The organism is Alteromonas lipotrueae (assembly GCF_019249255.1).
GTDB classification, from domain to species: Bacteria; Pseudomonadota; Gammaproteobacteria; order Enterobacterales; family Alteromonadaceae; genus Alteromonas; species Alteromonas lipotrueae.
In genome coordinates, this window is the sequence record NZ_JAESDJ010000006.1 from 115,343 (window position 1) to 230,685 (window position 115,343).

A 115,343-nucleotide genomic window follows, 5' to 3' on the forward strand; every position below is an offset into this window, starting at 1 on the left:
TGATAGAGAACTCACCACCCATGATAAGACCAAACGGGAATAAGAACATGTTTACAACAGAGTGCTCGAAACCCATGAAAAAGAACAGCATGATAGGCATCCACATGGCCAATACTTTACCGCTCACGTGGGTTGAAATCATCGCGCCAACCACACCCAGTGATACCATCCAATTACACAGCATGCCGCGAATAAAAATAGTAAACCAACCTGCAGTACCATGTTCTGCGTAACCTAATGTTCTTGCCTCACCAATGCTAGCTACTTTAGCAGCAATAGCGCCACCATCTACGTTGTAACCCATGGTGAAAATGAAAGACATCATAAAGGCAACAGTAAGTGCGCCACCAAAGTTACCTAAAAATACTAGACCCCAGTTACGTAAAATTTGTTTAGGGGTAACACCCGGTCGCTTGGCAAGCCACGCAAGCGGGGTTAATACAAATACACCTGTTAGCAGATCGAAACCCATTAAATACAGCATACAAAAACCAACAGGGAACAAAACGGCTCCCAGTAAGAATATGCCGGTTTGTACCGCAATCGTAATAGCAAATACAGCCGCTAACGCTAATATTGCGCCAGCCATAAATGCGCGTATCAGCGTATCTCGTGTAGACATGTAAATTTTAGATTCACCTGCATCTACCATTTTCGTGGCAAACTCGGCGGGAAGTAAATAAGCCATAATTAATCACCCTGATATATAAACTATTATTGAAATAACGTGCTTTTAAACCGCTTTATCTAACAAATAAATAAAAAAAAACGTCCACACCATTCCCTGTTTCCAAAGAAGGTTGTGGACGTCTTTATCCAATTCGATAGATTGTGATAGCCAGTTTATTACCTGACTCTTACTAACAGAATCTTTGCGAGATTAATGCCAATAACGTTTTGTTTTATAAAAAACCATGTAAATCAGTTTGTTATTAGGTATCTGGATTGTGTTGTTGTAGGGGAAGGTTATAAGATTTAATCCACTATGGTGCAAATCACACGCTGTTATGCACCGATTTGGTGGGTGTCTAGATAACTTCTTGTAGATAACATCTGCCTTACATTCACAAGAGTTTACAGCGCTTCTACCCCAGCAAGAAATAAGCCCAGCAAGAACTAAGGCGCACGCGTGTTGTTTGGTAGCGTTAAGGATTTCTGCAGCTCAGAAAGGGCGCTTTTCATTATACGCTCCCGTTGCTGTCGGCTGTCGCTATTGTCGTTTTCGTCAGGCTGATAGCGTGCACGTTCGAATTCTTGAGTAATAGTATTAAACTGGCTCACGGCTTGTGCCGACATATGGGGTTTAACAAGATTAAAGTATGCCGAACTAGCCATGGTCTGTCTGTGTATCTTGGTGAAATTAGCAATTAATTCGGCGGCTTTTAGATAGATTTGTTGATATTTAGGCATTGTCGATTTTTTTCTAAGAGGGAAGAATAATACCAGCAGAAAAATACTCACTATCGCCAGTACACTCAGAAAAAAGAACGTCATTTTTTGAGAGGTCAAATCGCCAAGGAGCTTTTTTAATAAATCAGTTTGCGTTTGATTATCAAAACCTAACACAATGCGGCTCCACTGATAATCAAGTTGGCGAAACCAGCCGCGAATGGATAAAAACAACTCAGCAGAACTTAAATCGTTAAATATTCCCTCGCTACGAGTTTCGTTAAAATCGGCTAACGCTTGTTCTAACCCAAAGGTAATACGTGATGGTGCCACCACACTGGTAGGATCGTACGACACCCAAACGCCGTCTATTAACGCTTCTACCCAAGCATGGGCATCGTATTGGCGAACTTGTACTACGTTATCACTTAATAATTCGCCACCTTGATAGCCTGTCACCATTCGAGCAGGAATGCCCGCAACCCGAAGTGCAAAAACCATGGCGCTGGCATAGTGAGCACAAAACCCCGTCTTTGCTTCAAACATAAAGGTGTCGATGGGCGAGTTCGGCATAGCGTTAGGTTGTAAGGTGTAACTAAATCCGCTGGTTCTAAAGTGACGAAGAATATCATCGGCAATACTTCGCTCACTTTGGGCATTTGCTTTTAGCTGCTTTGCCCACGCTTGAGTACGTACGTTACTGTTTTCTGGGTAGTGAATATTAAGCTGATAATCAAAGTCATATATCTCACTAATAAGTGGGGTATCAGGGAAGTAAGTTAAATAGAATGCACGTTTGCCAACAATTGGACGTGCTGCCCGTAATGCATAATTAAACTGACGGCGCATCTCTGGATTGTCTAAAGCTGTGTTTTCAGCCGACACATCAAGAGTATACAACCAGCGTTGGTTACTGGGTTCTACAATCAATTGATAGTTTTCAGAAGATATCAGTGGTTGTGAGGGAGAGGAAGCCGGTGAGGGAGCCGCCACATTTCGTCCCATGGCTTTAAGTTGTGCTTCAGCTTGCTTTCGTCTTGGGCTAATTGTCCACGTTTTTCCGTCAAAGGCTTCCATTGTCATCGCGCGCCAATATCGCTGTTCGGCCAATGGTGGGCTTTGCTCAAAGGTGGCGGTGAACGCTAAATCGGACGATCTCGCCAACGAGGCAATGTCCCCTGGCGTGACCGACTCTGATAAACCCGTCTCATTCGACTTTGATGTTGGCATTTGCCACAGAGGCGGAAACTGCGGGATTACTACAAATAACAGCGCTGCCAAGGGAAATGCTTGTAGTAGTATTATCGTCGATTTACGCATAGACACCCTAAAGCTTCTAGCGGGGGCATATACCAATGATAAGGCAGTAAACAAAAGAACAATAATGGCGACGTAGCCTAACCACGCTTCTATACCTAACGCAAATATAAAACCGCACCCTACAAGAAATATGCAGGAGCAGAAAAGCTGCAAGAAATCTCTTGTTCTTGAGAGCAGCATAAGCTTGAGCGAGCAGGCGATTACTAATAGATTAATCATGCTGTTGAGCAAACCAATAGAAAGGCCGAACCACCCTAGGGCTATTAAGGCCAGTACGGCCAACAAATTGACGGTGCGACTGCTTGGGTTATATTCTTGCCACCCAAAATACAACGCGGTTTGCATAATAACCGCGCATATGGCGAGTAATACCACCCACGTTAGCAGTGGGGTAAGCAAACTGAACGTTAATACGATAAAGCAGGTGGCTAGCAGCATATTGGCTTTATTGTTCATTGAATCAGACCTTGCGCCGCGCTGATATTCGCCCCTGAAGATGAGGCTTTACCGGAAAATTTGGCCGAAGTGACAGTAAAAGGTGTATTGGGGTAAGTCGCCAGTGCCCTCAGACATTGGTGCATGTGCGTAATAGAATTATTGGGCGTAAAGGTCGTACTACCTAATTTTAAACCATAATGTATGCCTTGCGATTGCATTGACACTATTTTTTTGGTTAATGCACTTAACCCTTCTTCTAGCGGAGTGTTAGTCGGTAAGCTTAAATATACGTCTTCACCTTTTTGTTCGCTAAATTGCTTTACCACCCAATTTCCTGTTTTAGCGACCTGCTTCCACGCTACCCGGTTTAACGGCTCGCCTTCAATAAAGTCGGTAAGCGCAAAGAAGTCCTCATTACCTTGTCGCTCATCCTCTATACCTCCGGTGGTGTCTTGAGTGCTGTGAGCCATTTCACCAAGTTTCCCAACTTTAGGCTCTGGGTACACCATGACCTGCACGTCGAAATCTAGGTGAGTCCAACAATGATACAAACCGAAGGGGTAGGCGCTTTTTAAGGTAATTCGGGGAAGTTTGTGTTCGCCTCTAGCGTGAAGTAAGACAGGAATAGTCAGTCGTTGTTCTCGATTGCCAATATCAAAGGTGATAGTGCTCGTATCTTTAAGCCTCGGCAGCTGAAGCCACTGCACCTGTAACAAGCCTTCCGGTGTAGTTTTATAGTCGGAGTGTTTGACCCGATTGAGGGTGAGGTGTGCTGACGTGTTAGCAAAGATGGTTTTTGGAGGTGATACGCTAAGGGCAATAGCCGCAAAATTTTGATAGCTGTAAAACAAGGTAAGTAACATTACGCTAAGTAACAAATAGCTTAATAACAACATAAGGTTGTTTTGATAGTTTGTGCCTAATAGAAACAAGCACATACACATCACGATAAATCCCCAGCCAAAACGGCTCGGTAAAATAAACACCGAGCGCATATTCAAAGCATGTGAAGGATGTGGCGGAATACGTTTGTCTAGCCAAGCAAGCAAAGACTTGTGTAGTACTTTTTTAAACATGGATTACGCCGCCAGCGGATCGATACTATCCAGTAAATGCTGACTTAGCGAGGTGCCTGTATGTTCAGGGGTACTTGCACTAAGCCTATGCTCAGTAACGGCAACGAATATAGCTTGCACGTCATCTGGAGTAACAAACGTTCTATCGTGCATAAAAGCCCAAGCTTTAGCGGCCTGCAACAAAGCTCTGCTAGCGCGAGGTGATAATGGGGTAGGGTAGCGCCCTTCTGCGCGGCTCTCTGTAACTAGTCGCAATATATAATTAATCACATCATCACTAGCGTGCACATGGGGAACCGCGTCTTGCATAGTAATTAAGTCGATCTGCGATAAACACGAGGCTATCTGCTGCTGAACGTCGGTTGATTGCTTCAGCATGGCTTTTTCAGCTTCCCAATTGGGAAAGCCCAATGATATACGCATAAAAAAGCGGTCTAGTTGTGACTCAGGTAGCGGATAGGTGCCAGATTGATAACCAGGATTTTGGGTGCCGATAACAAAAAAGGGAGAAGGTAAAGCATGGGTGGTGCCATCAATACTCACTTGTCGCTCTTCCATCGCCTCTAACAAGGCACTTTGCGTTTTAGGGCTTGCTCGGTTTAGCTCGTCGGCTAGAACAACTTGGCTAAAAATGGGGCCATGCCTAAATTGAAATTCACCATTGTGACTTTGATAAACATTAACACCTAGCATGTCTGATGGGAGTAAATCTGACGTAAATTGAATACGCGAATATTGAAGACCGAATACGTGGGAAAGTGCGTGGGAAAGCGTGGTTTTACCCATACCAGGTAAATCTTCAATAAGGAGATGACCATGGGCTAGCAAACACGTCATCGCAAGTTTTAACTGTTCCGATTTGCCAATAATCTTCTGACTTAGCGCGTCATGCACTAATTGAATCTCTTTTCGCATGATAAAACGTGACCTTTTAATCCCCTTCTATATTGATAGTAGCAACTAAAGTGCTGAAATAGCAGTTGGCAGCCATACAAAGGTATGAGCATGGTTATTTAACACATTAAAAGCAGCATTTTATTGCTGGTTGTAACGAATTTAGGGTTAGGTTAGAAATAGTGCTGCGCTGTGCGTATCGGTTGTCTATAATGGGGCATCTTGTTAAGGAAGTAGTTATGAAAAGCATTGAAATAGATGATGATTTGTATGCCTTTATCGCCAGCCAAACAAAACATATAGGCGAGAGCGCATCAGAAATTTTACGTAGGCTTTTATTGCCTGAAGATGGTGAAATAAAGGGTGCAAGCAACGCCTCTCTACCTGATGAGTCAGTACAATCGACGAAAGTACCGGTTGCTGCTACCACTACAGCTAACGCCTCGGCGCAAAAGGCAGAAGCGAAACCAGTCACTAAACAGGTGGCCAAAGCGGCGCCTAAAGCAACCGTTGCCAAAGCGCCAGTGACGAAATCACCCGCTGCAAAGTCAACAACTGCAGCCAAAGCGCCTGTTAAAAAAGACGTAGTGGCGCCAGTGGTGACTGAAATAGAAAATCACAATAAAGATGATATTGTGGGTATGGTATCTCAAGATGCGTTATCGACCTTTACCAAACGTGTCGACCAGTTCTTATTTATTCTAAGTGCTGCGCACAAGTTAAATAGCGATACCTTTGAAAATGTTAAATCGATTATTGGTAAAAATCGTACCTATTTTGCTACAAGCAAAGAGGCGTTGTTAGAAAATGGCAGTAGTACTAATCCGAAAGCCATTCCCAATAGCCCATTCTGGGTGGTCACCAACAACAATACCGCGAAGAAAGTAAACATGCTGGAACAAGTTTTGCGTACATTAGGGTATCAGCCCGATGTCGTCGAAACGGTAGTAAGTCGATTCGCCCCAGAGGGCAAATAAACGCTTAACTTAAAATAAGGACTTTTCATGGCTTTACATCCGCAGGCTGGTAAGCCAGCTGCACCTGAACAACTGATTAATGTGGCACAACTTGTTAGCCAGTATTACAGCTACAAACCAGACGCCGCTGCCCCAACTGAAGCAGTAAGTTTTGGTACTTCAGGGCACAGAGGATCGGCGTCGAACTATACTTTTACCGATACCCATATTAGTGCAATCTGCCAAGCACTGGTTGAATATCGTGAAGCAGAAGGTATTACCGGGCCGCTATTTATAGGTAAAGACACCCATGCATTGTCTGAACCAGCCATGATCACCGCCATCGAAGTACTCAGTGCCAACGGTGTTGATGTGGTAATTCAACGAAGCGACAACGAAAGCTTAGGTTATACCCCGACGCCGGTAATTTCCCGTACTATCATTCGTTATAACCGGGAAAACGCGGCGAAGTCTGACGGGGTAGTCATAACCCCCTCACACAACCCACCCGAAGATGGTGGGTTCAAATATAACCCTCCTCATGGCGGCCCAGCTGATAGCGACGTTACGACCAAAATTCAAAATCGTGCGAACGCGCTTATTGCCGAAGGCAATAAAGACGTTAAACGCTTCGATATCCGTTCCGTAAGAGCCCAGAAGTTAGTGCGCGAAGAAGATTTTATGGAACCTTATATTGATGACCTAGCTCAGGTTATTGATATGCAGGCTATCGCAAAAGCGGGCTTGAAACTCGGTACTGACCCCCTTGGCGGTGCAGGTATAGGTTATTGGTCTCGTATTGCGGATAAATATGGATTAGACATCACGGTTGTAAACCCTGCTGTCGACCCTCAGTTTGGATTCATGCGCCGCGATAAAGACGGCAAGTTACGCATGGACTGTTCAAGTGCTTTCGCCATGGCGGGCTTAATCGAATTAAAAGATGATTTTGACCTTGCATGGGGCAACGACCCAGATTTCGATCGCCACGGTATCGTATGCAAAAGTGCTGGCTTAATGAACCCCAATCATTATCTTGCGGTGGCTATTAAGTATTTGTATACCCACAGAGCACAATGGCCAGCTTCGCTAAAAATTGGCAAAACACTGGTTTCAAGCAGCATGATTGATCGCGTAGCGAATAGCTTAGACAAACCCCTTGCTGAAATGCCAGTAGGCTTCAAATGGTTTGTAGATGGTTTATCTAACAGTGAAATTGGTTTTGCAGGTGAAGAAAGTGCCGGAGGTATCTTCTTACAACGTAATGGTGAAACTTGGGCTACCGATAAAGACGGTTTTATCCTGTGTTTGTTAGCTGCTGAAATTCTTGCGGTGACTAAGAAAGATCCAGGTGAACACTATCAGGCATTAACTGAGCAATTTTCATCGCCGGTTTATAACCGTGTAGATGTGGCCGCTACCTTAGAGCAAAAGCAGAAGTTATCTGCTATGGATGCTTCGGTAGTAACCAGCGATACCCTAGCTGGTGAGCCCATTACTGCCGTGCAAACCCACGCCCCAGGTAACAATGCCGCTATTGGTGGTGTAAAGGTTTCTACAGAAAATGGTTGGTTTGCAGCACGTCCATCAGGGACTGAACAAATCTACAAAATTTATGCAGAAAGCTTTAAAGGTGAAACTCACTTACAAGAATTAATTCAAGAAGCGGAAGCCTTAGTAGGTAAAATTATCAAATAAGGTCAAAAAGCAACCTCCCCAAGCTTTTTATTGTTAATATAGTGTTAAAGGTCGGGTGAATGCATACGTTTTCATCCGTTTTTTTGTTGTTTTAACAAAATTATCACAACATAATCGTTTAAGCACTGCTATATTGCTCTCATATCGTTGATTTTTTCTGTAATTAAATTACACATTGAGTGTGCCTTAGTACACATCAACCAGAGTGAGACGCAAAATGAACGCAAAAGCTCCCAAAACGCAACCCTCTTCACCGCTAGACAAGGCTGAATTTAAAGCTGCTATTGTTAAGCACCTTCACTGTACGCTAGGTACGGATGAAAATAAGGCCAACAACCACGCATGGTGGAAAGCCACCTGTGCAGCCATTCAGGCTCAGGTACTAGAAGGCCTTCGTAAAACGCAAAAAAGTCACTACTTCAATGATACTCGTGCAGTGCACTATTTTTCTGCAGAATTCCTAATGGGTCGTTTGCTATCAAATAACCTTCAAAACTTAGGCTTATTTGATGTTGCCAGTGGCGCATTAAAAGAACTCGGTGTTGAAATTACCGACATCATGGAAGAAGAGCCAGATATGGCACTAGGTAACGGCGGGTTAGGGCGCTTAGCTGCGTGCTTTATCGACTCACTTGCTACGATGGAATTGCCTGCCATTGGTTATGGTATTCATTATGAGCATGGTCTTTTCCGTCAAGAAATTAAGAGTGGTGCGCAGATAGAACGCCCTGATAGCTGGCGCGATTACGGTAACCCTTGGGAAATTTGCCGCCCAGAGTCAATTCAAGAAGTGCCTTTATTTGGTTATGTAGAAACTAAGTATGGCGAAAGCGGTCGTATTCAAAAAGAATGGCACCCTGGTTCTATTGTAAAAGGGATCCCATGGGATATTCCTGTCGTAGGCTATGAAGGCAAAACCGTAAACGTGTTGCGTTTATGGCAGTCAGATTCCTCTGATTACTTCAATTGGGATGTATTTAACGCCGGTGGTTACGTAGATGCACAGCGTGAAAACGTACAGGCAGAGACCATTTCAAAGGTACTTTATCCGAACGATGAAACTGAAGCGGGTAAAGAGCTTCGTTTAATTCAGCAGTATTTCTTCTGCTCATGTTCATTAAAAGACATCATTCGCCGTTACAAACGTGCCCATGGTGATGACTGGAGCCGCTTTGCTGATCAGGTTGTTATCCAATTAAATGATACACACCCAGCCATCGCCATCCCTGAACTTATGCGTATATTAGTTGACCGCGCAGAATTAGATTGGGATCAAGCATGGGGGATCAGCACGAAAGTATTTGCTTATACCAACCACACATTATTACCTGAAGCCCTAGAAAAGTGGCCTGCACGTATGATTGAAAAAATCCTACCGCGGCATTTGGAAATCATCTATGAAATTAACCATAGATTCATGGCTGAAGTAGATAAGAAGTGGCCAAGCGACAACCGCATTAAAGCGAAGCTTTCTATTATTGAAGAAGGCAACGAGAAGATGGTACGTATGGGCCATTTATCGGTCATTGGTTCGTTTGCTGTTAACGGCGTAGCCGAAATGCACTCTCGCTTGGTGAAGTCTGATTTGTTCCCAGAGTTTGATGCACTATGGCCTGGTAAATTAACGAACGTAACGAATGGCATAACGCCGCGTCGTTGGTTAAAAGCGTGTAACCCAGAACTTTCTAAATTAATTGATAAGAAAATTGGTTCAGATTGGCCAAAAGATTTATACAAACTTGAAGCGCTAGAAAAGTACGCCGATAACAAAACGTTCCAAAAGCAATTCATGCAAGTGAAGCTTAACAACAAGCAGTTGCTGGCTGATGAAATTCGAGCATCGTTAGACATTGAAGTAGATGTAAACGCTATTTTCGATGTGCAAATTAAACGCCTTCACGAATACAAGCGTCAACACTTGAATTTGCTTCATATAATGGCTTTGTATCGTCGACTGCTTGAAAATCCTGATTACGATATGGTGCCTCGTGTATTCATTTTCGGCGCGAAAGCAGCACCGGGTTACAAGTTAGCGAAAGATATTATTTACGCCATCAATAAAGTGGCTGATAAAATCAATAATGACCCGCGTGTTAACAACAAAATTAAAGTGGTGTTCTTGCCGAACTACCGCGTGTCTCTTGCTGAGAAAATGATCCCTGCATCAGATGTTTCTGAGCAAATTAGTACCGCAGGAAAAGAGGCGTCTGGAACTGGTAACATGAAGTTGGCACTTAACGGCGCTATTACCGTAGGTACGCTTGATGGTGCTAACGTAGAGATTGCTGAAGAAGTGGGCGATGACAACATCTTTATCTTTGGCTTAACGGTTGAAGAAGTTCACGAACTGAAGGATAAAGGCTACAAGCCTTACGATTACTACTACCGCGACCCTGAAATTAAAGCCGTTCTTGATTGGCTAGAAACCGATTACTTCACGCCGGGTAAACCAGGTGCGCTAGTGTCGATTAAGCAAAGCTTGTTAGATCATGGTGATCAATACATGGTATTAGCTGATTTCCGTAGCTATTGCGATGCGCAAATCGCCATTGATGAGGCGTACCGCGACAAAGCACGTTGGGCTAAGATGGCGATTATCAATACCGCTAAAATGGGTAAGTTTACCTCAGACCGTTCAATCAAAGATTACGTAGAACGTATTTGGAAACTTTCACCGTGTAAGATCGAAAGCTAGTCTCAACGACTCTCAAAAAAAAGCCCGGGAATGCTATGCTTTCCGGGCTTTTTGTTGTGACCTTTTTACCCGCTTAAACCAAAAATAAATTAAAAATCAATACATAGCGGAATCATAAGAAAAAAGTCTACGATATATAATTGTGTATCGATTTATATACTAATTGCGAGTTGCTCTAAGTATTAAGTCGTGTTGAACTACCGTTTGCTTATTTTTAGCACCTAGCCGCCGTTTAGTGCAAGGAAACCGTCATGAGCCAACATCATAAGTCGCTGGCTACACTTCCCAATCGATTTGCATTTATCGACACAGTGTCGAAGTGTGGTGTATTGCATCCGTCGTTATCATTAATGTTGGTAGATGTGGTCCGTTTCTCAGATGTAACCACCAGTTTAGGTATTAATATTGGTGACAGGTTTCTGCTAGAAATTGCTAACCGCATTCAATCTCTGTTTGGTGTTGATATCCGCCTTGGCAGAATAAGTGGTGATGTATTTGGTATAGCGTTTCCCGGTACGCGAAGTTCAAGCCAAATGCGCGACATGTTCGAACGGCTTGTCGAGCATTTCAAAACCCCTATGCATCACGATGGTCATGCGTTCATTGCCGATTTTAATGTAGGTGTAGTGACATCAGATAGTCAGGCGTTTGAAATTACCGCTTTTGTGTCTCGTGGTGAAGCGGCACTAAAGCAAGCGAAAGAAAATAAGTACGAAAATTTCTTCCTCTATAATATGCAGGATAAAACGGACACTGGTCGGAGTCTTGCCTTAAAAGCTGATTTGAAACGCGCCTTATCGCAAAATGAATTAGAGCTCTACTTTCAACCCAAAGTTAACTTGCAAACCCTTGAAGTTATCGGTGCTGAGTGCTTACTTCGCTGGAATCACCCGTTAGACGGCGTGTTATTTCCTGGCCCGCTTATCGAAGCGGCAGAATCCTATAATATGATGAATGAACTGGGCTATTGGACATTAGAGCAAGCGTTTAGAAGTTTAGTTGATTTTGATATCCACCGTTTATCGCTCACCTTGTCGGTTAATATATCGCCTACTCAATTGTATGATAACCACCTTATCCCTTCCTTGAAGATGCTCAGTAAGTCTTATTCCATGCCGCTTACCCGTATAGAGTTGGAATTAACAGAAGACGTTGCATTGTCCAACTCACTGATGGTGAAAAAGCAACTGGATGAATTGCGGGCCTTAGGGGTAGCTATTTCGGTGGATGACTTCGGCAAGGGCTATTCAAACCTAGCTTATATTCGAGATCTTGATTTAAGCGCGCTTAAAATAGACAAAACCTTTGTTATAGAACTCGCTAAACATCCTGTTAATCGCGCTATTATCGAGGCTGCCAAAATCATCGGTAAAGCGAAGAACTGCGATGTGATTGCCGAGGGTGTAGAAACCATTGCTCAACTGCACATTCTTCGAGAAGTGGGGGTAACCATAGGGCAGGGCTACTTGTTTTCAAAAGCCATTCCTTTAAATGACTTTATTGGTCTAGCTCAGCAAGAAATTATCGTCGGTAACTCTCCTTTACGTGCGTAAATAAAATACCCCCAGTTTGCAAGTGGCAATACGTGCATTCGCTTGGCTGAATCGCTAAACTAGCGCTATTCAAGCTACTATTGGTTTTTGTATGCAACAACTTATCGCGCAAGGAAATTTTCTTTCTTTGTCTAGAACTCAACCAGAGTTATTTACCTCTTCGATTCAATTTACGTTAGACAATGGTACTGACGTTACTATTACTGCACCCGGAATTATCGCCTTCACGCCCGTTGCGAAAACGTCTATTAATAAGCATGTTGTGCTATCTAGCGGCGTTCATGGAAATGAAACGGCCCCCATCGAAATATGCGACGAGCTGGTACAGCATATTCTTACTAACAAGCTCGAGCTTAGCCATCGCGTACTTTTTCTATTTGGCAACTTACCCGCCATGGATATTGCCGAAAGATTTGTAGAAGAAAACATGAACCGGTTGTTTAATGGTGCTCACTCCAAAGGGGAAGGGTGCAACAACAGTGAGCGCAAACGGGCTAAAGTACTGGAAGACGCGATAACAGCATTTTTCTCTGTGGCACTTCCTGGTGATGAGAAATACCACTACGATTTACATACAGCTATTCGTGAGTCTAAAAATGAAAAGTTTGCGGTATACCCGTATTTACATGGTAAAGCGCACAGCAAAAGCCAGCTTGGATTTTTAGCCGCGTGTGGTATTCAAACCATATTGCTGTCTGAGTCAGCGACCACAACGTTTAGCTACTCTTCTTCAGTGCAGCACCAAGCGCATGCCTTTACCGTCGAACTGGGTAAAGTGCAACCGTTTGGTCAAAACGACATGAGCCGGTTCGAAGCGGCGAAACAATCAATTACTGCTCTTATTTGTGAAGATGATTTTAGACCTGACGTTGATATAGACTCGTTAGATATTTATCGCGTGAATCAAGTCATTAATCGCCATCAAAACGATTTCACGTTGCATTTCGATGACGACACACCTAATTTTACCGATTATGCTAAAGGCACGGTATTGGCGACCGAAACCGGTGCTACCTATACTGCGCAGCAAGACGGCGAAGCGATAGTGTTTCCTAATGCGAATGTGGCAATAGGGCAGCGCGCTTTATTAACGGTTGTACCTACAAAGCTGGAGAAACTCAGTGTTTAAGTTAGATGCAAGGCTAGAGGCTGATACGTTCTTTATCCACGATTTACCCCTTTGTCGGGTTTTACTGATGAATGATAGTCAGTTTCCATGGCTGATATTGGTGCCTCGTGTAGATGGGGTAACTGAAATCATTGAGTTGTCAGATGTCCAACAACAACAGTTTTTAAGTGAGTCGGCACAGGTGAGCCGTTTACTGCAATCGCAATTTTCACCCGATAAATTAAACGTAGCGGCACTGGGTAATGTGGTGAGTCAGTTGCATATTCACCATGTTGCAAGGTATAAAAGTGATATCGCATGGCCAAAGCCAATTTGGGGCGCGCAAGCCGTTGTGGCTTACCCTGAAGACAAAGCGACCGAATTGGTAGACGTGCTGAAGCAGGCATTATCTTAATAGGCTAGGATAACCAGGTGCTATGTGATTAGCACTTCAACAAGATATCTAATGGTCTACTATAAGGCCAAAATAATAAACCAAATTTTTATAACTACTCAGCAAGGAGCAACCCATGATAATTTCAACTACGCCTACTTTGGAAGGCCAAAAAATTGAAGCCTACTATGGCATTGTAGTTGGCGAAGCCGTAATGGGCGCTAACATAGTAAAAGATTTATTTGCCTCTATTCGTGACATTGTAGGTGGCCGTTCTGGTTCATATGAAGAAGAGTTAACGCGGGCAAGAAAACTAGCGTTTACAGAACTTGAGCACGAGGCGCGTAGCATGGGTGCTAACGCAGTTGTGGGGATAGATCTTGACTACCAAGTTATTGGTGACAAAGGCAGTATGTTGATGGTGAGCATTAGCGGTACTGCTGTAAAAACGTCGCCGCTTTAAAAAATAGCAGGCGGGCGGGGTCAGATTTACGCCCAGATTTGAGCAATTTTAATGTGGGGCGCTTAATATAGGGCGACTGTTTCACCAGTCGTCCTCTTCATCTTCAAACCCATTTTTCTTTTGCTTATCATCGTTCTTTTTAAGCGGTGTTGGGAATTTAAATTTAGCGCTGTATTTTAACAGTGTAATATTGCCAATCACCACGCCCAATACAATAACGATAATAATGACAACCCAAAGCGTATCCATCACTGTCTCCATTAAAGCTTTTTAGTTGTGAGAGCTTACCTAACCCAACTCACGCCACGATTTAACACGTAGCGATAGTAAATTTCATCAATATGCTCAAGCACAACAGCCTTACCTTCAATGCTACTGAGTTCAACGGCAGTAGTCAGTTCAGCCAGCGAAAGCGCTTGTTCAAACTCAGTGGCAACAGCCCGATGGCTTAGGTGCCAAAGCTCACATGCTACGCCACCTTTATTTTCGCTAAATGGGCGAAAGAATCCAAAGGTGCTCATATTCGCTTCAAGCCATGTAGCTAACGAGAAACAAGGCCCACCTTTACGATATTCGCTATCAACCAACGAAAACTTACCGCCCCATTGTTCAACCGCGTGCTTGTCATAAACATCAAAGTCACTTCCCCAATGGTGTCGACTACCGCCAGGTAACGCTGACCACATCAGTATTGCATGCAGTTTTTCTACGTCTGATAACGTATTCGGGTTTAATGTAGAGCCCTCGTTATCTAACAGCGCCGTTTCGCCACGCCATTTTCTATTCCAAATAGCACACTGTTTGTCAAAGTGACGAAAGCTGCTTACTAAGCATAAATCTATACCGTCATTATGGGCGGCTTGTTGCATATTAACAAAAGCGGCTAGCACGTTAGCATGCAGGAAGTGTCCATTTCCTGCATCAACAAGGTGAGGATTATCTTGCCCTAACCAGGTAGCGGGGTTCATGCGAGTAGATTTACCAAAATACCGTAATACATGTCGCTTAATGCCTCTAAATCACTCATTTTCACGCATTCATCTATTTTATGAATAGTGGCATTTACTGGTCCTAGCTCAATAACTTGTGCGCCAGTCGGCGCAATAAATCGCCCATCAGATGTGCCGCCTGCGGTAGATAAAATGGTGGGCTTGCCACGTACATCAGCAATTGCTTTTTCCGTAGCCGTTAACAACGGGCCTGAGTCGGTCAAAAAAGGCTGTCCGTTAAACGTCCACTTTATGTCGTAATCAAGTTCGTGTTTATCCAAGATAGTCGTAACACGCTTGATCAGTTCTTGATCTGTCACTTCGGTTGAAAACCGGAAGTTAAAGCACACATGAAGTTCCCCAGGGATCACATTGCCTGCACCGGTACCGCCATTAATATTTGAAATTTGGAAGCTGGTGGGCGGGAAAAACTCGTTACCATTATCCCAATGAGATTGTGCCAATTCAGTTAATGCTGGTGTGGCACAATGAACGGGGTTTTTTGCTAAATGGGGGTAAGCAACGTGGCCTTGAATGCCCTTAACCGTAAGGTCTCCGGTGAGCGAGCCTCGTCGACCATTTTTAACAATATCGCCCACTTCATCGGTAGAGGATGGTTCGCCAACCACACACCAGGTAATTTTTTCATTTCGCGCTTCAAGGGTATCAATGACACGAGTAGTACCATTAATAAATGGGCCTTCTTCGTCACTGGTAATAAGATACGCAATACTGCCTTTGTGATCAGGATAATCAGCCACAAATTTACGCGTTGCCACTAACATTGCGGCCAAACTGCCTTTCATGTCGGCAGCACCACGGCCATGTAGATACCCGTCTACTTCAGTAGCCGTAAAAGGCGGGGTTTTCCATGCGCTTTCTGGCCCACTAGGTACCACATCGGTGTGACCAGCAAAGCAAAAAACAGGGCCTTCGGTACCACGGCGAGACCAAAGGTTGGTGGTATCGTCAAACACCATGGTTTCGTTGTTAAACCCAAAGGTACCTAAGAAGTCTTTCATGGCTTCTTGGCAGCCTTCATCTTCTGGGGTTACCGAACGCCTGTTCATCAAGTTTTTGGCGATGTCTATTACGTTATCGTTTAACAAAATATTTCCTCATACTGCGCAGGCTTAAAGCCAATATGAAACGTACCACTATGATTTAAAATAGGGCGCTTCACCATCGCAGGGTGTTCAAGTAACAAGGCTAACGCTTTCTCGCGGGTGATATCTGTTTTATCACTGTCTTCAAGTTGGCGAAAAGTAGTACCACGTTTGTTCAACATCACTTCATAACCAAGGTTGGCTTCAGCTTCGGCAAGAAAATCAGCGTCTATGCCATCTTTTCTATAGTCGTGAAAAGTAAATTCGATGTTGTTCTCGGTAAGCCATTTCTTCGCTTTTTTAATCGTGTCGCAATTTGCGATGCCATACATTGTTGTACTCAAAAGGATACTCCCTTACAGCGTGAAGTTAGTGTAAGTGCATAATAAGCTGGTTATTATGTATTTTCAAAAAGGGTTCGAATTTGCCTATATATACAGGGTTATAAACGTGTCGCTATACGCATCAACAAATTTTTGATGCGTAGGTAGCACGCCTAATAGGGCTGTGGCATTTAGTAAGGTCATTATACAAATATTTTCCACGCCTTGTTGTTTTAGCCACGCAGAATTTACACTAAATAACATGGCGCCTGCTTTTATCTTCTCGCCTCGTTTCAACTGTGTTAAAAACTGAGCCCCATGCAACATCTGGGTGTGTAAACCATATTTGATTCGACATTTAAGCCCAAAAGAAGATTTAATTTCTATTGAGTAGTCTAGGGGATCTATTTTCACTACTGTTGCATTAAACGGGGAGACCACTTTACTGGAAGCGGTAACAAGCGCCATACCCGGCCCCCATGCCCCAGCGTTTATCAAGTCATCATTTACGTGTTGCAGTAAAATACAATGGCCCGAAACTGGTGCGGCGATAGGAATGGCTTTTTTAAAATTTTCAGGAGGCTCGGTTAGTTGCTTTTCTATCAACACTACTTACCCTCAAGTACCGTATAGCCTGCATTTTTTAATGCCTTTTTTGCATCAGCAAGTTTATTATCTTTCACAAGGAAAAAGTCGGTTTCGAACGTAGATACAACAAAGATAGAGACCTTTACTGAGGCAAGTACAGCACCAATCTGCGCCATAATACCCACCATAGATAAATGCAGCGGGCCGAGCAGTTCAAGTGCTCGCCAGCCTTCGTCAGAATCGAGTGAATCAACGTCTACGTTCGACGGGATAACGATAGACAGTTCATCTTCTGTTTTGCCCAAGAAAAAAAGCGGGCTTTGAAGTACATTTGAAGGAATTGCACTGTCGCCATCTAGGCTGTGGATCGTAAATTGTTGGGGAAGTACCGCGAGTGTTTGTTTTGGCATGAATAACCGGAAAAAAAGGTTTCAATCAAAGTATCCACATTAAAACACTATCTGTGGTTAAGTGCTACGTGTTATCCACTTAATCTGTGGATAAGTTTGTTGAGTAGTTTGGGGCTTTTGTTTAAGATGTTGAAATTAAACAATAAAATAAACTGTACAAACAATAGCCAGTGGATAACATTTACCTATTCACAAGCATTTTCCACAGCCTCTGTCTATACATATTTGAAAATTGTTCTGCTTATTTTGCAATTTCTTGTCTTGACACAGCTCTCTTTTATCCAACGTAATAAACACGATCTCTGCGTGGTTTTTTATCAATGGCTGTGCAATTATCAATGAGTACTAAGCTTAAATACTGACTTGATAATTTAAAAATATTAAACCTCAAAAGGAGAATGAAATGAGCGACAGTTTATGGATGGATATTACCACCGATGACGCTGACGGCTTAGCTGACTTTTACGTCAATGTAATGGGCTGGAAAAAAGAAGCCTTCGACATGGGCGGCTATAACGATTATGTGATGATGAAAGAAGATGGCAGTCCTGCTGGCGGCATATGCAACAAGCGAGGCTGTAATAGTAGCATTCCTGGCGGTTGGGTGCCGTATTTCACGGTAGCCGAATTAGACTCAGCGTTAGCCGCTTCTAAAAGTGCTGGTGGGGAGCAAATAGGAGACATTCGCCACCATGGCACATCACGCTTTTGCATAATAAAAGACCCCTCAGGGGCGTGTTGTGCGCTTTATCAACAAGGCGAAGAGTCGTAAGGGTAATACAAGTTCATTGCAAGTACACGGCGAGGATAGAACATGGATACACATGGTGATGTCAGCTCGAAGCTAAGGGGGCTAACACCACTATGTGTAAATTTTTGAGCAAGCGTTAAGGTTATTATTTATTTAATACGCCACGATTTACCTGATCTCGCTCAATCGATTCAAATAACGCTTTAAAGTTACCTTCTCCAAACCCATCATCTTCTTTGCGTTGAATAAACTCGAAAAATACTGGGCCAAAAACGGTTTCTGAAAAAATTTGCAATAGCAAACGAGGAGACTCACCTTCAGTGGTACCGTCTAACAAAATGCCTCGTTGTTTGAATTCTCCAACAGGCTCACCGTGACCGGGCAAACGCTCTTCTAGCATGTCGTAATAAGTATCAGGAGGCGGGGTCATAAACTTCATCCCCTTCGCTTTAAGTTTATCTAAACAACTTACAAGGTCGTCACAAGCAAAGGCAATATGCTGGATACCTTCACCATTATATTGCATTAAAAATTCTTCAATTTGGCCGCCACCGCCTACCGCTTCTTCATTGAGAGGAATACGAATTTTGCCATCTGGTGCGGTCATGGCTTTAGAAAGTAAACCAGTGTACTCACCTTTAATGTCGAAGTAGCGAATTTCGCGGAAGTTAAATAACGATTCGTAGAACTTTGCCCAATGATTCATTCGCCCGCGATACACATTGTGAGTAAGGTGATCCAGCGTATGGAAACCACAACCTTCTGGGTGTCTATCTACCCCTTCAATCCACGTGAAATCGATATCATAAATAGTGTTTTCACCTTGATAGCGATCTATTAAATAAAGCATGGCACCACCGATACCTCTGATCGCAGGCAGTTTTAATTCCATAGGGCCCGTGTGGGTGTCCATAGGTTGAGCGCCGCGCTTTAGCACTTCAGAATACGCGTGCTGGGAGTCTTTAACGCGAAAGGCCATGCCACACGCTGAAGGGCCGTGTTCTTCGGCATAATAGGAAGCATGGCAATTTTTTTCATAGTTACTTAAAAGATTGATATCGCCTTGACGCCAAAGCTCCACATCTTTTGATTTGTGTCTGGCCACACGGGTGAACCCCATAGCTTCAAACATAGGCTCCAATAAACCCTTTTTAGGCGCGGTAAACTCTAAAAACTCAAAACCATCTAACCCTATTGGGTTTTCAAATACGTCTGCCATTTTCTTTCTCGCTTACTGAAGTCAGTGCCTTTGTACGAGTTGAATAGTTTTTGTTATTGAACTCATGCAAAGGCGGATATAAATAGAAGACTAGATTGTAATGTCGAGGTAAATATAAGGGCAATAGAGTGTTAAGACATGGCGCGAGCTGTTGTTACGTTTTAAGTGTAACGTTTAGTTTTCAGCTGTGTTAAAACGCAATTTCATCTCGTTTTTAATATTTTAAATATATGAATTTAAATGTTTTATTTTTATTTGTGCGCAACCGAGTAATGTTCATATATGAATACATACTAAGAAAATACCCACTATTTTGGTGCCTATATCTTACCGTCGAAATACTTCGTTAATCCTTTCCAACAATCGATATAGTCTGTTTGGCGAAGAGAGGTACTAAGTGCAAACTCAGTTGGGGCGATAGGAAAGCGAGACTCAAACATAAACGCCAGTGTATTTTCGTATTTCTGTGGGGCTAATGCGGCATTCGAGGCAGCTTCAAATACAGAAGCTTCGGGGCCATGAGGGGTAAAGCAATTATGTAAACTCATACCGCCAGGCGCAAAGCCTTTTTCTTTAGCATCATAACTACCCTCAATTAACCCCATAAATTCACTCATCACATTCCTATGAAAATAAGGCGGGCGGAAGGTGTTGTCAGCCACCATCCAGCGTGGGGGGAAAATGACAAAATCAACGTTGGCAGTGCCTTCAAGTTCAGAAGGCGAGGTCAGTACCGTAAATATGGAAGGGTCGGGGTGGTCAAAACTGACGGTATTGATCACGTTAAAACACTTAAGATCATATTTGTAAGGCGCTGAATTACCCACCCAAGCCACTACATCAAAGGGCGAATGCGGAAGCGGGGCTTGGTATAAATGGCCACAAAACTTGTTAATGATGACATGGGGCGTGTCTACATCTTCGAACCACGCAGTGGGGTACAAAAAGTCTCTTTGATTGGTAAACCCGTTTGCCCCTGCGGGTCCTCGTTCTGGTAAAACAAATGACTGCCCATAGTTTTCACAAATATACCCACGAATTGCGCCATCGATAGGGGCAACGCTAAAGCGAACCCCACGAGGGATCACCATAATTTCACCCGCGGTTAGGTGTAATTTGCCAAACTCAGTTTTCACTTCCATGTTTCCATGTTGTGGAACGAACAGCATCTCACCGTCGGATGAGTAAAATACCTTATTCCCCATAGACGAATTCGCACTGTAGCAGTGAATGCCCATACCGGTTTGCTGATTAGCGTCGCCGTTCGTGGCTATGGTCACTAAACCTTCAATAAAGTCTATGTTGCTACTCTCATCGGGAAGGGGGATAGGATCCCAACGCATTACATTTGGCGGGCACGGCGATTGCGTTTCAGGGCCAGTTTGAAGCTGTGTGTTTTTATAAGGTGAAAAATCACCCATGGCGACAGAGGGTCGTATTCGATAAGTCCAACTGCGTCTATTTTCGGCTCTGGGCGTTGTAAAAGCACTGGTGCTGAACTGCTCAGCGTAAAGTTTATAATTAACTTTCTGCGGGCTAAATTGCCCTTTGGGTAGTGCATTAGGCAAGGCTTCAGTTTCATGCTCATTATTAAAACCCGACAAATAAGTTAATTGATTCACCATACCCACCTTTTAAATACTACTGATGCTTAACGCTTCTATTTATGTAGCGTAAATATTAATAATAAGTAAATCAATTGCGTGGTGCCGATAGGGTTTTTGCGAAATGGTGATGTGTGATGATTTGTTTACACAGGTGGAAACTTCCTACATAAGCGCCCACTTATAGTACTGGTTTCATAAAGGTGATGGACGGCTCATTGATTTTACAGCTTTTACTGATAAATTAGACGCAAACATCATAGTAGAGACAACACGTGGCACCGCTAGAAATTTATGCCGGCAATGGGGCAATGAATACCATTAAGCAGCTAGGCTTTCACCCCGAAATATTTAGTTATTTTCTCGGCGCTTCAGGCGGTCCAAAATGGTTTTCACTTGCAGGGTTAGACAGAGTACTGTTTCCTGAGTGGTTTAGTCATGTCGCACATCAAATACATGTTATAGGGTCGTCTGCGGGTGCATTTAGGGCTATCTGTGCAGTTCAAGATGACCCGCTTGCAGCCATAAATCGGCTAGCCACTTCCTATTCAACCACCACTTATAGTGATAAACCAACGCCTGCGGAAATAACCCGCAAAGCAGAAGCTTTGGTAAAAGAAATGGTCAATAGCGAAGGCAAAAAAGAGGTGTTGGCCAACGAGCGATTTAAAGCACACATCTTCGTCGCCAAATGCCTAGGCGCGACTCGACGCGAGCATAAGTTTTCGCAGCTGTCTGGCCTTGCTATGAGTGCTGCTGCTAACGCGGTTACGCGGAAAAACCTGGGGCGTTATTACACCCGCTGTATTTTTTCGTCGCCTAATACTGAATTTTCAATTAAAGACCCGTATCAATTACCCACCGAGCATTACCAATTAAATAACGAAAATATCCATAACGCACTGCTTGCTTCCGGTGCTATTCCTGTTGTTCTAGAAGGAATACGAGATATTGCGGGTGCCCCGCAAGCTATGTATCGTGATGGTGGTATTGTTGACTATCATTTTGACCTAGAATTTGGCCCTGACAAAGGTTTAGTGTTATATCCACACTTTTACCCTAAGCCCATTCCGGGGTGGTTCGATAAAGGGCTAAAGCGCCGTGTTGCACATAAAAACAGTTACGATAATGTGGTCATGCTTGTGCCTTCTGCCGAGTTCGTTGCAAGCCTGCCATATGGTAAAATTCCAGATCGAAAAGACTTCGAGCAACTCGATGCCACTACCCGTATTAAGTACTGGCAAACCGTATTGCAAGAAACCGATAGGTTAGGGGAGTACTTTATGAAAATTTCGAGTGATGGCAGCATTGTTGATAAAATCAAGCCGTTGCCATTTATGCAGCGCGAAAACGCTTAATTCGGTGTGAAAAGGCTCACTTTATCAATAAATGGTGGCAAATCAATCAAACACACACCTTAAACACAAAATAAGCTTGCAGGACGCACTGCGCATCGCTATGATACGCGCCGTCCTTCAGGCAGTTCTGCCGAAGTATAGTTGCGACTATAGCTCAGTTGGTTAGAGCGCTACCTTGACATGGTAGAGGTCCCCTGTTCGAATCAGGGTAGTCGCACCACTTCTTAGATTCAATTTATTATCACCTGATTTCTACCGTTTTCTTTTGCCTGATAGAGCACATTATCGGCATGCTTAATTAACGTATCTAATGTTCTGTTCGATTTATTCCCAAGCGATACCCCAACGCTAAACGTCATGCTTAAATCTTCCTTAATGGCATCGATGTTGTTGCAGTACTTTTGATAAGTTGCAGCTAGCTGCTCAAACATCTGGTGAACTACAATTTCGTCCGACGAATGTAAAACGAATAACCATTCCTCGCCGCCGTAACGGCCAAAATCATCATGTTTAGACAGTGTCTCTTTTGCAGCATTGGCAAAAGCAATCAGCACTAAATCACCCACATCGTGTCCATATTCGTCATTAATTTTTTTAAAGTAATCTAAATCAACTATGGCGACCGTTATGTTTTGTTGCGCAAGTTTAGTGTTGGCAGTAGCCAGTATTCCCCGACGATTAAGACAGTTCGCCAGGTGATCGGTGGATGCCATACGATGATATTTTTTACGTTGGAGTGATTGTCTGTAAACTAAAATCAAGGCGACAAGAACTAAAATAAAAGCAATAGTAGCGCTTAAGCGCCATATAATTTTTTGCTGGTATTCCTCTTTAGCTTGAAGGTTACTAATATCTTTTTGGTATTCTAACTTACGGATTGTGTCTTCTTTTTCTTTTACTTCAAACTGTACTTGTAAGGCTTTAATGTTGCTTTCGCTGGTGGCCTCAAAGTGTTTTTTAGTATACAAAAGCTTTTTTTCTATGGCATCAAATGCATCATCAATGCGGTTTAGTTCTCGCTTCAATGTATAGCGTTCACTGAAAAAATCCGCTTTATAAATGCTTCGACTAAAATTATCTACAAGTGCAAAAACGTCGTCATTGACTTGCTCGGCTTTATCTAAATGGCCCTGTTTTATATAAATATTCGAAAGTAAAATCATAGACGCAAGATGCATATCATCAATGCCCGCGGTGCGAGCAAGTTCGATATTTTCTTTTGCTAATGATAAGGCTTTATCGTAATTGGCCTGAAGATATTGAATATTTGCAATTGAGTATTGGGCAAAAGCGAGCCCTTTATTCATATTAACGTCTTTAAAATAGGCTAAGGCTTTGTTTAGATAGACTAAGGCATTTTGTGAATCGCCAGTCTCAAGAAGTATATTACCCAAGCTCCAATACGCTTTTGCCGTAAAAAGCCCATCATTTGTTTTCTCGAATGTCTCTACCGCCTTTTTTGCGTAACTTACTGCTTTGTCCTCATCTTCCTCTAAGTACCCATAAGCATCTGCTATCTTTCTGTAAAAATAGCCTTGCGAAGGGAAGTCATCGCTTTTTATTGCTAATTCAAGGCCCTCTAACGCTGCACTTAGCGTTTTTCTCAACGCATCATTAGCCGTATAGTAATAAGCCAAAGCGCGAAAAATAATGATTTTTTCATTTAGTGAGTGTTGCGAGATTTGCGCTTCTAAGTTTTTAGAAAGATCTTTTGCTGGGGTGGGATCATCTAATCTGGCAAGAGCCTTTAGTTTAGTCTCTAAGAAAAGTAGATAAATATCTTTTCGCTTTACTAATTCGTTATCATTTAAATAGTGTGATAAATGAGCCATTAAATCGGCATATTTTTCCTCTCTAAAGAGGAGTTCAGAATAAAGCGCTGCTGCTTCTAAGTGAAGTTCCTCCCAGCCTTTTTCCTTGCTGACTTTAAAGGCACTTTCTAGTTTTTCTTTGTTGCGCAGGTAATCAAGTTTGTTTTGCCTAATGTCATTAATAACGCTGCGTGTACTTTCAAAATCGGGAACGCCTAAAAATGGGTTTGAAGCGCTTTCGGATGCAAGACTAGTTTGAGCCTCAGACATTTGAGTCAAGCATAAAAAAAGTAAGATCGCCAAAGCGTTAAGCCAACGCGCGTTAAATAACCCTTTATTCTGAAAATTTTTATCGATAATTATCACTTATAAACCAGTAGATATTAACTGCTCCTAGCACTATAGCATTAGCTGAAAAATTAATGGCTTATGCTTACAAAGTTATACTTACTCAATGGGTATAAATTGAACAGATATTGTTTGCATCATGGTTGTTAATTTACATACCTAGTTAGCTATCTGAACGCGATAAAAAACAGGGTTATCTCTACTCATTAGTTATCACACCTATTTCTTTGTATCAAGGTGGCCAACTTTACCTTTGTCAAGAAACCTTCAATTTTATGTAAGCAATGTGTAATGGGCCAGTCATATAACGTCCTCACTATATTTGCCGCTAAGACCATTTTAGAGATGAAGGAAGCAGTCTCATCTCAACCTAACGATTATAAAAAGGATAGTTGATGAAAATTGAACGTTTACGCGATTTAAAATATTCGGCGCTAGCTTTAGCGGTAGCCTTTGGTATTTCTGCTTGTTCATTGGAAGGCGATGACGGTGAAGATGGTGTCGCGGGAGCAATTGGTGAGCAAGGCCCTGTTGGAGAACAAGGTGAACAGGGAGAGCAAGGCGATAAAGGTGAAGAAGGCGATACAGCGGGAACATTAACCCGTATTGCGACAGTTCCTTTAGGTGCAGAAGTTACCGGAATTTTCTTGACCGACGAAGGCGATCTTTTCTTCAACGTGCAACATCCATCAGGCACTAACTCAGTGACTAACGACGTTAATGCCATGCCTATTAATACAGGAACGGTAGGTGTGTTAGCCGGTGCTAACTTCAATAACTTACCTGTTACGCTGCCTAATTCACCTGTACCTGCTTCTGATGAAGAAAAAGAAGTGGTGGTTTCAGCTATTGGTCAATACCAAGTACTTGGTCAAACGGGCGACACTTTTGGTACTGAGTTACCTGAAGGGCTAGGCCACATCTATACACTAGATGGCGAAGAGCTGGTTTTAGAAAACGATATGCCAGATTTTAATGGGTTCATTTCTACCGATGCTGGCGAAGGCTACTTGTTCTCAAACTGGGAAGAACTTCCAGGTGGCATGAGCCGAATGAAAGTTGAAAAAGATGACTTTGGTATGTGGCAAGTCACCGAAGCCATGATGCTTGATTTCTCGCCAGTATGGGGCACAGCGGCCAACTGTTTTGGTTCAATGTCACCTTGGAATACTCCGCTAACCTCAGAAGAGTGGGTCGTTGATTCTTCGGTAGATTCAACTACATCGCCTAACTGGAATAATCCTGAAGCGGTAGCCACTGAAGCGCGCCTTGGTCGTATGTGGCAAATGACCGCACCAGATGCGTCAAACCCATATAATTATGGTTACATTGCCGAAGTGACCGAGCCGCTTGCAGATGAGCCAGTTATTGTTAAACACCTAGCAATGGGCCGTTACGAACATGAAAACTCGACAGTAATGCCTGATGGAAAAACCGTTTATCTGTCGCAAGATGATACCGGTGGTGTGCTGTTCAAATTTGTTGCTGATACAGCTGAAGACCTTTCAGCAGGTACGCTCTATGGCGCAAAATTAACTCAAGATATTGGCCAAAACGACCCAGCCACAACTGGCTTTGCGGTTGAGTGGGTTGAACTTGCCAGTGGCGACAACATGACTATTCGTGCGTGGGTTGATGAATACAATGGCATTGGCACTGATGACTATGTAGAAGGCCAAAGCTCTTACATTACGATGGCTGATGTAGAAGCGTGGGCAAATGGCGATGCTACTTACCCTACTGTTGAAGATGGCGGAAGCAGCCAAACGGCTGGCGAACCCATGGACGACCGTGTCGCATTCTTAGAATCACGAGCTGCTGCTCGCGCGAAAGGGGCCACTGCAGAATGGCGTAAGCTTGAAGGTATTTCAATTAACCTTAAACGCGCTGAAGAAGCCGTGGAAGGTACCGATACCATTGACGGTGAAGTGGTTGAGAATGCTTACCTCTATATCGGTATTGCCGATTTAGATAACACTATGGTTGATGATGAAGGTGATATTCAGCTTTCAGCTCGTGTTAAAGATTGTGGCGGTGTTTATCGTGCACGTCTTGAAGCTGGCTATGACATCACCCGCATCGAACCTGTTGTTATGGGCGGCACTTTCCGGTCAAGCCTAACTGGTGCAGAACGCTGTGACGTAGATCAGCTATCTCAACCTGACAACGTAGTTGTAATGAACGATGGTCGCATTTTAATTGGTGAAGACGGCTTCCAGGAAAACAATACGCTGTGGATGTACGAGCCAGCAGATAAGTAAGTTTTTCCTTTTAATTCATCCGGGCACATTTGTGCCCGGATTTTGTCGTTGTTACTATTATGAAAATACAAATTAGATCACTTCCTTTATTAACCGCGGCTATGCTGCCCTTATTATTTGCGTGTTCGCCTGCCGAGCAAGTTGAAGCCGTGCTAGCAGAAGAGACGAACATTTACCCTTATCAAGAGGGTGATGCCATTCCCGCGTTAGCCTACATAGCGCATAACGAAGTTTATAATCCTGAATCGGTTATCCCGCCTCAGTGCTATACCAAAACCCAAGGTGAAAATAACCCGTGTTATGCGTGTCATCAAAGTTATGATCGCGCCGAAAAGCGCCCTAATCAAATGGGCGACGGTACACTACAAGGGAATTACGAATTCTCAGATGTTGGGCTAACCAACAGCTGGAAAAATCTGTTTATAGATAGACGAGAATTAATCGCGGGCATAGAAGACGATGCCATTTTAAAATACATATCCCAAGATAACTATACTGCCGCCATCGAAGGCGATAGCACTATTCCAAGCTATATGCATATTAAAAACTTAAGTGCTGGTGCCGCTGCGTTTGATGAAGACGGTCTTGCGAAAGACAGTAGCGGGTGGGTGTCGTATAACTACAAACCTTTCCCCAGTACATTTTGGCCCACCAATGGCTCAACGGGCGATGCTATGATTCGCTTACCTAGTGCATTCCAACAGCACAAAGGGGAGTACAGCCGTGATGTCTATTTAGCGAATTTAACCCTGGTTGAAATGGCGCTCAAAGAAGTAGATGCCTTGCCAGTACTGGGCATTAATGAAAAAGTATTGGGTCTTGATATAAGCGGCGACAAAGCATTAAGTGAACGGGTGACAACCATGGTGCGCCGGCCTAACTATATTGGCGACGCGGCTGATATTGAGCTTGCACATATGTTGTTCCCAGAAGGCACAGAGTTTTTGCACACCGTACGCTATGTAGGGGTGGATGAGAACGGCGATATTTACAACGCTGAGCGCATGAAAGAAGTACGCTATATGCAAAAGCACCGTTTTCGAAGCCGGGAAAGTTTAGCTTCAGCTTATTATGCAGAAGCCAAAGACAAGCACTTTGAAAACCTACCGCAAACTCGCTATTTAGGTGAGCAGGGCATTGAAAACGGTTTTGGCTGGACCATTAATGGCTTTATTGAAAATGAGCAAGGTGAATTGCGCGCTCAGCATGATCAAGAGCTCGCGTTTTGTAATGGATGCCATAAAACCGTAGGCTCTACATTCGATCAAACCTTCTCTTTTGCGCGCAAAGTGCCAGGCAGCAATGGCTGGGGGTATATCAACCTGCATGCCATGGAAGATGTACCTAACATTAATGAAGAGCAAGGTGAATTTCTTACTTACATGCAGCGTGTAGGTGGGGGCGACGAATTTCGCCAAAATGGCGAGATGCTAGCCAAATGGTTTACTGATAACGGCATGGTGAATGCTGAAAAAGTAAGTAAAGCTGCGTCTGTCTATGAACTGATAACACCAAGCCCCGAGCGTGCATTAGCATTAAATAAAGCTTATTTAACTATTGTACAAGAACAAAGTTACTTATTTGGCCGCGATGCCACACTCACAGAGGCCACCAACGTGTTAAGCCATATTGATGCTGCACAACCACCGCTGAAGCCAGAACATCGCTTTAAGTGGGACATGCGTTTAAATTGGAATGCCAAAGATACGGAAGAAGTTGCTGGGCAGTAATACTACAGCGGTTAATTTGTTTAAGGATAAATAGTTTAAAAGTACTTTTCCTTGCAAGTAATCAAAGCTAAAGGCTTTGCTCTCTATCGCTGAAAGTAAGCTCACCGCAGTAATGCGGTGAGCTTTTTATGATCTTATTGGGGGCTTTCTAATTTTTCCGTTGCCCCACAGTCACATCAATGGCGGATACCACCAAGGACGAGGTGCTCCACTAATCGCTTCTGCGCCAGATTCAGTAGCCGTTTTTAAATGAGTGTCAGTAGTGGATGAACTCACATCGTTAGCAGTCTTGTGCTCGTTATTAACATTTAGTGATTTAGGCAGCTGGTTGATATTAACCACTTCGCCAAACTTAGGCGTAGAAACTGTTACCTGCTTTTCATTAGCCAGTTGCGTAATTTTTTCTAAAGGCTCAAACCAATTGTGCAGTGCTAAATCAAACGTACTATTGTGAATGGGCATCATGATGTGCCCCTTAACATCAATATGAGCTTGCAAGCTTTGCTCAGGTAGCATGTGAATTTCTGACCACATATCGTTGTAGGCACCGGTTTCTATTAAGGTTAAATCGAAAGGCCCGAAGCGCTCGCCAATGTCTTTAAACCCGCCGAAATAGCCAGAATCGCCACTGAAAAATAGGTTGGTATTTTCACCTTTTATCACCCAGCTTGCCCATAACGTTTTGTCTTTATCAAATAGCCCACGGCCAGAGAAATGCTGGGAAGGGGTAGCAGTAAACGTCATAGATGACACCGAAGTGCTTTGCCACCAATTTAGCTCAACAATTTGCTCATTGGGCACGCCCCACTTTCGTAAATGGTTTCCCACTTTAAGGGGAGTAACAAATGTCTCTGTAATATGAGCGAGCTTCTTGATTGCCGATTTGTCTAAATGGTCGTAGTGATCATGACTAATAATAACCGCTTTAATAGGCGGTAATTCATCAATACTGATGGGCGTGTCGTGAAAACGTTTAGGGCCAAGCCATTCTACGGCGAAGGCTCGTTCACTAAAAACGGGGTCTAACAGTACAAACTCTCCGTCAATTTTAAGCAACACACTGGAGTGACCTAAACGAATGATAGCATCATGGTTTAGGTTCAATAGGGCATCACGGGTCACCGGAATAACAGGGATCGGGAAATCAGGTACTGCTGATTCGCGATCATCGGTAAGGTAGGCTTTAGTGATTTTCCAAATAGATGACAATTCAGTTTTATAATCTATTTCAGAATTTTTAAATTTTCCGTCTGATACATTTGCTTGTAAACCATTAGTCGCCAATGCGTTGGTGCTGATCATTAATATGAACCCTAAAGTGAAAAAATTGCGAAGCATATAAAACCCCAACAAAGTAAACTGCACGGTGTAGTTTAGTGTAATTTTAGAAAAAGTAAACTGGTAAGTGTAATTTTGTCGTTATCTTGTATTAAATATTGAAAATGCGTAACGCGATGTTAAAGCCACTGGCTGTCTATTTATTGTGCGGTTTTTGTGGGATGCAAATGAAGTAAGTGCGTTATGCCCAAAAACAGGAGTAATTTTTTTTAAAAGTCTTCGTAATTCATCCCAGCTTAGAAATGTTGACTACACTAAAAGTGTGAATTGAAAACGTAGCGTAGCGGGTAGTGAATGGATAGTACGGGGCTTATGAGAGAAAAGGATATTTTCGAAAAAACATTTGAGCAATGTGGCGTGGGATTAGCGCATGTGAGCCCGCACGGTGATTTTATCCGTGTGAACAGCAAGCTAAGCGGCTTTTTAGGTTATGAGAGTGCGAGACTTATCAAAATGTCGTTTCAAAGCATTACAGAACCCTCACATATTCAAGAGGATTTATATCTTCTTCACCAAGTGCTTCGCGGCGAAATAGATACTTACAGCATAGAAAAAAAATACATTCATGCTAAAGGTCATAACGTTTGGGGAAAATTAACGGTCACTTTGGTTCGTGATGAAAACGGTGAGCCAGATTATTTTATTTCTGTCGTTGAAGATATCGATGATAAGAAGCGCATTGAATCAGAGCTTTATAAAGCAGAGGCGCTTTTCAGCAAGATAGTAGCAGCTTTTTCTTCGCATTCTTTTGTTTGGGTTGCGAACCCAGAGTTAACCCGCATCCATTACATTAACGAGGGTTATCGTAATATTTACGGGCGTGATGAATATGAGTTGCATACTAAGCCTGATGCATTTTTATCTTATGTTCATGAAGACGATCGCTTGCTTGTAGAAAAGGCATATAAAGCGAAACCGTTAGAAAGCTGGGATTTACAATATCGCATCAAAAACAGTCGGGGAGAGGTAAAATATATCCACGATAGGGGCATGCCACTATTTGATGAGAATGAGCAACAGATATTGGTGGTAGGCACCGCTGACGATGTTTCTTATGAAAAAGAGCAACAACAAGCGTTGTTAGAGGCGATTTCTAAACTAGAGTATCTTTCCAAAACAGATCCACTCACCGGTATTTCAAATAGACGAGAGATGTTCATTCAATTAGATAGAGAAATACAACGAATAAACCGTGGTCAGCAACCTTCAACGCTTGTATTCATCGATCTTAACGACTTTAAGAGTATCAATGACACCTTTGGCCATAAAGCCGGTGATAAAGCATTGGTGGGCTTCTCAGATATTATGAAAAATTTCCTACGAGAAACCGACCGCTTTGCTCGGTTAGGCGGCGATGAATTTGTTGTGCTTTTATTTGGTTCAAATGACACCGATGCTGAGGTGTTTTTTGAACGCTTAGCAGAAACCTCATTCGAAATTGAATTTGACAGTGAGTTTGACAGTGAATTAGCAGCTTCCGGCGCTAGCCAAGACAGTAATGTGAATAGTGGAAAAGATAGTTCCACTACCACCGGAACCTCTCTGTCTTTTTGCTTGGGGTGGCATACATGGGATTCAAATATTGTGACTGCCCAAAACTGGGTAGATGCCGCTGACGAAGCCATGTATAAACAAAAACGCCAGTATAAAAAATATACTGGCGCGCAAAAGGTAAGTTGAATCACTGGCCTGCTCTAATCCAATTAATCTAAAAACAGTGCAACGGCATGCGCTACCATGAAGGGCAATGTTAAATTGCCCAGTTAGGTTTTAGTTTTCCTTATTGGCATGCGTTGTGGCAAACCACGCCGCTATTTCAGCCCGCTCGTCATCGGTCATGCCGGTTTTATTTAAAAACGGCATGTCTTTGGTCACGGTAGTGCGTCTTACTAACTGAGGTGCATAACGAGTGATATCTTCCCAGCTATCTAGCACCACACCTAGCGGGGCCACTTTGAATATATCATCAGTTGGGGTACGTGAATGACAGCCTACACAATGGGTATTCACAAGCTCGGTTACTCGTTCATTAGTTACCACGGCTACACTTTCATTTTCAGTACCCGCTACCTCAACATTCGCTGGCGTTTTCGGCCACGAAACCCAAAGAGCTATGGCAAGCATAGCAACAGCACCTGTTACTAATATCGATGGTTTAGTTTTGCCAACATGACGTAGGTTGAAGAAATGTCGAATCCACGCGGCAGCCGCCATTAATGCAATAAGCACTAACCAATTTTGCTCATGCTGATAGGTCATAGGGTAATGATTTGAAATCATGATAAACAATAACGGCAAGGTAAAGTAGTTATTGTGCATCGAACGCAATTTGGCACCCGCGCCCCATTGTGGGTCGATACTTTCTTTTGCTTGTACTGCGGCTACCATCTTTCGTTGGTTAGGCATAATGTTGAAAAACACATTACCCACCATAATAGTGCCAATTAACGCCCCAACATGAATGTAAGCCCCACGACCACTAAACCATTGTGTTGATAGATAAGTGACTACACAAATAAGCGAGACTAGACATAACGCAAAGACAATAGGGTATTTAGCCAATGGGCTTCTGCAGGCCAATTCGTAGATGGCAAGGCCACCAAAAATAAGTCCAAGGCCTAAAGATATTGCCATCGAGGGCGACATATTGTTGACTTGAGGGTCAATCAAATACCCCGAAGCGCCAAAGTAATACACTATGATGAGTAGCGCAAAGCCTGATAACCAGGTGGTATAAGCTTCCCATTTGAACCAGTGTAAGGTTTCAGGCATTTTTTCTGGGCCATAAGCATACTTGGCTACTTCATAAAAGCCGCCGCCATGTATAGCCCATAAATCGCCTTTAATGCCTTTATCTTCTTTCCACTTAGGCGGGGTGCGCAAATTATTGTCTAACCAGACAAAATAGAACGACGCACCAATCCACGCCACACCGGCAATTACGTGAAACCAGCGTACAAATAAGCTTATCCAATCAAGCCATGGCATAGTGTGTTTCCTTCTTATTATAACAGCATTGACCGCTTATCCAGGTCTCTGCAATAGCGCGGTCATCACCCAATATACTGAGTGCAAAAAAGACATCGTCAAATTCAGCATTAGGCTTAATTCGTAATTCCATGAGTTCATCATAACGGGGCGTTACAATAATAAAATCGGCAACCGTGTTGGGGTTTAAGTTTCCAATCTCGTCATCTAATTTATGTGCTACCGCAGCGCCTTGGGTCATCAAGTAAAACCCTTCGATTGGGCAGATAGGCGCGTGGCGCAACTGGCTAACTTTATACGCATCGCCATAGGTTTTTAACATACTAAAGCTGGTGCCAGCGCCAACATCGGTGGCCAATGCTACATGCACATTATTGGCCCGTGCGGTTTGCATATCAAACAACCCGCTACCTAAAAATAGATTCGAGGTAGGGCAAAACGCTAAGGTTGCATCCGCTTCACCTAATCGTTGCCATTCATCGCTAGAAAGGTGAATACCATGACCAAATACCGAACGGGGGCGTACTAAGTTGTACTTATCGTAAACGTCTAAGTATCCAGATGCCCTCGGGAATAAAGATTTCACCCATGCAATTTCATCTACATTTTCAGACAAATGCGTTTGCACAAAGACATCTTTAAATTGGGTTGCCAGTTCACCTAAAGCTGCCAATTGCGCTTCAGAGCTAGTCGGCGCAAACCTAGGGGTGATCGCGTAGCGATTTCGGCCGGTGTTGTGCCATTTTTCAATTAACACGGCGCTGTCTTTTTGTGCAGTGTCGGGGCAATCTTGTAGGTCCGCAGGGCAGTTTCTGTCCATGCACACTTTACCTGCCACTATCGCCATGTCTATTTCACTGGCGGCACTAAACAAGGCATTACAACACCCTTGGTGTACCGATGAAAAAACGAAGCCAGTCGTTGTGCCGTTCTTCAACAATTGTTGCAAAAACACCTTGGCAATTTTTTGGGCATGCTCCACGCTGGCAAACTGCTTTTCGGTAGGAAAAGTATAGTTTTCAAGCCAACTTAATAGCTGCTCACCATAGCTAGCAATACTTTCAGTTTGTGGGTAGTGCAAATGGCTGTCTATTAGCCCAGGTAAAATCCAGCTGTCTTTATGATCATGTAACACTGCATCAGGGTACTGCTCACGCATCGTGATATACCCGCCAGTGGCGATAATTTTTTTGCCATCAATAACCAAGCCGCCATCGTAAATAACACTAATATCTTCCACTAAGGAAGATGACGTAGTACTAGGTGTTGGAAAGTGTGCAATATTCGCACGAAAAAGCTGCATTATATTTAGCTGCCTCTATAACTGCTAAAACCAAAAGGAGAGATAAGCAAAGGCACATGGTAATGGCCGCCGTCACTTTCAAGTTCAAACGCTATATCTATATGGGGGTAAAAGCTCTTCCCATGGGTAGCAATTAAGTAGTCATGGCTGTGAAAACGCAATGTATACACACCGGCTTCGAATGTCTGACCCCATTGGTTAAAGCGTCCGTCGTTATCGGTTTTACCGGTAAGTACATCGCCATTAGGCAAAGTAAGAGTAAGCGCAATACCTTCTACTGGCTTGCCCGATGTGGTGTCTAATACATGACTTGATAAGGTATTCATTAATTTTCGTCCTTGGCAGTTAACGCTTTGTCTAAGCGTAACAAGGTAATTTTAATTTGTTCTTGGGCTGCTGTGCGAATTTCTTCATTGGTGCTGTTCGGTAATCGCGCTTGCAAGGCGCTAAGCATCGCGTCGGCCGAAAGCCCTGTGGCACAAATAATAAAAATAAAACCATGCTTATCAAGATACGCTTGGTTCGCTTCTTTTAGCGTAAGCAGCGTAGCTTCTGACGCACTGGCTGTGCCTGATTGTTCACCGCTGGCAATGGTTTTCGTGTTGGCAAACTTTTTACGCAGCGAATCTACATCGCCAATCATTGGGTGGGCGGTGAATGCCTCTAAAAAGTCTTCCTTGCCGCATTTTGCCCATGCGGTTTTGGCATATTCTTTTACATCGTTAACGGTGCCAAAAGGGCGGGCGTTCACCATGCTGTAAATCCACGACTGTGCTGCGCAGGTTTGTTGAAACCAACCGGTAGCAGCACTGGTCGATAGGGTATTAAGTTCGTTTAAGGTCATACATTATGTTCCTTATTGTTAAATCTATCGACGTTAGTCACCGTAGCATCTTCAACATTGTCTTCACCGGCGTGTAAACGCTGGATAATTTGTGAAGCAATAGATACCGCCACTTCAATAGGACGCTTGCCGGGTATTGAAGTATCGCCAATAGGGGTTGCTAAGCGCGCTAAATCACTTTCATTAAAACCACGGTGTTCCAATTTAGTGATAAAACGCTTGGCTTTGGTTTGTGAACCAATAAGGCCAACAAAGGGTAACGCAGGGTATTTTAATGCTTGCTCGGTAATGCGGTAATCGAGTTGATGATCGTGAGTCAATATCACCAACCAGGTATTTTCTTCCAGCCCCCGTACTTCAGTCTCTGGCGCTTCTTCTACCACCATTTTGACGTTTGCCGGCAGCGGGTGACTGAACAAATCTTCACGACTATCAATCCAGGAAATACGAAGTGGAAGCTGGGCTAAAATAGGTACCAGTGCTTTTGCCACATGGCCTGCACCGAAAATAGCGATGTGCTGCGCATGGCGATTGCACACTTCAAACAACACTTTAACAGCACCGCCACAGCATTGCCCTAGCTTACTGCTAAGGGGGTATGAACGTATTTCTGTGCTTGCACTCTCTTTACTACGACTACCGCCGCTTAGCATCTCACGGGCTGTTTTGATTGCGTCGAATTCTAAATGCCCGCCGCCGATGGTATCAATGCTTTGTGCATCGGTAACCACCATTTTGCTTCCGGCTTCACGGGGTGTGGAGCCAGCAATACTAATGACCGTCACAATAACGTAGGGCGCACCGTCTTGTTGACACTGCGCTACCGCTTCGTACCATGTGCTCACTTTCATTGCGTTTCCTGTAGCGCGTTCTGAACCGATTGAGAGTGTGTTGCTTGTTGCAGCTGCATTACGGCATTCAGTACACGCTCTGGCGTGGCAGGTGTATCTAATTGTGGATCTTGGGTGTAACCAGAAATACTTGAAATGGCATCTTTCAAAGCACACCATACCGAAATTGCTAGCATGAAGGGGGGTTCTCCTACGGCTTTTGAATGGTAAATACTGTCTTCAGCATTCTCTCTGCCAAAAAGTTTCACATCAAAATGTTTAGGGGTATCGCCAATAGCAGGAATTTTATAGGTGGCCATGTTTTCACTGGTTAAGCGACCATCGTTATTCCACACTAGTTCTTCGGTAGTCAGCCAGCCCATGCCTTGAATGAAAGCACCTTCTATTTGGCCAATATCAATAGCAGGGTTCAAGCTATTACCTACATCGTGGAGTATGTCTACTTTATCAACGCAGTACTCACCACTTAAGGTATCAACAGATACTTCACTTACCGACACGCCATAAGAGAAATAGAAAAACGGGCGGCCATCGCCAGTTTCGCGATTGTAGTGTAGTTTAGGGGTTTTATAAAAACCATTGGCCGATAATGACACACGATCAAAATACGCCGCCTGAACTAAATCGCTAAAGGCTTTTTGATGTTCACCTAGCACTAGGTTACCGGCAGTAAACTGTACCTTTTCGGCTTGCTCTGGCATACCTAGCTCGGTAGCAAAGCACTGCGCAAGGCGTTGTTTTAACGTTATGCAGGCATTTTGCACCGCTTTACCGTTTAGATCTGTGCCGCTCGACGCCGCCGTTGGCGATGTGTTCGGTACTTTATCGGTGCGGGTGGCAGTCACCTCTATCATGTCCATCGACACACCAAACTCATTCGCTGCAATTTGGGCTATTTTGGTGTGTAAGCCTTGGCCCATTTCTGTGCCGCCATGATTCACTTGAATGCTACCGTCGGTATAAATATGTACCAGTGCGCCTGCTTGGTTTAAGTGTTTTGCAGTAAAGGAAATACCAAACTTAACCGGAGTAAGGGCTAGGCCTTTCTTAATAACAGGGCTATTGCGGTTAAAGTCGGTAATCGCGTTTCTACGTGCCCAATAATCGGCGTCTTTTTCAAGTTTAGCTATCATTTCTGGCAATAGGTTGTGCTCTACTTCCATGCCATAAGGGGTAGTCGTGCCAGTTTCTGGCCCGTACAGGTTTTGTTTACGTACAGTGAGCGGGTCTACTTCCAGTTTGCGTGCCATGGCATCCATCATGGCTTCAGCCATGATCATTCCTTGCGGCCCACCAAAACCACGGTAAGCGGTGTGCGATACCATGTTAGTTTGCAAGCGATGACCTACAATGTAGCTTGCACCCAAAAAGTAACCGTTATCGGCATGAAACATGGCTCTGTCGACAATAGCGTCAGACAAGTCAGGTGAATGCCCACAGTTACCGTTAATATCTACTTTTGTAGCAACAATTTTACCGTTTTCGTTAAAGCCAACCTCAAAGCTGTTATCGAAAGGGTGGCGTTTACCTGTTACATGCATATCTGTGCTGCGGGGTAATCGGCACTTCACTGCACACTGATTGCGAGACGCTAACAAAGACGCCAAACACGCCCACTGGGCAGCTTGGGTTTCTTTTCCGCCAAACCCGCCACCCATGCGGCGCATATCTACCATCACATGATGCAGCTTAATATTGAGCACTTCAGCAACCAGTTTTTGTACTTCGCTAGGATGTTGGCTTGAGGTATACACCTTCATACGGCCATCTTCATCTGGGATAGCCAGAGATACTTGTCCTTCAAGATACATATGTTCTTGGCCGCCAATAGAGAGATGGCCTTTACAGCTCAAAGGCGCAGTGGCCAGTTGAGTATCAGCATCACCTTGGCCGAACTTGTGAGTAGGGCGAACAAAGCGCTCGTGTTTGTGTGCTTCTTCGGTGGTAAATACGCCTGCAGTAGGAATAACCTTAATGGTGCCCTTTAGTGCCGCTTTTCGCGCTAAGTGCACCGAGGTGGCAAGAACAGCAAAATACGGTTGGCCGTAAAACTTAATTTCACCATTGGCGAGTAACGGATCGCCTTCAAAAACAGGCCCAATGTCTTTATGACCAGGTACATCATCGATGGTAATAACATCTACCACACCTTCGCTTGCACGTACGGCAGATAAATCCATAGTTTCAATAATACCCGCCGCGCACTGGCTGGTGCCCACAGCGGCGTACAGCGTGCCGTGCGGCTCTACCAAATCGTCAATATATTTCGCACTACCTTGAACCTGTCTAGCAGCACTTTCATGCTTTACCGACGTATGAACAACCTGTGTTGAGGCTGAATCTTTCGCGCTATCGATAAGTTTACGCATGTTGCACCACCCGAGTTTCAATCTTGTTGCTGCTATGACTGCCTGCTTGGCTAGTGTTTTGATGCTCTAGCCAGAACCGATGCCATAAATTAGCCAGTACTGTTTTACGATATTCTGCGCTGGCCCTTACATCATCTATCGGTGCAAAGGCTTCGCTTAAAATCTGTTTACCAATATTCAAGCATTCGCTACTTGCCCACTGTTTGCCTTTTAATGCGCTATTAAGCGCCTCGCAGCTAGCTGGTGTTGCGGCAACACCGCCAAAGCCAGTACTAACGCCTTCAACCTTGCCGTTATTAAGCGTTACGTTGAATACAGCACATACGGCAGAAATGTCATCTTCCATACGTTTTGAAATCTTGTAAGCCGCGACCAATTCATTTTGTGTTAGGTAAGGAACTTCAATGGCAGATAGCCATTCGCCTTTTTCTAGCGCCGTTTGTCGATAGCCGGTAAAAAAGGCGTCTACAGGTACAGCGCGCGTTTGTGTGCCGTTATCAATATGCAGCACCGCGTTTAATGCTAGCAATACAGGCGGCATATCACCAATAGGGGAAGCGTTAGCCACGTTACCGCCCAAGGTAGCTTGGTTACGAATAGGTAGTGAAGCAAATCGGGTAATCAACTCTGCTAACTGGGGAAAGTGCGCCAGTAAAGGTTGCGTCAAATCACTTAATGGCGTGGTTGCACCAAAGGTGATCGAATGTTCGTTTGCAGTGCATCCATTTAGCGATTTTACCCCAGCCAAGCTGATTAATGTGCTCACATCTTTGAGTTGTTGAGTAAACATCAAACTCAAATCGGTACTGCCAGCGACTAATAGTGCATCAGGATGCAGTGCGATAGCATGGGCCAGCGCTGCGCGAGTATCAGGAACAAGCAAGTTGCTCGTACCCAGTAAGGGGGTTCCAGCCAGTTGCTTTAATGAACTTAGCGTGCTGGGCGTATTACGTGAAAATGCGTCGTCAGGTGTGTTTCCACATACTGATAGCGCCGCATCAATGATAGGACGATAGCCGGTACAGCGGCATAAGTTGCCCGAAAGTGCATGCAGAACATCGTCGCGATTTGGCGTACCCTCTTGATGATACAAAGCAAACATCGACATAATAAACCCCGGTGTACAGAAGCCACACTGCGAACCATGAAAGTCGATAAGTGCTTGTTGTACAGGGTGTAATGTGTTGCCTTGAGTTAAGTGCTCAACCGCAATAAGTTGTTTTCCATGCACAGCCGACATTAAGGTTATACAACTGTTTACTGTACGGTAATGTAACCCATCGAACTGTGGAGTAGGCTCGGCAATCACAACGGTACACGCACCGCAATCGCCTGCAGCACAACCCTCTTTGGTACCGGTAAGTTTCCTGTGCTCGCGTAAGAATTGGAGTAACGTTAGGTCAGCCCGGGTATCGTCCAATTCAACGAGTTGTTGATTAATAAGAAAGCGAATCATACCCGCACCTCATCACTGTTTTCATTGATATATCCATTAATATAGCGGTATTCTTGACAGAAAAGTAGACCATTTGGTCAAAAAATTACTTTAAAAAAAAGGCTTCCCTGAGAATAGCCCCTGATTTGGTAAGCAAAACTGCATACTTGTTGATGTCATACAGGCAAGAATCGTGCAAGGTTTAATATAAAGAACACGAAGTTAAGTAGAGATAACGGTATAGTGTTTACGTTTTCTGTTTTACGCTAAAACCGTGATAACGTAATACAAACGGATGCCAGACGTGTAGTGAAGGATAAAATAACAACGATGATCAAATTAAGAGACACAGACGCAGGAGTAGGCGCCACAAACAAAAGAAACATTCTGCAGGCGGCTGAAAAATGTTTCGCCCAGTTCGGTTTCAAAGGTACTGCGGTTCAAAAAATTGCAGATGAAGCGAAACTGCCTAAAACCAATGTGCTTTATTATTTTAAAACGAAGCAAGAATTGTATGTGGCAGTGTTAGAAGAAACACTGTCGTTGTGGAATTCCCATTTCGACAGAGCCACTGTAGATGACGACCCCGCTGAAGTGTTAGCAGCGTACATTACAGAAAAAATGGAAGTATCTCGCACCCATCCCCAAGCGTCTAAAATATTTGCGATGGAAATTATTAACGGTGCGCAGAACTTAACCGGTTATTTTGATGAAGAACATGCCAAATGGATGGAAGGGCGCTTAGCACTTATCGACCAGTGGATTGAAGTAGGTAAACTTCCTCAGCTTGATGGCGAATATTTACTTTACACCATTTGGGCTAGCACCCAGCATTATGCAGACTTTTCTGCTCAAATTACCCGTCTTCGTGGTCGTAAAATGATTAAGGCCGATTTTGAAACGGCCACACGCCAATTAATTCAATTGGTGCTAGGTGGGTGCAACCTGCCAGTGCCAAGTCGTTATATTGAGAATATTGATGTCGAATAATTCCCATACTTACCCTCGCGACCTTATAGGTTACGGGGCTGATGTACCTAAGGCCAATTGGCCGAACGGCGCTAAAATTGCGCTCCAGTTTGTTTTAAATTATGAAGAAGGTGGTGAGAACTGCGTGCTTCATGGTGATGCGCACTCCGAAACCTTTTTGTCTGAAATAATTGGGGCACAAGCATTTAATGATAGACACCTTAGTATGGAGTCTATTTACGAATACGGCAGTCGAGCGGGGTTCTGGCGACTTCATCGTTTGCTCACCAGCTACAATATTCCGGTAACGGTTTTTGGTATCACTATGGCCATGCAACGTCACCCAGATGCCGTGCAAGCCATGTTAGATGCTAAATGGGAAATTGCGAGTCACGCTATGCGTTGGGTGCATTATCAAGATATGGATGAAGCGACTGAACGAAAAGAAATAGACGACGCTATCATGTTGCATGAGCAACTTACTGGCAAGAAGCCGGTTGGCTGGTATACAGGGCGTACCAGCCCTAACACGCTCAAATTGATAGCTGAGCGTGATGACATACTTTATTGTGCCGATTCTTATGCCGATGATTTACCTTATTTTGATAATCATTACAGCAAGCCCCTTTTAATGGTGCCTTATACGTTAGATACCAATGATATGCGCTTTGCTGCTCCACAAGGTTTCAATAGTGGCGAGCAATTTTTTCAATATCTAAAAGATGCATTCGATGTGTTATACGAAGAGGGCAGTGAAGCACCTAAAATGCTTTCGATAGGCATGCATTGCCGTATTTTAGGGCGGCCAGCGAGAATGGCGGCATTGAAACGTTTTATTGAATATGTGCAATCTCACGACAAAGTGTGGCTTGCTACTCGCGAAGACATTGCGAGACATTGGTTAGCAGAACATCCTTTGGTTGAAAAATCCCAGTAAAGTGTAAAGCTATAAGAAGCAAGCTACGCTATATAAACTGGAGATATAAAAATGAAAGTAAAAATTGCCTTGTGTTTATTAACAGCGCTCGTGTTAACGGGCTGTTCGAAGCTAAATCAGGAAAACTACGACAAATTAAAAATGGGTATGTCTCAAGATGAAGTGTCATCGGTGATAGGGGCTGCAGATAATTGCGCAAAAACCATGGGCGCAGTGTCTTGTATTTGGGGTAACGAAGAAGCGAAGCACGTAAAGATAGTCTTTATGGGTGATAAAGCCGTTACCTTTAGCTACGACGGTTTAGAGTAGGGGTAGAAAGCCCAATCTATGTAATTTACATAATCTAAGTAGCCTAAATAGATTACGCAAAACACAAAAAAACGGTGAAGATTATCTTCACCGTTTTTTTATATGCTAAGCATAAGTCTGCGCTTGTTATTTTAGGTCAAATATATAGCGCAGTATAAAGACACCGGCTAGCGCGTAGGTTAATCCGCTCACCTCTTTGAATTTCCCTGTGCCCATCTTAATACCGACATAAGTAATAAACCCAAGGGCAATACCTTCGCTGATACTAAACGTTAGTGGCATGGCCAACAGTGCCACTGATGCAGTAGCCAGTGCGCCCAAATCATCGAAATCTATCTGACGTATGGCTTCCATCATCAATATACCCACCATAATGAGGGCAGGCGTCGTTGCCATCAACGGAATAACTTTCATTAATGGCGTAAGGAACAAAGCGAGCACAAAGCACAGTGCAACTACTACTGCAGTTAACCCTGTTCTACCACCTGCAGACGCCCCAGTAGCAGACTCTACGTAGCTGGTTACCGGTGAAGTGCCAATAAAAGCACCCACTACACTAGCTGATGCATCAGCGGTCATGGCAGGCCCTATTTTAGGTAATCTACCGTTTTTATCTAGAAGGTTCGCACGGCGAGAAACCCCAATTAAGGTACCAATGGTGTCGAACATGTTCACAAACATAAGCGCGAATATTAAGTCCCATGTCTCAGCGATATGATCAATAGGATACCAAAAGTCCATTGCCATGAAGGTGTTCGAAATAGGTTCCGGCAAGCCGATAATGGCTTCTGGCGTTGCGGTTAACATGCCATTTTCGGTAGGTACGAAAGCACCAATCACCGTTAGCACCACGATGGAAATAAGAATACCGCCAGTTACTTTTTTTACTACCATGACAATGGTAAAAATAATTCCAAGTAGCGCTAGCATTACCGCAGGGTCAGATAAATCACCAAGACTCACAAAGGTGGCAGGATGGTCGACAACCAAGCCCGCATTTTTAAGCCCAATAAAGGCAATGAATAACCCTATACCGCATTGCACACCAATTTTTAGAGCCGGAGGAATAGACTCCGCAATTTTAGTTCTTACCCCGGTTAAGGACAGAATTAAAAAGAGAACACCGTTCCAAAAGACTATTCCAAGCGCGGCTTCCCACGGGATTTCTCGAGATAAACAAATTGTAAAAGCAAAAAAGGCGTTTAAACCCATACCAGGCGCAAGTGCAATGGGATAGTTAGTCATAAACGCCATCAATAAAGTACCCAAGCAGGCAGCGAGCGCGGTTACCGTAATTAATCCTTCGATAGGCATGCCACTTAAGCCAAGGATCCCTGGATTTACCACTAAGATGTACGACATGGCGGCAAAGGTGGTTAGCCCCGCTACCACTTCTGTTTTTATTGTGGTTCCATGCGCCTGAAGCTTAAACAGGCGCTCTAATACGTTATTAGACATGTAGATTTCTCTATGCGTTGAGTCATTTATCATTATTTGATGTTGCATGAAGCAAAAACTTGACCACTTAGTCAGTTTGTTGGTGCGTTTTGTGCTACGGTAATCATAGCCAGAATACGCAAAGTCAGTGGTACGCCAGTGAAATCAACTAATAAAGGTTTTAAAAACCGTCTATTTCACATCGGAAGCGTTATAACAACGCCTGACTAAATCAACGCTAGAAAAGAAGTTGCGCACTAATTAAGATCAAGTTGCATCAAAATGGTGCGTTTCTAACTGTGAGGGGCCATGTCGCTATCAACAATAATTCAAAAACTCCCGAAGGCTGAACTGCACTTGCATATAGAAGGCAGCCTAACACCTGAGCTTATGTGGCACCTGGCAAGCAAGCATAGTATCACGTTGCCATATAAAAGCATTGAAGAGATAGCTGCCGCCTATCAATTTACTAATCTTCAAAGCTTCCTCGATATATATTATGCTGGCGCGGGCGTTCTCATTGATGAAGATGATTTTTACGCATTAATGTGGGCGTATTTCACTCGCTGCCACGAAGACAACGTGGTACACACCGAAATCATGTTCGACCCGCAAACCCATACCGCAAGAGGGATAGGGTTTGAAGTTTTCATGCCCGGTTTTTTACGTGCCATGAAAGATGCACAAAAGCAGTACGGTATTTCCAGTTATTTAATTATGTCTTTCTTAAGGCACCTACCAGAAAGCGATGCCTTCGCCACACTTGAAGCCGCCAAACCTTATTACAGTGTCATAGACGCGGTTGGCTTAGACAGTTCTGAACTGGGACATCCGCCGTCTAAATTTGAACGGGTATTTAAAGAAGCGCGAGCACTTGGTTTTAAAATAGTTGCCCATGCAGGTGAAGAGGGCCCGCCAGAATATATTTGGGAAGCGTTAGACTTGCTTAACGTTGACCGGATTGATCATGGGGTAAGATGCCAGGAAGACGAAAAGTTGATGGCTTACATTAACGATAATCAAATTCCTCTTACCGTGTGTCCGTTGAGTAACCTGAAATTGTGTGTGGTAGATGACCTAGCCAAGCACAATATTTTATCGTTACTCGATGAGGGCTTAATGGTCACAGTGAATTCAGACGATCCGACGTACTTTGGTGGTTTTTTAAATGATAATTATATTGCATTGTGTGATGCGCTACCTGTAACAGAAGCACACGTGAAGCAACTTGCTATCAATAGTTTTACGGCTAGCTTTTTACCGGATGACATTAAGCAACGACACATTGCTCACATACATTCTTTAACAAGCTAAACTGTTAAGCCGCTTATTGCTTCTTTCTAAGCGTGGGCGGTAGTCATTTCAGATTTAGTGGCATCGATTACTGATGCCAACGCTTCAACGTGTGCTTCAATCTCATCCCAATCGTCTGTTGTCGATAATATTTCAATGGATGAAGCTTTCTGGCGTAGTACCTCGGCACCCACATCACCTGAAACCCCCTTAATAGCATGGCTAGTGAAGCGAACTTCTTCGCGATCTCTATTTGTAACCGCTGTAGTAAGCGTTAAGTATTTTTCATCGATTTGATCAATAAACATCTTTGCAACGCGTTTCAAAAGATCGTGGTTTCCCGCTAAACGTTGTAATGCTTTTTCATATTGCCAAAGCGACGTACTATCAAAATTCATAACGTTTTTTGCCTTATAAGCCATTTAAAAAGTGTAAGTAGTTAATTTACAGTTAAAACTTAAATTTAAAATTTAATTGTGGAGCTATTTAAAGTAAGGTTGTCTATTGTTTTATTAAATTCACCTTTAAGTTTCTCTTTGTGGTTGTGATAGTATTTGCTGTACACGTTGATTTATCAGTTAAGCCTTGCGTACATAATCTATTATCGCAATACTAATAATATTAGCATAGACGAATATATACTAAAGGCTAATAACAAAAAGTATAACGTAGTCGATACTAAATAGAGAAAAAAGTAAATAGGAAAAACGACAGCTATGGATATGCGTGCGCAAAAAGTGCTTATTGTTGATGACGAACCTGTAAATATTGTCATTTTAGAATCGGCTGTAAGTAGCTTAGCGAACGTAATTAGTACCAGCGACAGTCAAGAAGCCCTTCAACTTGTCCAAATTCATAAACCCGATTTAATTGTTCTTGATATCAGTATGCCTAAGCGGTCAGGGTTTGACATCTGTAGGGCAGTTAAGGCTGATTTGGGTTTACGAGAAATTCCGATACTCTTTGTTACATCGTTTACCGACAGTGAAAATGAGCGAAAAGCACTCGCATTGGGTGCTATTGATTTTATTGCTAAGCCCATTGATATCGAAATTTGTAGGATGCGGGTAAAGAATCACCTGCTAATGCAACGCCAAAAATCACAGTTATCTACTTATAACGAAAGAGTACTCGAAGAAAAAGAGCAGCTAAATATTACACTTAATGCTATCGCTGATGGGGTTATTGCCACAGACGCAGAAGGTCTTGTGACTTTTATTAACCCGGTTGCTCAGCGCTTAACTGGCTTTAATGAGTTTGAAGCGTGCGGGCGAATAGTGGATGACATTATGGAGTTACGAGATGCCACGACTAATGCTGAAGTGATTAACCCAGCGTTATATACCATGAAGGTTAAGCGGCCTGTTGCTATGGCGTTCAACGTAAAGTTAGTTAGCAAGCAAGGTAAAGAGTGTAGGGTAGAAGATACAGCATCCCCTATTTTAGACACGCAAGGAAACGTCAAAGGGGCCGTGGTTGTATTCCAAGACGTGTCTGAATCTGTGGCAATGGCTGTACAAATGACCCATGTCACTAATCATGATCAACTTACCGGCCTGCCTAATCGCGTGTTATTGCACGACAGAATTGTTCAGTGTATTCATCGCACCGACACGGCACAGCCAAGTATCGCACTGTTACTAATAGATATTGATAATTTCAAATATTTAAACGACGCGCTCGGCCACAAAGTCGGCGACTCCATTATTTTATCTATATCGAAGCGCCTTCAACAAGCATGCGGTAAGTCTGCAACGTTAGCGCGGGTTGGTGGGGATGAATTTGCATGTTTATTAGCCGATGTAGGTAGTGGTTTAAGTGCCGATGGGGTGGCAATGAGTTGTTTGCAAAGTGCAAGGGAGCCTATTCAGATTGATGGTCGGCATCACCAACTTAGTTTGAGCATTGGTATTAGCTTGTTCCCTCAAGATGCTTCTAGTGCAGAAGAAATGATGCGGCATGCAGACACTGCCATGTATCGCGCGAAAGCGACTGGTAAAGACAAGTTCAGTTTCTTCTCGAAAGATCTTCAACTGGCTATGCGCAAACGAGTTGAAATGGAAGTAAAGCTTCGCACAGCACTTGATAACAACAGCTTGGCATTATTTTTTCAACCTAAATATGATTTAAACTTAAACAAAGTCGTTGGCGCAGAAAGCCTCGTTAGATTGATTGATGACGATGGTGGTATTGTTTCACCAGATGAATTTATTCCGCTGTCTGAAGAAACGGGGTTAATTCACCGCCTAGGTAAGCAAGTTTTGGTAAAAAGCTGTGAGTTTATTGCTAAGTGTGTTGAAGCGAATAAACCGCTTAAAATTGCGGTTAATGTGTCAGCACAGCAAATAGCAAACCCTAGCTTTGCGAAAGAAGTTGAAGAAGTCATTGTCTCGACCGGAATCGACCCAAAGTTGTTAGAGCTAGAGGTAACAGAGTCAGCACTAATGGCCGATTTCGACCTAACGCGAAATATGTTACTGGCGTTGTCCTCATTAGGGCTTACGTTAGCACTAGACGATTTTGGCACCGGCTACTCAAGCTTATCCTACTTACGTCAGTTTCCTTTAAACGTACTTAAAATTGACCGATCGTTCGTAAAAGATATGGATAACGAACCCCAAGCGCTTGATATTGTGACTGCTATTGTTCGTCTCGCCAATTGTCTTAATATGATTCTAGTGGCAGAGGGGCTTGAAACCGAATTGCAGTTTCACACGCTTAGGCAGTTAGGCTGTGAATATGGTCAAGGCTACTACATGTGTAAGCCGATATCAGAAAATGAATTTACCACACGGTTTTTAAATCAAACGACAATAATGACGTAACAGTAAATTTTAAAAATATGAAAAGATGGAAGTTTCTCCTTTTTGGGTTAATATCCCGTAAGTAATGTTGTAATATGAGACTACTACGGTTTGCCCCTCAATTTCTTAAGATAGTCCTGTTAAATTTATGCAGTTAGAACTAAAACCATACTCGGCATGTAAGGTACTCGTGGTCGATGATGAGCCTATTAGCAGAATGCTTCTTACCTCCATACTCGAGCCTTTCGTTACCTGCATTGCTGCTTCAAACGGCAAAGAGGCAATTGGCCATTGTGCTATACACAAGCCTGACCTCATTCTGTTAGATATGAACATGCCTGATATTGACGGTCTTACCGTATGTCGTACTTTAAAAGAAAGCACTGAATCAGCCCACATACCTGTTATTTTTGTTACCTCTACTATTGACGTTGAAACCGAAAATGAGTGTTGGGAAGTGGGGGCCTCAGATTTTGTGTTGAAGCCGGTTACCGCCTCTACACTAGTGCATCGCATAAAAAACCACTTGCAAGGTAAGCTACGTACAGATTTGCTTGAAAGAATGACCTTTCACGATCAGTTAACAGGCTTATACAACCGACTGTACTTAAGTAATGAAATTCCATTATTAGTAAAGCAAGTTGCTCGCGACCATGGAACTGTCGGTATCATCATGATGGATATCGATTTTTTCAAACTCTATAACGATAATTATGGTCACCTTCAAGGGGATATCTGCCTTCAACAAGTGGCAGGGGTTATTGGTGAGCATGCGCGCCGTCCCAAAGATGCAGCCATTCGATTTGGTGGTGAAGAGTTTATGCTGGTATTACCTTACACCGACATGAACGGGGTTAAGAAAATTGCTGAAGACATTGTGGCTGCAATAAGAAGTGAGAATATCACGCATTATGCCGGCAAGGGGGGGAAGCTAAGCCTCAGCGCGGGTTTTGCGGTGAGAGCTGCTAATGAATTGCAAGATAATGGTGTATCTTCTCTTATAGAGTCTGCTGATATTTTTCTCTTCGAAGCCAAAGAGGCTGGGCGTAACCGCGCTATCGGTTAAATGGTGTTACCCTTTTCACAACTAGCCTATTGTTTAATTTTTTTTATTTGAAATAACCACTATTATTGCCGTAATGGAGCAGTGTAAAAACTGTAGTGGCTCTTCTGACCCTCAGGGGGCTTCTTGATTTTGATGGCGGTTTGCTATGTCTCAACAATTCAATAGTAAAGAAAAGTACCCTATTTCCGTTTCATCGACGGTACTTAACTTCGAGAAAGTGCTTAAATCCGGTTGCGACATATTATCCATGCAGCAAGGTATACTTTTACATGTTACTTGCGAACATATCGACGTGATCGCCAAAGCCGATGTTTCTCTTGCACCTAACCAACTACTCCTACCCCCTTTTCCTGTTGATATAACCTCCCTTCCGGCTGGCCAGTTCGCAAGCTGCGGTGAGGTTAAGCAGTGGGCAGAGCAAAATTTATCGGCGAAAAACTATATTATTGGCCGTGTTCATCGTGTTGGTAACTATCACCTTGTGTTAATGCTGGTAAACAGTGTGGAAGGTATAGATTTTTCTTTCGATAAAGGGAAGTTATCGTTACTTGATAACTGGCTAGAAAGCGTTTTACAAAAAGAACGTGGAGCAGACGATAATTCAATCAAACATGCTGAGTTATTTGAAAAGTTGCAGTCAGTGGCAAACATAGGTGTATGGGAAGTTGATATTGCCGACAATGCACTTTTTTGGTCTTCTCAAACCCGTGTTATTCATGAAGTGCCTCAAAATTATACGCCAGAACTTGGCTCAGCAATTGAGTTTTATAAAGAGGGGGCAGATCGCGATGAAATTACAAGGTTGGTTAATCACGCGATAGAAACAGGCGAACCATGGACCGCTACCTTGCAGATAATTACCGCAAAGGGAAACCCGGTGTGGGTAGAAAACCACGGTATGGTTGAAATGTTTGAAGGTCATTGTGTTCGGCTTTTCGGTACGTTTCAAAATGTTGATAAGCCGGTAAAGCTTCGCTTGGAACTTGAGGAAAGACAGAAAGACGCAGAAGCTGCATTTAAAGAGCGGGGTCACTTGTTATCTCGTATCAGTCATGAATTAAGAACGCCGCTAAATGGTATTACGGGAATGCTACAGGCCATAAAGTTCGAGCAGCGAGTGAATATTCGAGAGCGAAAAACGGATTTAGCACTTAAGAGCGCCAGCCGCTTACTGCTGCTAATAGATGATGTTTTAGACTACACTGAAATTTCCAGTGGCGAGCTTGTACTGAAGAAAAGTCACTTCTGCGTGCGTGCAATGGCAGAAGAGTTGATTGATGTATTTAAATCCTTGTGCAAAGAAAAAGGCCTTCGTTTATACGCGGTTTTGTCGTTCCCCGAGAATACCTATATAAATGGTGATGCCAATAGAATAGGGCAAATTATTTCTAAGTTACTGCACAACGCCATTAAGTTTACTTCACGAGGGCACATTTCCATCCAGTTAACACTTAGAGAAGCGTTAACTGAGCCTAACTTGCTTATTTCTATAGAAGATACGGGGGAGGGAATGGATGAGGTCACTAAAACCTCGTTGTTCACTCCTTTCATACAAGGGCAAAAGCAATCGGCAATTAAAGGCAGTGGAACAGGCTTAGGGCTTTCTATCGTAAAACAGCTAGTTGACAAAATGGATGGCGAGATAGATATTCGCTCTGAAAGGAATGTAGGCACTACCTTTGATATTGTCCTTCCTGTCACCCTGACAGATGCTAAGCAAGGCCTGCTTGACCACGACGATGCCCTACCATCAAGTTTACTCACTATCCCATTGTCTATTCTGGTGGTGGACGATAACGATATTAACCGCATTGTGCTTACTTCAATGTTGGAAAAATATAACTTTATTGCCGATGAAGCTGAAGATGGTGAAGTTGCAGTACAGAAAGCCAGAGAAAAAGAATACGACCTTATTTTCATGGATTGTGCTATGCCGGTGCTTGATGGGGTGTCAGCCACCAAAGTCATACTTGAAGAGGGGTTGATGCACAGCCAAGGTAGCATTATTGCAGTTACGGCTAATACGTCAGAAGATGACAGAAAAGCGTGTACAGAGGCGGGAATGTCAGCGTTTTTATGTAAACCAGTCGACCAACGCAAAGTCACGTTAGAACTTAAGAAAGCCTTGCTAAGTAAGTCACTTGAAATGCATCAGTGACAGCGGGCCCCGCTGTCACCTAATATTCATTTTTTGACTATTGCTTAACCGGCATGTCAGTTTTCACTGTATCCCAGTTTTTTGTAATTTCTTCAATAACCACAGCGCCTACAGCGTATGCTGCTTCTACTGCCGACTGCAATGCCGCGTAGCCTTCCCCTGAACTCTCTAGCTCAAGATTTTTCGCTGCGGTCAAACCTGCAGGTTGCATGGTAAAGTTACTGGCAGTACGAAGAATAAGTACACGGTCTTTATCAACCAAGTTAGCATTGTCTAAGTAAGTAAGCGCTTGTAAGGTGGCTGAATCTTCCATGCCTGACGTGACAAAGTTACCTTTGCTTTGTGTCCAGTAGCCCACCCAATCGTTAGCCCAGTCATTAAGTAATTTGCCGTGCCAAAATGTAGATGCCGATAAATGTGAACCCGTCATAATGGTTGGGGCAGCAAGGGCATTAGGGTATCCCGTATAAGTCGCGCGCAATTTATCCATGGCGGGTGTATTGGGTAACGCTGTATCTTTTGTAAGGTTAAACGCCCAGTCTCTTAAACTGGCATTTAAAATGTAAACCTCGCCGTTAGGCGCTTGTTCTGGGTTTACCGATGCGGCGTTAGCATAAGGTGAGTGAGTGAAAAGCGGGAAGTAGCCCGTTTTCCAGTCACTTGGAATTTCACGTGCATCAATTTGATGAGCAAGGTCGCCGTCAACCACATAGTCAGTCCATACTGCAGAGCCAATGGTGCCGTCAGCAGGATCCATACCTGCAATACCGGCTACAAGCCAGTAAGCATGCGTTAAGTCGAATCTAGGATCTAGACCAAGTGCCATAATAGCAGCCGAGGCGCGGGCTATACCCATTCCCGTTACAATACCTAATACCCCGGTTTCTTCATTAACAAAAATATCATGATGAGCATGGGGCAGGGCATAGCGGGTTGAAAGCTTTTGGCCTTTTTTCCAAAGTTGGAATTCACCAGGTTTGTCACCTTCGTCTTCACCAATTTCAAACATGGCAACCACAACGGCTTTAATCTCAATAGGGGAAGTATCGGTTGTTTCAGCGCAGTGCCCAGCAGAAGCGAAAAAAGAAAGGGCGAGAATAGCATTAGCAAAATAGCGCATTAATAATTGTCCTCTTAGGTATAAAAAAAGGTAAATCTACGAGGGTAGATTTACCTTTATAACATTTTTTATTACAACAGCTTATAATGCAGTGTCTTAGAACTTATAAGCGAACTTCGCGCTCCAATGACGTGGTAGTTCTGGCAACACAACTTGGCTACCGAACAAGTCAGGGAAGTTAGCGCGGAAATAACGCTCATCAGTTAAGTTCTTAACAGTAAAGTTTACAGACCAGTCATCTGCCTGATAAGAAACACCTGCATTCACTAGCGTGTACGCTGGAAGCATTACCGAAGCAGAGAAGCCAGAAGCTACTTCTTCAACGTCAACTACACTCACGTTAGCCGCATAACCGTTTTGGAAGTCGTAAGTTGCCGTTACTGTGTACACGTTTTCAGGGATACCCGCTTTACGTGCATCAGTGTTAGCAAAGCCTTCACCAATTAAGTTCAAGCCAATCACGTTACCACCAAACACGAGCGACGGATCGGTAAGACTTGTTAAGTCTTCAGCACCAAGGAAACCAAACTGGCTACCATTTTCAAGTGCAGTAAGGTTAATAACCTTAATGTTCGTGTAGCCTGCAGACATCACTAAGTTTTCGTTAACAACCCAACGAAGTTCAAATTCAGTACCTTTGTTGTTTGTGGTGTTGTTAGTAACCGTGTTTTGGCTGCTAAAGTCGGTTCTTTCCATTTCAAATGAAGAAAGTGCAAAGTAAAGGGTATCGTCTAGCAATGAACCTTTAACACCGAACTCGAATAACTCAGACGTATCGAAAGCACCGTCTTCTAGTTGGCCAACACCAATTTCTGCACCTTGACCCGCAACAATCGTTGCTTGCTCAGCAGCCGTGATGTAAGGAATTAAGCCAAACGGAAGTTCGTATGAAATACTGGTATTCCAAGACCAACCGCCTACTGTATCCTCAGCATATACAGGTACTTCATCGCCAGTTGCGCCAAGTAGCAGGTCGGTACGTGAAGTCGTTTCGATATCAATGGTGTCGTAACGTACACCAAGCACAAGATTTAAGCCCCAATCCCAAGTAAGGTCGGTCATGGCACCAATACCTAAATCAAGGTAGTTACCTTCATCGTAGTTATCGTAGTTCATACCAGAGCGAGTAGAAAGCAAGCGTCTATCAAGCGCCGATGATGCCATTGTTAGGTCACGACGGTTAAAGTACTCGTACGTAAAATCATCACCGTGTAAAAAGTCGGTGTAACGAATTGACGGAGAAATTTGGAATTGTGCTAATAGGCTATCGTTTTCATATTCGGTAGCGAAAACAATCTTATCTTCAATTACCCAGCTATCGTGGAATTGAGAGAAGCCATACGCATTTTCGTTAATGTTATCGTATGAATCGTAGAAGAACTGGTTACGAATTTCCCAGTTGTCTGCGTAATAGATGGTATCGAAGTAGAAAGTAATCGCTTCGTTACCCAATTGGTCATCTGGTGCAACCAATACTTGGCTACCGCTTAGGGTAGTAGTACCTACGTTTTCAAGTGCCATTAGGGCAGTGGCTTCATCATCGGTAAATGCAGCACCAGGCACGTAGAAGAAGCTGTTACCCGCAATATTTACTGCGCCATACTCTTCGTGACTAATTGAGCCGTCGCCGTCTGTATCAAGTGGCTGTGCAGTACCAGTAATATAAGTACCGTCGTCGATTAGCTCTTGTGTTAAACGGTTCCAACCAGCAACTTGGTTACCATCGTAATCGTGGTACATACCACCAAATTCAACACGAAGGTTATCAGTAATATCTATGTTGAAAGCGGCTTGTAAAATAGTTTGGTCAGTTTGTGTGTTCTCGTAGTAACTATCTGAGTTTTCTACTTCACCGTACAGGTAATAACCGACTGTTTTATCGCCAACCTGTGCTGGACCACCAACCTCTGCCGTTAACACGCTCTTATCCCACGAACCCGTCGTGTAAGAGATTGCGCCTTCAGGCTTTTCTAAATACTGGCCAGATGAAGCACGGGCAGATTTAGGGTTAAAGTTTAAGTAACCACCAATTTTAGACGGGCCGTAAATTGGCGATGCTGGACCACGAACAATATCAATTCGGCTTGAAGCACCAATTGGCGTAGGGTAGTTACCTGGGTTATCTAGGCGTTTAACGCCACGGAAATAGGTTTCACCAGGCGTACCACGTACATCAAGTGAACCAGCTACACCAAAGAATGACTGGGTAAATGTACCAGGAGCAAATGCCACTAGTTCATCAATGTCTGAAACGTTAAAACGCTCCATTTGTTCTTGAGAAATCGTTGATGCAGAACGCGGTGTTTCAAGAATTGATTTTCCAAAACCAAAAACTGATTCAACATCTTGACCAGGCAAACTGCCCAGAGAGCCTGTTACTTCAATTTTTTCAACGTCAGCGTCTTTCGGCGCAGATTCAGCCTCTTGTGCAAGTGCGATTGAAGGCACTGACAACGTCAGACCGAATGCTAGCGCACGGGCTAGTGGGTTAAGCTTGAATGTAGTGTTAATCATGGTTTCCTCTATTTTTAATAACCTTTTAAAAGGCTTTTTATACTTTTTTATTTTTCTGTCTGGGTAAAAGCACAATGAGTGCCAGCTTCTTGTCCAGTTGGTCAGGAAGTAGAATAAATTTAAATTAATGATTTTATTGAGTTTTTTTTAGAGTTGGGAAAGTGGTGATGTTATCAAAATGTGAAGTGGAGCAATGCTGATGGCTCTCTGCACCAGCGTTGTGATATTTACCCTGCGTGTTGCACCAAATTTGCTCTTTATACTTCACTTTGAGTATCTGAGGTGACTTCTGCTGATTTTTGCGGTGCACGTGGCAAAGAAAGTTCTAAAATGATGGCAGTCAGGCCCGCAGAGGTTACGGGTGAAAGTAAAACGTTTTCCAGCCATGTAGGCAATTGCGATAATGCGCTGGGCACCATCATTACACCAATACTCATCCCTAATGCACACGCGGTGATCAAGCTACTTCTTCTATCTAACGCGTAGCTAGCAAGTAACTTCAAACCACCTACGGCCACCATGGCAAACATAACCAGTGTTGCCCCGCCCAACACCGGCTTAGGTATAGCTTGTAGCACCCCCCCCACAGCAGGAAAAAGACCAACAAACACAAACATGCCCGCCACGAAGAAACCCACTTTTCTACTCGCAATACCAGTTAGCTGAATAACCCCGTTGTTCTGCCCAAAGGTGGTATTGGGAAATGTATTAAAGGCACCCGCAATCATAGAGTTAAGTCCATCACCTAGAATGCCACCTTTAATGCGCGATAAATAAAGTGGGCCAGTCACGGGTTCTTTGCAAAATAGGCTATTCGCGGTTAAATCGCCTGCGGTTTCAATCGCAGTAAATAAATAAATGAGGGCAATGGGTAAAAACAAGGTGATATCGAAGCTAATACCAAACGCAAAGGGTTGGGGAACCGCAATAGCAGGTAGGGCATTTAAGTGAGAAAAGTCTAATCCTTTGGTGATCCACACATAGGCGGTACCCAATGTCATCCCCACAAAAATGGCCGATAGTCGTACCCAGTGATTATTCGACGCGTTTAAAAATACAATAATTAGTAAAACGCTTACCCCTAATCCTAAATTATCTAAACTCGCAAATGATTCAGCATTAAACCCACCTGCTAAGTCGGTCATTCCAACATTGATAAGCGATAAGCCAATGGCGGTAATAACAATACCCGTCGTTAGTGGTGTGATAATGCGTTTAAGTTGAGTAACAAATAAACTGAAAACTACCTCAACGACCGCCCCCGCTAGGGTTAAACCAAAAAGTAGAGATAAAATTTCTTCGCTACTGCCACCTTCATTTTTTACTTTCATGCCGGCCAATAGCAATGCACTGATAAAGGCAAAGCTAGTGCCCTGAATAGCCACTAATCCACTGCCCACTGGGCCAAATTTTTTCGTTTGAATAAAGGTGCCAACACCACTGACAAAAAGCGCCATGCAAATAAGGTAGGCCGTGTGCTCTGTAAGTCCCAGAGTTGCAGAGATAATTAATGTAGGCGTTATGACACCAATAAAGCTCGCCAGCATGTGCTGAACCGCAGCCGTTAAGCAAGCTACCGCATTGGGTTTGTCGTGCAGGCTATAAAGTAAATCTTGAGGTTTCTCTTGCATGATTAATCCTTATCGTTGCTGCACAATTCGCTTTCAAACGTACAGATGAATGCGCGAAATTTTGGGGTAGGAGTGTTGACGTTATCTACTGCAACTAAGCGTTCAAACCCAACAATACGTTGGTGATATAAAGCAAGCTGCTGCGCTTTTACATCGGGTTGTAAAAAACTGTACTGCAAACTGTTGGTGCCTAATGTGAGTACTTCTTCCCAACTTAAGTTGAATTCGGTAACCGCAACATAAAACTCGTCGGTCAAGGTGGAATCGAACATACCTCTATCATCGGTAGATAGCGCGGTAGGAATACCTGTTCGCAAATATTCTGGAAAGGGGTGGGCATCGTAGCTGGGAATGTATTCAAGCAGTAAGTTCGAAATAAGGTTAATTTCTATAAGGTACTGGCCGTTTCTCATTAGCAATAGAGTATCTGGGTCGAAAATGGTATTTAAACCATGCCCAATGCGCTCTGCTCCAAGCAATAAGGTGTCTCGTACGTTTGTGTCTGCGGTTTCTGACTCACCAGCGTGAAAGGCCAATGAAACTTTAGGGTATTTGGCACGAAGCTTACGAAGTGTTGATGCAAACCGTTTCGGTTGCCCATTCATGTCATCTTCTCTGCCTACTAAATTAATACCCACGTACAAGTCTCTGTGGCTATCCACAAAGTCATAAATCCATTCTAGTTGCGCTTCGGCGTCGGGTAAAAAACGCACCAGAGCATATTGAAAACGAACAGTAACTTGCGTGGCTTGTGCCTCGTCGCTGGCAAGCATGTCGGTATAAATACCGAGTGCTTCGTCGGGCGTATAAGGGCTACCATCCGGTTTCTTTGTATAGCGAACATTCACTTGGGTTTCCAAATATTGCAGATTTTCCTTTTGGTAAGCTTGCATATTACGTAGTAATATTTTTGATACTAACGTGGGATTAGCCGTGAGCTCGTTTAACCGTTGCCAATGGGTAGAAAAGAATTCTTCTCGCCCTTCTGACGGAGTATGTAAGCGAATACTATCCATAAACTCGCGTTTTAAATTGTCATCAAGCAATCCTAATTCAGTGTAATTTTTCTGAATACAAGGCGGTAACCTAGCCCATGTCGTTTTGCTGATGGTATGAAAGCGTAATGCACTTTGTTTGCCTGAATGGCATAGGGTGTTGCTCACCAGTGTGTAATAGGTATATCCCCCATTTTTAGTAGGATCTGCTGCCAGTTCGTACCACCATTCACTAAACCCTGAACCTGACAAGTGGTGATGTAAATCGCCTCCTTTTGGCATGGCTTGTAAAAATTGATACATCTGGCGTGGCGTGGCCGTTTGTTTAAAACTTTCAAACCATAAGGGCATTGAAAAAAATGAGGAAGTAGAAGAACTGGCTACTGAACTTGGTGTGGCAGCGCTTTTGATAGCAACGCTGGTAAGGCAGATAAAGACAACAAGTGGAAAAGATAACAAGGTAAGTCGCAAACGCATGAGTACTACAGCAGTGTTAAAATCATAATGCGTGAGGTTTGCAAGAAGCTGACCAGTTAGTCTATGGTTAAAAAGAAGGTTAACTCAATGATTAACGGGTAATTTAAGGTAAAATAAGCGAAGGGAGAAAATGACATTAAGTATACGCTGCACCAATGTAGTGCCTTTAAACGAAAAGCGCGCCAATATGACGCGCTCAAATTAACAGCAAGGCTTTGAAACTAATTAAAATTCAACGCCTTCGTCTAGCGTTACAAAGATAGAATGACGCACTTCGTTATACATGGCTTTTGAGCAATGGCCTTCGCCTTCGGTGTCTTCGAGTAGAATAACATCGCCAGAACCAAACACATGGCGCTCACCGCTAGAAACAGTGAATTCTGCGCGACCTTTTAATATAAAAAGAAGCTGGCGTGCTGGCGCGGGGTGCCATTTAAAGTCATAGTCAGCAGGGGTTTCTCTAAAGATAATCTTATCGGCCCCAAACTTTTCTGACAACAGACCAATAGGTCCGCCATCCTTCAGTGGAATATCGATTTCACCAAAGTGGCTCTTGCCTTCATCGTCGTTATATATCCTTGCTATCTTCATCTTACTCATACCTGTTTCTTATCATTTAACGAATAATGCTTAAACGTGAACCTTGCGTAGGCAGGAACTATGCCTTAGTACTTTAACGTGCGAAGACTGTGGTGCAATACCGCCAAGCTAGCGGCAACATCATCTGTGGTGATTGACTCAGCCGGATGGTGACTAATACCACCCTTACAGCGTGTGAATAACATAGCAACAGGGCATATCTCAGCCATTGCCATTGCATCATGTCCTGCACCCGAGGCCAGTACTTTGGGTACTATCCCAGCTTCAGTTACACCCTTAAGCAATGTATTTTGTAGGGCGCTATCACAGTGAACCGCTGGCGCACTGTGCGTTTGCTCAACTTTTAATTCCACATTACGCAATATGGCAATGTCATTGATTTTTTGCAAAATCTCTGCCAATGCGGCGTCTCTTAACGGGTCTTCTTCACTGCGAATGTCTAATGAGAACTGACAGCGCCCTGAAATTACGTTCACTCCATTGGGCGCATTTTCAATTTTACCCACGGTAGCCACAACGCCTGGACGCTGCTGGCTAATAGACTCTACTGCTAAAATCATTTCTGCGCTGGTGCACAAAGCATCATGGCGCATCGACATAGGCACAGTACCCGCGTGTCCTGCCATACCGGTAACGGTTAAAGAAAAGCGCTTCGCACCGGCAATAGCGTTAACCACACCGACCGGTAAATTCTCTTGCTCTAATACTGGGCCTTGCTCAATATGCAATTCTAAGTAACCCAGTAAGTCGGTCCGTGCAATGGTAGCGCTGTTAATGGCATCAAAATCCAGTCCGAAGTTTTTCATCGCATCTTCAAGCGAAATGCCATCTTCATCTTTTAGCCTGCGCCATTCGTTTTGCCATTTGCCCGTTAATGCACGGCTACCTAAAAGTGTGGTGCCAAAACGCGTGCCTTCTTCGTCACAAAAACCAACAATATCGATATGAAAAGGAAACTGTTGGCCTACGCCGCTGAACATGGCCATTAGCGTAACAGGGGCTACCACACCTAGCATGCCATCATATTTACCGCCATTTGGAACGGTGTCTAAGTGACTGCCAATAATCAATCGAGGTGCATTTGGAACGGCCGATGTATAGCGGCCCCAAATATTACCCACACTGTCTTGCCAAGTTGTCATGCCAGCTTCTATCATCCAACCAGAGGTTAATTGGTTGGCGAGCTTGTGCTGTTCGGTTAAATAGCGTCTGTCTAAACAGGTAGGGTTTTGGCTTAACGAACCTAGTGCTTCACAGCGCGCCATGACTAACGCGGCCGCATCAGAAAACTCAGACATTCATGGCTCCCGAATACACAGCAAGTGCGGCGTCTACGCCAGCGCCAGCCGGTAGCGACATACCTTGCTTACGTAATACGGTTTCTAGCGACTGAAGGGTATGCAATACCGCATCTTGGCGGGCGTTATAACCCATGGTGCCTATACGCCAAATTTTACCTTTGAGAGGGCCAAAGCTGGTGCCAATTTCAATGTTGAAACGCAGTAGCAGGTCTTCACGTACTTGCTCGCCGTGTACGCCATCAGGAATAACCACACCTACTACATTACTCATTTTGTTAGCTAGGTCGCCAAATGGTGTTAGCCCCAACGCTTGCACGCCTGCTAGCATGGCATCGCCTGCTACTTTGTGACGTGCAATAACATTTTGCTGGCCTTCTTCAAGGTGCAAAATAGCGCATTCACGGGCACAATAAAGCATGGTAGCGGCTTCGGTATGGTGGTTTAAACGCTCATCACCCCAATAATCCATGATCATGCCAAGGTCGAAATAATTAGAACGAATTTTCGGGCCACGGGCACTTTCATGGTGTGCATCTCGAATACCGGCTTCAACGTGATGGCGAGTTCGCACCACATCAACGAATTTTTTGCTCATGGTAATGGGCGCACTGCCTGAAGGGCCGCCTAAACATTTCTGCAAACCTACTGAAACTGCATCTAGCTTCCATTTGTCTACTTCTAACGGGTTACCACCTACCGATGCGGTTGCATCGCAATAGAACAACACGTCGTTGGCTTCACAAATGGCACCAATGTCATCAAGAGGCTGAAACATAGTGGTAGAAGTGTCGCCTTGTACAATCGCTAACAGCTTTGGCTGAACTTTCTTAATGGCCGCTTCTATTTGCTCGGGCTTAAATACTTCACCCCATGGCACTTCAATAGTGTGTACTTCCGCGTCGGCGCGCTCTGCAATTTCAGCCAATAAATGCCCAAAACGACCGAAAATAGGTACTAATACTTTGTCTCCAGGCTCAATAGCCGACACTAAAACCGCTTCAATACCAGCGCGCGACGTGCCGTCAATCAGCATGGTTTGTTGGTTTTCAGTGTTAAATAACGTGCGGTATAGCGCCATGGTTTCATTCATGTAGCCCGTCATTACTGGGTCGTATTGCCCCACCAATTGTGTAGACATGGCAGACAAAACACGGGGATAACAGTTAATAGGGCCTGGGCCCATTAAAAGGCGCGGTGGAGGGGTTAAAGGTGCAAAACCAGTCATACTAGGCTCCTAGATAAACACCTGCGCAAGCATGCGCAGGCCAGTAATGATGAGAACAACAGCGAAAATCTTCTTAAGTAGGCCTGCGTCTAACTTATTGGCAATGCCTGCACCAATTGGCGCAAAAATTACCGTTAGCGGTACAATGCATGCGAAACCAAGTAGGTTAACGTAACCGTAGGTAGCAAACGGCGCATCAACAGGTGTAGTACCTACAAATAAAAGGGTAATAGCAGCTGGCAGCGATATAATTAGGCCAACAGCGGCAGCTGTACCTACTGCTCTGTGCGCAGGGTAGTTACAAAAGGTAAGGGTAGGTACGGTAAGTGTGCCGCCACCAATCCCAACCATGGAACTGAAAAAGCCAATACACGCCGCCATAATAGATTGCCCAACACGCCCAGGTAGGCTGTTAAACAAGGCATCTTTTTTGCCAATTAGCATGTTGATGGCAGACAAGGTGGCAATAACACCAAACATCAATGTTAAGAAGTTAGCGTCTAGTACGGTGACTAAGTAACTTCCTGCTAGAACGCCAATTAAGATGAACACAGCCCATGCCTTTAATAGCGCAAAATCTACGTTACCTTTGCTGTGGTGGGCGCGAATAGAGCTAATAGACGTTGGAACAATTGTGGCCAGCGATGTTGCGGTTGCTATTACCATCGCACTTTCTGCCGATACGCCTAACGCTTGAAATAGAAAAAACAGGACTGGCACTATAACAATACCGCCGCCGACACCTAACAGGCCAGCCAGTAATCCGGCGAACACGCCTGTACCAATTAACGATAAAATTACCGTCATGTTATCGAGTAAAAACTGCATAAATAAAGAGTCTCGTTATGAATTAAATCTTGTGCTTGTGGGCAAGCTTTTTGTATACAAATTTGTGTAAGTAAAAAAACGCTTGGCCACAATTAAATTATGGTGGATTGCTCTGGCTTATCTAAAAAGGGGTGGACGTCCTTTAAAAATAAGCCAAAAGCAACACACCGATAAAACGGCTTGGGTAGTTTATTAAACCCGTATAGGGTTAACTATTATCGATAGATGTAGAATCTAACGATTAAGCTGCGCAGTTAAACCCTATCAGTAAAGGCTTTACCATCGCTGCGTGGATCGCTTGCTGCACTGACAGACCCCGTTGGCGTGCGAATGACCGCTCCCGCGTGACCCATCAGTTCGTTACAAGGGTCAACAGTCACCATGTCGTGACCACGGGCAATAAGGCTTTCGCCTACATACTCGGCTAAGTCACGCTCGGCTTTTAAGTTGTTACTTTCATCACCCCAAGTACGGCCTAGTAACCAGCGGCCAAGCGCAATGGCTTTATCAATAGGTTGGTTGTGATAAATATGGCGGGCAAATAAAGCAGCTTGTGTTTGTGGCTGACCTTCACCGCCCATGGTGCCGTAACTCATGCGTCGCCCATCGGATAAATCGGCGAAGGCAGGGTTAAGCGTATGAAACGGTTTCAACCCAGGCTTTAAGTATTGGTTGCTAGCAGAGTCTAACGAGAATGAAGTCCCTCGGTTATTCCATACAATGCCGGTTTGTGGGCTAACAATGCCTGAACCAAACTCCCAATAAAGCGATTGAATGTAACTTACCATTCGGCCTTCGCTGTCACACGCGCCCATCCAAATGGTATCGCCTGGCTTCGCCACATGTGGCCATGGCTGCGCTTTTTCTACCGATATGTGTTTAACCATTTCATCTAGCGAGGCATCGGTTAATAGGCTAGATAAATCTACAGGCGTACGTGATGGGTCGGTCACATTCGCATTTCGTGCAATAAACGCTTGTTTGGTGCATTCAATCAATAAGTGAACCATGTCAGCATCGGTAGTGCCTAAATGCTGAACCTTGTCGTACAGCGCTAAAATAATTAACGACGCTACACCTTGGGTAGGTGCAGGTAAGTTATACAAAGTGCCTTTGCTGGTAGTAACTGAAAGCGGTTCTACAATTTGCGCTTTGTATTGATTGAAATCTTCAATACGAATAGGTGAGCCAGCGGCTTCTAAATCGGCTGCTAGTTTGCTAGCGAGTTCGCCATGATAGAAGTCATCAAGCCCGGCTTTGGCTAAGTGGCTGAGTGTTTTAGATAACGCTGTCAGTTTAAGGATTTTGCCTTTTTTAAGTGCTTTGCCCTTAATTAAAAACTGATCGAAGTTTGGGTCACTCGCCAAATCGTCAAAGGTTTTATTGCTGGCATCTACCAAGCTTTGCGTCACCTCAATACCCCAATTAGCCTGGCTAATTGCCGTATCAAACAAGGTATTAAGCGGCAGACCATCTTGCCACTGGTGGCTTATTTTTAACGCTTCATTCCAACCCGCAACAGCACCGGCCATAGTCAGGGCTGATTTTCCGCCTCGGCTAGGAATAGCGCTGTCGTCTTTATAAAATTCAGGGGTGGCACCTAGTGCGGCAACGCCCGACGCATCAATGCCAACAGGGGCTTTGCCAGGTTCGCTAATTAACCAAAATCCGTCGCCACCCATGCCATTCATATGGGGGTATTCCACGGCAATAGACGCCGCCGCCGCCACCATAGCTTCAATCGCGGTGCCGCCTTTTTCTAAAATATTCAAACCCACTTGCGACGCCGCAAAGTGAGGGGCTGTAAAGCCTACGTTATGCTTTTCACTCATTGTCTTTTTTTATCCATTTGTTATTTGGCCAATGCAACCTTGTTTTCTCAGAAAGCCTAGTATGACCAATCAATTTGCTGTCAGTGCTTTCGCTAGCTTAATGAGTGCAAGATCGCTGCCTTTTTTGCCCACCAGTGATAAACCACATGGGGCGTTTTGTAGGGTAAATAGCGGCATATGAATTTGTGGAAGCTCTGCTAAACCTGCAATTGAGGTAAGCGCAAGCAGGGCATTCCTATCGTTCGCTAATGTTTCTTCATCAGCATCGCACCGAGGTGCAATACCGGGAGTAGTGGGTATCAACAATACGTCTACGGTTTCAAATAAGCCGTTTATGTATTCTTGAAACGCCACTTGCTGCTTCTTGGCATGTTCAATCTCTTGTTCGGAAATCGTTTCACACCAATCTAATCGAAGCATAATATCGTGGGCAATATCAGGGTGAGTGTCAGTTATCCACTGGCCATGTTGCTGCCAAATTTCAGCACCTTGTAAAACGCGAAACGTCGCGGCAGTATTCAGTGCCGATAAATCCAATTCGTCTTCGGTGATAGTGCAAACCGTCACACCCGCTTTTTCGTTAAGCGTTTCAAGCCATTTTGTGACCAAAGCGCCGTGTTTCGCACTTTGAAGCAAATGCTGAACAGCACCAATTCGTATTGTGATGTTGTTAGTGTCGTCTGCGATGGTAGACAGTTCTTCCTGCCCAGCATTGGCTAAACAAACGTGGCTCACTTTTTCTAAGGTGTCGATATCCCGCGTCATCCAACCTATGGTGTCGAAAGACGGTGCCAGTGCCACCATGTTGTCACACGGTATCGCGTTGTGCGAAGTACGTAAGCCCCATAATCCTTGATAACTAGCAGGAACACGAATAGAGCCACCTGTGTCTGTACCCAACCCAATATCAGCTAAATGCGCCGACACCGCCACTGCCGAACCTGAAGATGACCCCCCTGGAATGTGAGCAGGTGCAATGGGGTTAACCAGTTGTGGATAATGTTTATTTTGTCCATGTAGGCTATAAGCCAACTCATCGGTAATCGTCTTACCTTTAAACGTGACGCCTGCACTACATAATGCTTCAACGGTACTATTGGTGGCCGTAGGTACAGGGTGCGTCGCTAACCAATCAGGGTTCCCGGCTGCGGTGGGTAGCCCTTCAATGTGAAATAAATCTTTTACCGCTAATGCATAGCCCTTTAAGGAATAGCCCTTTAATTCGCAAGCTGTTGGTGACGCATTGACTGTCGCAGAATCTGGTGCAGATGCTGAAGCGCTTTTAGCATGTATTTTAAAATCAGCAGGAATAGAAACAAAAGGAGAAGACACGGTACATTCGCAATAGTGAAAAAGATACCTCCATGAAACAATCGTTTCTCTTTATTGTCAAGTGAAACGTTTGTTGCTGGTGTGTAATATGCTTTGTTTTTGTGGCCTAGTTTATGAGTTGTTTTCAATAAGGCAATTACAGGCGATTTGTGAGGTGGGTTAATAACCAATACAACGGCGAAGCTGTGTTCGCATTAAAACCGACTGCCAGGTTCCAAAAGAAACTGTTCTTCTTCTTTCGTGCTGGTTCTGCCCAATACCAAGTTTCTGTGCGGATATCGACCAAATTGCTTAATAATATTCACGTGTTTCAACTCATATTCATATTGTTTTTCTAAACCAGGAACCGCAAAAAGTTGAAGCGCAATATCGTGGATAGCCAAAGATTCGCTATGCATAAATGGCATATAAAGAAATATGCATTGTTGAGGGGTAAGGGTTTTGTCAGCCTCAACGCTAACAGCCTCTTGGGCTAATACTAAAGCCACAGGGTCTTGCGAGTAAGCGTGAGGCGTGTCTCTGTATATATTTCGTGAGAACTGATCAAGCAACAAAATTTCCGCCAACCGGCCTGTAGGGGTGGCTCGCCAAGGCCATAACTCGCCCCGAGATGCGGCGCGATGCAAGGTTAAAAATTGCGATGCAATAGTACGATCTAGTGCAGAGTCTTTACTGAACCATTGTGAAGGAGTTAGTTCATTAAACCAAAATGCTAAAACTCTGCTAGACTCTTCTATAACAAGGTGAGATTTGTCCATTTCTACTCCAACTACGAATGCTAGGTTGCCTTTTTACGGGAGAACAGCGCAGTTATCTCTTGTAGCACGTGTGGCAACACGATTCTTAATACGTACCAGTTTACTTATTCGATCTTCTATTCTTGCCTAAAAATTAATCTAATAAAAGTCGTTAATGTTACTTTCGCTCGGAAGGCTCTAATTCATCAAGGTCGCCATACAGGTTAGTAATGGCTTTAACCCGTTCAGATGCACTATCACCCAGTGCGGAATACGTAAAGTTACATAAGGTAGAAACCAAGCTCATTGGGGCGGCGTAACTGTCGAAGGGGGCGTAGTTATCTACCTGTGAACTTAGATGGTTGCCCAAATGGCACACCAGCAGATGCTTTACGTTATCCCGATATACTTGCCCGGTTGGATCGGTGATTAAAATAGTTTGGCAGTGAGAAACGGTATTTAATACATGCTTGAACTGCCGAGTGCGCCTACGAAACCCAAATAACACCACCACATCGTCTTTACCTAAATCGACTAAATCTTCCCCCAAGGTTTGACCAGGTTGAGGCAAAAGCCTGACTGAGGTGCGAATTTGCTTAAGCTGCTGGCGAAAATGCAGCGCTAATGGATAGGCGTTTCGAAAGCCGATAAGGGTAATTTGTTGCGCGTTCGCCAGCTTTTCAGCAATGGCAGTAAGCGTAGCAATATCAATATTATCGAAAGTGTGCGAAATATTATTGAGTTCTTGCTCGTGCTGCAGAACCGCAGTCGTGCTCGGGCTTACCGGCACGCCCTGTTCGCGTAAGGTAAGCAACGTATTTTTTGCTTCCTGATGCGACTCAAAACCAAGCTGGCGAAAAAAACGGCTTACCGTGGCTTTCGAGGTGTTGGTTTGTTCAGCAATATGAGAAGTGGATTGGGTTACAACGGCAATAGGGTTGCGCTGTAAATACTGAGCAATAGTTTGGCCTGAAGGTGATAAAGACGCATAGTGCTTCTCTATTTGCTTAATAACATCGTTCGAATTTTGGGCCATAGTGAATTATCTTTAACTGCTCAGTGTGCTTGCCGCGTGCTTTTAGGTGTGTACCTATATTGATGCTTTTTAGCAAATAACAACAATATCGTGAAGGAAAAAATTTCACCAAATATACCCATGAGCCTGTTATTTATACACACAAAAAACATTCTTCGGGGTGTAATTAAGCGAAAAATCAACCGCCGTGCCTTCTTCGCACATTATCACGTTCTATTATCACACCCTAATTCAAGACAGAAAGCTTCAAAAAACCGCCGTATATTGGTGACTTACTAATTTACGCCTAATGTATAACGCTGCAAGGTAAGACTTCTACGCCAATTGGCACTATAATTTCATTATCTTTTATAATTCATAATTATGTCATCAATTTGCAATCAAGTAGGGGTCTTCGTGGTAAAGCTGTGGTCTGAGTTGCTCATTTTGTTCGTTGCACTGCCCATTGCCGTACTTTACTGGATAAACCACGTTTCCGATTGGCTTATGCCTATTTTGGGCATAGTGTGTTTGTTTTGTTTAAGCGTGCTGCTAGCCGATAAACAATTCCAACGAATTCGTTTATGGCATTGGGAAGATTACGGGCCTCATTTAAAAAGTACACTTAAGCTATTTTTACCTTGGGCAAGTTTGCTTGCGCTATGCGTTTATCTCATTAAACCTGAACTATTTTTGCATTGGCCCATTAACGAGCCATGGATGTGGGTAGTTACGTTATTGGTGTATCCAGTGGTGTCGGTTATTCCACAAGAAATCATTTTTAGAACCTTCTTTTTTCATCGTTACAAACTTATTTTACCTTCGCGTAATGCGCGCTGGGTGTTAAGTACCTTCGTGTTTGGTTTGGCGCATTTAATTTACGGTAATTGGGTGGCTGTCATTATATCGTGGTGTGGTGGTGCTATATTTGGCTATCGCTACATGCAAACAAACTCAACGCCCATTGTGGTAATTGAACATGCTATTTGGGGAAGTTTTCTTTTCACCATCGGTTTAGGTTCATACTTAGTAGTGGCTGGCCCTTAACACAAAGGGAAAGCAAGGGCTAAGTAGGGCCATAACAGAGGCTATATCCAAGACTTTGTTACAGCGTAAGCCAGAACTTAAACCAGTACATGAGCATGTGCGTACTACAGATATGGTACTACGTAGAAACTAGCGTGGTGATGGTCATATTGTTAGGCTGCACCCGTGGCAAGTAACCTCATTTCAAGGAGCGAAGGTGGGCAACATTAATTCTTTAACGGCTTTTTTTAACCTAGTAGGTTTCTACCTAACAAAGCTCGACTTAACAAATTTCATTCTAACAAACATATTTCCCACAGCTTTATTGGCCGCAGATGCCGTTGCGCCTTCCTCTGGAGTAGAAAACCTTTCAGAAGCGCAGTCGGTTTTATTAGATTTATGGCACGGCTTTTTGTATCGCTTACCTGGCCTTGGTGTTGGCCTGCTCATTATGGCGCTGTTTATTTTTGCTGCAGGGCCATTATCCCGATTGCTACTTAAGCCTTTTTCTTTTTCTTCGTTAACCCCCTTAATTAAGTCGGTAGCGCAACGCTCTATTAGCTTGGTTATTATTTTGCTTGGGGTGTATTTATTCCTATTTATGGCAGGCTTAACCGGCTTCGCGGTAGCGGTAATAAGCGGAACTGGCGTAGTAGGGTTAATTCTTGGTTTTGCCTTTCGTGATATTGCCGAAAACTTTATTTCTAGTTTGTTACTTACCATTCAAAGGCCGTTTCGAATAGGCGATATTGTTGAAATAAACGAGTTTACCGGCATTATTCAAAAGGTAACGTCTCGTGCTACTACCATGGTGGATTTTGACGGAAATCATATTCAAATTCCCAACGCGACCATTTACAAAGGTGTGATAAAAAACCTGACGGCTAACCCATTAATGCGCGGCCACTTCGTGCTGGGAGTAGGTTATGATGCAGACATTCGTAACGCACAGCATTTAGCGGTACAGATAATTTCTAGCCATGCGAAGGTACTTACCGATCCTGAACCCCAAGTGCTAATCGATAATTTAGGGGCATCGACCTACAATTTAAAAGTGTATTTTTGGGTGAATGTTGAAGATACCAGCGTGCTTAAAATGTCGTCGTTACTTATGCGCCAAATTGTAGGCCGATTTACTGAGGAAAACATTAGCATGCCTGACGATGCTCGCGAACGTCTATTCCCCAATGGGTTAGCCATAGTGTCTAATCAATCGGTGAGTAAAGAAGATACAGCTGATGATGCCAGCGGTTTCACATCGCTTAATAAACCCATCTCCGAAAGTAATAACTTCCCGTTAGCGACTAACAAAAAATCAGCGGTAGAAATAGCGGGTGAGTCGGAAGAAAGTAAAGCGTCGGCATCTGCAACTCAGGCAAATAAAGCTCAGGCAGATACAGCTCGCAGCAGTGCTAATTCAGCGCTTGAACACGAAAATGACAACGAAGACGTTAGCAGTGAAGCAGAAGATATTAGAGAGCAAGCGAAGAAAGCCCGCGACCCTGAAAGTGGTGAGAATATTCTTTAGCTTGCAGCATATAGGGTTGAACACTCTAAGCTGAGTGATGAAACGTTTAGCCGCCTTACGTTAACTAGGGCGCGGTTGGCGATAAATTGCAGCGACCTAGAAAGTTTTGCCATAACGTAACATGGGCTTTCATTGTGGCGCTGTATTGCGTGAAGTTATCAACAGCGTGGGTGCGTATGTGCGCTTTAAATGGGACGCTCAATGCAGTGTTTTCCGCCCATTGTTCCCATAAAGGCTGTAGCTGGTAGTGGTAACTATTAAGCGTACTCGCAATGGGCTGAATTTCTTCTATAAAGTACAAGTAAAACACATTTCGTAAAATAGTGGCTTTGTCGCTGTTTGTTCCATTTTCGCACTTCACGTCATTTAGCGCAGGTGCTAATACTTGGTTCAGTAACGCTAAACGGTTATTCAATATAGCTTGGGTTTGCCATAGCTTTGCAGGAAGCCGAGAAGACGCAATTATTTGTAATTGTTGTTCAAGTTCATATTCAACAACACCTTGTGACTGAGCAGTTTTAGCTAATCCATTAATAAAATTAAGCGCACTGACCGACGCCTTCGCATCTTTATTGCCATTGGCCTGTAGTGGCGATGAAGCCATGCTTAACCCAAGTTTCATTTCAGAACTGGTTTGCACCACGTTTGCCCAAACGTTCATATACTGACTGCGTTTTTGTTTACGCCATTCTGCTACTGTTGCTGCAGTGCGGTTTTGTGCCTCTTTTAGTGTGGTTTCGCACTTTGCCAATGCGTTCAATAATTGATGTTCATACTGCAAGCGCTGCGAAGGCAATTGGGTTTTACCCAAAGCTGTGTTTCTTTCAGCCACTATCCGGCCAAGTTCGCAATCTTGTATGGCGTAAAACTCTCTAATGTTTATATTCAGCGCAGTAACCTTGTTGCCTAGCGCCGTGAGCGATGGATAGGTTTGAGAAGGCAGGGCAAGCGTAGCGTCTAATTGCAGCGTGGAATGGGCTTCACCTTCTAAGGTTTCATCTGCCGGGGCGCTATTTGGTAAAGAAGCATCTGGCAAAGCAGCTTCGGCTAACGGGCTTTCTAATACCCTCGATAAACGGGTGGTGTATTCATCCATGGTGTCGTTAATGCTAGGCGCACCAAAGCACCCTTGCAATAACCCCAAGGCTATTACTACGCCAGCTAGTCGCATGCGCTTATGCCGATGCATTAGTATGCAAGCTTCGGCCACCATCCACATAAATGATTTGCCCCGTAATATAATTAGCTGAAATTAAAAATGTTGCGGTGTTTGCAATATCTTCAGGCGAGCCTAATCCGCCTAATGGAATGCTATCTAGCAATCGCTGTTTTTGGTCGAGCTCTAATTCTCTTTCAGGCCACAGTATGGCGCCAGGTGCGATACCATTCACCCGCACCTCTGGTGCCATTTCAACCGCCAGTGAACGTGTAATAGACGCCAACGCCGTTTTAGCCAAGCCGTACACCGTATGGTGGGGCAGTGGGCGGTCTATATGCATATCAACCATGTTGATAATGCAGCCATTATTTGCTTTTAGCGCAGGCCATAAAGCTTGAGATAAAAACAGTGGGCCTTGAACGTTGCTGCCAACCAGTGCCTGCCAATCACTGGCAGAAATATTGCCTAACGGGGTAGGGTAAAAGCTAGACGCATTGTTGATTAATACGTTAATACCGGTTGCACTATTATCACTGCAATCTTCACGGGCTGGTTGCTCAGTGTCCACATCAAAGACATTCGGCGCAGTGGCTTGCTGTGCTAAACGAGTAATATCGTCTAACTTGCACAAATCTGCTTGCAAACATGCTGCACTGTTAGGCCTTATTGCATTTAATGCATTTACCAATGCGTTGGCGTGTTCAGCTGAATGGCCATAATGTACAATCACCCGGTAGCCTGCACTGTGAAGGGTTCTCGCCATAGTGGCACCAATGCGTTTCGCTGCACCAGTAATGAGTGCAACTGGTGGATTGCCTTGTCCAGCCTTATATCCGTTCTTTGGCTCGCCAATGTGAGAGGCGTTGGTAGGATCAGCCGTTACTGTATTCCCAATAGCGTTTTTTTCAGTAGGTATGTGTTCGTTAGGCATTTGCAGGCACTGCTCTGTTAATCAATAATCTGTTATTTACTATTTCTGTTTGCATAAGTTTGACAGCATTTCCAACAATTTAAAGATAAGAATAAGTAAGCTTTGCAGCAGCTGGTGGGATATTTCACTTATTGTTTATACCCCGTAAGCACAAAATATAGCTCGCAAGGCATCGAAAATACGCTTGCCCATTGCATGTGTGTTTACAGCCGTTATAATCGCCCATCGATAATTGTTTATACCGCCAACCCAAGTATGCGTGTTGGCAAAGAGTAAACGGTTATAAGGCTTATATGGTTTATATAGCACTTTCCGCTTATGTAATGAATATAACGACTACGCGTAAACACCAAAATGAGTGTTTTTATAATTAAAGATGCAAGTGGCGCAGAGTAGGCGTCACCACTGTAAAGGATATATCATGCCAGTAATTACCCTTCCTGATGGAAGCCAGCGCGCTTTCGACCAATCAGTTTCTGTATTAGATGTTGCCAACGATATCGGCCCAGGTTTAGCGAAAGCGACTATTGCGGGTAAAGTGAATGGCGAATTGGTAGACGCAGTAGACCTTATTGAGTCAGACGCTCAACTACAAATTATTACCGCTAAAGACGAAGCCGGCTTAGAAATTCTTCGTCACAGCTGCGCGCATTTGTTAGGCCATGCTATTAAGCAACTTTGGCCTAATACCAAAATGGCGATTGGCCCTACTATCGACAACGGTTTTTACTACGATGTTGATATGGAAGAGAGCCTTACTCAGGAAGATATCCAAAAGCTTGAAAAGCGTATGCTTCAGCTAGCAAAAACTAACTATAACGTGGTTAAAAACAAAGTTAGCTGGCAAGAAGCACGCGATGCATTCGAAGCACGCGGCGAAACTTATAAAATGGAAATTCTAGACGAGAACATCAGCCATGATGATCGCCCAGGGTTATACCATCATGAAGAATACGTAGACATGTGCCGTGGCCCTCACGTGCCTAACATGAAATTTTGCCAAAACTTTAAGCTTATGAAAGTAGCCGGTGCATACTGGCGTGGCGACAGCGACAATAAAATGTTGCAACGTATTTACGGAACCGCATGGGCTGATAAAAAGCAACTTAAAGCCTACTTACAGCGCTTAGAAGAAGCTGAAAAGCGCGACCACCGTAAAATTGGTAAAGCGTTGAACTTGTTCCATTGGCAAGAAGAAGCGCCGGGCATGGTGTTTTGGCACAACGATGGCTGGTCTATTTACACCGAGCTTGAAAAGTTCGTGCGTGAAAAATTACGCGATTACACTTACGACGAAGTAAAAGGCCCATTAATGATGGACCGTTCGTTGTGGGAAAAATCGGGTCACTGGGAAAAGTACGCCGAAAACATGTTCACTACCGAATCTGAAAAGCGTGAATATGCTATTAAGCCAATGAACTGCCCAGGCCACGTTCAAATATTTAACCAGGGCTTGAAGTCTTACCGTGACCTTCCGTTGCGTATGGCTGAGTTTGGTTGCTGTCACCGTAACGAACCTTCTGGTGCGCTACACGGTTTAATGCGCGTTCGTGGGTTTACCCAAGACGACGCTCATATTTTTTGTACCGAAGAACAGATCCTAGAAGAAGTAAGTGGCTGTATAAAGATGGTGTATGAGACTTATGCAGCATTTGGTTTTGAAAAAGTAGCGGTTAAACTATCTACTCGCCCTGAAAAGCGCGTTGGCAGTGACGAAATTTGGGATAAATCAGAAGCCGCATTAGCCGAAGCACTTAAAGCCAACGATATTGAATTTGAATATCAGCCAGGTGAAGGCGCGTTTTACGGCCCTAAAATTGAATTTACATTGCACGATTGCCTGAATAGGGCATGGCAGTGTGGAACGGTTCAGCTAGATTTCTCTATGCCGGGTCGTTTAGGTTCTACTTATGTAGCTGAAGACGGCGAACGTAAAGTGCCTGTAATGATCCACAGAGCTATTTTAGGTTCATTAGAAAGATTTATCGGTATTCTTACCGAAGAGTTCGCTGGCTTTTTCCCGCTGTGGTTAGCCCCTCAGCAGGTGGTAATTCTAAATATTACCGATAGCCAAGGCGAATATGCACAGGAATGTGTAAAAAAACTGCAAAAAAGTGGATTTAGAGCAAAGTCGGACTTGAGAAATGAGAAGATTGGCTTTAAAATCCGCGAGCACACTCTCAAGCGTGTTCCTTATATGCTAGTAGTAGGTGATAAAGAGATGGAAGCTGGCGAAGTAGCAGTACGCTCTCGCAGTGGTGACGACCTAGGCAAAATGAGCCTGGAATCTTTTATTGCCATGGCAAATCAGGAAGTGGCAGAAAAGACCATTAAATAGTTTGAGGGTTTTCGTGTATACTACACGACGGTGTTTGCTTACCAGTACTGAACATTACACAGGCGGTAAGCAAACAGAAGAATTAAATGTTTGGAGGAATGCACATTAAAGGCGCTAATAACAAGGCTCAGGGCGACAAAGCCCGCATAAACGATGAAATTAAAGCCAAAGAAGTTCGCTTAATTGGCAAAGATGGTGAACAAGCCGGCATTGTGACGTTAGCAGAAGCGACGAAACTTGCTGAGGAAGCCAGTCTTGATCTAGTAGAAATCAGTCCGAATGCTGAGCCGCCAGTCTGTAAAGTTATGGACTATGGCAAATTCCTCTTTGAAAAAAGTAAAGCTCAAAAAGAGCAGAAGAAAAAACAGAAGCAAATTCAGGTCAAGGAGATTAAGTTCCGCCCTGGCACTGATGAAGGCGATTACCAGGTAAAACTGCGCAACCTGCGTCGCTTTCTTGAAGGTGGTGATAAAGCCAAAGTTACGATCCGTTTCCGCGGACGTGAAATGGCGCACCAAGAGATCGGTATTGAACTACTAAACCGTGTTAAAGCGGATTTAGAAGAGATTGCTGTGTGCGAGTCTTTCCCACGTCGTGTGGAAGGCCGCCAAATGATCATGGTGCTAGCCCCAACTAAGAAGTCGTAGTGGTCTAAAAGTTTTTGAGGTACTGCAATCTCAAAACACCCTGCGGCTAAACATTAACCGACAAACGGTAACTGCATACCCAGCGTCGATATTAACAATGCGGAGTTTTAGCAATGCCTAAAATGAAAACTGTAAGCGGTGCCGCCAAACGTTTTAAGAAAACGGGTTCTGGCCGCTTTAAAAGCAAACAGTCTCACTTACGTCACATTTTGACTAAGAAGAGCTCTAAGCGTAAACGTCACCTTCGTGGCAAAAAACTGGTTCATGATTCTGATACCAAATTGGTTCAGCGCATGTTGCCGTACGTATAGACTTAGGAGACTGATTAATGGCTAGAGTAAAACGCGGCACGGTAGCACGTGCACGTCACAAAAAAGTCCTCAAGCAGGCAAAAGGTTATTACGGTGCTCGTTCACGTGTTTATCGCGTAGCGGTACAAGCCGTAACTAAAGCTGGTCAATATGCTTACCGTGACCGTCGTCAGCGCAAGCGTCAATTCCGTCAATTGTGGATTGCACGTATTAATGCTGCGGCACGTCAAAATGGTATGTCATACAGCCGTTTCATTAACGGTTTGAAAAAAGCGTCTGTTGAAATCGATCGTAAGATCCTTGCCGACATCGCTGTACATGACAAAGCGGCTTTCAGCGCACTAGTCGATGCGGCTAAAGGCGCATTAGCTTAATTATTAACTAATTAAGTTTAAGTTCTTTCGGAAAAAGGCGAGCAGGATGCTCGCCTTTTTTCGTTTCTGGCGTTTAGAAATATAAAATCGTTTTCAATAGTTAGCGGCATATCGGTGAAACCTGAATAGTCGAACGCCGCAAATAGAAAAGTGTAAAAACAACAGACACCTAATAGCTCGAAATTTATTCAAGACGCTAACGATCAGTGCTAAGCAAGTGTAAATCCAATGCTAGGCCAGTGCTAAAAGGGTACGGTTAAATTAATCCCTTCGCTCATATAAATATCATCATAAGCCAACCCCCCATTGCCATAAGGTTGTTTAATTGGCCCTGTATTGCAGTTAGCCAAAAAGTAAATCAGGGGTAATTCCCGCTTCATTCTGAAATTGGCATTTTCGTAAACTAGCGATTGGCTTGAAAACTCGCCGCCTTTCACATACACACGATATACTTGCCCGCCATTTTTAACGGTGGCGTTATTAACCACATACCAAATGCTATACCATACACCTTCTTTTAAAGGCTTAGCATCTTTGTTGTTGTCAGTATTTTTTACACTGGCATATTGGCGATACTTGTCTTCGCTGTCTATTTTAACCATCAGACTACCATTGTTTTTAAAACCGTTAGATTCCGCCTTATCGGTAACCCGAAGGGTAGGTTCAAAAGCGTTGTAACCATGTTTAATTATGTCGGCAGGGTGCATGTTGCTAATGCCAAAAGCATGGTTATTAGGAAAGCGCTCAACGCGAATTCTAGTATAAAAGGTATAAGTTTCACCAACAGGAATTGGCTGGGGTAGGGCTTTGAACGTAAGGGCTTTTCTATTGCCTACCACGCCATCTGGCGCAGGTTTTTTAAATAAGAAGCCATTGTTGACACTGGGCACAGTAGAGGAGGTATCTTTAATTGAATTTGACGCTGAATCTGAATCTTGAACCCGAATTTCAGTAACTTGGGCATTTTCTAAAAAGGGGGTAGTATCGTTTTGCGTGTCGGCTAATTGCCAACCAGTTAGCGTTTTAGTATCAAAAGTATCAATCACTAACCAAGGCGAAGGGTGTTGTGTAGGTAATAAGTAACAAGCAGTAAGTAAGAATGACGTACTAATCAGTAATAGGTACTTCATTACGTGCCTTGAAATGTAATGACTGTTGCTTATTTATACACGTAAGGCACCAAAAACTGCAATGTAAAATAACCATTTAAATTGCCTTTAAGTTTTACTTAGTGTGTGCAATTACAGTTAACATATCCCCATTGGTAGAAACAAAAAAGCCTCAACATAGAATGTTGAGGCTTTCGTTTGTCAAATTTTACGAGCTGTAACTAATAAGTTTAGTAGGCGTTCTTATTCGCTAACCCACCAAATACCGTCATAAATACAATTTTAATATCGAACCAAACAGACCAACGGTGAATGTAGTCTAAATCGTACTCTACGCGTTGTACCATTTTGTTCACTGTCTCTGTTTCGCCACGTAAGCCGTTTACCTGCGCCCAACCGGTAATGCCTGGCTTCACCTTATGGCGCAGCATATAACCGGTAATAAGCTTACGGTATTCTTCGTTGTGCGCTACCGCATGGGGGCGGGGGCCTACAATTGACATTCTTCCCTGCAGAACGTTTATAAACTGCGGAAGTTCGTCTATAGAAGAGCGGCGCAAAAAGCCACCAATCTTGGTTAAGCGAGCATCATTCTTAGTAGCCTGTTTAACCACATCTCCGTTGTCTTGCGTGGTCATAGATCGGAACTTATAAACCGTAATTTGTTTTCCATCTAACCCGTAACGCTTTTGTTTGAAAATAACGGGGCCTTTAGAAGTAAGCTTAACTGCCGCGGCTATGCCTAACATAGGGATGGCCAACATCATTAATATTAAAATGCTTAATACAATATCTTCAAAGCGTTTTAAAATGTCGCTAGCACCTTGGAAAGGCGTGTCGTATACACTTAACGCTTGTACCGACCCAATCGACTGCCAGCGGGCATTAAGCAAGTTATACATAAAGAAGTTAGGAATAATATAAACGTTAGCGGTAGTGTCGCTGCACTTTTCAAGAATGTGACGAATACGGTTCTCTGCACTCATTGGAAGAGCAATGTAGATATAATCCACTTCATTGCGCTTAGCCATTTCAATAGCCGACTCAATATTGCCTAATACTTGGTTTTTAAACTCGTGCGGTAAGCGATCTTCACTTCTATCGTCGAACAAGCCTAAGAAACGAATACCTAAATGTTCGTTCCCCATAATTTGATTAGCCATGTTGTAACCCAATTGGGTTGCACCAATAACAATCGACTTTCTCGAGTTTAAACCGCTACGGCGAAGGCGAAATAAAAACTTACGCATAACATAGCGCCACGCGATAACCGCAACAAACGATGATGCACACCATAAAATTACACCAGGGGGCGTAATTCTAATATCACCAAAGAAAAAGAAACCGAACGCCATTGTTGCTAGCATGCTAAGCGCCCACGTTATAGCCGCTGCACGTAACATTTCTGGTGTTCTGTGCCCCCGCCAAGAACGATAAAGCTCTACGCATTCACCCGAAAACTGGAAACTTATAACGTAAACAAATAGGAATAGAAGGCTGCCAGCCGTTACGGGGCTGTCGTAATAAAATGCTGAAGCGTAATAAAGTAAGGTCACAAGGCATAAATCAATAAGCCTATAAATGGTTGAAAAACCACTTTGGTTCCTAACTATTAGCCCGCCCGAAGCATTGGGTTCAACCTCGTGAGATTTGAGGACTTGGTTAGGTGCTACTTTATTATCCATGTAAGTATCTCTAAGAAATAAAAGTTCACGCCGACTTCAATTGTCAATAAAGCAAAAGACCACTGCGTTTATTAAGGCTTTAGTTAAAACTAAAGCAAAATGTGTACCGGAAAGCTTTCGAAAACAAAAAATTGAAAACATGAAGAGGGGGTTAACCACACTACGCTAACAAAAAGCCGATTAAGTGATGTTACCACTCTTTCAGCTTAACCATAGTATAAGCAGGTTGTAATTTTATTACAAAACTATTGAAAGCAATTATCTAACTGATATTGTAAGATAACCTATAAGCTTTATACTGCGTGCGGTTACTCTTCAGCTTCCACATTAGAAACTTCATTCAAAACTCTGTAGCAAGGCTGCGCATATAGCAAGCAAGCCGGAAAAACAGACACATTGCTGCAATATTTAATAGCTATGCTATCAGCGGTGATGGGGTGGCCTGAATGTCGCGCTTTTAGTGGGACGGCTGCGTGAGTACGACTGATTCAGCCAACACAATAGGGGGCTAAACCTTGTGTGGCACAGAATTAGCATGTTTAGCGGCATATAACTGAAAGATTATAGATATCACACTCAAATCGGTTGAATAAAGGTGGTTGGTGTTGTTTTTTTGAGCACTGAAGCAAATGTTGCACTGTTTTACCCCAACATTTACCCGAATAAAACCAAAAAAATTTTAGGAGCGAGTATGTTTAAAAGGACAACAGGCCTTGTTGCACTGTCGGTAATTAGCGCCATATCGAATGCACAAGAGGCTGGCCGTATTGAAGCAGGCCAATTCGACATTATCCCCACCTTCAACACATCAATGAGCTATGTTGATAACGTAGCTTACGCTCGTGATGGTGAACCTAAAATTTACAGCTGGCGGGCAACGCTATCGCCAGAAATAATTGCCGCCACAGAAGTTGATGGTAACCCTGTTCAATTTGGTTATCGATTAGAGCGCGGCGTGTACTTCTCGAGCAGTGCCGATGATTACACCGATCATTTTGTTGAAGCTACCGGTGAGTATGAGCTAAATAGTCGTCATCGCCTTAGTGGAACAGCGCAATATGAAGATGGGCACGAAGATCGCGGTACTGGTTTTTCACTAGGGGCCGGCAACGACATTACTACGCCTGATAGGTTTAAAAGTATGTATGCGGGTGCCGAATACAGTTACGGTGCATTAACCTCGAATGGCATGCTTACGCTTAAGGCAAATCGCGAAACGCTAGATTATGACCGAGAAGAACAAGCTTACCTGCTTCGTGATCGTGCTAAGAATAAAATAGGCGCTGAGTTTGCCTATAAAATTGCACCTTCAACAGCATTAGTTATTGATGTAACCAATACTTATACCCGTTACGACCGTGAGTTGTCAGCAGCCTCAAGCCTAGATAGTGACACGCTACGTGTTTTAGGTGGTCTTACGTGGGAAAGTACCGCCGCAACAACTGGTTTTGCGAAAGTGGGTTACACGGAAAAAGATTTTGAATCTGCAACCCGCAGTACGTTTTATGGTGTTGATTGGGAAGCCGGGGTTGAATGGCAGCCTGTTACCTATTCAACGTTTCGTTTTGCTACCAGTGCCGATACACGTGAAACCAATGGTGAAGGTAATTTCATTCGTGGTCGCGATTACACAGCATCATGGGAGCATGAGTGGCTTCAGCGCTTAAGTACGTCGGCCAGTATCAGCAAACTTACTGATGAATATGTATTAGACGACGAAGGCATTGCCAACCGTGAAGACGATTTAATGCGTTATACCGCCGCGTTAAACTATCAAGCACGTCGTTATTTAAGCTTCTCTTTGTATTACACATTAAATGATAGAGACAGTAACCGAGATACGATAGGTTATGATAGAAGCATAATTGGTTTATCTGCCGAGGTTAGCCTGTGAAGCAAAGTGTAAACAGTATTTTCGCATTCCTTTTTGTTGTAGTGATGTCGTTCAATGCCCTTGCACAAGAAGGCAATTTAAGTATGAGCCGCTACCAATTGGGCTCTGGTGACAGAATAAGCATTAATGTATTTGGCCAAGACGATTTGTCGATGGAAGTACGATTGCCCGATGTTGGCACTATTAATTACCCGTTTATGGGTGAAGTTAAATTAGTAGGGTTAACATTAGGCGAAGTAGAGCAGCTTATTTACGAAGGCTTAAAGGGGGACTACTTAGTAAACCCGTCGGTGTCGGTTACTATTATTGACTACCGCCCCTTCTTTATAGACGGCGAAGTAAAACGCCCTGGTGGCTACCCTTACCAGCCCGGTTTGTCGGTAAATAAGGCGGCAGCATTGGCAGGCGGCTACACCGAGCGCGCAGCAAGAGATAAAATAACAATAGTTCGAGAAAAAGATGGCACATCACGTAGCTTTACCGTAACAGTAAGCGACATGATTCAGCCCGGTGATATCATTACCGTTAACCAACGCTTTTTCTAATTAGCAAAAATTTCAGGATACAAAAATAACATGGCAGTAAATCAAAGGGACGATGTGAATCATGGCGTTCTAGATAGTGAAACTATCGATATAGCGCACTATTTTGGCATACTGAAACGCTACGCTTTTCGCATTGTTTCGTTAGCCATAGCATTCACCATATTGGTGGCTTTGCTGGTAATGCGAATGACGCCACTTTATACGTCGTCTACCACTATATTGGTCGATTCTGAAAACGCGAATGTGGTTTCAATAGAAGAAGTGTATGGCTTAGATACTAAGCGTAAAGACTACATGCAAACCCAATACGAAATATTACGTTCGCGCCAAATAGCCGAGCGTACCGTAGAGGGGATGAATTTACACTTAAACGATAAGTTCATGCCGCCTGAAGAAGGCCCCAGCGCGATTGACTCGCTTATAGACAGTGCAAAAGACATGCTGCCGTTCCTGCCTCAAGAAGAAGTGGTAGCGCGCACAGAAGCGCAAATTATCGCCGCTAAAAAACGTTCGGCAGTATTCAGATTAATGCGCGCTGTAGAAGTAAGCATGGTAGATAACACCCAGGTAATGAAGATTTCTGTAACCACCGAATCTGCATCCTTGTCGGCTGAAATTGCCGATACTATTGCCGATGTTTACATTGAAAACTATTTGCAAGCCAAGCTTGATATGACCGCTAAAGCAACGTCGTTTCTTACCGAAAGCTTAGAAGGCTTAAAAGATAAACTCGATATTGCTGAAAAGAACCTATCGCAGTTTTATGAACGCAATCAAGTAGTAAACATAGATGGTGTAGTAGGCCTTGCCGCCGACGAACTAGAGCGTTTAAGCACGCAGTTACTTGATGCCCAAACCGCATTAAAGTTAAACGCGGTAATATACAGACAAACTCGCAATAACGTAACGCTTGACGACATTGCTCGGTTACCAGAAGTACTGAATCACCCTACCATCCAAGGGGTACGCCGCGACGAAGCTAAAGCCATGACCCGCGTGTCTGAACTTAGCAAAGTATATGGCCCTAAGCACCCTAAGATGATTGCGGCAAATGCCGAGCTATCTTCCATTCGCGAAACGTTAAATACGCAAACTCGCGATCTTATTTCTAGTATTACTACCCAATACCAAGTTTCAGAGCAGCGCGTTGCGCAATTGAAACAAGAAGTAGAAGTGGCAAAAGCAGAGTTTCGAGGTCTTTCAGCTTTAGATAATGAGCGCAAAGCCCTTCAGCGCGATGTTGATATTAACCAGCAGTTGTACAATTCCTTCTTTACCCGTTTGAAGGAAACCGATGAATTAGGTGGTTTTGAATCAGCTAACGCTAGAGTGTTAGATAGCGCTGTAGTGCCGTCGGTACCTTCTGAGCCTAATAAAAAGCTGCTAATTGGCGCGGCTTTCGTATTTAGCATTGGCTTTGGTGTGTTCTTGGCCATTACCATGGAAACGCTAAATAGCGGTATTCGTTCGGTAGAAGATGTAGAGCGTAAGTTAGGCCAGCGTATGTTGGGTTTAATTCCTTGGCTTGCTCATAAAAAGAAAACGAACTTACCTATTCGCACTTATTTCGATGGTAAAAAGCATCAGTTCGCAGAATCGGTTAGAACCTTACGTACTAGTTTGTCGTTATTGAATTTAGATAAAGGCAATCAGGCTATTATGGTTACCTCTAGTGTGCCGAAGGAAGGTAAAACTACCGTGTCTATTAACCTGGCATTCGCGTTAGGTCAGTTAGACAAAACCATATTAATAGATGCCGACCTACGCCGCCCAAGTATTGGAAAGCAGTTTAATATTCCTAACTACCAGCCAGGCGTAGCTAACCTTATTCTTAAAACGCACAGTTTCGATGAATGTTTGGTGCGTGACGAACAAGCGAATATCGATATTCTTTCGGCAGGTACTATACCGTCTAACCCGCAAGAGTTGCTGGCCGATAAAGGCTTCGATGCGCTAATTAAAGAATTAAAGACCCAATATAAATATGTTGTGGTAGATACAGCACCTACCCAAGCGGTAAGTGATTCAATGGTAATTGCTAACTCGTGCGACTCTATTATTTACGTGGTACGTGCCGACAGTACGAGCGAAAAAATCATTAATACTGGGCTGTCTCGTTTCTTACAAGTGGGTCATCGTCTTGATGGGGTAGTGCTAAATCAAGTAGACTTACGAAAGTCTGATGTAGCACAGAGGTACGGCGGGTTTTATGATCAGTATGATTATACTAGTCATAAGGACAGCTAATAATTAATTGATAGACCTTCACAGTCATATATTACCTGGCATTGACGATGGTGCCAGAACCATGGCCATGTCGATTGACATGGCCAAACAAACACTTGAATGCGGCGTGAGGCATTTGGTTTGTACCCCACATATACACCCTGGTTTCTTCGATAATACGCCTGCTATTATTGAAAAAGCGTATAACGAACTTGTGTTAGCGCTTCAAGATGAAAAAATTCCCCTTACCTTATCGTACGCTGCCGAGCTTCGTGTGTCGGAGCATATTCCTATATGGATAAAGCAAAACGCGGTGCCTTTTTTAGGCCAGATTAACGGCAAGAAAGTGATGCTGCTAGAGATGCCTCATAGCCATGTGCCATCGGGGCTAGAGCCGTTAATAAAATGGTTATTAAAAAACAACGTGCAGCCACTTATTGCACACCCTGAACGCAACCGAGAGCTACTGCGCGAGCAACACAAGTTCGACTGGTTGCAGCGCATAGGCTGCTGGTTTCAAGTGACTGCGGGGGCACTTACAGGCCGATTCGGTGAGCCTGTACAGAACTTTGCGTTAACACTGCTAGCCAATAAAAGCTTTCATGTAGTGGCGTCTGATACCCACGATACGCTTCGAAGACCCAATGACATGGGCGAAGCCTTTGCTGTGGTGTCGGCAGTAGACGCCGCGTATGCTCAGCAAGTTTTCGTTACTACACCGGGTGAAATAGTAGGGGCAGGTAGTGGCGTTAGCTAGCGTGTATGAGCATCATCAATTAGCGATAAAACGCATTGCTCGTAGCGTGTTTTTCATTACTGCTGCGTGGGGCGTAGTGTGGAGTGCACAGTTTTTTGTATCGGGTAATTATTATTATCGGGTGAACAATCAATTAAATGCTTGGCAGAGTAATCCTGAACGCGTAACAGCTAGCAAAGTAAGCGATGCTATTACCAAAATAGATTCCGCTATTTCCATGTTCCCCGATAACGCACTTTATTATCAAATGCGTGGCCAGCTTTATGAATGGCAAGCGTTTACTGCAAATGGCACGGCTGATAGCAATAAAGCAAGCATGTTGAATCTTGCGGCGGCCAATTATCAGCAAAGCTTATTGCTACGGCCGCTTTGGCCAGCAAGCTGGGTGGGCTTAGCGTCGGTTAAATGGAAGCGTAACGAAGTAGACGACACTTTCTATCAATATATGAAAAAAGCCATTCAGGTAGGCCCACAAGACGCTATAGTCCATCAATTTATTGTAGAGTTTGGCTTAGCCAATTATGCAGCACGTTCGCCTGAATACATTAAGGTTATTCAGCCCTTAAAACATCATATGAATTTAGGGCTAATAAACCCCCATAGCAGGGAAGCTATAGTGCAAAGTATTGTGAACTATAACGCAGAAGAGCCAGCATGCCGATGGATGCGCTTGGCCACTTACCCAGTAAGAAAACGCATTCCCAACTGCATTACTTACAAATAATATTATTACGCTCGCATTTAAAACTTGCTTTTAAGCCAATCCCACAAGCCTAGTGAAAAATTTTCGAATAAGTTAATACCCAGCCACGATTTTAGTATGTACAGCAGTACCATACCAACCAGCAATGAAAATAGAAGAAACAGAGTAAAACCGAAAGCTAACGTAAGTTGGCCAATTTTACTTTCTATACGGGAAGGATCGCGTTTATCTTTACCGCCTAACAGCACAAAATAAAAGCGGCTACGGCCAATACCTAGGGTGCCGCGTAAGTCTAACTTATGCTTGCCCCAACGCCTGCCTGCCAATGCGGTATTAATATGGGTAAGCTGTTCTTCACTAAACGAGTTGGCCACATGCTTGGGCATTCTTTCTAGCATATGCTTTACGTTGGGTTCTTCCTGAATGGGGTGATTAACTTTTAACACCACGACTGATTTTCCATAACTGAATCCATTAATAAATACTTAATTAAATCTCTAATTAGGCTTTTATTAAAAACCTTAATTTTACGATTTGTGCTTACGTGTTGTTGATTTTCGAACCCGAATTCGGTTACTCATTGCACCTAGTGCAAGTAGAGTAATAAAGATAGCAGCGTTAGCAGGCGCTTGTAAGGGAAAGTCTACGCTTGTGTGCATTGCCATACCAATAATGGCCATAAAACACGCAAACGCGGCCCCGCGCGGAAGGGGATGGTGTCGCTGACGAAAAGCGTTGAAGGCATTAATGCCGCAAAACAGCACAAATATGCCCATTAGTAGTGCGCCAATAACGCCAAACTCAATACTAAACTGTAAGTATTCATTATGAGCATGGTCGTAAAAGTGCTGAATGCTCTCACTTTGAAACTGGGGGTAAACGGTATAAAAGGTACCGCCACCTGTGCCAATTAGTGGGTATTTTGCTAACAAAGGTAGTGTATCGGTAACCACTTCATCTCGGCTTTCATGGGTTAAGTCGGTTTGCTCAAGGCGCTCTTTCACTTCGTTTAGCCCAAATACGCTACTTACAATCATAATGTCGATAACTAGCATGCTAACAAATAAGGCAATGTAGCTTTTTTGTCTAGGCTTGAAGTACCATAATCCTAATGCCGCCGTTATGGTCATACTGACAAAAAATGCGGTGTTACCCATTCTTGAGCGAGACATTACCAGTGCAATCACCATAATAATAATGCCAATACGAAACAGCACTTTATTACCTAGCCAAAATTTAAGCCATTTTCTAAGTCGCTCTCGTTTTGTTAGCCCATCGTCATCACCTAAACTGGCAATGAGGTACCCTAACGCAGCACTTAACGTAAGCAGCAAGTAGTTTGCAAAATGGTTCTTGTATATGAAACTGCCGGTAGCAATGTGACTAACGGGTTGTTTGAACACTAGGCTGTACTCAATGCCCGATAGCACCTCAAGCGACCCATAAATAGCTTGAAATATACCGCTTGCGCTAATGCTAATTAGCACTAGCTTCAACCGAGATGTTGATCGTACTAAAGCTAAAACACTGAAAAAAAGCAGGCAGTAACAAAGGGATTTTAAAAATACTATTTGGCTTTGGCCTACATCAAAACTAAGGGGTAACCAACGAGCACCAGCCGATACGTTAGCGTATTCAGGTAAAAGTTTTTCGGGCCGAAGGCTGGCAACAAATGATGCGGGTAGGGGAATTAAATTAAGTAACTGCCAAGCAAGAAACAACACCCAAAGCAGAACGAAAAAGCGGTATTGACGCACTACCAGAGTTACGGCCCTGAAGTGAAAGGCTATTAAAGATGCACTTATACAGAATATAGACACTTGCATGAGTGCCCACGCCCAAGGACGGTTGGCACCTAAAGGAATAGGCAGCCAAAAAAGGGTAAATAAAAGAAAACCGAAAAGAAGCTTTTCGGTTTTTCTATTATTATTACTCAGCATTCACTATCGCCACTTCTTACTACCACTAACGATCACCAACACAGAGTTTTAGTTAATTTAACGTTCTAATTTGCTGAAACCGTGGTGTCGCCACCACCCGCACCGGCTGCACCAGTACCCACGCCTAGTGGTGATACGTCGTTGCCAGCAGCACCCGCCGCTGTAGCGGTAAGTGTTGAGGTATCAATGCCTGCATTAATGGCAGCTAATAGTGCATCTTCTGCGCTAACAACGCCGGTTTGTAATGCAACGTTATAGATTTCGTTGGCATTTTCTGGAAACATAATCATCGCAATGGTAACCACTTGTGATGCCTGTTCAGGTAGTGCCGCAAAGCCAGCAATGGCTAATTCAAACCCAGTAGCGTTATCTACAAGTAAACCCACCATGCTTTCGAACGAAGCTTGGTTAGTTTGTAAAAAAGGTAAACTTTCAGCCGGAATAGCAACACTGCCATTCGCGAGCACATCATTGCTAACGGTAACTGATGCTTCTTCAGCAGGTGTGCCGCTATCAATGGCAGTTAATAGTTGGTTTCTAATTTGCAAACCTGGAGCGCTACCTGCGCTGTCTTGCGCAATGGCCACTGGCGATATAGCAATAAGTACACTTATTACTAAAGAAAAAATAAATCTATTACGCATAATAGTTCCTACATCAAAAAATGGGTTTGCATACACAAGGCATTGTATACCAAATGAACGCGCGTTGTCTTAGCTTTTTAAGTGGAAAATTAGTTACCTAACCGCCAAGCTGTAGGTTTTGCAAAGTGAAAACCTTGCTGATAAACAACCTGCAGCTTGTTAAGCGCGCCGCTTTCAAGTTCGCTTTCAACCAATTCCGCAATAACCTTAATGTTTAACCCATTAGCAATACTTACCAAGCTGCTAACGAATAGCTGATTGTCTTTGTCTTCGTGTATATCTTTGGTCAATTTGCCGGATATTTTTACAAAATCGGGCTGAATGGCCCTTAACCCACTTAATGATGCAAGATTGTCGCCAAAATGTTCAATAGTTATTGTGCACCCTGCTTTTTTCACCATGTCGCAAAATTTAAGGGTAGCTTCCCGGTAGTAAATAATGGCGGAGTCTTCAATTTCAAACGCCAATCTATCGCACAACGACTTGTGTTCAAGAAGATAACCTTTAAGCCATTGACAGAAGTCGGCATTCGCTATTGATGCGGTAGCAACGTTCACCGCTACCGTATGAGGGGAGGACATGAGTTTACTGACTACCAGCGACGTTACTAGCCTATCTACTTGGGGAATAAGGTGCAGCCGCTCTGAAGCAGGAATTAACTGAGACATGGGTATATCGGTATTGGTAGAAACGTCTTTAAAGCGTGCGAACCCTTCGTAATAACAGGGGGCATTATTTTCGGTACTAAAAATAGGCTGTATTAAAATGTCAGCATACTGTTGTAACAGAATGTTGTTCAGCCTTTCACGCCACTCGGTATTGCTATGAATGTAGGTTAGCTCCGATGCAAACTGCCAACCTCTGTCTAGCTTAGTGGCGGCTAATAGGGCGCTATCTGCTTTTTCCATTACTTCACTAAAGCTATTTTCACTGGAATACTTAGCCGCGCCAATCCACGCTGTTTTATCGCCATCTTTAAGGAAGTCTATTTGGTTAATGTCTTGGGCTAGACTTTTTAGTCGTTTTTCGCACTCTTGCTGCGATACCGCTTCCATTAATAAAGCAAAGTCGGAACCCGACACCCTAAACAAGGTGACTTTATCGGGGAATTGTTTAATTGCACCTTTCAACACTTTTGACGCAGCACTAACATATTCATCGCCTTCAGCGCCGCCCAGCAAATTATTTACCCGTGCAAGCTGCGTTAACCTTATTAACACCACGTAACCTTGTTCTACCGTAGCAGCGCCACTTAATAGTGCATTCATGTGTCGATTAAAGGCATTTCTATTAGAAAGCCCCGTTAGGCTATCGCCATACGCAATGGCCTTAAATTGTTCAGCCCGTGCAGTAAGTTCTTTAAACATGCTTTCTACCGCTCTAGACAACTTATTAACGGCTAGCGTGATGAAAGAAAATTCTTTAGTAAAAGGCTGGTAGTCAATTTCAGAAAACTTTTGGTTTTGAATATCGCCTATTTTTTGCGTAACAATTTCCAAGGGCTTTGTAATTTGGCGAATAATAACCAGCAGCACCAAGTAGGCAATAATAAAGGCAATAAAAAACATTAATGCACTTTGGGTAATGCTATCCCATAGCTTTTCATTCGCAAGCCCTGGGTGGCTTTGCACGGTAAGTTGCCCTGCTATTGTCCAACCATCGTTAAGCTCGGTGCTTTTTACCGGTGGAGTAACGTGTACAGCTTCGGTAAACCATTTAGGTACCGTATCTATTTTATTCGGATTTTGCCGAAGAATAAGAGTATTCCCGCTGGCGTCTTTAACCGAAATAGTTTGGTAGTAGCCCCTGTCGAATATGGCGTTCACCATGGTTTCAGCCACCGCCTGACCATTTTCTTGTGCCAAATAAGGCGCCATGGCTAAGCCTAGCGATGTGGCAGTGTCTTGTGCGTGGGTAGCAAGTTGTTCATTCACGTATTCTTTGGTCATTTTTACGTTAATAAAAAAGGAACCGGCGAACACGGCCAGTAAAAAAATAAGCAAGCTAACGCTTAGTTGGGTAGATAATTTCATTGTTCTTGTGTATCTCCGAGCATTACGCTGTTTAAACGATCTATCATGTCGTCCCACATTTTCATGGGGCCGCTGCCTCTTAATTTTCTGCCTGTTCCCATAGACTTCGCAGCCCATAGACCGTCACCGTTGAAGCTATAAACAGGTGCAAGGTCGCGCCGTTGGTTTGCTGGCAGTATGCGACGGTTAATATTATCAAGCACTAAAGGAACAGAGGTAGGGCTTGGGTAATAGGCTAACACCATATGAGGTTGGTTTAACTCTAACGCGGTTACATACATAAGCCGAAGCTGCGATTTTGGAATACCAAGTTCTATTAACGAAAAGTATTTGGCGATTGAATAATCTTCACAGTCGCCAGCGCCCGTTGCAATAAACTCGATTGGCGTGGCCCAGTAATCCGGCTGTCGCCAGTGCTTTAGGTCATCTACAAAGTCGAATCGATTGAAAAAGCGATTCACTTGATAAAGTTTTTCATCAATATCGTCGTTCTCAATATTGCTTACTAGTTGTCGCCACTTTGCAACATCGGACGCACCGCGTTTACCAAATAGGGCTTCAACCCGGCTGTAAACCTCTTCAGTGAATATGTTTTTCTGCTGCGCGATAACCAAAGATGCCACACCGAAAAACAGCCCCGTTAAGGCAAAAATACAGGTTCGTCGGTAAGTTTTACGCGCGTAGCGGGTTGTCATGCCAGTTGAGCCTTAATGCACCATAATGAGACGAATTTATTAGAATAAATAGCTGTAAGAAAACGTTAACCACTTCATAGTATATTAAACATGTGGCAGTAAATTGATAGTGTCAAACTTATACAAAAGTTAAAAGTTATTTCAACAAGGTAAGGCAGGAAAATACATTAATGCCCACATTTGGCATGTTTCATGTATGGTTTTAGTGAATAACCGCAATATCGGTTAAGTGCATAATAGTAACGTAAGCACATAGTAAGAAATAAGCGTGCACGCAAGATGCTTGCAACACGCATAGCTAAATTATTACCAATATACGTATTACAGGTGGTTCAGCAAACCTACTGGTGCCGTAATGTTGTAATTTTACTACAAAACCAAAATAGAGCTGTGCTAAACTTGGCACTAGCATTTAGTCTAAAGACAAGGAAGATGACGTTTCATGCTGAAAAGTAACCGCCCCGTGGTGTTTATCATTAATTCCCTTGAAGGCGGTGGTGCTGAACGGGTTATGGCAAAGTTGTTGGCTATAATGGAAACGTATTTTTCCGACGCTGGCGTACCTGTTCACCTTGTATTACTAGACACGCTTGAAGAAAGTCAGCAGTGCCCCCCTTATGTGACCAAAACAGTACTTACCAGTAATGGCAGCCTTAAAGCCGGTTATCAACAATTAAAGCCTTTGCTTGCTTCTTTAAACCCTCAAGTTTGTTTTAGTTTTTTAACGCGTAGTAATTTCTTAAATATAGCGATAGCAAAATCGTTAGGTTACTGCGCCATTATTAGCGAACGTGTAAATACTACTAGCCATTTATCGGGTGGTTTAAAAGATGGAATTAGCCGTTTTTTAGTTAAGCTTTTGTACAAGCGTGCCAATAACGTGGTGGCTGTGTCTGAAGGTGTAAAAGCCGATTTAATTGAAAACTATGCGGTGCCAGAGCCTAAAGTATCTTTATTATATAACCCTTACGATATTGCGCAGCTTCATGAACTAGCAAGTGAAGCGGTAACCGACATTCCTAAAGCGCCATACATTATTGGGGTAGGGCGGTTAGTTAAAAACAAAAACTTTTCACTGTTACTAAATGCTTATGCGAAAGCCGATATTGTTGAAGACTTAGTTATTTTGGGCGTGGGCGATGAAGAGGCCATGCTAAAAGCGCTAGCTAAAACACTTGGCATTGCAGATAGAGTGCATTTTTTAGGTTTTAAGCCAAACCCTTACCCCTATGTGGCCAAGGCAGAATATTTTGTTTCAACCAGTAATGCAGAAGGTTTCCCCAATGCCATTGTGGAAGCCATGTGTTTGAACAAGCCGGTAATTGCAACAAATTGCGAGTCGGGCCCAGCTGAAATTATTGCCGAACAATACCCGTACCAAGTTTCTGGTGCCAGCGAAGAAAAGAATGGCATACTGTGCGAGTTAAATAACGCCCAAGGTGTTGCTGATGCATTGGTGTTATTCAAAGGTAGCGCTAACAGAGCGCGTTATGTAGAAAAAAGCCAAGCGTGTGCGCAGCAGTTTTCTTATGCCGCTTTTCACAAGCGCGTAAGTGCCATTCTAGAAAAAGATGACTAACTAATTATGTTTGAAGCAATCAAACTACTGGTAGGGGTTGTTAGCCTAATAATGGTGTATAGAACCATTACCGGTAACTGTAATAAGTATTTAGCCTTTGCCATTTGCGCAATATGGTTACGTTACTTTTTATCTGCATTTCATACTATTACCTACCCGCCACTAGTAGCTGGCTTTTCAATCAACGCCTTGGGAAGTATAGGCGTAGCAGGGTTGGGCTTACTGCTTATTCCTTCCGCTGTTTTTACCTTAAAAAAACTGTTTCCTTTTTATATATTTTTTACTGCCATTGCAGTAAGCGGCTTTGTGAATATGCAAATACCCGGCACCATTAATGTATTGGTAAAATGGTGTTATTTCTTGGTGTTAGCGGGGGCGTTGTTTCTATCTATCCGAAGCCAAGGGCAGAATGAAACGTTTAAAAAGTTGCTGGTTGCTTTTGTTATGCCAGTTACTTTGCAAGTTTTATCGATAGTGTTAGGGGAGGCTAAAGCCACGGAGGCCGATGGCTCCACTAGTTATATAGGTGGATATAACCACGAAGCTGCGTTTTCTATGATAATAGTGTCGTTCATATTTGTTCTAGGTTTGGTAAATAGAAACGCGATTAGTTTTAGAACCACTTTATTTACAGTAGCTGTGGTGCTTTTGGTTTTGGTGAATTATAGAACGGCAATTTTGACTATTTTACCAATAGCTGCGATTTTTTATTTCACCTTAGTCGAACAGCGTCTAAAGCCATCCCAGAAAGCTCCTGTTTTAACCATTGTTACTATGGTTCTTGCCATATTATTTTTTGTTCTTTCGCTCTCAATGCAAGAGCGTTTTGCCGATGTGGGGTTATTAGTTGGAAATCTTGACCTCATATTTAAAGCGCCAATGTATTTTAGCGATGCAGAACAGGACATTATGTCAGCGCGGGTATACATCTGGAGTCAATATATTAACGCGTTTACCAACGCCGATTTACTGCACCAAATTTTCGGCTTTGGGCCAGATTCTTGGAAACACAAATTCGATTTGTATGCTCATAATACATACGTTTCATACGTTTACGAGTATGGCTACTTGGGTTTTATATCGTTTATTGGGTTGATGGCATATATTCTGACAGCGTCTTTCAACCTTTCAAACAAACCCTTAAGTAAAATTTTAGCATTCTCATTGATTGGCTTTATGACAATGAATATGGCTACGATGCCGCTGTGGAATATTGAAGGCTTGATATTTTTTGCGCTAGCGTTAAGTACTGTTTTTGCTAACCCTAATGTTCAAAAGATGTCGAAAGAAGTTAGTAAAGAGCATAAAACTAGTATGGAAGTTAATTAATTATATGAAAATATGCGCAATAGGACTTAGAGGTATTCCAGATGTGATGGGGGGCATAGAGTCCCATTGCCAACAATTGTATCCTCGCATGGTAAAGAGTGGTGCATCGGTAACAGTAATAGCACGTTCGCCTTATGTAGAACAAAAACGATATGTTTATGAAGGCGTCGAAATTAGAAGTGTCTGGACGTTAAAACATAAGTTTTTAGAAACTTTTATGCATACGTTCTTTGCCATTATTTATGCTAGAGTTTTTGTGCATCCAGATATCATCCATCTTCATGCTATTGGTCCAGCATTGTTCACGCCATTGGCGCGATTACTTGGAATGAAAGTCGTGGTAACTCATCATGGTGCTGATTACGATCGACAAAAATGGAGTGGTTTTGCTAAGTTGATCTTGAAAACAGGAGAACGTTTAGGAATTAAATTTTCAAATAATATCTTTGTGGTGGGTAAGAGCCTGACAGAGAGGCTGCAAAGAGAGTTTCCAGATTATTCTAATAAAATCCATTACGTTCCTAATGGCATGTTGCCATCTTTTACTGGAAATATATCATCTGATTTTCTTCCAGAAGAGTTAAACTTAATTTCAAAAGAGTATATTTTAACCGTTGGTAGATTAGTTCCAGAAAAAGGTTTTCACGACTTAGTTAGCGCTTATATACAGTCAGGTAGTGATTTGAAGCTAGTGATTGTTGGAAGTGCAGATCATCAAGATGAATATTCCAAGGCTCTGCTAGAGCAACAAAATAGCAGTATTGTATTTGCAGGCAGACGTGGTGGGGAGGAGTTGCAAGCGTTATATAAGCATGCGCGTGTCTTTGTTCTACCCTCTTACCATGAAGGTCTACCGATAGTTGCGCTTGAAGCAATAAGTGCAGGTACAAACGTTATATTAAGTGATATTGCCCCTAATCTGGATATTGAAGCGCCAGCGGACGGCTACTTCAAGGTGGGTGATGTTACTTCATTGTCGGAAAAACTATTGAATGTTGATTTACTTGACCTTGAAATTAATCGAGAGAAATTTCTTTTTGAATTCAATTGGGATCAAATTGCAGCATCTACGTATAGCTATATACAAAACGCCTGAAAGCTTAAGTCATTAATCTAATTGCGTAACATACCAATTTCACGGTTACAGGATGTCCTATGGTAAATCAAGAATTTGGAAAGGTATATTTATACCCTTCTAGAAGTCAAAACGAATTTTTAGATTTGAACAGGTGTGCGATAAGAAAAATTGGTTATTCTGTTGAACAAGTAGATAAGGCATTCGTGTACGACTTGTTGCGGATGAAAAAAGATGCCATCGTCGTTCTAAATTGGGTGGAGGACCGAGTTTATGGACGAACATACCGAACGGTTTTTCAATATTTTTTTAAAATGGTAGCTTTAATTATCTTTTCTAGAGTTTTCGCTAGAAAGGTGGTGTGGGTACGTCATAACTTTAAACCTCACAACGGCACTAAAACCAATTTTAGATATAAATTTTTATGTGGATTATTTAATGCCGTAGGTATAAAGCCGACTCCATTAGAGAGTTACTATTCTGAACCTTCATTAGTTCATCCGCTATATAAAGAAGATACCCAGCTTAAAAGTGATATAGCTGTCTCTAAGGTTAGCGAAGAAAGTAGACCTAACACTGTTGTTTTTTTTGGTGCAGTAAAGCGCTACAAAAATCTGCATAAAGTATTGGACACGTGGCCATCCGATATCCCGTTAAAAATTGCTGGTAAATGTAGTGATCAAAAATACGAGGCATTTATTAATGAGAAAATTGAAAAACGTAATTTAACTGTTGATTGGGATAACAGGTTTTTATCTGATAAGGAGTTAAATGATACTTTAGCTAATTCTAAGTTCGTGCTTCTACCCCATGCTGATTCTACAATGATAAGCTCTGGCTCCTTCTATCACGCTATTGGCGAAGGTTGCAATATTCTAACGAATGAAAGCCGATTCGGTTGCTTTAAGTCAGACGTTCATTCGTTTGTTTCTATTTATGATCCTGACCAAATATCGAGTAGTTATTTGAACCAAATTTGCTTTAAAAGAGATGAAATTATGCATGAAGCTTTGAATCACTATGGTGAATATAAAATAATAGAAGCGTGGGGAAAAGTATTGACCATGCATGCTAATCGCTAAGGTAGGAGTTATAAGTGAGCTTACATTCTAACGATTTGCACGATCCTGTAATTAGTGTGCTTATCCCTGTTTACAATGATATTAATCGAATTGAAGCGTGTATTGAATCTTTAGTTAAACAAGAGTTATCTCCTAAGTTCGAGGTCATTGTCATTGATAATGGTTCCACAGATGGAACTTACGAATTACTTAAACAATTAAAACCAATAGCCTCATTTAGCCTAGAGGTTACTCAATGTTTAGTTCCTGGATCGTACGCTGCTAGAAACCATGGGTTGACCTTAGCTAAAGGCGAGTATGCTGCATTCACTGACTCTGATTGTATTGTGTCAAAACACTGGTTGAAATACCTATATAGTGAAATTCTGCAATTTTCGGGTGATACTATAATCGCTGGCAAGATGGAGTTTTTCCCCGACCCGAGTAAATTTACAGAGCAGAGTGCTATAGACTTCGAAAACCTGTTTTCAATGAAGCAAGATGAAAATGCCAGAAATGGTAAATGCATAACAGCAAACTTTTTTTGCTCAATGGCTCTGTTAGAAAAGCATAAAGGGTTTAACGAACAATTAAAATCGGGCGGAGATGTAGAGTTAAGTACCAGAGTAGTAGACGATGGGGGCCAGGTTATATTCGCGGATAGCGCACTAGTGACACATCCTTCAAGGAATAAAGAAGAGCTAGTAATTAAAAGAAAGCGCATAATTGGTGGAACATGGGACTCTCATCTTTCATATAGTAATTTTACAGCGAAAATCGGCTTTTGCTGGCGTTTGTTAAAGATGCTTTTAGGCCGCAGTAAAAAAGTAATGTTAAATAACAGGTTAACTATAATGCGACGCATAAAACTTGTAGGATTACTAATTGTTATTTTCACAACGAGTATTGTCGAGTTTACGAGACTTATATTCGGTAAGAAAGCAAATAGGGCATAATTCACTTATATAATACTTTAAGTTTTAAATAGCACCTGATGCATTCGCTACGGTTCAATATTCAGTAATTTATACAGTAGAGTAACTATTCAATGTCGTTAAAAAAACAGGCCACAAAAGGCAGTTTGTGGATGTCTATCACCCGAACGGGCATAAATGTGATTGACTTTATCGTCTACGCTTATCTAGCGCGTATTCTGACATTAGAAGAGTTTGGTCTAGTAGGTTTTTGTTTTTTGTTTATAGAGTTTGCAAACAGTCTAGTTAACGCAGGGGTTAACCAAAACTTGGTTCAAAGGAAAACATGGTGTGATGACTACGCCGCTAGCACTATGTCGTTTGTATTTGGTATGGGCATTGTCGTAGCTAGCGCATTAGTGTTGATTGGGGCACCCATAGCCCATTACTCATATTCTGAAGTCGCCGCATACGTAGTGGCGAGCTTAGCACCCATAACATTGATAATGAGTATGCAAGTCGTCGTTACAGGTAAGTTGTTAAGAGAATTTAAAAATAAACAAATGGGTGTAGCGAAGTTTGTAGCCACTGTTTGCTCAGCAATTGTTATTGTTATTTTAGCTGAATCCGGCTACGGGTTATGGTCTTTAGTGATAGGCAAATTAGTAAATGCTGTCTTACAATTTGGTTTACTGACATATGCTTCAAAATTCAGACCCCGTTTTCATTTTGACAAAAAGTATAGTAAAGAACTAATAACGTTTTGCCTGCCACTTTTATGGATGACGGTTTTAAACTTCATTCACCGAAAAGCGAGCAATATATTTACAGGTTTAGTATTAGGACCAGCGAGCTTTGCCTTGCTAGCAGCAGCAAAAAAAGGAGAGCTGGTCATTAACGAAGTAACCATGAGTTCAATAAACTCAATGGTTGTCCCTAGCTTCTCTAGAGCTAAGGAAAGTGCAAATATAGGCGAGCTATATATTAAATTAGTGACAATAACAGCAGCAATTGTATTCCCTATATTTATGGGGTTAGCAGCAATTGCAGATCCGTTTGTCGTGGTTGCATTTGGGGAGAAGTTTGAACCTAGCGCGATATTCATGACTATATCTGCGTTTACAGTATTTCCTTCAGTGCTCGCGTGGTTTTTACCGAATTTACTAATTTCTAAAGCTCTCACACGTGAAGCGTTCAAGCTGACATTGCTAAATGTGGTTAGTAATTTCTTCGTTGCGGCTACAACGATTTGGTTCGGCTTAGACATTATGTTAGTTGGATTGGTCGCCATGAACTTCTTAATGCTCCCAGTTCGCTATAAAATTGTCTTGAAACATATTAATATGAACATTTCACATCTTCTAAAATCAATTTTTCCACCTAGTTTAAGTGCATTAGGAATGTTTGGATGTGTAATGCTTGGGAAATATTACATTTCTGGTTATTTAGAAAGTGATTTTTTAATACTAATATTGCTCATTAGTATAGGTGCTTTATCTTACCCTGCAATTGCATTCAGCTTTTTCTATAGAACAACGTTGGTTCAGATTAATGAGATTAGAGAAATGTTTTTGAAAAACAAAACAATGGCGTAGTTAATACGGTAAGATATTTACGTGCGCGTTAGGTCGGTTTGTATAAGCTATTCTTGTGGAAAAAATAATGTCAAAAAATTTTACAGGGTAGGTGTTTTACAAACTTAAATCTTTATTAAGGGTTTGATGTGAAGGTGTTTTTTATTGTTGGCTTGTTATTTGCTTTGTATGTTTAAGATTTGGGGATGTACCCTGAACTTAAGAAAATTTAACGTTGTATGATGGAGTGTTGTATGAAAGCTAAGATTTTTCAGGCTTTGCTAGTGATGTTTTTAGTGAGCTCAGCTTTTCAAGCAAAAGCAGCTATTATTAGCGTAGATGGGACAGAAGTTGATGCATTATCAATCAACACTTCTTTTGAATCTTTCTACAATTTTACCGATTGGAGTGCGAACACTGGCTATGAGATTGCAAATGAGCTTGTTGCGTTTTTCGTAACCGATGATAGCAATGCTTTGGGGTTATTCATGATTTTCAGTGGTCCTGGTGGCGATGCAGGTTCTTTGAATTTTGATCTGATAAGTTCTGAAGGTAGTGTTGTGTTCGTTGATGATCCAGGTGGCAGAGACCCAATTGTTGGAACTAACGTAAGTTTTGGTTATGCTGCCGGTAAAACTGATGGCTTAGTTTTTTCCGATTTCGTTACTGAGTCTTGGGCAATAGATGTTGTTTTTAACAACTTTTCAGGTGTAACTGGTTATAACTTTCTATCATTTGATGCAAGTGGTACGGCTAGTGTAGCGGCCTCGGGCGCGTTAACTGATTTCAACGTTAGTTCAACAGCATCTGCAACTCCAGGAGCTCCTATTTCAGTTCCTGCACCATCATCTTTGTTGATATTGATGCTTTCGCTTTCTTGCATAGCATTGAGTAAAAGAAAGTTCTTCTAAAAAATAAATCAGACTTTGAAAAAGTCAGCTTTTAAAGCTGGCTTTTTTTTTGTTTATACTCGTATTGAAAATAGTAGCTCTTACTAATACCCTTGGGTATCGCTTGTCATAGTAACCCCACTGATAGACAAATATTTTTTGGAAAACTTATGAGAGAATTAATTTTTCTAACTATTGCTAATAACCTTCCTAGAATTAAGTTGAGTGATAAAATTCGCTACAAGTTTCTCCGATACGCTGGAATGAAAATTCACGGGAAATGTAATCTATGGGGGCCTTTTACTGTTCGGCCATTAGGTGGCGTGAGAAATATAGAAATTGGTTCTGGTACATTCATTAATTCGGAAGTTCGTTTCGGCGTTCCGAGTGAGAAAGTAATAATTGGTTCAAGGGTACAAATAGGTCCAAGGGTTATGTTTGAGACAGTCAGTCATGGTCTAGTTTACGAAAAAAATAAAGGACGTGGTGGGTCGAGTAAGCCAATCGTTGTAGAAGATGAAGTGTGGATTGGTGCTGGCTGTATAATCACGCAAGGAGTCACAATTGGAAAGGGCGCAGTAGTTGCGTCTGGAGCGGTTGTAACAAGGAGCGTAGCTAGTAATACGGTTGTCGGGGGAGTACCAGCTAAGTTTATAAAGAACTGCTCTTAAGAGAATTTTTAAGCTGAACAATGCATTACTTTCCTTTCGAATATTGTCCCAACCAGTAATAAAATTGGTCAAGTATTTGGAAATTTAATTTTTACATTTAATTCTAGGCTCAATGGGTGGTCAAAACAGAGCTTTAACTTTATTCGAAATAAAACTTTTAAGGATAATCTATGAAACCAGTAGTACTAGCCGGCGGTTCAGGTAGTCGTTTGTGGCCAAAATCTCGAGCGGCTCTTCCGAAACAGTTTTTATCGTTAACTTCTGAGAGTACTATGCTTCAAGACACGGTTACTCGGCTGCAAGGAACTAAAGCAGAAGCCCCCATTTTTATCTGCAATGAATCTCATCGTTTTTTAGTCGCAGAGCAGTTACGTCAAAAAAATGTTAAACATAGCGGTATATTGCTTGAGCCAGTGGGTAGGAACACCGCTCCAGCGATAGCGCTTGCAGCGCTTCATGCAACATTAGATGGAGAAGACCCTACATTATTGATTCTTGCAGCCGATCACTTAATTCAAAATGAAAAAGCGTTCCACTTAGCTATCCAAAATGCACAACAACTCGCAGACGCTGGTAAGCTTGTAACGTTCGGTATAGAGCCCGATTCCCCTCATACAGGCTACGGCTATATAAAGGCAGGTTTAGAAGATTTAGGCGGTTATAGAGTGGAGGAGTTTGTTGAGAAGCCCACGCGGGAAATTGCAGAAAGGTATGTTGCTACTGGCAAATATTATTGGAATAGCGGAATGTTTATGTTTAAAGCAAGCCGCTATATAGAAGAACTGGAAAAGTACAATCCTGACATTCTTGATGTATGTAGGAGGGCAATCGATACAGAAACACATGATTTAGACTTCATAAGAGTAGATTCGGAAATTTTTTCCCAATGTAAGGACGACTCTATTGATTACGCCGTTATGGAAAAAACTGACGCAGCGGCAATGGTTTCTCTTAATGCTGGTTGGTCGGATGTTGGGAGTTGGACATCACTATGGGAAGCGAGTAACAAGGATGAAAAAGGTAATGCGTCTGTTGGTGATACCATTATTGAAAATACAACTAACAGCTATATAAATGCTGAACAACGTTTGGTGGCGGTTATAGGGTTAGATGACGTAATTGTTGTCGAAACGAAAGATGCTGTAATGGTCGCACACAAAGATGATGCACAAAGTATTAAAAATGTTGTTAATAAGCTGAAAGCTGAGAAGCGGCCCGAATACCAGTTTCATAGAGAAGTTTATCGGCCGTGGGGGAGTTATGATTCGATAGATAGCGGTTCGCGTTTCCAAGTGAAACGTATAACAGTAAAGCCGGGTGAAAAACTATCTGTTCAAATGCATCATCATCGCGCTGAACACTGGATTGTCGTATCGGGCACGGCAAATGTTACCATTGACGATAAGACAACACTGGTTGCGGAAAACGAATCGGTATACATCCCTATTGGCTCAGTTCATGCATTAGAAAACCCTGGGAAGATTCCTCTGGAACTTATCGAAGTACAGTCCGGGGCGTATTTAGGGGAAGATGATATCGTTCGTTTTTCAGATAGGTATGGGAGAGTCGCTAAGTAATTCTATCTTTCCCGTGCGTTAGAATACTTCTAAGTCTATTTAGAAGGGAATTTTCTGATAATGTACTTTTAGGCCAAATTTAAGGTTTAAGGTAATAATATTTTATCACTTTGCTTTCGAATTATGGAAGTGTATAAGCGGGTACGGAAATGTCAGAAACAACCAGTGTTGAACCAATATTCATAGTAGGAGTGCCCAGGTCGGGCACTACACTTTTAACATCTTATTTAGTGTCACACCAAGACATTATGTCTGGTCCAGAAACCCAGTTCTTTAATAAAATTGGAGAAGACGCAGGCGCGCTTGGAGCGGCGCTAGAAGAAGATAATTGGCCTGAATTGGCTTATGACTTGATGAGCAGTAGCCTCAAATTGTCAAATGTGAATGTTTTAGATCTATATCAGAAAAGTAGAGAAGATATTTTATCTTTCTTATCTTCCCGAAAGCCTAGTTTAGGTGCCATGCTTGAGTCAATTGTGTTGCCAGCCAGTGACAATTCCTCATCAAAACGCTGGTTAGAAAAAACCCCAAATCATATTAACCATTTAGATGATATCAAAACCCAATATCCATCCGCAAAAATTATTTTAATTCATCGAGATCCCCGAGACAGTGCAGCATCTATAGCTAAGTTACCTTGGGCGCCTAAATCGACAATCGCAAACGCACTTCTCGTAGAAAGTTGGCTATCCAATACCTACAGTGGGTTTAAGAATGAAAAAAATTGCCATATTGTTTCATATGAGCGTTTGATTCTAAATACAGAAATAGAATTAAAGAAAGTGTTTAGTTTCCTTGGTGAAAAATATTCACCTAGTATTCTAGAAAGGAAAAGTGCGGGGGATGTTACTACTGAAGCAGAGCCTTGGAAAAAAGATGTTCATCAAGCTATCGATACAAAACACTTGGCATTATGGAAGAAACGTGTACCACCGCCTGTATTAACCCAAATTGAGTCTATTATGTCAGCGTGTTTAAGTTTTTATTCCTATAAGCAGCCTGTTAATAACCTTACTCAAAAGGCCCAGCTGATACGTGTCAGGAAACAAGATTTCGTAGGTTTAGATGACTTTGCCGCAGTGATTAATAAGCATAAAATTTGTCTTTCCAATGAACAAGTAAATGTATCTTTATTCTATGTAGAACGAGGATATAAATTGGCTATTATTCGTAAAGCCCTTAAATTAAAACTCTTTAAGAAAAAGAAAATTATTTTTGTGGGACAGAAATTAGCCTTCTCAAAGCTTCTGGGTGATTATTTGAAATAGGAAGCCCAGAAAACATTCCCCCTTAACGCTGCTCTAGGGGGATGATTACTAGTGAAAGTTGATCAGTCGAACCATAGATTTTTCGTCCCCATCAGCACGAGAAGCTTTTTGTATAAGTTTAATGTTTTTAAATGTAGCCTCATCTCTATTTTTCCATTTATCAACAGCATCATTATCTAGGGTTAGAACAAGGAATTTTGCTGAACCTGTAATGTGCTCACCTATAGGGAAAACGATTTTAGAGCTAGAATCATCAAGGTATTTAACCGCATCAATTCCCCAAGGTTGGTCGCCGCCGAACTGGGCTAACCGTGATTTCGTAACTGAATTATCTGTTTCAAAACCAATGCCAACGATTTCAGGGCTCCCTTTCATATCTAACTCAAACTCAAGTACAGTATCTGAAGTTATCTCTAAATTCACTTCAAACTTGGTCCAATTATTCCCTGTTAGAACCACAGTGTTATCATCTTCAATGGTAGTAGCACCATATTTAAGTTGATTGCTAAATGCGCTGTGCTCATGTTCATAAGCATTTAAAATCCAGTACGTTTCTGAATCGAGTGTAGGGCTATTTGGTGATAGGAAGTTTCCTTCCTCACCAAGTATTGAAATGTTTGGTATAATGAATTCTGATGATATAGCCAGTAACTTGTCATCGCTAGCTTTAAGCTCTTCTATATAAGAAAGGTCATCGGAGTAGGGGTGCTCAGTAACATTATCCAAGTTGAATTCATATCTGGCATCCATTGTATTTCTGTTGTAGCAAATATCATTAGTACTAGAACTACCAATATATTTTTCTTTGTCGAATATACAGTAACCTACCGAATAGCCAGTTTTCTGTGTTAAGAAAGCATTGTTTTGGGTGGTTACCCAAAATGTTGTATCACCATTTACTCCTGAAGCCGCAATACCATTTCGTTCAACATCAATAAAGTTTTCGTATACATAGGTTCTGCCTGCTGGCTTAGCGATTAAGCCTCCAGCCTTAATCGCTGTCCATTCTTTACCTGTCTCGTCCCCTAAATCATAAATGTGGTTATGAAAAATATAGCTTGGGCCTAGCGTGTTAGGGGCAATACTAATTCCGGCATAGCCTTGAGTCATCTCATTGTCGTAAACAAGAACGTTCTGCTGACCACCGTCTATCTCAATTAGGTCATCATTAGCATATGCTAAGTAGTTGCCGTAAATAGCAGAATCCCGAACAAATCCGCCTGTGCGTTCGAAGTTTTTTCTACCTTCAATTACGTCGTTAAATCTATGCTCTTGTGTGCCATAAAAACGATTATTACGAACAATCATTTGCCCACGATATTGCTCTTCGGGATGATATGCCCAAACCTGTAACGCATTAGGGCCTTTGGGGTGGCCGTACACCCAGCTATTAGCGCCTAAATTAGGTCTATGAACTTCGCATTCCTCAATAACTGCAACGCCACTTCTTTCCAAATAAATACCTGAGTCATAATTTATTGGGGAATTATTCGTAGTGCTGGAATACGCTATGTTGTTTCGCATGTCTACAGCTACACGGCCATATTCAGCTACATCACACCCTTTTATCCAAATGTGGTGTGTTTTTTTAGCGAAAATACCGTATCTCTGCCCGCCTCGAATAGTCAGGTTTTCTAACATTATGTATGCTTGCGAACCAATATTTACGGCAGAAAGCACTTGATCATCTGCTTGTATTACTTGCCCATCACCAATGATTTTGGCGTAACCGTCTTTACTACCTTCAATGTTTAGCGCTTCTAAATCTAATTGCCCACCGCTATATATTTCAGAAAGGTAATAGATTTTGTTAGGGTCTATCGGTGGGGTATTGGGTTGAGTTTTTTGCTGGAATGAGTACTCTTCAGCATTGCCCTTTGAATCAGAAATAGTGACATGAATGTCATAAACGGCATCAGCTTCTAGGTAAACAATACTACCGGCAAATGCGCCGTAAATAGGCTCCCAAGTTAGGTCTAAACCTTTTTCCCATTCAGTATCGCTGGCAAGTTTAAATTGCACACTGGTGGTACTGTATTCATTTTGGCCATAAAATACTAAACCAATAGAATTTATTAACGGCGTAACGCTATCTGAAAATCCAGAGGCCGACGCTAGGAATACTACTGAGGGATCTAAACCTGCGGTAATTGCCGCCTCATAAATCTGATTATTGTTTAGGTTAGAATGCTTTGACATCAAATTCATCCACTTCGCTGTATCGATAGGAAACAGCGCAAAAAGCGCTGTAGCTTCATCTATCGACAAGTTAGTCATATCAGGCATAGGGGGCGACTTTTTCTGAGGTAATCCTAACTCTAAAACACCTGAAAGGTATAAGGTTTCAATCTCATTTGTGTATACCTTAACCCTTTTTTTTACGTTTGAAGAGCCTTTGTAAGCTTTAAGCTTGGCTTGTATAGACGCAGGAGCTTTCACATTGTCTGATAGATAAAGCTGAAGTACTGAGCCGGGTTGATTAGCTTGGCTGTAGTCACCCTTTTTAAGTGCTGGGCTTGCACATGAAAACAGAAAGAGAGTAAAAATAGCTAGAAGAATAAGTTTAGTGTTTATATTGATGAAGAAAAAACGATTCATAGTGAAACCCTGTAGAAGAGCGAGTAAATGCAATGCATTTTTGGTACATATGTGAAGGGTAGTTGTATTGTATACTCACAGCAAGCTAGCTTGGTTTTATTTACACAAATAGTTCTAACTCTTGTGGATATGTCTAGCTTGTTAAGTTTTTGTTATTTTTCAATTTTCTATGGTTTCATTTTAATAGAAACACTTTAATTGATATTAGACTAGTGTATTCTACTCACATATTTCTACGCTTCTAAAGGGCAGGGCGTGATTGGATGAAAGTATATATGGAAGTGATATGAAGAAAAAAGTAGCGGTAATTCATCCGGAAGCTGGCTTCTCATCAAGTGGGGGCTCTCAACTTAGCGCTTACGAAATGGCCGAGCACTTAGCTACATTTTTTGATGTTCGTTTAATTAGTTCTTCAAAATGCAGCGAGCACAGCGTTGTTATACCCTGCATCCCGCGAGGAAAAGTTAAAAAGCTTCAACGTAATAAAACAATGGATTGGCTGTTAACTCGCTTTGTATCTAACCCCTCACTACTTATAGAGTCGATTACTAGTTTCCTTACATATACACCCTATTTACTGTTTAAACGCGCAGATGTTATTTATCCGAACAATGATTATGGTGGCCTAGCAGTAGCAGCCGTAGTTCGTAAGCTTTTTAAAACGCCTATTTTGTATACTGAACGTGCTGGTATGGTGTCTAACGGAAAGGTATTAAGAAGAAACCTTAAATTTAAACCCGATTGTTTAGTAGTTTTTAATGAAGACACTAAAAAATACGTAAAGCAGATAGCGCCAAACCAGCGTGTTGAGATTATACCTAACGGGGTAAACCTTTCACTATTTAGTCCAGAGGGCGAGCGATTTAATCACGGGCTTTCTGGAAAGGTAGTATTAACTGTTGGTGCTTTAAATAAACAAAACCACAAAAGAATACATTTAGCGATTGAAGCGGTAAGCAAGTTAAATGATGTTGCCCTGCTTATTTGTGGTGATGGACCGGATGTCGCTTACTTTACGTCGTTATGTGAGGTTAAGCTCGGAGCAAGCCGCTATAAGATAGTTAAAGTAGACTTTGCGGATATTCCTAACGTATATCGCGCGGTTGATGCATTTACTTTACCTTCTGAAGATGAGCCTTTCGGGCGCGTTTATTTAGAAGCGATGGCAAGTGGTTTGCCTGTTGTTGCTACCGATGATGCTATGAGAAGAACTTTGGTTGGTAAAGCCGGTAATGTATGTGACGTTACTAATATTGAACAATATGCTGCGGCTTTAGCGGCCACGCTTTCTACAGATTGGGATAACAAACCAATCGAACAAGCGGCAGACTATAGTTGGGAAAGTGTTGCTGAACAGTACGCGAAAGTAATAAATAGTTTGTAGTTAGTGAAAAATTTGGGATGCGGGGTTGAGAATATTAACCCCAACCCCATCAGCTGAATTAGCGTAAAACGTATTGTCTATTTTCCAAACTTTTTGCGTAATCTATCTTTCCCTAAAATAACTTTAGTTGTTGCGGTTAAGCCCGCTTCTTGAACAGAGAGCGCTATCCAACGAAATTTATTTTTCTTTTTGCCAATTTGGCTAAGTATCTGGTTAGCGACTCTATCGTTGTAAGCTTCTTTTCCAAGCAATGCTTTATGCTTTTTAAACGCTTTCAGTCGGGGGAATACTTTTTCAAGGGGCATATTAGCTACTTCGGTTGAAATACTATTGTGGCCTCTACGGTAAAAATAAATATCTTTAGCTATATTTCGAAACTCTGCATTTTCTAAAGTTATTCGAACAAAGAAATCCCAATCTTGACTATTCTTCAATTCCTCATCGAACATCAGCTTTTTGGCTAGGGTAGTGTTACAAGTTACCCCGCTCATGCCGCAAAATTTATTACCTTTCTTGATAACATCAGTGGTAATAACTTGAGTGGGATTAATATGAATTTTTTCAGGTGTTTCTAAAAAACGATAGCCACAAGTAACAGCATCTGCGCCATCATCATGAACCTTGATATGCTGTTCTAAATAATTTTCATCCCAAACGTCATCGTCATCTAAAAAAGCGATGATATCTGAAGTGGATTTCGATATCCCTAAATTTCTGGCCGCATTAGCCCCCGATGCTACAGGAACCTTCACATATTCAAACTGTTCACGGGGAAAAAGATTTAATACTTCTTCGTAACTTACCGATGAACCATCGTCTATAACGAATACTTCTTTGGGTAAAACAGTTTGTTTTAGTACGGCTGCTAACGACTCTTTCAGGTAGTCGGGCCTATTGTGGGTGGTAATAATAACAGTAACCGTTTTAGGCATGTATTGATCCATTTATTTCAGTACTAGGGGCGTTCCATTCATTGTATTTATAGTGGCATATTTAGTATACCTTTGGCTAATGCTTTTGACGTACGGATGCCTGTACAGATCACATTCTATCAATCGCCTCTGCAAGCTTAGGCTTTAAAACTAATGCGTACGATTTGGTTAAGTGGTGTTTATCTTTGAATTTAACTAACCCGTTTGCCAGAACGGTATTACATTCTCCATCAGGGCAGAATTGCCGTGAAAAATCTAACACCCCATCTAAATGCTTCGATAAAACGGGTAATACCTTGTCATCATTGTAGAAGGCTGAGCGTGAAATTGAGCAGTCTTTCGGTTTGCTAATTTCAAGGCATAGAGGCGGATCGAATTTAAACCAAGGGTTATCGCGAATTCCGACAATGTTTGTGTTAGGTAGAGCTCTATTTAAATACAGCCAACTCTCTAAATACCCCGTTGGTATACGTTCGCCTGTTGGGCCGTTCCTAGTAACCGTAGTCATAATTACATCTGGCTTAAATTCACTAAGCCGCGTTTCTAGATTTTTATTCCAAGCAAGGCAGCTTTTGGAAGGATGGTAAAATTGATCACTTGACCGCGTTAAGCTGCAGCCACTTTTAACTATCAAATGAACCTTGAACCCTTGCTCTACAGCAATTTCTCTTAGAGGGGATAGCCACTGCGCCGCATGTGAACCTCCAACTAAAGCTATAGCAAAGTCACTATCTTTATTACCGTATTCACATTCCACAATGCTAGCGTTTTGCATGTTCTGTTCACAGTCATTGAAATAGCTTGCCCTCATATCTTGTTTAATAACAGTACCGTGCGGGAAAAGTTCTTGGCTAGATAGTGGTTGAACTATCTTTTCAGAGTAAAAAGCGTTTAAGGCTTTTAGTGATGGAGTTTCATAAAACTTGAACAGTAAAAATAGACAAACAAGAAGGATGCTTGAAACCGTCATACTTGTGAATGAATACAGGTAAGTTTTTCTATCGCTATGTACTAAAATATTACTCCTTCTAAGTGGTACCTCTATGTATTTAGTACAAACGAAAGCCAAAATGGCGCTTGAAAGAATTACAGATATACCAAGAAGATGATGATTCAAATCGATATTTAAATATTGAAATACCAATAGATAAATAGGCCAATGCCATAGATAGAACGCAAAGCTGTAATCACCTAAAGCTGCCAACATTCGCCATTTTAAAATTGAATAATACAGCGATTTACTGGTTATGATGATAATCGATGCAGAAAGTACGGGAATTAAAGCAATAGCCCCTGGCAACGCGTAGTTTTTACCCCAATAAAAACCGAAACTTATAACTGTAAGCACCGCAGCAGCGTTCAAACCGGTAGCATTAGGTTTACTTATTTTTATATTTCCACCTAAGTGATAAAGCAATAAGCCAGCAATAAACTCCCAAGCTCTAATAAACGTATTGAAGTAGGCCTCGGTCGGGGCTGAATAAGTGAGATAAAGTGAAAAGGTAAAAGAGCATGCGAAGATAGCTAACAAGACTTTAATAGTAAAGTTTTCAATGCTAAGCGAAGATTCTAATTTCTTAGCAAATAAATATACGACGGGAATACAGAGGTAAAGCTGGAATTGAACAGACAACGCCCAAAACTGTTGAAAAAGGCTTTTGCTTTCACCTTGGCGAAGATAGTCAGAACCGCTAGCAGCGAGATACCAGTTTTCAACAAAGAAGAAGGTTGAAAAGGCATTTTTAATTTCCATTTTGTAGCTAACAAATGGAATGGCGATTGATATAATTATACAGGTGCAACAAAAGACAATTAGCGCAGACGGTAATATTCGACGAAGTGTTTTACTGTAGTAAGACGATACTTCTCTCCAACTTAATACTTCATATTTATTTAAAGAGTGGGCAATAAAGTACGCGGAAACAACGAAGAAAATATCTACACCACCTGAAACACTATTGAACCAGATGTGATAGACAGCCACTAGCAGCGCAGCTAGTGTTCGAAGACCTTGAATTTCCGGAATGAAGGATTTGCTCATAAGTTTGCTTCCATGCAACAAAAAACCTGTATCGCAGGTAGATGTTGGTAGCTAAACAATTATGTACGTTTTAACCTTCAGGCAGTTCATAACTTTACATATGAAACATATAAAAAATATTAAGACGATTCATACTTTGATAGAAAAAATAGTATGGGGAGGTACAGCATGTGACTTTGGTCATAAAGCGTTTATTAAGTCACATGCTAATTTGGCGGTTTTTATCAATGGGGTTTGTTAATATTGCAATATATTCAATGGCTTGAGAGAGTTTCTACTTTGCTCCCTTTAAAATCAGGTATCCGTAATCAAATTGGATTGGCATACCCTTTTGTACCGTAATGCTGTGTTGTTAGACACGGCACATGGTATATTTTCGCTTGCTAATGTTGCGCTAAATTTATTATCCACTTTAGCTATTTCATTATAATTACGGGTGTTCAAGGCGTTTTTCTTTCGCGTTTAGTTACGCAAATATCGTTGTGAGCGATTGCGAGTACTCGATAAGCGACTCCAATGTTCATTGCTTAAACACTAAATATAGGAGCTGATACAGGCTCGGTGCTTTTTAACTGTCAACGCTGAACGATACATTAGTTCTAGGTTTCTTTAGTATGTCTATAGGCCCTTTATCTGAAATAACTTTGGCGGGAATCCTCCTAGGGTTAGATTGTCGCCGCATGACTTGTTAACTACTGCATTTGCTCCAATAGCAACATTATTTCCAATTGTTATATCTCCATAAATTTTTGCGCCAGGCCCAATATAACAGTCGTTACCAATAACGGGTGGGGTTGCTTTCTTAGACAGCCCACCTCCGATATTAATACACACGTGAATGCGGCAATTGGCTCCAATTTTACATCTACCATTAACTACAATAGTACCTGCATGTGCAATAGATAAGCCTGGGCCGAAAACATTTACGGGTATTGAAAAACCTAATTGACGCCCAAGTTTTCTAACTCTTAATTGTAGAAATAAGGCGTAAGCTTTCATAATAAAGTTCGTTGATGTGTTTTTTCTATACTCTAGTTTTCGCAACACTTTTTGAAAATGCCAGATATCGTGGGTTAGTCTTTTTTAGGCCGGGTGTGACACCCAAAGCCAAACGATCCTGTTCCAATTAATGTAGATAATCTCTCTTTGACTTTAGCATTGTTAACGTTCCCTGTGTTTAGGCTTCGTGATTGTTTTACGACAGCTTTGTAATTATTATGAAGATTATAAACTAGTTCTTTTCAGTCTATTCACCTTTAATTCCTTGATTTTCGGGAATGGTTTATTTAACAAAACTACCTTGCTTAGAATTTCAGGTGAGCTAGTTATAGCGGATGCTCTTTTAAAACCAGAGTTATTCGGGGAACATCATCGTTACTAATTTTTCAGCGCCTAGAACTGACGGATGGTCATCATCAAAATACAGAGGTACATTATCCTTTATTGCGAAACAAGAAATCGAATCGCACAATGCCTCTTGAGGCTTTATTAGCTTCACGTTTGAAGGATAATTAGCGTTATCGAAGTGTTTAATAATGTACTCATTTCTTGTTTCATACCAATCTCTAGTCGTCCCTACAATATTTTGAAATGGTAAGTTATTGCGGTAGTTTTCCCCAATAAGTTTGTTTATATCTATTGGTAGTTCTGGAACCGGATAAAACACATACACATTGCTTTTGCTCGCAGCCAGAGCCAGTATCACTGTATCGATGTTATTAGTTTTTCTTTTTGTATCTGCCGTTATTTCGCCGTTACTTTTTTCAGGGTAAGCCAGTGCTGAGCCGCCAACTAATTGGCTAGAGTACCGGTGTATAAAAACAACGTTCTGAATTTTAGTGTCATTTAATATGTAGTTAACGGTTTCGTTATACCATCTGGCGCAGGGGCTAAAACTGTCGGTTTCAGAGTACGAAGGAACACAACCTGAAAAACTAAAGTGTTTAAGTCCAATATTATCTTTCTTCAGTTTAGTCGCTAATGCATAGGCAATCTCTATAGAATGACTGTCGGCTAAGGTTGCCCATTGAACGTTATCTTCATGAAAATACGCACATGCGCTTTCAGGGGAAGCATATTGATGTAAGTGGCATTTATCTCTATAAGGACTGGGTTTAGCATTTTCAGTTACATAGCGGTAATCTTTAGGTGCTAAATTTATAAACCCTTCTTTGAAATAGATAAATGAACCTGATAACCCTAACACCATCGCCATCCAAATAGGCTTGGCCTTGAGATATGAAAGAGTAGTGGGGAATGTTCTAGTGAAGTTTACTTTTTCAACATATCTGTGGCTCAAAAAGCCTAAAAACACAGACAACCCAAGCAAAATAAAGGTAAAGCTTTCAGGTAACGAAAAATAATAAATCGCCACTACTAATGGCCAGTGCCACAAGTATATTGAATACGACCACGCTCCGAGTTTCTGTGAAACAATATTGCTAGTAACTATGCTATTTCCACGTTGTGATAACAATACAAGGTACGTACCCATTACTGGTACTAGCGCATAAAAGCCCGGCCAAGGCGTTTTTTCAGTAAAGAATACGTAGGCGTAAATGACTAAAGCAATACCTAGAATCTCAATTAGTCGACTTTGTGTTTTACTCAATGTTACCGGATATAAAAATGCCAGCCCACCTAGCATCATTTCCCACGCCCTAGTATGTAAAAGAAAATAGGAAGTGCGTGGTGAGCTATAGGTAACGAAAATACATGTGATAAAGCCTATCAACGTAAGCAGCAACAGACTTCTTCTAATGTTCGCTAAGCTTATGAATTTACTTAAAATTAATAGCAAGGCTGGGTAGATGATGTAAAATTGCCACTCAACGGACAAAGACCAAGTGTGTAACAACCATTTTTCGTGAGACGAGACATCAAAGTAACCGGACTCTTTCCAATACAAGATATTCGAAATAAAGCCAATGCTACCTGTCACATGCTTGGCGAGCTTTTCATACTCGTAGGGTAATAAGACCAACCATCCACAAAGAAGCAGTACAAAACAAAGCAGTGCTAAAGCGGGTATTATTCGGTTGGCGCGGGCTATATAAAATTGCAGGAGCGAGAACTTATTATTTTCTAATCCTTTGAAAATGATACCAGTCATTAAAAAGCCAGATATCACAAAGAAAACGTCTACGCCTGCGAAGCCGCCGGGCATCCAAGACGCGTTAAAGTGAAATAGTACTACGGCAACTACTGCAACTGCTCTTAAGCCATTTATATCTTTTCTAAAATTCAAGTTCTTACCTACACCGTTAAATAATATTCCGCGCTTCTATTAAATTAAGCTAATCATTAATCCTAACATGAAGACCAGCGTCTTTGACTCATGTACTTGAATAAATGTGAAATTGAAATGCATAAAAGCTCCTTTTTACGCGATGTGAGTTAAGGCTTGGGTAGGAATTAGCACTGCTTAACGATACTGCGTTTTAATAATAAGCCTTGTATGAAATTTGTTCTATGGTTTATTTACCCAATCTAAAAACTACCTAAAGTCTTGTTTGCCACCTAAGTAACACCGCATTCGGCAACTTTTATTCTAGCTTGGTACAAAAATCTGCCAATATCAGCCATATAGGGTAGCGGTTATGTCTATCAGTCGTGTAAACTGTCGCCTTTATTCAGGCAAGCCACACTTTAACGCACTATATTTAGCCTATTGCAGGGCAATGCATAGCGCATCGTGGTTATCCAGTCATCATGTCAATTGAGGAAAACATGGAGCTTGACGCTATTATCAATCAGGCAAAAGAACTGATTGACGCTGCACAAGATGCAGCCACATTAGACCAAGTTAGGGTCGAATTCATGGGTAAGAAAGGTAAACTTACCGACTTACTTAAAGGGCTTGGTAAGCTTTCTAACGAAGAGCGCCCAGCGGCTGGTCAAAAAATTAACGTGGCCAAACAGCAAATTCAGCAAGCTATTTCAGCAAAAGGTGAAGCCTTACGCAGTGAAGAGCTAAACAAGAAGCTTGCTGAAGAAGCCATTGATGTTACGTTACCTGGCCGTACTGAAGCGCCGGGCAACTTGCATCCAGTTAGCCGTACCATTGCGCGTATTGAATCGTTCTTCGGTGAGCTGGGTTTTGCGGTTAAAACCGGCCCTGAAATTGAAGACGGTTTTCATAACTTCGATGCCTTGAATATTCCGGCTAATCACCCCGCGCGTGCCGATCACGACACTTTCTACTTTAATCCAGACATGATGCTGCGTACCCAAACATCGGGTGTTCAAATTCGTACTATGGAAGCTGAACAGCCGCCGCTACGTATTATTTCACCTGGGCGTGTTTATCGTAACGATTACGATCAAACCCATACGCCTATGTTCCATCAGGTAGAAGGCTTGATGGTAGACAAAAACGTTAGCTTTACCGACCTTAAAGGTATATTGCACGACTTCTTGCATCACTTCTTTGAAGAGTCGCTTGAAGTGCGTTTTCGTCCGTCTTACTTCCCGTTTACCGAACCGTCTGCCGAAGTAGATGTGATGGGTAAAAACGGCCAGTGGTTAGAAGTATTAGGTTGCGGAATGGTACACCCAAATGTACTTAAAGCCGTAAATATCGACCCTGAAGAATACACTGGCTTTGCCTTTGGTATGGGCGTAGAGCGTTTAACCATGTTGCGCTATGGCGTGAATGATTTGCGTTCGTTTTTTGAAAACGATCTTCGTTTCCTTAAACAGTTCAACTAAGGCAGAGAGTAAGCATGAAATTCAGTGAAAAGTGGTTAAGAGAATGGGTTAACCCTGCTTTGTCGGCTAACGAACTGTCTGAACAGTTAAGCATGGCTGGCCTTGAAGTTGATGGTGTTGAACCTGTTGCAGGCGAGTTTAGCGGCGTATTAGTAGGGGAGGTGGTTGAATGTGGCCAGCACCCGAATGCCGATAAATTACGTGTTACTAAAGTAAACGTTGGTGACGGTGAGCTTCGCGACATTGTATGCGGTGCCCCGAATTGTCGTGAAGGCATTAAAGTAGCCGTTGCTGTAGTAGGCGCGGTACTGCCTGGTAACTTTAAAATTAAAAAAGCAAAACTACGCGGCGAACCTTCTATGGGTATGTTGTGTAGTTTTTCTGAGCTAGGCATTAGTGACGATCACGATGGCATTATTGAATTGCCAGCCGATGCCCCAGTAGGCACCAATATTCGTGAATACCTAGACCTAGACGATACTTCTATTGAAGTAGACTTAACGCCTAACCGAGCAGACTGCTTGGGTATTCGTGGTATTGCCCGCGAAGTAGGCGTGTTGAACAACCTAGATGTATGCGAGCCGGCTATTAGCCCTGTTGCGGCCACTATTGACGATAGCATTGCTATTAAATTAAGTGCGCCAGAAGCGTGCCCACGTTATGTAGGCCGTGTGCTTCGTAACGTTAACGTAGCAGCCGCTACGCCGCTATGGTTAAGCGAAAAGCTTCGCCGCTGTGGTATTCGTAGTATCGACCCTATTGTAGATGTCACCAACTTTATCTTGTTAGAGCTTGGCCAACCTATGCACGCGTTCAACCTTGCTGCTATTGAAGGCAGTGTAAACGTGCGTATGGCGAATAAGGGGGAAACCCTTACGTTGCTAGATGAAACCGAAGCTAAGCTTAACGACGACACCTTGGTTATTGCCGACGACAACAAAGCGTTAGCCATGGCGGGTATTTTTGGTGGTTTACATTCAGGTGTAAATTCAGACACCAAAGATATTTTGCTTGAAAGTGCGTTTTTCAGCCGTGATGCCATTATGGGCCGTGCACGTCAGTATGGTTTACATACCGATGCGTCGCACCGTTATGAGCGTGGCGTAGACTCACAACTTCAACGTAACGCTATGGAGCGTGCTACTGCCCTTATCTTACAGATATGTGGTGGTGAAGCAGGGCCGGTTATTGAAGCCTGTGAAGAAGACAAATTGCCTAAACAGGCTAGTGTTTTATTACGACGTGATCGTTTAGCCCGCGTGTTGGGTATAACCATTGATGATGCTCAAGTGCTTGAAATACTTGAACGTCTTGGCTTAAACGTTGTCCAAACGAACGAAGGTTGGGAAGCGAAGGCGCCAAGCTATCGTTTCGACATTGCTATTGAAGAAGACTTAATAGAAGAAGTAGCGCGTGTGTACGGCTATAACAACATTCCACATGTTGCGCCAACCGCTGCGTTGTCTATGTTGCCTTCACAAGAAGCGGTGTTGCCGATTAACACCATGAAATCGTTATTATTAAGCCGTGGCTATAATGAAGCGATTACCTATTCGTTTGTTGACCCTAAAATTCAAAGTGCACTATTTCCTGATGCGAAAAGCATGGTATTGCCGCATCCTATTTCATCAGACATGTCTGTGATGCGTGTTAGCTTGTGGCCTGGGTTACTAGGTGCAACGGCTTACAACCAAAAGCGTCAACAGGGCAGAGTACGTTTGTTTGAAACTGGATTACGCTTTATTCCTCAACAAGATACGCCTAATGGTGTATTGCAACAGCAGGTTATTGGTGGTGTAGTAGCAGGGCGTCGTAACGAAGAACACTGGGATTTAGGCGACAGCCCAGTAGATTTCTTCGATGCAAAAGCAGATGTAGAGGCATTACTGGCATTAACGGGTAAAACCGGTGAGTTTAGTTTTGTAAGTGCCCAGCATAGTGCGTTGCATCCGGGTATGACTGCAAAAATTTTGCTTAATGATGAAGAAGTTGGCTATATTGGTGCTATACACCCGCAGTTTACAAAGTTGTTGGGTGTTAACGGTCGGGTATTTGTGTTCGAGCTTGAAGTAGAAGCTGTTGTCGCACGTAAATTACCGTCTGCCGCGCCTGTATCGCGCTTCCCATCGAACCGCCGTGATATTGCTATTACGGTGAAAGATGAAGTGAGTGTAGGAAATATTCTTTCTTACATAGAAGAAATTGGCGTAAATCAACTAGTTGGCTTAAACTTGTTTGACGTGTACAAAGGCAAGGGAATTGAACCTGGTTACAAGAGCCTTGCTTTGTCACTTCACTTACAAGATCCGGAAAAAACCTTGGAAGAAGCTGAAATTCAGCAGGCTGTAGATACTGTGGTTAAAGGTCTGGAATCTGAGTTTGAGGCCGCGTTAAGAGAGTAAACTATGGCATTGACCAAAGCCGAGATGGCTGAACACCTATTCGAAAAGTTGGGCATTAACAAGCGTGATGCTAAAGATCTGGTAGAGCTTTTTTTCGAAGAGATAAAAGGCGCTTTAGAAGCTGGTGAGCAAGTAAAACTGTCAGGTTTTGGCAATTTCGACTTGCGTGATAAAAACGAACGTCCGGGCCGGAACCCTAAAACCGGTGAAGACATTCCTATTAAAGCGCGCCGGGTGGTAACGTTCCGCCCGGGTCAGAAATTGAAGAGTCGCGTAGAAAACTCTTCGCCTATCGACCAGTAATCTACTGGTCGTTACAATACTGATAAAAGAGCGGGGTAACTCGCTCTTTTTTGTATTGCCTATTCAAAACCAGTAACCTTGTTGCTGCGTTTCATTTCATTTTGTCTGGAGGAAAGTGTGGTTAAAGCGCTTCTCATTATTGTTGCTGTTTTCACGTGTATTGTTTTTGCTGTTGCGGGTTGGTTTGTTTATTTGGCAGAAGATACTAATCAGCGCGATCAAGCGTCGGCACAAGTTCCTGTTATCACTTTAATGGAAATTCTGCACGCCAGTGATTTACAAGCTGGGGTAAAAGAAGCG

General features: G+C 42.7%; 94 protein-coding genes and 1 tRNA gene (2 of these 95 running past the window's edge). 46 read left to right on the forward strand and 49 right to left on the reverse strand.

Annotated features, from left to right (window positions below; all coding sequences use genetic code 11):
• From KYS23_RS10370 to KYS23_RS10385, 4 genes are all read right to left on the reverse strand, one after another.
• A protein-coding gene (locus tag KYS23_RS10370) for a formate/nitrite transporter family protein (protein WP_159531143.1) crosses the window boundary here: on the reverse strand, positions 1–688 show its 5' portion. It extends 161 nt beyond the left edge of the window; the window shows 688 of its 849 coding nt (coding positions 1–688); it begins with the start codon at positions 686–688; its stop codon lies beyond the left edge, outside the window.
• A gap of 428 nt (positions 689–1,116) precedes the next feature.
• Complete coding sequence (locus KYS23_RS10375) at positions 1,117–3,165, reverse strand: transglutaminase TgpA family protein (RefSeq protein ID WP_218397094.1); 2,049 nt, start codon at positions 3,163–3,165, stop codon at positions 1,117–1,119.
• Positions 3,162–4,223: a DUF58 domain-containing protein gene (locus KYS23_RS10380; RefSeq protein WP_218418520.1), complete on the reverse strand. Its 1,062-nt coding sequence runs from the start codon at positions 4,221–4,223 to the stop codon at positions 3,162–3,164. The genes KYS23_RS10375 and KYS23_RS10380 overlap by 4 nt, the downstream gene beginning before the upstream one ends.
• Positions 4,224–4,226: 3 nt before the next feature.
• Positions 4,227–5,138, reverse strand: coding sequence for an AAA family ATPase (locus tag KYS23_RS10385; RefSeq protein ID WP_159531137.1), 912 nt, complete (start codon positions 5,136–5,138; stop codon positions 4,227–4,229).
• Between the two features lie 218 nt (positions 5,139–5,356).
• On the opposite strand from KYS23_RS10385, the gene seqA reads away from it, so the two are divergent.
• The 7 genes from seqA to KYS23_RS10420 all read left to right on the forward strand — a co-directional run bounded on the left by seqA (position 5,357) and on the right by KYS23_RS10420 (position 13,984).
• Entirely contained in the window at positions 5,357–6,094 is a 738-nt protein-coding gene (seqA, locus tag KYS23_RS10390) for a replication initiation negative regulator SeqA (RefSeq protein WP_218418522.1), read from the forward strand.
• Positions 6,095–6,121: 27 nt separating this feature from the next.
• Positions 6,122–7,771: a phosphoglucomutase (alpha-D-glucose-1,6-bisphosphate-dependent) gene (gene pgm / locus KYS23_RS10395; RefSeq protein ID WP_218418524.1), complete on the forward strand. Its 1,650-nt coding sequence runs from the start codon at positions 6,122–6,124 to the stop codon at positions 7,769–7,771.
• Between the two features lie 217 nt (positions 7,772–7,988).
• Positions 7,989–10,466 carry a glycogen/starch/alpha-glucan phosphorylase gene (locus KYS23_RS10400; RefSeq protein ID WP_218418532.1) on the forward strand — a complete coding sequence of 826 codons (2,478 nt, stop codon included), beginning with the start codon at positions 7,989–7,991 and terminating at the stop codon, positions 10,464–10,466.
• A 251-nt stretch (positions 10,467–10,717) separates the two neighbouring features.
• Entirely contained in the window at positions 10,718–12,019 is a 1,302-nt protein-coding gene (locus KYS23_RS10405; protein WP_159531129.1) for a putative bifunctional diguanylate cyclase/phosphodiesterase, read from the forward strand.
• Positions 12,020–12,110: 91 nt separating this feature from the next.
• A complete protein-coding gene (gene astE / locus KYS23_RS10410) occupies positions 12,111–13,148 on the forward strand; it encodes a succinylglutamate desuccinylase (RefSeq protein ID WP_218418539.1) in 1,038 nt (345 codons plus the stop codon).
• Positions 13,141–13,542 (forward strand): HIT domain-containing protein, encoded by a 402-nt coding sequence (locus tag KYS23_RS10415; protein ID WP_159531125.1) that lies wholly within the window; start codon positions 13,141–13,143, stop codon positions 13,540–13,542. Before astE ends, KYS23_RS10415 begins: the two co-directional genes overlap by 8 nt.
• A 115-nt stretch (positions 13,543–13,657) precedes the next feature.
• On the forward strand, positions 13,658–13,984 hold the full coding sequence (locus KYS23_RS10420; protein WP_013784663.1) for a heavy metal-binding domain-containing protein: 327 nt from the start codon (positions 13,658–13,660) through the stop codon (positions 13,982–13,984).
• 81 nt (positions 13,985–14,065) lie between these two features.
• Here the strand turns inward: KYS23_RS10420 and KYS23_RS10425 are convergent, their stop codons facing one another.
• The 6 genes from KYS23_RS10425 to KYS23_RS10450 all read right to left on the reverse strand — a co-directional run bounded on the left by KYS23_RS10425 (position 14,066) and on the right by KYS23_RS10450 (position 17,400).
• Complete coding sequence (locus tag KYS23_RS10425) at positions 14,066–14,233, reverse strand: DUF2897 family protein (protein WP_159531123.1); 168 nt, start codon at positions 14,231–14,233, stop codon at positions 14,066–14,068.
• Positions 14,234–14,268: 35 nt separating this feature from the next.
• The gene (locus KYS23_RS10430) at positions 14,269–14,952 is read right to left on the reverse strand and encodes a M15 family metallopeptidase (RefSeq protein WP_218418541.1); all 684 of its coding nucleotides are present in this window, start codon (positions 14,950–14,952) and stop codon (positions 14,269–14,271) included.
• Entirely contained in the window at positions 14,949–16,082 is a 1,134-nt protein-coding gene (gene dapE / locus KYS23_RS10435) for a succinyl-diaminopimelate desuccinylase (RefSeq protein WP_159531119.1), read from the reverse strand. The genes KYS23_RS10430 and dapE overlap by 4 nt, the downstream gene beginning before the upstream one ends.
• A complete protein-coding gene (locus tag KYS23_RS10440) occupies positions 16,076–16,423 on the reverse strand; it encodes an ArsC family reductase (protein WP_159531117.1) in 348 nt (115 codons plus the stop codon). The genes dapE and KYS23_RS10440 overlap by 7 nt, the downstream gene beginning before the upstream one ends.
• A gap of 84 nt (positions 16,424–16,507) precedes the next feature.
• Entirely contained in the window at positions 16,508–17,011 is a 504-nt protein-coding gene (locus KYS23_RS10445) for a PTS sugar transporter subunit IIA (RefSeq protein WP_218418544.1), read from the reverse strand.
• The gene (locus tag KYS23_RS10450; protein WP_218418546.1) at positions 17,011–17,400 is read right to left on the reverse strand and encodes an ACT domain-containing protein; all 390 of its coding nucleotides are present in this window, start codon (positions 17,398–17,400) and stop codon (positions 17,011–17,013) included. Before KYS23_RS10450 ends, KYS23_RS10445 begins: the two co-directional genes overlap by 1 nt.
• Before the next feature lie 403 nt (positions 17,401–17,803).
• On the opposite strand from KYS23_RS10450, the gene KYS23_RS10455 reads away from it, so the two are divergent.
• A complete protein-coding gene (locus tag KYS23_RS10455; protein WP_218418548.1) occupies positions 17,804–18,172 on the forward strand; it encodes a VOC family protein in 369 nt (122 codons plus the stop codon).
• A gap of 124 nt (positions 18,173–18,296) precedes the next feature.
• Here the strand turns inward: KYS23_RS10455 and hppD are convergent, their stop codons facing one another.
• Together hppD and hmgA are read right to left on the reverse strand one after the other, a co-directional pair.
• Entirely contained in the window at positions 18,297–19,370 is a 1,074-nt protein-coding gene (hppD, locus tag KYS23_RS10460; RefSeq protein WP_159531109.1) for a 4-hydroxyphenylpyruvate dioxygenase, read from the reverse strand.
• A 320-nt stretch (positions 19,371–19,690) separates the two neighbouring features.
• Positions 19,691–20,992, reverse strand: coding sequence for a homogentisate 1,2-dioxygenase (gene hmgA, locus KYS23_RS10465; RefSeq protein ID WP_218418550.1), 1,302 nt, complete (start codon positions 20,990–20,992; stop codon positions 19,691–19,693).
• Positions 20,993–21,249: 257 nt separating this feature from the next.
• Here hmgA and KYS23_RS10470 point away from each other — a divergent pair, with 257 nt between their 5' ends.
• A complete protein-coding gene (locus tag KYS23_RS10470) occupies positions 21,250–22,332 on the forward strand; it encodes a patatin-like phospholipase family protein (RefSeq protein WP_218397083.1) in 1,083 nt (360 codons plus the stop codon).
• Positions 22,333–22,475: 143 nt separating this feature from the next.
• A tRNA-Val gene (locus tag KYS23_RS10475) sits at positions 22,476–22,552 on the forward strand.
• A gap of 10 nt (positions 22,553–22,562) precedes the next feature.
• Here the strand turns inward: KYS23_RS10475 and KYS23_RS10480 are convergent.
• Entirely contained in the window at positions 22,563–24,500 is a 1,938-nt protein-coding gene (locus tag KYS23_RS10480; protein ID WP_420838757.1) for a tetratricopeptide repeat-containing diguanylate cyclase, read from the reverse strand.
• Positions 24,501–24,886: 386 nt separating this feature from the next.
• Here KYS23_RS10480 and KYS23_RS10485 point away from each other — a divergent pair, with 386 nt between their 5' ends.
• Both KYS23_RS10485 and KYS23_RS10490 read left to right on the forward strand, forming a co-directional pair.
• A complete protein-coding gene (locus KYS23_RS10485; protein WP_218397081.1) occupies positions 24,887–26,752 on the forward strand; it encodes an alkaline phosphatase PhoX in 1,866 nt (621 codons plus the stop codon).
• A gap of 59 nt (positions 26,753–26,811) precedes the next feature.
• On the forward strand, positions 26,812–28,482 hold the full coding sequence (locus KYS23_RS10490) for a hypothetical protein (protein ID WP_159531099.1): 1,671 nt from the start codon (positions 26,812–26,814) through the stop codon (positions 28,480–28,482).
• 171 nt (positions 28,483–28,653) lie between these two features.
• Here KYS23_RS10490 and KYS23_RS10495 read toward each other — a convergent pair whose 3' ends face one another.
• A complete protein-coding gene (locus KYS23_RS10495) occupies positions 28,654–29,820 on the reverse strand; it encodes an MBL fold metallo-hydrolase (RefSeq protein ID WP_218418552.1) in 1,167 nt (388 codons plus the stop codon).
• 312 nt (positions 29,821–30,132) lie between these two features.
• Between KYS23_RS10495 and KYS23_RS10500 the strand changes: the two genes are divergently transcribed.
• Positions 30,133–31,500: a diguanylate cyclase gene (locus tag KYS23_RS10500; protein WP_246604344.1), complete on the forward strand. Its 1,368-nt coding sequence runs from the start codon at positions 30,133–30,135 to the stop codon at positions 31,498–31,500.
• 90 nt (positions 31,501–31,590) lie between these two features.
• Here KYS23_RS10500 and KYS23_RS10505 read toward each other — a convergent pair whose 3' ends face one another.
• The 7 genes from KYS23_RS10505 to xdhA are packed head-to-tail and all read right to left on the reverse strand — an operon-like array spanning position 31,591 to position 39,631.
• The gene (locus KYS23_RS10505; protein ID WP_218418554.1) at positions 31,591–32,808 is read right to left on the reverse strand and encodes a urate hydroxylase PuuD; all 1,218 of its coding nucleotides are present in this window, start codon (positions 32,806–32,808) and stop codon (positions 31,591–31,593) included.
• Positions 32,795–34,111 (reverse strand): guanine deaminase, encoded by a 1,317-nt coding sequence (guaD, locus tag KYS23_RS10510; RefSeq protein WP_218397077.1) that lies wholly within the window; start codon positions 34,109–34,111, stop codon positions 32,795–32,797. The genes KYS23_RS10505 and guaD overlap by 14 nt, the downstream gene beginning before the upstream one ends.
• Before the next feature lie 5 nt (positions 34,112–34,116).
• Positions 34,117–34,437, reverse strand: a complete 321-nt coding sequence (gene uraH / locus KYS23_RS10515; RefSeq protein WP_159531089.1) for a hydroxyisourate hydrolase — start codon at positions 34,435–34,437, stop codon at positions 34,117–34,119.
• A complete protein-coding gene (gene uraD, locus KYS23_RS10520) occupies positions 34,437–34,955 on the reverse strand; it encodes a 2-oxo-4-hydroxy-4-carboxy-5-ureidoimidazoline decarboxylase (RefSeq protein ID WP_159531087.1) in 519 nt (172 codons plus the stop codon). Before uraD ends, uraH begins: the two co-directional genes overlap by 1 nt.
• Positions 34,952–35,806 (reverse strand): xanthine dehydrogenase accessory protein XdhC, encoded by an 855-nt coding sequence (xdhC, locus tag KYS23_RS10525; RefSeq protein WP_159531085.1) that lies wholly within the window; start codon positions 35,804–35,806, stop codon positions 34,952–34,954. Before xdhC ends, uraD begins: the two co-directional genes overlap by 4 nt.
• The gene (xdhB, locus tag KYS23_RS10530; RefSeq protein ID WP_218418561.1) at positions 35,803–38,175 is read right to left on the reverse strand and encodes a xanthine dehydrogenase molybdopterin binding subunit; all 2,373 of its coding nucleotides are present in this window, start codon (positions 38,173–38,175) and stop codon (positions 35,803–35,805) included. Before xdhB ends, xdhC begins: the two co-directional genes overlap by 4 nt.
• Positions 38,168–39,631 carry a xanthine dehydrogenase small subunit gene (gene xdhA, locus KYS23_RS10535; protein ID WP_159531081.1) on the reverse strand — a complete coding sequence of 488 codons (1,464 nt, stop codon included), beginning with the start codon at positions 39,629–39,631 and terminating at the stop codon, positions 38,168–38,170. The genes xdhB and xdhA overlap by 8 nt, the downstream gene beginning before the upstream one ends.
• Positions 39,632–39,940: 309 nt before the next feature.
• On the opposite strand from xdhA, the gene KYS23_RS10540 reads away from it, so the two are divergent.
• The 3 genes from KYS23_RS10540 to KYS23_RS10550 are packed head-to-tail and all read left to right on the forward strand — an operon-like array spanning position 39,941 to position 41,825.
• Complete coding sequence (locus tag KYS23_RS10540) at positions 39,941–40,600, forward strand: TetR/AcrR family transcriptional regulator (RefSeq protein ID WP_218397072.1); 660 nt, start codon at positions 39,941–39,943, stop codon at positions 40,598–40,600.
• Positions 40,590–41,516 carry an allantoinase PuuE gene (gene puuE / locus KYS23_RS10545; RefSeq protein WP_159531077.1) on the forward strand — a complete coding sequence of 309 codons (927 nt, stop codon included), beginning with the start codon at positions 40,590–40,592 and terminating at the stop codon, positions 41,514–41,516. Before KYS23_RS10540 ends, puuE begins: the two co-directional genes overlap by 11 nt.
• Before the next feature lie 51 nt (positions 41,517–41,567).
• On the forward strand, positions 41,568–41,825 hold the full coding sequence (locus KYS23_RS10550; protein WP_159531075.1) for a DUF3862 domain-containing protein: 258 nt from the start codon (positions 41,568–41,570) through the stop codon (positions 41,823–41,825).
• A gap of 126 nt (positions 41,826–41,951) precedes the next feature.
• On the opposite strand, the gene KYS23_RS10555 is transcribed toward KYS23_RS10550, so the two are convergent.
• Positions 41,952–43,283: an NCS2 family permease gene (locus KYS23_RS10555; RefSeq protein WP_218418562.1), complete on the reverse strand. Its 1,332-nt coding sequence runs from the start codon at positions 43,281–43,283 to the stop codon at positions 41,952–41,954.
• A gap of 288 nt (positions 43,284–43,571) precedes the next feature.
• Between KYS23_RS10555 and KYS23_RS10560 the strand changes: the two genes are divergently transcribed.
• Positions 43,572–44,576: an adenosine deaminase gene (locus KYS23_RS10560; RefSeq protein WP_159531071.1), complete on the forward strand. Its 1,005-nt coding sequence runs from the start codon at positions 43,572–43,574 to the stop codon at positions 44,574–44,576.
• A 26-nt stretch (positions 44,577–44,602) separates the two neighbouring features.
• Here KYS23_RS10560 and KYS23_RS10565 read toward each other — a convergent pair whose 3' ends face one another.
• Complete coding sequence (locus tag KYS23_RS10565) at positions 44,603–44,953, reverse strand: Hpt domain-containing protein (RefSeq protein WP_218397068.1); 351 nt, start codon at positions 44,951–44,953, stop codon at positions 44,603–44,605.
• A gap of 318 nt (positions 44,954–45,271) precedes the next feature.
• On the opposite strand from KYS23_RS10565, the gene KYS23_RS10570 reads away from it, so the two are divergent.
• The 3 genes from KYS23_RS10570 (at position 45,272) to KYS23_RS10580 (ending at position 50,583) form a co-directional block, all read left to right on the forward strand.
• Positions 45,272–47,380 (forward strand): putative bifunctional diguanylate cyclase/phosphodiesterase, encoded by a 2,109-nt coding sequence (locus tag KYS23_RS10570; RefSeq protein WP_218418564.1) that lies wholly within the window; start codon positions 45,272–45,274, stop codon positions 47,378–47,380.
• Positions 47,381–47,507: 127 nt separating this feature from the next.
• Positions 47,508–48,425 (forward strand): diguanylate cyclase, encoded by a 918-nt coding sequence (locus tag KYS23_RS10575; protein ID WP_159531066.1) that lies wholly within the window; start codon positions 47,508–47,510, stop codon positions 48,423–48,425.
• 145 nt (positions 48,426–48,570) lie between these two features.
• Positions 48,571–50,583: an ATP-binding protein gene (locus tag KYS23_RS10580; RefSeq protein WP_218418567.1), complete on the forward strand. Its 2,013-nt coding sequence runs from the start codon at positions 48,571–48,573 to the stop codon at positions 50,581–50,583.
• A gap of 37 nt (positions 50,584–50,620) precedes the next feature.
• On the opposite strand, the gene KYS23_RS10585 is transcribed toward KYS23_RS10580, so the two are convergent.
• From KYS23_RS10585 to KYS23_RS10640, 12 genes are all read right to left on the reverse strand, one after another.
• A complete protein-coding gene (locus KYS23_RS10585) occupies positions 50,621–51,703 on the reverse strand; it encodes a purine nucleoside permease (RefSeq protein ID WP_159531062.1) in 1,083 nt (360 codons plus the stop codon).
• A gap of 96 nt (positions 51,704–51,799) precedes the next feature.
• Positions 51,800–54,217 (reverse strand): TonB-dependent siderophore receptor, encoded by a 2,418-nt coding sequence (locus KYS23_RS10590; RefSeq protein ID WP_218397064.1) that lies wholly within the window; start codon positions 54,215–54,217, stop codon positions 51,800–51,802.
• A gap of 257 nt (positions 54,218–54,474) precedes the next feature.
• A complete protein-coding gene (locus KYS23_RS10595; RefSeq protein WP_218418569.1) occupies positions 54,475–55,848 on the reverse strand; it encodes a uracil-xanthine permease family protein in 1,374 nt (457 codons plus the stop codon).
• Positions 55,849–55,850: 2 nt separating this feature from the next.
• Positions 55,851–57,320 (reverse strand): adenosine deaminase family protein, encoded by a 1,470-nt coding sequence (locus KYS23_RS10600; protein ID WP_218418571.1) that lies wholly within the window; start codon positions 57,318–57,320, stop codon positions 55,851–55,853.
• A gap of 225 nt (positions 57,321–57,545) precedes the next feature.
• The gene (locus tag KYS23_RS10605) at positions 57,546–57,911 is read right to left on the reverse strand and encodes a cupin domain-containing protein (protein ID WP_159534555.1); all 366 of its coding nucleotides are present in this window, start codon (positions 57,909–57,911) and stop codon (positions 57,546–57,548) included.
• 74 nt (positions 57,912–57,985) lie between these two features.
• Positions 57,986–59,218, reverse strand: a complete 1,233-nt coding sequence (locus KYS23_RS10610; protein WP_159531054.1) for an allantoate amidohydrolase — start codon at positions 59,216–59,218, stop codon at positions 57,986–57,988.
• Positions 59,211–60,446 carry a pyridoxal-phosphate-dependent aminotransferase family protein gene (locus KYS23_RS10615; RefSeq protein ID WP_218397060.1) on the reverse strand — a complete coding sequence of 412 codons (1,236 nt, stop codon included), beginning with the start codon at positions 60,444–60,446 and terminating at the stop codon, positions 59,211–59,213. The genes KYS23_RS10610 and KYS23_RS10615 overlap by 8 nt, the downstream gene beginning before the upstream one ends.
• 9 nt (positions 60,447–60,455) lie before the next feature.
• On the reverse strand, positions 60,456–61,274 hold the full coding sequence (locus KYS23_RS10620; protein WP_159531050.1) for a sulfite exporter TauE/SafE family protein: 819 nt from the start codon (positions 61,272–61,274) through the stop codon (positions 60,456–60,458).
• 254 nt (positions 61,275–61,528) lie between these two features.
• Entirely contained in the window at positions 61,529–63,106 is a 1,578-nt protein-coding gene (locus KYS23_RS10625; protein ID WP_218418573.1) for a gamma-glutamyltransferase family protein, read from the reverse strand.
• Between the two features lie 69 nt (positions 63,107–63,175).
• Entirely contained in the window at positions 63,176–64,438 is a 1,263-nt protein-coding gene (locus tag KYS23_RS10630; RefSeq protein ID WP_159531046.1) for an amidase, read from the reverse strand.
• Positions 64,439–64,632: 194 nt separating this feature from the next.
• Entirely contained in the window at positions 64,633–65,196 is a 564-nt protein-coding gene (locus KYS23_RS10635; protein ID WP_159531044.1) for a DUF924 family protein, read from the reverse strand.
• 157 nt (positions 65,197–65,353) lie between these two features.
• Complete coding sequence (locus tag KYS23_RS10640; RefSeq protein WP_159531042.1) at positions 65,354–66,211, reverse strand: MurR/RpiR family transcriptional regulator; 858 nt, start codon at positions 66,209–66,211, stop codon at positions 65,354–65,356.
• A 396-nt stretch (positions 66,212–66,607) separates the two neighbouring features.
• Here KYS23_RS10640 and KYS23_RS10645 point away from each other — a divergent pair, with 396 nt between their 5' ends.
• Together KYS23_RS10645 and KYS23_RS10650 are read left to right on the forward strand one after the other, a co-directional pair.
• Positions 66,608–67,237, forward strand: coding sequence for a CPBP family intramembrane glutamic endopeptidase (locus tag KYS23_RS10645; protein WP_159531040.1), 630 nt, complete (start codon positions 66,608–66,610; stop codon positions 67,235–67,237).
• A 304-nt stretch (positions 67,238–67,541) separates the two neighbouring features.
• The gene (locus KYS23_RS10650) at positions 67,542–68,744 is read left to right on the forward strand and encodes a mechanosensitive ion channel family protein (RefSeq protein ID WP_246604349.1); all 1,203 of its coding nucleotides are present in this window, start codon (positions 67,542–67,544) and stop codon (positions 68,742–68,744) included.
• A 64-nt stretch (positions 68,745–68,808) separates the two neighbouring features.
• On the opposite strand, the gene KYS23_RS10655 is transcribed toward KYS23_RS10650, so the two are convergent.
• Together KYS23_RS10655 and KYS23_RS10660 are read right to left on the reverse strand one after the other, a co-directional pair.
• Entirely contained in the window at positions 68,809–69,933 is a 1,125-nt protein-coding gene (locus KYS23_RS10655; RefSeq protein WP_218418579.1) for a DUF3080 family protein, read from the reverse strand.
• A complete protein-coding gene (locus KYS23_RS10660) occupies positions 69,920–70,666 on the reverse strand; it encodes an SDR family oxidoreductase (protein ID WP_232370727.1) in 747 nt (248 codons plus the stop codon). Before KYS23_RS10660 ends, KYS23_RS10655 begins: the two co-directional genes overlap by 14 nt.
• Positions 70,667–71,255: 589 nt before the next feature.
• Here KYS23_RS10660 and thrS point away from each other — a divergent pair.
• From thrS to rplT, 4 genes are all read left to right on the forward strand, one after another.
• Entirely contained in the window at positions 71,256–73,172 is a 1,917-nt protein-coding gene (gene thrS, locus KYS23_RS10665; RefSeq protein WP_159531032.1) for a threonine--tRNA ligase, read from the forward strand.
• A 98-nt stretch (positions 73,173–73,270) separates the two neighbouring features.
• The gene (gene infC, locus KYS23_RS10670; protein ID WP_126873690.1) at positions 73,271–73,819 is read left to right on the forward strand and encodes a translation initiation factor IF-3; all 549 of its coding nucleotides are present in this window, start codon (positions 73,271–73,273) and stop codon (positions 73,817–73,819) included.
• 113 nt (positions 73,820–73,932) lie between these two features.
• The gene (gene rpmI / locus KYS23_RS10675; RefSeq protein WP_012518091.1) at positions 73,933–74,130 is read left to right on the forward strand and encodes a 50S ribosomal protein L35; all 198 of its coding nucleotides are present in this window, start codon (positions 73,933–73,935) and stop codon (positions 74,128–74,130) included.
• 17 nt (positions 74,131–74,147) lie between these two features.
• The gene (gene rplT, locus KYS23_RS10680; RefSeq protein WP_013784592.1) at positions 74,148–74,504 is read left to right on the forward strand and encodes a 50S ribosomal protein L20; all 357 of its coding nucleotides are present in this window, start codon (positions 74,148–74,150) and stop codon (positions 74,502–74,504) included.
• A gap of 242 nt (positions 74,505–74,746) precedes the next feature.
• On the opposite strand, the gene KYS23_RS10685 is transcribed toward rplT, so the two are convergent.
• The gene (locus KYS23_RS10685; RefSeq protein ID WP_218397047.1) at positions 74,747–75,634 is read right to left on the reverse strand and encodes a hypothetical protein; all 888 of its coding nucleotides are present in this window, start codon (positions 75,632–75,634) and stop codon (positions 74,747–74,749) included.
• 209 nt (positions 75,635–75,843) lie between these two features.
• Positions 75,844–77,298, reverse strand: a complete 1,455-nt coding sequence (locus tag KYS23_RS10690; protein ID WP_159531028.1) for an undecaprenyl-phosphate glucose phosphotransferase — start codon at positions 77,296–77,298, stop codon at positions 75,844–75,846.
• 691 nt (positions 77,299–77,989) lie between these two features.
• Between KYS23_RS10690 and KYS23_RS10695 the strand changes: the two genes are divergently transcribed.
• Genes KYS23_RS10695 through KYS23_RS10715 form a run of 5 tightly spaced genes read left to right on the forward strand, consistent with a single transcriptional unit; the run spans position 77,990 to position 83,444 of the window.
• Positions 77,990–79,192, forward strand: coding sequence for an outer membrane beta-barrel protein (locus KYS23_RS10695; protein ID WP_159531026.1), 1,203 nt, complete (start codon positions 77,990–77,992; stop codon positions 79,190–79,192).
• A 44-nt stretch (positions 79,193–79,236) separates the two neighbouring features.
• Positions 79,237–79,737, forward strand: coding sequence for a polysaccharide biosynthesis/export family protein (locus tag KYS23_RS10700; RefSeq protein ID WP_201299299.1), 501 nt, complete (start codon positions 79,237–79,239; stop codon positions 79,735–79,737).
• 30 nt (positions 79,738–79,767) lie between these two features.
• Complete coding sequence (locus KYS23_RS10705; RefSeq protein ID WP_159531024.1) at positions 79,768–81,984, forward strand: GumC family protein; 2,217 nt, start codon at positions 79,768–79,770, stop codon at positions 81,982–81,984.
• A 7-nt stretch (positions 81,985–81,991) separates the two neighbouring features.
• The gene (locus KYS23_RS10710) at positions 81,992–82,720 is read left to right on the forward strand and encodes a tyrosine-protein phosphatase (protein WP_159531022.1); all 729 of its coding nucleotides are present in this window, start codon (positions 81,992–81,994) and stop codon (positions 82,718–82,720) included.
• Positions 82,707–83,444, forward strand: a complete 738-nt coding sequence (locus KYS23_RS10715) for a VpsP family polysaccharide biosynthesis protein (RefSeq protein WP_218418580.1) — start codon at positions 82,707–82,709, stop codon at positions 83,442–83,444. Before KYS23_RS10710 ends, KYS23_RS10715 begins: the two co-directional genes overlap by 14 nt.
• Before the next feature lie 17 nt (positions 83,445–83,461).
• Here the strand turns inward: KYS23_RS10715 and KYS23_RS10720 are convergent, their stop codons facing one another.
• The 5 genes from KYS23_RS10720 to KYS23_RS10740 all read right to left on the reverse strand — a co-directional run bounded on the left by KYS23_RS10720 (position 83,462) and on the right by KYS23_RS10740 (position 88,735).
• The gene (locus KYS23_RS10720; protein WP_159531018.1) at positions 83,462–83,872 is read right to left on the reverse strand and encodes a 3-phosphoshikimate 1-carboxyvinyltransferase; all 411 of its coding nucleotides are present in this window, start codon (positions 83,870–83,872) and stop codon (positions 83,462–83,464) included.
• Between the two features lie 78 nt (positions 83,873–83,950).
• Positions 83,951–85,363: an O-antigen ligase family protein gene (locus KYS23_RS10725; RefSeq protein ID WP_218397041.1), complete on the reverse strand. Its 1,413-nt coding sequence runs from the start codon at positions 85,361–85,363 to the stop codon at positions 83,951–83,953.
• Positions 85,364–85,428: 65 nt separating this feature from the next.
• Complete coding sequence (locus tag KYS23_RS10730) at positions 85,429–86,007, reverse strand: hypothetical protein (RefSeq protein WP_159531015.1); 579 nt, start codon at positions 86,005–86,007, stop codon at positions 85,429–85,431.
• Positions 86,008–86,096: 89 nt separating this feature from the next.
• Positions 86,097–88,040 carry a bifunctional diguanylate cyclase/phosphodiesterase gene (locus KYS23_RS10735; RefSeq protein ID WP_159531013.1) on the reverse strand — a complete coding sequence of 648 codons (1,944 nt, stop codon included), beginning with the start codon at positions 88,038–88,040 and terminating at the stop codon, positions 86,097–86,099.
• Positions 88,037–88,735, reverse strand: a complete 699-nt coding sequence (locus KYS23_RS10740; RefSeq protein ID WP_159531011.1) for a transglutaminase-like cysteine peptidase — start codon at positions 88,733–88,735, stop codon at positions 88,037–88,039. Before KYS23_RS10740 ends, KYS23_RS10735 begins: the two co-directional genes overlap by 4 nt.
• Before the next feature lie 442 nt (positions 88,736–89,177).
• Between KYS23_RS10740 and KYS23_RS10745 the strand changes: the two genes are divergently transcribed.
• The 10 genes from KYS23_RS10745 to KYS23_RS10790 all read left to right on the forward strand — a co-directional run bounded on the left by KYS23_RS10745 (position 89,178) and on the right by KYS23_RS10790 (position 100,673).
• Positions 89,178–90,314, forward strand: a complete 1,137-nt coding sequence (locus tag KYS23_RS10745) for a glycosyltransferase (RefSeq protein WP_218418582.1) — start codon at positions 89,178–89,180, stop codon at positions 90,312–90,314.
• Between the two features lie 6 nt (positions 90,315–90,320).
• Positions 90,321–91,643: an O-antigen ligase family protein gene (locus tag KYS23_RS10750; protein WP_218418590.1), complete on the forward strand. Its 1,323-nt coding sequence runs from the start codon at positions 90,321–90,323 to the stop codon at positions 91,641–91,643.
• Between the two features lie 4 nt (positions 91,644–91,647).
• Positions 91,648–92,739 carry a glycosyltransferase family 4 protein gene (locus KYS23_RS10755; protein WP_218418592.1) on the forward strand — a complete coding sequence of 364 codons (1,092 nt, stop codon included), beginning with the start codon at positions 91,648–91,650 and terminating at the stop codon, positions 92,737–92,739.
• A gap of 59 nt (positions 92,740–92,798) precedes the next feature.
• On the forward strand, positions 92,799–93,800 hold the full coding sequence (locus KYS23_RS10760; RefSeq protein ID WP_218418594.1) for a glycosyltransferase family protein: 1,002 nt from the start codon (positions 92,799–92,801) through the stop codon (positions 93,798–93,800).
• 14 nt (positions 93,801–93,814) lie between these two features.
• Positions 93,815–94,735 carry a glycosyltransferase family 2 protein gene (locus KYS23_RS10765; RefSeq protein ID WP_218418595.1) on the forward strand — a complete coding sequence of 307 codons (921 nt, stop codon included), beginning with the start codon at positions 93,815–93,817 and terminating at the stop codon, positions 94,733–94,735.
• 92 nt (positions 94,736–94,827) lie between these two features.
• Positions 94,828–96,288, forward strand: a complete 1,461-nt coding sequence (locus KYS23_RS10770; RefSeq protein WP_218418597.1) for an oligosaccharide flippase family protein — start codon at positions 94,828–94,830, stop codon at positions 96,286–96,288.
• 233 nt (positions 96,289–96,521) lie between these two features.
• Positions 96,522–97,178, forward strand: coding sequence for a PEP-CTERM sorting domain-containing protein (locus KYS23_RS10775; protein WP_218418599.1), 657 nt, complete (start codon positions 96,522–96,524; stop codon positions 97,176–97,178).
• A gap of 149 nt (positions 97,179–97,327) precedes the next feature.
• Positions 97,328–97,828, forward strand: a complete 501-nt coding sequence (locus KYS23_RS10780) for an acyltransferase (protein WP_218418601.1) — start codon at positions 97,328–97,330, stop codon at positions 97,826–97,828.
• A gap of 170 nt (positions 97,829–97,998) precedes the next feature.
• Positions 97,999–99,405, forward strand: coding sequence for a mannose-1-phosphate guanylyltransferase/mannose-6-phosphate isomerase (locus KYS23_RS10785; protein ID WP_218418602.1), 1,407 nt, complete (start codon positions 97,999–98,001; stop codon positions 99,403–99,405).
• A 149-nt stretch (positions 99,406–99,554) separates the two neighbouring features.
• The gene (locus tag KYS23_RS10790; protein ID WP_218418604.1) at positions 99,555–100,673 is read left to right on the forward strand and encodes a sulfotransferase family protein; all 1,119 of its coding nucleotides are present in this window, start codon (positions 99,555–99,557) and stop codon (positions 100,671–100,673) included.
• Positions 100,674–100,721: 48 nt separating this feature from the next.
• Here KYS23_RS10790 and KYS23_RS10795 read toward each other — a convergent pair whose 3' ends face one another.
• Positions 100,722–103,271, reverse strand: coding sequence for a right-handed parallel beta-helix repeat-containing protein (locus KYS23_RS10795; protein ID WP_218418606.1), 2,550 nt, complete (start codon positions 103,269–103,271; stop codon positions 100,722–100,724).
• 286 nt (positions 103,272–103,557) lie between these two features.
• Between KYS23_RS10795 and KYS23_RS10800 the strand changes: the two genes are divergently transcribed.
• Complete coding sequence (locus tag KYS23_RS10800; protein ID WP_218418608.1) at positions 103,558–104,655, forward strand: glycosyltransferase; 1,098 nt, start codon at positions 103,558–103,560, stop codon at positions 104,653–104,655.
• A 77-nt stretch (positions 104,656–104,732) separates the two neighbouring features.
• On the opposite strand, the gene KYS23_RS10805 is transcribed toward KYS23_RS10800, so the two are convergent.
• The 4 genes from KYS23_RS10805 to KYS23_RS10820 all read right to left on the reverse strand — a co-directional run bounded on the left by KYS23_RS10805 (position 104,733) and on the right by KYS23_RS10820 (position 110,875).
• Positions 104,733–105,587, reverse strand: coding sequence for a glycosyltransferase family 2 protein (locus KYS23_RS10805; protein WP_218418609.1), 855 nt, complete (start codon positions 105,585–105,587; stop codon positions 104,733–104,735).
• 109 nt (positions 105,588–105,696) lie between these two features.
• Positions 105,697–107,628 carry an acyltransferase family protein gene (locus KYS23_RS10810; RefSeq protein WP_218418610.1) on the reverse strand — a complete coding sequence of 644 codons (1,932 nt, stop codon included), beginning with the start codon at positions 107,626–107,628 and terminating at the stop codon, positions 105,697–105,699.
• 618 nt (positions 107,629–108,246) lie between these two features.
• A complete protein-coding gene (locus KYS23_RS20695; protein WP_246604345.1) occupies positions 108,247–108,627 on the reverse strand; it encodes a serine O-acetyltransferase in 381 nt (126 codons plus the stop codon).
• Between the two features lie 355 nt (positions 108,628–108,982).
• Complete coding sequence (locus KYS23_RS10820; RefSeq protein ID WP_218418616.1) at positions 108,983–110,875, reverse strand: acyltransferase family protein; 1,893 nt, start codon at positions 110,873–110,875, stop codon at positions 108,983–108,985.
• A gap of 482 nt (positions 110,876–111,357) precedes the next feature.
• On the opposite strand from KYS23_RS10820, the gene pheS reads away from it, so the two are divergent.
• The 4 genes from pheS to KYS23_RS10840 all read left to right on the forward strand — a co-directional run.
• Complete coding sequence (gene pheS / locus KYS23_RS10825) at positions 111,358–112,338, forward strand: phenylalanine--tRNA ligase subunit alpha (protein WP_013784552.1); 981 nt, start codon at positions 111,358–111,360, stop codon at positions 112,336–112,338.
• Positions 112,339–112,352: 14 nt separating this feature from the next.
• A complete protein-coding gene (gene pheT / locus KYS23_RS10830) occupies positions 112,353–114,740 on the forward strand; it encodes a phenylalanine--tRNA ligase subunit beta (RefSeq protein ID WP_218418623.1) in 2,388 nt (795 codons plus the stop codon).
• Positions 114,741–114,743: 3 nt separating this feature from the next.
• Positions 114,744–115,043, forward strand: coding sequence for an integration host factor subunit alpha (gene ihfA / locus KYS23_RS10835; protein ID WP_013784550.1), 300 nt, complete (start codon positions 114,744–114,746; stop codon positions 115,041–115,043).
• A gap of 117 nt (positions 115,044–115,160) precedes the next feature.
• Positions 115,161–115,343, forward strand: the beginning of a protein-coding gene (locus KYS23_RS10840) for a hypothetical protein (RefSeq protein WP_218418625.1). The gene runs 408 nt beyond the window's last position; only the first 183 of its 591 coding nucleotides appear in the window; its start codon is at positions 115,161–115,163; its stop codon lies beyond the right edge, outside the window.

Excerpts from the sequence above, each read along its gene's own strand:
- KYS23_RS10700 (WP_201299299.1), top strand. The coding sequence starts at position 79,237 with ATGTCGTTCAATGCCCTTGCACAAGAAGGCAATTTAAGTATGAGCCGC.
- KYS23_RS10555 (WP_218418562.1), bottom strand. The coding sequence starts at position 43,283 with ATGTCTAATAACGTATTAGAGCGCCTGTTTAAGCTTCAGGCGCATGGA.
- xdhA (WP_159531081.1), bottom strand. The coding sequence starts at position 39,631 with ATGATTCGCTTTCTTATTAATCAACAACTCGTTGAATTGGACGATACC.
- ihfA (WP_013784550.1), top strand. The coding sequence starts at position 114,744 with ATGGCATTGACCAAAGCCGAGATGGCTGAACACCTATTCGAAAAGTTG.
- KYS23_RS10405 (WP_159531129.1), top strand. The coding sequence starts at position 10,718 with ATGAGCCAACATCATAAGTCGCTGGCTACACTTCCCAATCGATTTGCA.
- KYS23_RS10380 (WP_218418520.1), bottom strand. The coding sequence starts at position 4,223 with ATGTTTAAAAAAGTACTACACAAGTCTTTGCTTGCTTGGCTAGACAAA.
- pheT (WP_218418623.1), top strand. The coding sequence starts at position 112,353 with ATGAAATTCAGTGAAAAGTGGTTAAGAGAATGGGTTAACCCTGCTTTG.
- KYS23_RS10775 (WP_218418599.1), top strand. The coding sequence starts at position 96,522 with ATGAAAGCTAAGATTTTTCAGGCTTTGCTAGTGATGTTTTTAGTGAGC.
- KYS23_RS10540 (WP_218397072.1), top strand. The coding sequence starts at position 39,941 with ATGATCAAATTAAGAGACACAGACGCAGGAGTAGGCGCCACAAACAAA.
- KYS23_RS10795 (WP_218418606.1), bottom strand. The coding sequence starts at position 103,271 with ATGAATCGTTTTTTCTTCATCAATATAAACACTAAACTTATTCTTCTA.
- uraH (WP_159531089.1), bottom strand. The coding sequence starts at position 34,437 with ATGAATACCTTATCAAGTCATGTATTAGACACCACATCGGGCAAGCCA.
- KYS23_RS10705 (WP_159531024.1), top strand. The coding sequence starts at position 79,768 with ATGGCAGTAAATCAAAGGGACGATGTGAATCATGGCGTTCTAGATAGT.
- KYS23_RS10595 (WP_218418569.1), bottom strand. The coding sequence starts at position 55,848 with ATGCAAGAGAAACCTCAAGATTTACTTTATAGCCTGCACGACAAACCC.
- KYS23_RS10730 (WP_159531015.1), bottom strand. The coding sequence starts at position 86,007 with ATGCGTAATAGATTTATTTTTTCTTTAGTAATAAGTGTACTTATTGCT.
- KYS23_RS10570 (WP_218418564.1), top strand. The coding sequence starts at position 45,272 with ATGGATATGCGTGCGCAAAAAGTGCTTATTGTTGATGACGAACCTGTA.
- KYS23_RS10590 (WP_218397064.1), bottom strand. The coding sequence starts at position 54,217 with ATGATTAACACTACATTCAAGCTTAACCCACTAGCCCGTGCGCTAGCA.
- KYS23_RS20695 (WP_246604345.1), bottom strand. The coding sequence starts at position 108,627 with ATGAAAGCTTACGCCTTATTTCTACAATTAAGAGTTAGAAAACTTGGG.
- KYS23_RS10760 (WP_218418594.1), top strand. The coding sequence starts at position 92,799 with ATGGTAAATCAAGAATTTGGAAAGGTATATTTATACCCTTCTAGAAGT.
- KYS23_RS10385 (WP_159531137.1), bottom strand. The coding sequence starts at position 5,138 with ATGCGAAAAGAGATTCAATTAGTGCATGACGCGCTAAGTCAGAAGATT.
- KYS23_RS10640 (WP_159531042.1), bottom strand. The coding sequence starts at position 66,211 with ATGGCCCAAAATTCGAACGATGTTATTAAGCAAATAGAGAAGCACTAT.
- KYS23_RS10745 (WP_218418582.1), top strand. The coding sequence starts at position 89,178 with ATGCTGAAAAGTAACCGCCCCGTGGTGTTTATCATTAATTCCCTTGAA.
- pheS (WP_013784552.1), top strand. The coding sequence starts at position 111,358 with ATGGAGCTTGACGCTATTATCAATCAGGCAAAAGAACTGATTGACGCT.
- KYS23_RS10565 (WP_218397068.1), bottom strand. The coding sequence starts at position 44,953 with ATGAATTTTGATAGTACGTCGCTTTGGCAATATGAAAAAGCATTACAA.
- KYS23_RS10560 (WP_159531071.1), top strand. The coding sequence starts at position 43,572 with ATGTCGCTATCAACAATAATTCAAAAACTCCCGAAGGCTGAACTGCAC.
- KYS23_RS10450 (WP_218418546.1), bottom strand. The coding sequence starts at position 17,400 with ATGCCAAAACAAACACTCGCGGTACTTCCCCAACAATTTACGATCCAC.
- rplT (WP_013784592.1), top strand. The coding sequence starts at position 74,148 with ATGGCTAGAGTAAAACGCGGCACGGTAGCACGTGCACGTCACAAAAAA.
- KYS23_RS10725 (WP_218397041.1), bottom strand. The coding sequence starts at position 85,363 with ATGCTGAGTAATAATAATAGAAAAACCGAAAAGCTTCTTTTCGGTTTT.
- KYS23_RS10430 (WP_218418541.1), bottom strand. The coding sequence starts at position 14,952 with ATGAACCCCGCTACCTGGTTAGGGCAAGATAATCCTCACCTTGTTGAT.
- KYS23_RS10615 (WP_218397060.1), bottom strand. The coding sequence starts at position 60,446 with ATGACTGGTTTTGCACCTTTAACCCCTCCACCGCGCCTTTTAATGGGC.
- KYS23_RS10550 (WP_159531075.1), top strand. The coding sequence starts at position 41,568 with ATGAAAGTAAAAATTGCCTTGTGTTTATTAACAGCGCTCGTGTTAACG.
- KYS23_RS10785 (WP_218418602.1), top strand. The coding sequence starts at position 97,999 with ATGAAACCAGTAGTACTAGCCGGCGGTTCAGGTAGTCGTTTGTGGCCA.
- KYS23_RS10655 (WP_218418579.1), bottom strand. The coding sequence starts at position 69,933 with ATGCATCGGCATAAGCGCATGCGACTAGCTGGCGTAGTAATAGCCTTG.
- KYS23_RS10685 (WP_218397047.1), bottom strand. The coding sequence starts at position 75,634 with ATGAAGTACCTATTACTGATTAGTACGTCATTCTTACTTACTGCTTGT.
- KYS23_RS10810 (WP_218418610.1), bottom strand. The coding sequence starts at position 107,628 with ATGAGCAAATCCTTCATTCCGGAAATTCAAGGTCTTCGAACACTAGCT.
- KYS23_RS10600 (WP_218418571.1), bottom strand. The coding sequence starts at position 57,320 with ATGCGTTTGCGACTTACCTTGTTATCTTTTCCACTTGTTGTCTTTATC.
- xdhC (WP_159531085.1), bottom strand. The coding sequence starts at position 35,806 with ATGAAAGTGAGCACATGGTACGAAGCGGTAGCGCAGTGTCAACAAGAC.
- pgm (WP_218418524.1), top strand. The coding sequence starts at position 6,122 with ATGGCTTTACATCCGCAGGCTGGTAAGCCAGCTGCACCTGAACAACTG.
- puuE (WP_159531077.1), top strand. The coding sequence starts at position 40,590 with ATGTCGAATAATTCCCATACTTACCCTCGCGACCTTATAGGTTACGGG.
- KYS23_RS10790 (WP_218418604.1), top strand. The coding sequence starts at position 99,555 with ATGTCAGAAACAACCAGTGTTGAACCAATATTCATAGTAGGAGTGCCC.
- KYS23_RS10420 (WP_013784663.1), top strand. The coding sequence starts at position 13,658 with ATGATAATTTCAACTACGCCTACTTTGGAAGGCCAAAAAATTGAAGCC.
- KYS23_RS10735 (WP_159531013.1), bottom strand. The coding sequence starts at position 88,040 with ATGAAATTATCTACCCAACTAAGCGTTAGCTTGCTTATTTTTTTACTG.
- hppD (WP_159531109.1), bottom strand. The coding sequence starts at position 19,370 with ATGGCAGACGTATTTGAAAACCCAATAGGGTTAGATGGTTTTGAGTTT.
- KYS23_RS10425 (WP_159531123.1), bottom strand. The coding sequence starts at position 14,233 with ATGGATACGCTTTGGGTTGTCATTATTATCGTTATTGTATTGGGCGTG.
- seqA (WP_218418522.1), top strand. The coding sequence starts at position 5,357 with ATGAAAAGCATTGAAATAGATGATGATTTGTATGCCTTTATCGCCAGC.
- astE (WP_218418539.1), top strand. The coding sequence starts at position 12,111 with ATGCAACAACTTATCGCGCAAGGAAATTTTCTTTCTTTGTCTAGAACT.
- KYS23_RS10695 (WP_159531026.1), top strand. The coding sequence starts at position 77,990 with ATGTTTAAAAGGACAACAGGCCTTGTTGCACTGTCGGTAATTAGCGCC.
- xdhB (WP_218418561.1), bottom strand. The coding sequence starts at position 38,175 with ATGCGTAAACTTATCGATAGCGCGAAAGATTCAGCCTCAACACAGGTT.
- infC (WP_126873690.1), top strand. The coding sequence starts at position 73,271 with ATGCACATTAAAGGCGCTAATAACAAGGCTCAGGGCGACAAAGCCCGC.
- KYS23_RS10625 (WP_218418573.1), bottom strand. The coding sequence starts at position 63,106 with ATGAGTGAAAAGCATAACGTAGGCTTTACAGCCCCTCACTTTGCGGCG.
- KYS23_RS10755 (WP_218418592.1), top strand. The coding sequence starts at position 91,648 with ATGAAAATATGCGCAATAGGACTTAGAGGTATTCCAGATGTGATGGGG.
- KYS23_RS10575 (WP_159531066.1), top strand. The coding sequence starts at position 47,508 with ATGCAGTTAGAACTAAAACCATACTCGGCATGTAAGGTACTCGTGGTC.
- KYS23_RS10455 (WP_218418548.1), top strand. The coding sequence starts at position 17,804 with ATGAGCGACAGTTTATGGATGGATATTACCACCGATGACGCTGACGGC.
- KYS23_RS10635 (WP_159531044.1), bottom strand. The coding sequence starts at position 65,196 with ATGGACAAATCTCACCTTGTTATAGAAGAGTCTAGCAGAGTTTTAGCA.
- KYS23_RS10620 (WP_159531050.1), bottom strand. The coding sequence starts at position 61,274 with ATGCAGTTTTTACTCGATAACATGACGGTAATTTTATCGTTAATTGGT.
- KYS23_RS10770 (WP_218418597.1), top strand. The coding sequence starts at position 94,828 with ATGTCGTTAAAAAAACAGGCCACAAAAGGCAGTTTGTGGATGTCTATC.
- KYS23_RS10780 (WP_218418601.1), top strand. The coding sequence starts at position 97,328 with ATGAGAGAATTAATTTTTCTAACTATTGCTAATAACCTTCCTAGAATT.
- KYS23_RS10505 (WP_218418554.1), bottom strand. The coding sequence starts at position 32,808 with ATGCCATGGCTTGATTGGATAAGCTTATTTGTACGCTGGTTTCACGTA.
- KYS23_RS10750 (WP_218418590.1), top strand. The coding sequence starts at position 90,321 with ATGTTTGAAGCAATCAAACTACTGGTAGGGGTTGTTAGCCTAATAATG.
- guaD (WP_218397077.1), bottom strand. The coding sequence starts at position 34,111 with ATGCAGCTTTTTCGTGCGAATATTGCACACTTTCCAACACCTAGTACT.
- KYS23_RS10375 (WP_218397094.1), bottom strand. The coding sequence starts at position 3,165 with ATGAACAATAAAGCCAATATGCTGCTAGCCACCTGCTTTATCGTATTA.
- KYS23_RS10485 (WP_218397081.1), top strand. The coding sequence starts at position 24,887 with ATGAAAATTGAACGTTTACGCGATTTAAAATATTCGGCGCTAGCTTTA.
- KYS23_RS10400 (WP_218418532.1), top strand. The coding sequence starts at position 7,989 with ATGAACGCAAAAGCTCCCAAAACGCAACCCTCTTCACCGCTAGACAAG.
- KYS23_RS10490 (WP_159531099.1), top strand. The coding sequence starts at position 26,812 with ATGAAAATACAAATTAGATCACTTCCTTTATTAACCGCGGCTATGCTG.
- KYS23_RS10660 (WP_232370727.1), bottom strand. The coding sequence starts at position 70,666 with ATGGCGAGAACCCTTCACAGTGCAGGCTACCGGGTGATTGTACATTAT.
- KYS23_RS10585 (WP_159531062.1), bottom strand. The coding sequence starts at position 51,703 with ATGCGCTATTTTGCTAATGCTATTCTCGCCCTTTCTTTTTTCGCTTCT.
- uraD (WP_159531087.1), bottom strand. The coding sequence starts at position 34,955 with ATGACCTTAAACGAACTTAATACCCTATCGACCAGTGCTGCTACCGGT.
- KYS23_RS10690 (WP_159531028.1), bottom strand. The coding sequence starts at position 77,298 with ATGGATAATAAAGTAGCACCTAACCAAGTCCTCAAATCTCACGAGGTT.
- KYS23_RS10610 (WP_159531054.1), bottom strand. The coding sequence starts at position 59,218 with ATGTCTGAGTTTTCTGATGCGGCCGCGTTAGTCATGGCGCGCTGTGAA.
- KYS23_RS10580 (WP_218418567.1), top strand. The coding sequence starts at position 48,571 with ATGTCTCAACAATTCAATAGTAAAGAAAAGTACCCTATTTCCGTTTCA.
- KYS23_RS10800 (WP_218418608.1), top strand. The coding sequence starts at position 103,558 with ATGAAGAAAAAAGTAGCGGTAATTCATCCGGAAGCTGGCTTCTCATCA.
- KYS23_RS10500 (WP_246604344.1), top strand. The coding sequence starts at position 30,133 with ATGAGAGAAAAGGATATTTTCGAAAAAACATTTGAGCAATGTGGCGTG.
- KYS23_RS10740 (WP_159531011.1), bottom strand. The coding sequence starts at position 88,735 with ATGACAACCCGCTACGCGCGTAAAACTTACCGACGAACCTGTATTTTT.
- rpmI (WP_012518091.1), top strand. The coding sequence starts at position 73,933 with ATGCCTAAAATGAAAACTGTAAGCGGTGCCGCCAAACGTTTTAAGAAA.
- KYS23_RS10805 (WP_218418609.1), bottom strand. The coding sequence starts at position 105,587 with ATGCCTAAAACGGTTACTGTTATTATTACCACCCACAATAGGCCCGAC.
- KYS23_RS10495 (WP_218418552.1), bottom strand. The coding sequence starts at position 29,820 with ATGCTTCGCAATTTTTTCACTTTAGGGTTCATATTAATGATCAGCACC.
- thrS (WP_159531032.1), top strand. The coding sequence starts at position 71,256 with ATGCCAGTAATTACCCTTCCTGATGGAAGCCAGCGCGCTTTCGACCAA.
- KYS23_RS10605 (WP_159534555.1), bottom strand. The coding sequence starts at position 57,911 with ATGAAGATAGCAAGGATATATAACGACGATGAAGGCAAGAGCCACTTT.